The sequence below is a fragment of the Xanthomonas cissicola genome (assembly GCF_008801575.1).
Lineage (GTDB): Bacteria > Pseudomonadota > Gammaproteobacteria > Xanthomonadales > Xanthomonadaceae > Xanthomonas > Xanthomonas cissicola.
Genome location: NZ_VZPL01000005.1, coordinates 1 through 115,343 on the forward strand (window position 1 = coordinate 1; position 115,343 = coordinate 115,343).

The following is a 115,343-nucleotide window of genomic DNA, read 5'->3' on the forward strand; positions in this document are numbered from 1 at the left end:
CCGATGCACCGCCCCCGCCACCGGCGGCCGCCAGCGCACCGGCGCCTGCGCCAGCCGCCGGCCGCGCAGCGCCTGCGGCCGCAACTGCAGCTGCCCCCGCAGCAATGCCCAACCCCGCAGCGGGGCCAGCCCCGGATCCGGCAACGCCGGCCGCGCCACCTGCCACGATCGTGCCGATTCCCAAGGGACCCGAGGTCAAGGTCACGCCCGAGCTGGTCGCCGAAGGCAAGAAGATCTATTTTTCGGCCGGCTGCAATGCCTGTCACGGCGGTACCGGTGGCGGTGGCATGTGCCCGCCGTTGACCAACGACATCTGGGTGTATGGCAGCGACGACGACACCTTGCGCACGCTGATCAGCGAAGGCACCGCGGCCATGATCACCCACGGCAAGACCCGTATCGGGCACGAAAAGGTGGCGGGGCAGATGCCGCCGTTCGCGCCGGTACTCAAGCCCGGCGATACCGAAAAGTTGCTCGCCTTCATCCACTCGATCAACAAGACCGCGGGCAAGGCGCAATGAGGTCAGCGCCTGCTCGCTGGTCGCGCATGTGTGCAGCAGGGATGCTGGGTGCGTTGCTGCTGGCGGGCTGCCAGCGCGATGCCGTCACACCGGCCTCCACCACCGCACCTGCGGCGAGCGGCAACGCAACACCGGCGCCGGCGCCGGCGCCGGCAACGCCGCCGGTGCTTGCGTATGTGCCCAATCAACGCAGTGGCACCGTTTCGGTGATCGATACGCACACCGACACGGTGGTGCGCACGCTCAGCGCGCAGGGCCAGCTCGGCAAGCGCTTGCAGCAGCTACTGCCCGGCCCGCAAGGGCATCTGTACCTGATCGATGCCGAACACCACAGGTTGGTCGAACTGGATAGCGAAAGAGATGCGGTGTTGCGCAGCGTGGACATCGGCGAGAACGCCGAAGGCATCGCGTTGTCGCCGGACGGCAAGCAATTGGCGATATGCGTGGAAGGCCAGAATCAGGTGATGCTGATCGACGCGGCGCAACTCGCCGTGCAGCAGGTGATCGCCACGCGCGGGCAGGCGCCGGAGCATTGCGCCTACACCCCGGATGGCAAGTGGTTGCTCACCAGCAATGAAGGCTCCAACGACATGGACATGATCGAACTGGCCACCCATCGATCGCGCGGTGTGGTGGCCACCAGCGGTCATCCGCGCGGCATGGCGTTCGCACCCGACGGGCACAGCGTGTACATCGCGCAGGAAACCGCCAACGTGGTGGACGTGATCGACCTGCAGACGCGTCAGCGTCGCGCCAGTCTGCCGGCCGGCGTGCGCACCGCCGGCGTCGCGCTGTCGGCCGATGGCACGCGGCTGTATGCGTCCAACGGTGGCGCAGGCACGGTCAGCGTGATCGATCTCAATATCGCGCGCGCGCTGGCCGAGATTCCGGTTGGGCAGCGTCCGTGGAATCCGGCGTTGACGCCTGCCGGCGACAAGCTCTATGTCGCCAACGGGCGATCCAACAGCGTGAGCGTGATCGACACCGCCAGCTTGCGCGAACTCAAACAGATCCCCGTGGGCGAGCTGCCGTGGGGCGTGATCATCGCGCGCTGAGCGGCCGGCAGGCCGACGGCTTCAGGGAGGCCGGATGAAGACACGCGCTGCGGTGGCCTGGGGTCCGCACCAGCCGTTGACCATCGAAGAAGTAGACCTGCAGCCGCCGCGTCCCGGCGAGGTGCTGGTGCGCCTGGTCGCCACCGGCATTTGCCATGGCGATGCGCATGCGTTGGCGCATGGCCATGCCGGCAGCTTTCCGGCGATCCTGGGGCAGGAGGGCGCCGGCATTGTCGAAGACGTCGGGATCGGCGTCACCAGCGTGCGGTCCGGCGATCACGTGATTCCGCTGTATATGCCCGAATGCGGCGTGTGCAAATTCTGCCGTTCCGGCCGTACAAATTTGTGCCAGGCGATTCGCAGCAGCCAGGAACGTGGCCTGATGCCTGACGGCAGCAGCCGGTTTTCGTTGCATGGGCGGCCGATCCTGCATCACATGGGCACCAGCACGTTTTCCGAATACACCGTATTGCCGGAGATTGCAGTCGCACGCATCCATCCGGAGGCGCCGCTGGAGCAGGCCTGCCTGCTCGGCTGCACGGTCACCACCGGCGTCGGTGCGGTGCTCAACAGCACGCATGTGCGGCCGGGCGATTGCGTGGCGGTGTTCGGGCTGGGCGGCATCGGATTGTCGGTGATACAGGGCGCGCTGCTGGCGCAGGCCGGCCGCATCATCGCGGTGGACATCGACCCTGCGAAATTCGCACTGGCACGTACGCTGGGCGCCACCGATTGCCTAGATCCGCGCGACTACGGTGCGCCGATCCAGCAGGTGATCGTGGACCTGACCGATGGCGGTGCCGACCACAGTTTCGAATGCGTCGGCGATGTCGGCGCGATGCGGGCGGCGCTGGAGTGTTGCCACAAGGGCTGGGGCGAGAGCGTCATCCTGGGCATGGCCGACGACACGCAGGAAATCAGCACGCGCCCGTTTCAATTGGTCACCGGGCGGGTGTGGCGCGGCAGCGCCTTCGGCGGCGTCAAAGGCCGCAGCGAGCTACCCGGTTACGTCGAACGCTATCTGCACGGCGATATCCAGCTGGCGCCGTTGATCACGCGCACGCTGGCGCTGGATGACATCAACCAGGCGTTGACGGACCTGCGTGCGGCGCGCGGCATCAAATCCATCGTGGCGTATTGAAGGAGATGCACATGGCAGCAGGCAGATGCAGGACAGCGACGCTGCATCGCACGGGATTGGCAGGCGCATGGGCCATGACCCTGCTCGCACGCAGCGCATTGGCCGTTGCAGCGGAAACACCGCAAGTCACCTGGTTGGACCGTATCGAGGTCACCGCCACGCCGATCCCCGGCACCACCATCGATGCGGCGCAATTGCCGTACATGGTGCAGTCGGCAAGCAACGCCGAGCTGTCGCGTGGGCGCAGCAACAACCTGAGCGATCTGCTGCAGCGGCGCTTCGTCGGCGTGGACGGCAACGACGTGCAGGGCAGCGCGTTCCAGAACGATCTCACCTTCCACGGTTTTCGCGCTTCTGCCTTGCCGGGCGCTTCGCAAGGGGTGTCGGTGTATCTGGATGGCGTACGGTTCAACGAACCGTTCGCCGATATCGTCAGTTGGGACATGCTGCCCGAAGCGGCGATCACCGCGGTGACGCTGATGCCGGGTTCCAACCCGTTGTTCGGGCCGAACACGCTGGGCGGCGCGGTGGTGCTGTCTACCGCGTCGGGGCTGACCGCACCGGGATTACAGGGCGAATTGAGTATCGGCAGCGGCGCGCGCAAGCGGCTGGATGCCGGTTATGGCGTCGCCGGCGCCGACGGCTGGCATGGCTTCGTTGCGGTGACCGGCTTCGACGAAAACGGCTGGCGTGCTGCCTCCGAAGGCCGGCTTGGCACCGTGTTCGGCAAGGTCGGTAAGCAAGGCGAGCAGACCGACTGGAGCCTGTCGCTGCTGCACGGGCGCAGCCGTCTGATCGGCAATGGCCTGCTGCCGGACACGCGGTATACCGACGAGGGGCCAGAGCCCGGCTTGTATCGCGCCGATCGGCGTTCGGTGTATACCTCGCCCGATCTCACCCGCAATCGCAACACCTTATTGACCGTGCAGCTGGACCATCGTTTCGATGCAGACAGTGCGTTGCACGCCCTCGCTTATTCGCGCGTAGGGCGCCGCGACACTGTCAATGGCGATATCGGCGAAGACTACGAAGCGTTCGTCGAAGAATGCGCGTCCGGTTACGCGGCCGATGGCAGCGCACTGGATGCCGAGTGCGATGTCGCCCGCACCGATGCCGACACGTTGCACACCGGCGCGCTCAACACCACCCAGATGCGTCAGCAAGCACAGGGCGTCGCGCTCAACCTGAGCATGCAGCGGGGCGCGCACGCGCTCACGGCGGGTGTCACCTTCGATCGCGGCCATGTGCGTTACCGGCAGTTCGCCCGCGATGGCTGGGTGCAGCCCGACCGCTCGGTCGCTGCCGATCCCGATGCCGAACGCGCCTTCTTTTCCGGTGTACGCGGCAGCACCGAGACGCTGGGCATGTTCCTCGCCGACACCTGGGCGCTGAGCAATGCGACCCATCTCACCGCTGCAGTGCGCTGGAATCGTGTGGTGGTGGACAACATTCTTTCCACCGCCGACGACGGCGACCGCCCACGCGAGCGCTTCGTCTATGCCAAGGCCAACCCGTCGTTGGGCCTTACGCATCGGCTCGATTCGGGGCTGACGCTGTACGGCTCGGTCGCGCAGAACAGCCGTGCACCGACCGCCATCGAATTGGGCTGCGCCGATCCCACCCAGCCCTGTCGGTTGCCGACCGGCCTGCAGGCCGATCTGCGGCTGGAGCAGATCATCTCGCGCACCTACGAACTGGGCGCGCGCTGGACGCCGTCGGCCGACCGCAACGCCACGCTGTCGGTCTACCGCGCCGACAATCGCGACGACATTCTGTTTCTACGCGCACCGGATACGCAATTGGGCTACTTCGACAATGTCGGCCGCACGCGCTATCAGGGCGTGGACGCGGCACTGCATCTGCGCAGCGGCGATTGGCAGTGGTGGGCCGGCTACAGCTACCTGGATGCCACTTACCGCAGCGGTGGCCAATTGCTGTCCGGCGAGCGCGTGATCGCGCTGCGGCCGGGCCTGCGGATCGCCGCGCTACCGCGGCACAACCTCAAGCTCGGGATGGCGTGGCAGCGCGATGCGCTGACGCTGGGCGTAGGCGTGCGTGCGGTCTCCGGGCGGGTGGCCAGCGGCAACGAAGATGGCCAGGTCGACAATGCCGAAGAAGGCCAGACCGCACCCGAGCGCCTCGACATCGGCAGCGCCGGCTATGCCCTGGTCGACCTGCAGGCGCGCTGGACCATCAACGCGCGGGTGTCGCTGTTCGCCCGGATCGACAACGTCTTCGACCGCCACTACGCCACCTATGCCGCCGTGGCCGAAGACGTGTTTCCCGACGGCGAACTCGCACGTCCGCAGGATGCGCCAGTGGAAACCGGCCCGGCACGCTTTCTCGCACCTGGTGTGCCGCGACAGTATTTGATTGGGTTGCGTTGGGCGCTTTGACTACGGGAATGGGGAATCGGGAATGGGGAATCGTAGAGCGTCAGCGAACTGCTTTTCTCCATTCCCGATTCCCCATTCACCCCGTCTCCAGCCCATGCTTGCGCAGCTTGCGGTACAGCGTGTTGCGACTGATACCCAGGGCATCGGCGGTGCGGCTGACATTCCAGCGGTGGCGTTCGAGTTGTTGCTGCAGCACCAGCCGCTCGGCCTGATCCAATGCCACGCGGCCAGACATATCGTCGGCCGCGACCGCTCGTCCATCGACCAGGCAGGGTGCGCTGCCGGCGTCGACGATCTCCTGCGGCAGATTCGGCAAGCGAATCACCTCGTCACTGCACAGCACGGCCGCCGTGCGCAGCACGTTGCGCAGTTGGCGCAAGTTACCCGGCCAGGCGTAGCTGAGCAGCTTGTGCAGCGCCTCTTCGCTGATGCGCACGCCTTGCTCGCCGTTTTCTTCGCGCAGCAGCGTGCGAATCAGCTCGGCCTTGTCGCTGCGTTCGCGTAGCGGCGGCAGGTGCAGCACCACGCCGTTGAGGCGGTAGTACAGGTCCTCGCGGAATTCGCCGGCGGCCACCATCTGCGCCAGGTCGCGGTGGCTGGCGCTGATCACGTGCAGTTCCAGCGGCATCGCACGGTCGCTGCCCAGCGGGGTCACGCTCTGTTCTTCGAGCACGCGCAGCAGCCGCGTCTGCAGCGGCAGCGGCATGTCGCCGATCTCGTCCAGGAATAAGGTGCCTCCGCTGGCCTGCAGCAACTTGCCGTGGCGGCCTTCGCGCGCGGCATCGGTGAACGCGCCGCGTGCGTAGCCGAACAGTTCGCTCTCGATCAGCGCCTCGGGGATCGCCGCACAGTTCACCGCCACGAACGGCCGCGCCGCCCATGGCGAGCCGCGGTGCACCGCCTTGGCGAACTCCTCCTTGCCGGTGCCGGTGGCGCCACATAGCAGGATCGACACGCGATGCGCGACCAGCTTCAGCGCGTTGTCCAGGTTGTGGCGCATGCGCGGATCGGAGCCGACGTGTTCGCGTGCGTAAGCCGCCTGGTCATCGTCGGCGGTGGTGGCCTGCGCGCCGCCAGCAACCACGTTGCGGCGCGGCGGCTGCGCCAGGGCGAAGAAGCGGCGTCCGTGGCAGGCGCAGCGGATCGACCACAGCGTGCTGGCGTCGTTGCGCGCACGCTGCTCCACGGTGTCGAAGTCCAGCTGCATCACCTGCGAGATGTCGCGCCCGACCAGCAGGCTGCGGTCGCCCTTGCCGAGCTGTTCCAGTGCCGCTTCGTTGACGGCCAGCACGCAGCCGTCGGCGCCGATCGCCATCAGCGCCTCGTGCAACAGGCCGGCGAACTCCGGGCGGCTGTGGAAGCGCAGGATCCACGCGTGCCGGTACTGCGCCAGGAAATACGAACGTGCGATCTGTGCCGCCGACATGCGCACCAGCGCGCTGGTATGGCGTTGTACCAGCCTGGTGTCGCGCGCATCCGGTGTGGACGCATCCAGCACCGCCAGCAATTGCCCGTGCGGGTCGAGGATGGGCGCACCGCTGCACGACAGCGGCAGGTGCCGGGCCAGGTAATGCTCGCCGCGGTGCACGCCGAGCGCGCTGCGCTCCACCGCGCAGGTGCCGATACCGTTGGTGCCCTGGTAGCGCTCGGCCCAGCTGGCGCCGCAGAACAACCCGGTCTGGCGGAATTCGCGCAGCAATGCCGGGTCGTGCACGCTGTGCAGCAAGGTCGCCTCGGCGTCGGCGAACACCACGGCGTAGCCGCCGCCGGCGATCTGCTCGTAGAGGTTCTCCATCTCCACCTTGGCGATGCGCAGCACTTCCTCAAGCCGCTGCTGGCGCTCGCGCAGCTCGCTGCCGTCATGGACCATCGGCGACGGGGGAGCATCCGGACTCAGCCCATACTCGTCCAGGCAGCGCTGCCACGAGCGCGCCAGCGCTGGCGGCAGTGGTTCGATCTGGCGGAAGCGGCGCATCCGCGCCAGCAACGCGGATTCGGCCTCGGCAGCGGACGAGGGCCCAGGCGTGGCCTGCAGGAGGTTGGCGACAGTCACTTCCGACACGTGGCGCTTCCTCGGTCCCTACCCGGGGCCAGAGCGGCAGTGACGCATAAACCGGGGCGAGGCTCAAACCGCGGTGCAGCAAACGCCGGGATTGGAGATTGGGGGTTGGGGAGTAGGGATTGGCAAGAGCGGCTTGGCTGGGGTGGCTCCTTTTGCGCCTCGGCCAAAACGAAAAAACCGCGCGATCGCGCGGTTCTTCGTGGCCTCAAAACGCAGGATTGCTGCTTTGCGACTCCCCAATCCGACTTCCTAATCCCAGGCTTACAACGCGTAGCCGAACTGCTGCTTGAACTGGTCGTTGAACTCGGCGAAGTCGAAGCGCTGGTTCTGGGTGCCGGGGTGTTCCACTTTCAGTGCGCCCATCAGGTTGCCCATGCGGCCGATCGTCAACCAGTCGTAGCCACCCTGGATGCCGTAGATCAGGCCAGCGCGGAACGCGTCGCCGCAGCCGGTCGGGTCGACCACGCGCCGCTCGTGCGCCGGCGGAATGTCGTAGGTTTTCTCCGGGGTATGCACCAGCGCGCCCTTGGGGCCCTGCGTGGTGATGTAGGCCTGCACGCGCGAGACGATGTCTTTTTCGTCCCAGCCGGTGCGCTCCTGCAACAGGTTCGACTCGTAGTCGTTGACCACCACGTACTGGGCCTGCTCGATGAACTGGCGCAGCTCCGGGCCGTTGAACAGCGGCATCGCCTGGCCAGGGTCGAAGATGAAAGGAATGCCAGCAGCAGCGAACTCTTCCGCGTTCTGGATCATGCCTTCGCGCCCGTCCGGGCCGACCAGGCCGAGGGTCACGCCCGGCACATCCTTCACGTGGTTTTCGTAGCTGCGCATCATCGCGCCCGGATGGAAGGCGGTGATCTGGTTGTTATCGTGGTCGGTGGTGATGAAGGCCTGCGGGGTGAACAGGTCGTCGATGATCTTCACCCGCGACAGGTCGATGCCCAACGTTTCGAAGTGTTCGCGGTACGGGCCGAAATCCTGGCCGACGGTGCCCATCGGGATCGGCGCGCCACCGAGCAGATGCAGGTTGTAGGCGATGTTGCCGGCGCAGCCGCCGAACTCGCGGCGCATGCGCGGCACCAGGAACGACACATTCAGGATATGCACCTTGTCCGGCAGGATGTGGTTCTTGAACTGGTCCGGAAACACCATGATGGTGTCGTAGGCGAGGGAACCACAGATCAGTGCGGACATCGAGTCGGGCCTTTGCGTTGGGAAAACCCGCCAATTGCCGGGCATGGCAGCGGGACGGCGCGTGCGCCGCGGCGCAAAGGGTAACGGCTGCGGCCGATCAGAGCCAGAACCGCATGCCATGGCCGGCGTGACCGGCACATGAAAACGGGGGCGAAATCGCCGATTTTTCCTTGCTCACCCCGGGGGGGATTGCTAGGCTAGCCGACTTCGTTTTCTGCCCAAAATTTCGCCAGTCTGGCGGCGGGCACGCGACTTACCCAGGAACGACTCCCTCGATGTTCAAGAAACTCCGCGGCATGTTCTCCAACGACCTGTCCATCGATTTGGGCACGGCCAATACGCTGATCTACGTGCGCGGACAGGGCATCGTGCTGAACGAGCCGTCGGTGGTTGCGGTGCGTCAGGATCGCGCGATCGGCGGCACGCGCTCGGTCGCCGCCGTCGGTGCGGAGGCCAAGCAGATGCTCGGCCGTACCCCTGGCCACATCACCACGATTCGCCCGATGAAGGACGGCGTCATCGCCGACTTCACCTACACCGAGGCGATGCTGAAGCATTTCATCAAGAAGGTGCACAAATCGCGCTTCCTGCGCCCCAGCCCACGCGTGCTGGTGTGCGTGCCGGCTGGCTCCACGCAGGTCGAGCGTCGCGCCATCAAGGAATCTGCGGAAGAGGCCGGTGCGCGCGACGTCTATCTGATCGAAGAGCCGATGGCCGCGGCGATCGGTGCCGGCATGCCGGTCACCGAGGCGCGCGGCTCGATGGTCATCGACATCGGCGGCGGCACCACCGAGGTGGCGGTGATCTCGCTCAACGGCATCGTGTATTCGCAGTCGGTACGTGTGGGTGGCGACCGGTTCGACGAGTCGATCACCAATTACGTGCGCCGTAACCACGGCATGCTGATCGGTGAGGCCACGGCCGAGCGCATCAAGCTGCAGATCGGCTGCGCCTACCCGCAGGACGAGGTGCAGGAGATGGAAATCTCCGGCCGCAACCTCGCCGAGGGCGTGCCGAAGATGATCAAGATCAATTCCAACGAAGTGCTCGAAGCGCTGCACGAGCCGTTGTCGGGCATCGTCTCGGCAGTGAAGCTGGCGCTGGAGCAGACACCGCCGGAACTGTGCGCCGACGTCGCCGAGCGCGGCATCGTGCTCACCGGTGGCGGCGCGCTGCTGCGCGATCTGGACCGGCTCATCTCCGAAGAAACCGGCCTGCACGTGCAGGTGGCCGACGACCCGCTCACCTGCGTGGCCCGCGGTGGCGGCCGGGCACTGGAGCTGGTGGACATGCATGGCAACGAGTTCTTCGCGCCGGAGTGAAGCGCTCGGGAATCGGGAATCGGGAAAGGGGAATCGTGAGAGCGGTTCCTGCCTACGGCCCTGAGTGGTTGCATCGTGATCCCGCCAATTTGAGTTCTCGCCTTACCCGTCGCGTGGGCAGCCACCTGCTCCCCGATTCCCTATTCCCGACTCCCCATTCCCGGCCCTGACAGTGCCCTCCTACGCCGGTCCTCCCGTCGCCTCCCGTCCGGGCGAAGTCACCTCCACGCTGCGCCTGCTGGTCTATCTGGTGCTGGCGATCGTGCTGATTGCGCTCGATAGCCGCGGTGGTTGGCTCAGCCAGGTGCGCATGCAGGCCAATCTGCTGATCCAGCCGATCTGGGCGGTGGCCGGGCTGCCGGGACGCATCGGCTCGCAGGTGCGCGACAACGCCGCAACGCATGCGCAACTGGTGGAAGAGACCCGGGATCTGCGTAACCAACTGCTGGTCGCCAATGCGCGCCTGACCCGGTTGCAAACCGCGGCCCTGGATAACGCGCAACTGCGCGAACTGCTCAACGTGGCCGAGCGCCGCGGCCTGGATGTGCAACTGGCGCCGATCCTGAACATCGATCTGGATCCGACGCGCCAACGCTTGCTGCTGGACGCCGGTAGCCGCGAAGGGGTGGTGCTGGGCCAGGCGGTGATCGATGCCGGCGGCCTGATGGGGCAGGTGATCGAAGTCACCCCGCTGCACTCCACCGTGTTGCTGCTCACCGACCCCGACCACGCAGTGCCGGTCAGCGTGGCGCGCAATGGCGTGCGGCTGATCGTCTACGGGCGCGGCGACCGCCTGGAACTGCGCGACATCCCGCTCAGTGCCGGCGTGCAGGTGGGCGATGAAATCGTCACCTCGGGCCTGGGCGGCCGCTTCCCGGCCGGCTTCCCGGTCGGCAAGGTCTCCGAGTTGCATCCCGACGATACCCACGCCTTCCTGGTCGGCGAACTGACCCCGGCCGCCAAGCTCGATCGCGGCCGCGATGTGTTGCTGCTGCGTGCCGGCAAGCCGTTGCGGTTGGTGCCTGGAATGGGGAATGGGGAATCGGGAATTGGGAATGGAAACAGCAACAGCAACAGCAACAGCAACGCGGCGCCTGCTGCTGCGCCGGCGACCGCGCCGGTGAGCAGAACGCCGGGCACTCCGACGGGCGGCGCTTCCAATGCGGCGATCAATGCGGCACGCCCGCCGGCTGCGTCATCGGGCGCCGCGACCGCAGCCGGCGTCGCACCGCGCGCGCAGCCCGCGCCGGCATCTGCCGCGCCTGGCGTACAGCCGTCCGGCGCGGCGGCATCCATCCGCCAGGCCAACGTGTCCGCCCGTCCATCCACATCGGACGTGAACGAAAACCAGAATCCCGATGCCCGCCCGGCTTCACCGCAGGGCACGCGGGCGACAGCGACTGGACAATCGGGGGCAAGTAACCGCAACGCCCCGCCAACGCAGGGCGCCGCGCCTAACGATTCCCGATTCCCGATTCCCGATTCCCGTCCGTCTCCGCCGGAGACGGACCGATGACCCGCATGCGCAACACCTGGATCCTGCCGGCGAGCATCTTCATTGCGCTGGTCCTGGGCCTGCTGCCGTTGCCGATGGTGGTGCAGCCGCTGCGGCCTTACTGGCTGGCGTTGGTGCTGGCGTACTGGGTCATCGAGGAGCCGGATCGGGTCGGGCTGGGCCTGGCCTTCGTGGCCGGCGTGCTGGCCGACCTGCTGTATGGCGGGCTGCTCGGCGAACAGGCGCTGCGGCTGGTGATCATGACCTTCATCCTGCAGCGCTTCCGCGCGCGCATGCGGTTTTTCCCGGTCTCGCAACAGGCGCTGGCAATCGGCGGGCTGCTGCTCAACGACCGCATCGTGTCTTCGGCAGTGCATCTGGCCGTGGGCGAGCCGAGCCTGCCGTGGAGCTACTGGTGGGCGCCGCTGCTGGGCATGGCCTTGTGGCCGCCGCTGTTCGTGGTGCTGGATGCGGTGCGGCTGGGCAAGCGGGGCAAGAAATAAGCCATGCACGGGCGCCGTCATCCGAAGAATCCGCATGCGGAGGCCGAACAGTTCCGCCGCCGCGCGGTGCTGGGCTTTGCGATGGTGGTGATCTGCCTGGTCGGCCTGGGCGGCTGGTATTTCAAGCTGCAGGTGCTCGACCACGAGGTCTACGCCACCCGTTCGGAGGCCAACCGCATCAAGCCCAAGCCGGTGGTGCCCGGGCGCGGCATGATCTACGACCGCACCGGCCGGCTGCTGGCCGAGAACGTGCCGGCCTTCCGTCTGGACGTGACCCCCGACAAGGTCGCCGACATGAACGCCATGCTGGACGCGTTGGGCAAGGTGATCCCGATCGCGCCGGAGGATCTGGAGCGCTTCAACCGCGAGCGCCGCGCGCGCCGCAGCTTCCTGCCGGTGACGCTCAAGCTGCGCATGAGCGATGAAGAGATGGCGCGCTTTGCGGTGGAGCGCTGGCGCTTCCCCGGTGTGGAGCTGGAGCCGTATCTGACCCGGCGTTATCCCTACGGCCCGTTGTTCGCGCACATCATCGGCTATGTGGGCCGGATCGACGAAAAAGACCTGGCGGTACTGGGCGAGGGCAATGCTGCGCTCACCCACATGGGCAAATCCGGGCTGGAGCGCTACTACGAGCAGGATCTGCGCGGGCAGGTCGGTTACGAGCAGGTCGAAACCAACGTGCAGGGGCGGGCCATCCGTACCGTCGGCCGGGTCGCGCCGCAGTCGGGTGCGGATCTGCGCCTGTCGGTAGACGCCGACCTGCAGCGCGCGATGGTGGCCGCCTTCGGCGAGCACGAAGGGGCGGCCATCGCGATGGACCCGCGCACCGGCGAGATCCTGGGCATGGTCAGCCTGCCCAGCTACGACCCCAATCTGTTCGTCAACGGCATCTCGCATACCGATTTCAAGATGCTCAACGACAACCCCTCGCGTCCGCAGTTCAACCGGCTGGTGCTGGGGGGCGTGGCGCCGGGCTCCACGCTCAAGCCGCTGATCGCGTTGGCCGGCCTGGACAGCGGCCTGCGCCGGCCGGAAGACCGGGTGCTGTCCACCGGCATGTTCTACCTGCCCGGCGTCAGTCGCGGTTGGGGCGATTCGCACCGTGGCGGCCATGGCTGGACCGACCTGCGCAAATCGATCGCCCAGTCGGTCAATACCTATTACTACCGCCTGGCGGTGGACATGGGCATCGAGCGCTTCGACCACTACATGGGCGAGTACGGCTTTGGCCAACCCACCGGTGTGGATCTGCTGGGCGAAATCGGCGGCATCCTGCCGTCGCCGGCCTACAAGTACAAGACGCGCAAGGAGCGCTGGTATCCCGGCGACACGGTCAACATCGCCATCGGCCAGGGCGACTGGAAGGTGACACCGCTGCAGCTGGTGCGCGGCGTCTCGGCGATCGCCAGTGGCCTGCTGCTGCGCCCGCATCTGGTGCTGGAAGAGCGCACCGGTTTCGATCACCCCTGGGAGCCGATGATCCAGCCGCCAGGCAAGCCGCTCAGCCAGAACCCCGCGCATCTGCAAGTGGTGCGCGAAGGCATGATGGACACCATGCGGCCCGGCGGCACCGGCTACGCCATCACCCCTGGCGCGCCGTACCAGATGGCGGGCAAGACCGGCACCGCGCAGGTGGTCAGCCGCAAGGGCGTGGCGGCAGTGGATCCGCGCAGCCTACCGTTGCACCTGCGTCACCGCGGCCTGTTCGTCGGCTTCGCGCCGGCCGACAACCCGGTCATCGCGGTGGCGGTGGCGGTGGAAGGCGGCGGTTTCGGCACCAGCTCCGCGGCGCCGATCGCACGCAAGATCTTCGATGCCTGGCTGCTGGGCAAGATGCCTGCCGGTCTGGAGCCGCTGGACAGCGAGCTGGGCGTGACCGCCGTGGGCGTCAATCAGTTCGAGGCCGGGGTCACCGACGCGCGTGCCGCCGGCGATGCCGCCGCTGCCACGCTGGACGAGTTGCCGGTGGTGATCGGCCAGAGCGCCGTTGCGCTGGACCCCAACATCCCCGCGCGACCGGTGGTGCCGGATGTGCCGGACGCGGTGCAGGAGACCGACCATTGAGCGACATCCTGCGCTGGTTGGCGGACATGGCCGCGCGCTTTACGCGCAGCCTGGACTGGGTGCTGTGCCTGGCGCTGGGCGGCCTGATGGCCATCGGCCTGTCGGTGCTCAAGAGCGCCGGCGGCACTGCCAATGGCGAGCACCTGATGCTGGCGCAGGGCATCCGCTTCATCATCGGGTCGGCGGCGATGTGGGGCATTTCACGCATGTCGGTACTGCGCCTGCGCGCCTGGACGCCGTGGGTGTACGGCTTGTCGATGCTGCCGCTGCTGGCGGTCTTCGCCCTGGGCACCGGTAAATACGGCCGGCAGTGGCTGGATCTGAAAGTGTTCTACCTGCAGCCGGCAGAGCTGCTCAAGATCAGCTTGCCGATGATGGCGGCCTGGTATCTGCACCGCATGCCGCTGCCGCCGCGCATTTCCACCGTGCTGGTGACCGGCGTGATCATCGGCGTGCCCACCGCGCTGATCATGTTGCAGCCGGACTTCGGCACCGGCGTGTTGATCGCTGCCAGCGGCGTGTTCGTGCTGCTGCTGGCCGGCCTGCCGTGGTGGTGGGTGGCCGTCGGTGTGGGTGGGGTGTCTGCGGCTGCGCCGGTGGCATGGTTCTGGCTGCTGCGGCCGTACCAGAAGGACCGCATCATGATGTTCCTCAACCCCGAGAACGATGCGCTTGGCGCGGGCTGGAACATCATCCAGTCCAAGATCGCGATTGGCTCGGGCGGGTTGAACGGCAAGGGCTGGGGTCTGGGCTCGCAATCGCACCTGAACTTCATCCCCGAACAGACCACCGACTTTGCGTTCTCCGTGCTCAGCGAAGAATTCGGCTGGATCGGCGTGGCCACCGTGCTGACCCTGTACCTGATCGTCATCGGCCGCTGCCTGTGGATCGCCTCGCAGGCGCGCGACACTTATTCGCGCCTGGTTGCCGGCGCCACCGGCCTGGCGTTCTTCGTCTACGTACTGGTCAACGGCGGCATGATTTCCGGCCTGCTGCCGGTGGTGGGCGTGCCGATGCCGCTGATGAGTTACGGCGGTACCTCGGCGGTATCGCTGCTGGCCGGGCTGGGCTTGGTCATGGCAGTGAAGTCGCATCGCCCGGTGCACGGTTACTGATGCGTGTTGGTTGGCGCGGCGTGTAGCGCGCAGCGATGAATGCCACGCGTCAGCAATGACGCGCACATTTTTTCAGCGTGAGCGCAGTGGGTGCGGCGTTGCGATGAAAATGCCGCAGGTTGCGCGTTAGTTTTGCGCACGCCATTGCAATGACGACACAGCGGCGCGGTGCCGCTTCGTTGGCACGGCGCCCGGTTCGCTCGCGGTCTGCGCACGCAGGCGCTGCTCCGTAGAGTCCGCCAGGCTGCTATCGCAGCAGCGGCCGCGTCGCGTCGCTCCGGCAGCACGCGCCATTCCTCTTTCGGGTGATCTCTTCCATGAAACTGCTAGCCGCCGCCATCGGCGGCGTTTGTCTCACACTGGCCGCGCAAGCCGGTGCCGTCGCGTTCGCCACCGGCGATGCGCGCGCTGTCGCGCAACCTGCGATTCCCTCCCTCTGCCAGCCCGCGTTGAAGGCCAGCCAGACGCCGAACGGTCGCTTGTTCGAGGCGGCGCTGGAAAGCGCGCCGCCCGATACCAGAACCATCCAGGCGGCACTCACTGCGTGCAAGAACGGCGCAGTGTTGCTCACCAGCGGCAGCGGCAACGCCTTCCTGACCGGGCCGCTGACGATTCCCGCCGGCGTCACCCTGGTCGTCGATCAGGGCGTCACCGTGTACGGCTCGCGCAACCCGGCCGATTACGGCAGCGGCTGCGGCAGCGCCGCTTCCAAGAGCGGCAGCTGCCTGCCGTTGATCGGCATCAAAGGCGCGAACGCGGGCGTGATGGGCATGCGCACCGGCGGGCGCCAGGGCACCATTGACGGGCGCGGCGACCTGGCCATGCTCGGCAAGAGCACCACCTGGTGGGAGTTCGGCGAAAACGCCAAGAACGCAGGCCAGGTGCAGAACAGCCCCGACCTGATCAAGGTGCAGAACGCCACGGCCTTCACGCTCTACAACATCAACCTGATCAATGCGGCGTATTTCCATTTCTTCGCGCATATCGTCGACGGCCTGACCATCTGGGGCGCGCGGGTGAAGTCGCCGGCCACCAGCCCCAATACCGACGGCCTGGATCTGGACAGCGTGGTCAACGCCACCATCCACGACAGCGATGTGATGGGCGGCGACGACTGCGTGGCGATCAAGACCATCGCCGCCACGTCGGCCAACATCACCGTGCGCAACTCGCGCTGCTACGGCACCCACGGCATCTCGATCGGCAGCGAAGTGATGTCCGGCGTCAGCAATGTGCTGGTCGACAATAATGCGCTGGTGTCCACCGACGATCTGGGCAACCGCAGCACCGACAACAGCGGCCTGCGCATCAAGACCAGCCTCGCCAAGGGTGGTCCGGTCAGTCTGATTACCTATCGCAACACCTGCCTATACGGCGTCAGCAGCCCGTTGGTGATCAACCCGTTCTACGCCGCCGCAACCAGCGGTACCAAACCGACCTTCAGCCAGATCGTGGTCGATGGGCTCAAAACCGGCAACGACGCCGGCGGCAAGGGCTGGATCCTGAAAGGCTTCGATGCGCAGACACCGCTGGATCTGGTGTTGGCCAACGTGGCGCACAGCGACGCGTCGATCAGCGCCAGCAACGCAAAGATCGGGCTGAGCAACAGCGCCGTCACGCCGTCGGGGACTGGCGTCACCACCGGCACCGTGCAGGTCGGCGGTGCGGTGCCCACCTGCTCGGGCGCACCGCGCTTCCCCGCGCTGTGATCTCGCTGGCGCGGCCGTCACTCGCCGCGCCAGACCCGCTGGTGCCTCGCCCGCGAACGTACGTCTTTCAGCATGGCAGATAGGGCTGCGGCCCCATACATCACGACCGCCGCGGGCCGGAACCTTCCGCCCGCAGGCACCACCGGCTCCCCAATCCCGCCATCCCGAATCCCCTGCCGCACACGCGGCAGACTTGACTTTGACTAAAGTCTTTTCGTTTCATGGCCTTATTGCCAGAAGTTCATCTGATGTCTGTTACCCTCGGCCGATGATTCGACGCACCCTGACCTGCCTGCTCACCCTCGGCCTTGTCGCCTGCGCGACCCAGCCCAGCCCTCCGTCCCCGCCACCGGCCGCCAGCGCGCCGCCGGCCAAGCCACCGGTTGCGCCAACCCCGCCCGCAAGCGCCGCCGCCGAGGCGCCTGCGCTTCCGCCAGTCGACCTGACCCCGGTCCCGTTCGAGATCGCCCGCGCCAACTTCGTGCGCGACACCTCGGCCAAGTACGGCATCGATGCCGCGCAGATCGAAGCGGTGCTGGCGCAGGCGCAATTCAAGGACGCCATTGTCACTGCGATGTCGCGCCCGGCCGAACGGGTCAAGCCGTGGAACGAATACCGGCCGATGTTCATCACCCAGGCGCGTATCGACGGCGGCCGCAAGTTTCTCGCCGAACATCGCGCCGAGCTGAGCAAGGTCGAAGCGGCCACCGGTGTGCCGGCACAGGTGATCGTCGCCATCATCGGGGTGGAAACCAGCTACGGCAGCAACGCCGGCAAATACCGCGTGCTGGACGCGTTGTACACGCTGGCGTTCCGCTATCCGCGCAGCGGCGACCCGGCCAAGCTCGAGCGCGAAGTGCGCCGCGAACTGTTTTTCCGCGACGAACTCGGCCAGTTGTTCGCGCTCGGCAAGGAAGAGCAACTCGACGTCACCACCCTGATCGGCAGCTATGCCGGCGCAATGGGCATGGGCCAGTTCATGCCGTCCAGCTATCGCCAGTTCGGCGTGGACGGCGATGCCGACGGCAAGTGCAATTTGTTCACCGACTACAACGACGTGTTCGCCTCGATCGCCAACTACTTCGTCAAGAAGGGCGGCTGGGTGCGTGGCGGGCAGGTCGCGGTGCCGGCCACGCTGGCCGCTGGGCACGAAGAATTCAATCCCACCGACTGGTCGCCGGTGTACACGCTGTCCGAGCTGTCGGCGCGCGGCTATCACCCGAGCGCACCGGTGGTGGCCGGCAGCACCGCCACCCCGATCAGCCTGGACGACGCCAACGGCAAGCAGTATTGGCTGGGCTTCCAGAACTTTTATGCGATCACCCGTTACAACATTTCCAAGATGTATGCGATGGCCGTGTTCCAGCTGTCCGAGGCCATCGCCGGCAAGGAGTTACCCCCGGCATGAACAGCATTGCAGGCCCCAAGTGGCTGATCCCGATGGCGCTGATGCTTGGCCTGGCGGCCTGTAGCAGCGCACCGAAGAAAACTGCCGGCGGCAACGGCAGCGGTGCGATCAAGGGTGTGAAGGTCGAAGGCAAGGGTCCGGCGTATGTCGCCACCGGTTGCCCGTCCACCTCGCCGTATGCGCCCGCCAAGGAAGACCCGTCCACGCGCGGCGACTACACCGCTGGCGGCTTGTACAAGCCCGGGGTGAAAGACTCCACGCCCGATCATGTGCCCAACGTGGCCTGCATCCCCGAGCCACTGGTCACCAACGAGCCGCGCTCGGCGGTGGGGAACCGTTCGCCGTACGAAGTGCTGGGCAAGCGCTATGTGGTGATGGACAACCCGGGCGACTATGTCGAACGCGGCACCGCCTCGTACTACGGCAACAAGTTCCATGGCCGGCTGACCTCCAACAAGGAGGTGTACGACATGTACGCCTTCACCGCCGCGCACAAGACCTTGCCGCTGCCCAGCTTTGCGCTGGTCACCAATACCGACACCGGCCAGTCGGTGGTGGTGCGCGTCAACGACCGCGGCCCATTTCACGACGGCCGCGTGATCGATCTGAGCTATGCCGCGGCGGTGAAGTTGGGCATCACCGGCAAGGGCACCGGCAATGTCGAAGTCCGCGGCCTCACCGAAGCCGACAACGGCAATCTGCTCGCCAAGCGCCGCAGTGGCCAGGCACCGGTGAATACCGCCGTGGCCACGGCGCGGCCGGCTGCCGGCGCCAGTCAGATCGATGGCCTGGTGCAGCGCTTGCCCACGCGCACCGTGCCGCCGCGTGCGGTCGCCACCGGTGCCGGCACCGGCGCCGCGGTGACCGCGTCCACCACAGCCCCCACTGGCAGCGCGCCGGTCGCTGCGGCTGGCGAGCGTTGGCGTTACCGCGTTGCCGACTCGCGCCAACCCGGCAATGCCGACAACTTCGATGCCTGGATGAAGGCGCAGGGCGTGCGTGTGGCCACCGGCAAGCCGGCCGCTGCGGCCCCGCGACCGGCCGCGTCAGTGTCTGCCGCCGTACCCGCCGCGGCGCCGCCAGTGGCGGTTGCGGCGGTCAAGCCGTCCGAAAGCACTGCCTCGCGCCCGCTCAAGGCCGAGCCAGCGCCCGCCAAGGCACCCAGCGTGGCCGAAGCCGCACTCGGCGACATCCTGCTGCAGGTCGCCAGTTTCGCCAGCCGCGAAAACGCCAATCGCGCACTGTCGCAACTGGCCTCGGCGGGGATTGCCGGTGCCAGCGTCAGCGACATCGTCAGTGGCGGGCGCACGCTGTGGCGGCTACGCGTGAATGCGCGCGACCATGCAAATGCGTCGGAGATTGCCCAGCGTATCGCCGGACTCGGTTTTGGTCGTCCGCAGATCGTGGCCAATTAATGCGCACGGGTCGGTCACCACGTCGCTGATCGAGCGTGAGCGCACCCGCTGCTTGCGCGTTGGCTGCATCGGCGTTACCGGGAACGGCTGAGCACCCCAATTGGCGGCCAATATCGCGCATCTGCAAGGCGGATGCGGCCAAGGTCGGCTTCGGCATGCGCGTCGCGGCCCCTCGCGTCGTCTGCATCCAGCCAGCGCCTGCGCACCAGCGTCGCCTCGTTGGACGCTGCAAGCGATGCCTGCACCTGTGCATGCCGCTTCCGGCAGCTCGCCTGAGGCACCACAAGCGTCCGTACGACCGCCGCCATCGCTGAACTGCGCAAGCGCGCGCATCGTGCAACGCGTCGCCCTGATCGCCGTGGCGTCTTACAATTTCGCATTGCCCGGCGTTCGGGCCCGTCAGGAGTCGTTCTTCAATGAAATTCCGCTTCGCCGCCGCTGCCGTGGCCACGTTCGCCTTCGGCCTGGTCTGCGCCCAGACACCTGCGCCGCAGCCGACTCCTGCCGTGGCTGCCGCCCCGGCCGCCTTGCCGGTGCCGCCGGCACCCGCACCGGCCGTGTCCAAGTCCTGGATCCTGATGGACTACGCCACCGGGCAGGTGCTGGCCGGTGAAAACATCCACCAGCAACTGGCGCCGGCCAGCATCACCAAGGTGATGACCTCCTACGTGGTCGCCGCCGAGATCAAGAACGGCAAGGTCAAGCGCGACGACCAGGTCATGATGAGCGAACGCGCCTGGCGCGAAGGCGGTGCGGGCACCGACGGCAGCTACAGCGGCTTCCCGGTCAACCAGACGGCGCGTCTGGAAGACATGGAAAAGGGCATGGCGATCCAGTCCGGCAACGATGCCGCCATCGCGCTGGCCGAGCATGTGGCCGGCAGCGAAGAAGCCTTCGCCTCGCTGATGAACAGCTACGCCGCCAAGATCGGCATGAAGGATTCGTACTTCGTCAACGCGCACGGCCTGAGCGCCGAAGGGCATCACTCCACCGCCTACGACCTGGCCCTGCTGGGCCGCGCGATGGTGCGCGATTACCCGGAAACCTACGCCTACAACAAGATCAAGGAATTTCAGGTCGGCACCATCAAGCAGAGCAACCGTAACCGGCTGCTGTGGCGCGACCCGGCCGTGGACGGCATCAAGACCGGCCACACCTCCGAAGCCGGCTACTGCCTGCTGAGCTCGGCCAAGCGCGGCGATCAGCGTTTGATCGCCGTGGTCATGGGCGACAGCTCCGAAGAACAGCGTGCCACCGATAGCCTGGCGCTGCTCAACTGGGGCTTCCGCTTCTTCGAAACCCACAGCCTGTACGCGCCCGGCAAGGTCGTCACCAAGCAGAAGGTCTGGAAGGGTCAGCAGGACGAAGTGCAGCTCGGCGTGGCACAGCCGTTGCTGGTCAGCCTGCAGCGCGGCCGCTACAACGACCTCAAGCCCAGCATGGAAGTGCCCAAGAACCTGCAGGCGCCGATCAAGCAGGGCCAGCAGGTTGGCACCGTGAAGGTCAGCCTGGACGGCAAGGTCATCGCCCAGGCCCCGCTGGTCGCCATCAACGCCGTCGAAGAAGGCGGATTCTTCAAGCGCCTCTGGGACGCGTTCTGGATGTGGTGGGAATCGGAATAAAGAAAATGCCGGCGAAAGCCGGCTTTTTTTTGGAATCGGGAATTGAGAGTCGGGAATGGTTAGACGCCAGGCACAGCCTTGGCTTTTGCGATTCCCGATTCCCGATTCCCGATTCGCCGTCAAAGCATCCGACTGATCGTAAAACTGCCATACACCGGCGTTTCGCGCTGGGTGTCGAATTCGCGGGTGCGGTGGTAGCGGGCAAGGGCGAATTTCCAGCGGCCGTACATCACCGCCAGGCCGTAGCCCACATCGCCGACGAACGGGCGCTTGTCCACGCTGTGGCTGTTGCGGAAGGTGTTGCCGTCCAGCGTGATGTCGCGGATTACCCAGCGCGCGTCGGTGGTCACGAACAGGTGGCCGGACCAACCGCTGGCGCGCCCGAGCCGGCTGGGGGCGGTGTTTTCGCCCGCCGGGCGGGTCGGGGTGCTGCCGAAGTCGTCCGGCAGTTTCCAGCCGAAGCGGGCCTCGCCGCCGGCATTCAAATGCGTGGCCATGTTGCCGACCGCGCCGCCCCAATGCGAAATGAAGTCCCAGCCGAATCCACCGGCATTGCCGCTGGCATCGGCCGGCCAGCGATGCATGCGCTCGTGCACCAGGTTGATCAGCGGCTCGTTGTGCAGCTGATTGTCCCAGCCCTGGAATTTCTCGTCCCCGAGCGCATCGTGGATCGCATCCTGCGCTTCCTTCGCAAGCGCCCACGGACCGACAATGCCGACCTGCAGCTGCGTGGTGCGCAGGTGCGCATCGTTACGCGCGTTGTAGCCGAAGCTCGCCAGCAGGATGCCCGCATACGGGCGGTCGTCCGGGATGACGTCGCGGCGGGTGTAATCGGTCGGGGTGAAGATCGCCTGGCCGATCGAGAACACCATGTTCTGCTGATCGAATTCGCCCGGGTGTAGCCGCTCCAGATAGCTGTTGACCCACCGCGCAGTCCGCGGCAGGCACGGGTCGTCGGTGTAATCGACCAGGTTCGGCGACACCAGCGTCAGCACCGCACCGTTGGAATACCCCTGGTCCTGATCTTCGCCGCCGAACAGGTCGTTATCGACACGGAAGTTCACCGCAGGCGGCGTGCGCCCAAGGCGGCTGGAATCGCACTGATCCGCCGCCAGGGCCGGCAGCGACAGCCCGGAAAGAGAAAGCAGCAAGGCAGCAGACAACGCGCGCGGTCGAAGCATGGAGGGCCTGGAGAGGGGAGCTGGAATCGGAAAAATGCCTGCGTCTTCTGTTGCGCGGTGTGAAGTGTCTGGTCGCGACTGCAGCCTCTGCCGCTTCGGCTGGCGACCGCGTTGCCAACTACCCATGGCTGCGTTCGGTTAAACAGCCTAGTTGCGTAACCTTTTGGAAGGTTCGGTGCCGATTGCATGGCACCACAGACGAGCCAGGCGCGTCGATCGGTTGCGCGGGCTTGGGTTTGCCCATCGCCGGCCCGATAATGGGCGGATGGATATCAGCACCGACAACCCCGATCACGGCTTTCAGTTTCCCGGCACCTTCGAGCTCAGCGCCATGGGCACGGCTGAGCGTGGGCTGGAAACCGAGCTTCCGCGCCTGCTTGCCGCCACCGGCGTGGAGCTGCTGCAGGAGAGCGTGAGCTGGAAGCATTCTTCCAGCGGAAAGTATGTCTCGGTCAAGATTGGCTTCCGTGCCCAAAGCCGCGAGCAGTTCGAGGCCGCGCACCAGGCGCTGCGCGATCATCCGGAAGTGAAGTGGACGCTGTAGCGGCCGAGCCTGTGAGCAGCTCCATGGCTGGCCTGCCTGCGCAATTGCGCGACCTCGGCCAGCAAGACTACGCGCCTGTGTGGCGTGCAATGCAGCGTTTCACCGATGCGCGCGAAGAGTACACCGCCGATGAGATCTGGGTGGTCGAGCATGCGCCGGTGTTTACGTTGGGTCAGGCGGGCAAACCCGAACATGTCCTGGCACCGGGCGAGATCCCGGTGCTACAGGTCGACCGCGGCGGGCAGGTCACGTATCACGGCCCTGGCCAATTGGTGGTGTACCCGCTGCTGGACCTGCGCCGGCTGAAGATCGGCGTGCGCGATTACGTGTGCAAGATCGAACAGGCGCTGATCGATACGCTGGACGAGTGGAACATCGTGGCCGAGCGCCGCGACGGTGCTCCTGGCGTGTATGTGGGCGGGGCCAAGATCGCCGCGCTTGGGATCCGCGTGCGGCGTGGCTGCACCTTCCATGGGTTGTCGTTCAACGTTGCGATGGACCTGCAACCGTTCCACCGCATCAACCCGTGTGGCTACCAGGGTCTGCAGGTGACCTCGGTGCTAGACTTGGGCGGCCCCTCCGGGATGGACGCCGTCAAGGCGGTGCTGCTCGACCAGCTGGCGCGCCAGTTCGGCCTCGTGCTGCAGCCCACTTCCGCATTGCCCGACCTTTCGCTTCCGGCCTGAGCGCCCCGTATCGTCATGACCCAGCCTATCGCCCGTTCCATTCCCTTGCAGGTCGTCTCCGGCGACACCGCCGCGCCTGCGCCGCTGCAGACTGGCGTCAAGCAGATCGGTGGCGACAAGATCAACCGCTCGCCGGTGCAGTTCGTGGATGCGCCGGTGCTGCGGAAACCGTCGTGGATCCGGGTGCGGATTCCGTCTGGCAATGCGGTACAGAACCTCAAGGCCAAGCTGCGCGAAAACCGCCTGGTCACGGTGTGCGAAGAAGCCAGCTGCCCGAACATCCACGAGTGCTTCAGCCACGGCACCGCGACCTTCATGATTTTGGGCGAGGTGTGCACGCGGCGCTGCTCGTTCTGCGACGTGGCGCATGGCCGGCCAAAGCCGCCCGACGCGAGCGAACCTGCCAGCCTGGCCGCCACCGTTGCCGACATGGGCCTGAAGTATGTGGTGGTGACCAGCGTGGATCGCGACGACCTGCGCGACGGTGGCGCGCAGCATTTCGTCGACTGCATCTCGGCGATCCGGACCAGCTCGCCCAACACGCGTATCGAAATCCTGACCCCGGATTTCCGCGGCAAGGGCCGCATGGACCGCGCGCTGGAGATCCTGGCGCTGAGCCAGCCGGACGTGTTCAACCACAACATCGAAACCGTGCCGGACCTCTACCCGAATGTGCGCCCCGGCGCGGACTACCAGTGGTCGCTGACGCTGTTGCAGCGCTTCAAGGCGCAGCATCCGTCCATCGCCACCAAGTCCGGCATCATGCTGGGCCTGGGCGAGACGATGGAGCAGGTGCAGGCCACGCTGCGCGACCTGCGCGCGCACGATGTGGACATGATCACCATCGGCCAGTATTTGCAGCCGACGCCGCACCATCATCCGGTGATGCGTTACTGGACGCCGGAGGAATACAAGGCGCTGGAAGACTACGGCAACGCGCTGGGCTTCAGTCATGTTGCCTCCGGCCCGATGGTGCGTTCCTCGTACCACGCCGATCGTCAGGCCGCAGGCGCCGGCGTCGCCGCCTGAGTCGGCAATAGGCGATCGGACGAGTGCCGCGGCGGGTGGGCACCGGTGCCCGCAGCAGCACCGCGATGCTGGTGCGCTCAATGCCGGCCGGTCTCGCGTGTTGCCAGTAGAGCACTGACTCGACAAGTCGCGACGTTCTTCGGCCGGCCATCGCAATGCCGATCGACGACAGCCCCGTGCATCGCGCGGGGCTGTCGCCGTCTCTGGCCCGTGCGGCGTGCAGCCGCAAGGTACGGTCTCGTTCACAATCCGCTACGGGCCCGGCGCTAGGCTGATTCAGCCAGCGGATGACAACGCCAGCAACTTTCGGCACTGTCATGCTGTCTGATCCGTTCACCGCCTCTCTTTCGTCGGCCCCGTGCCGAGAGCCATTCGATGACCTACAACGTTTCTTCGTGCATGAAGGCCGGCCTGCTGGCGCTGGTGTTGACCACTCCGATGGCTTTGCTCGCACGCGCCGACACTGCGCTGCCGGCCGCTGCCACGCCCGATCAGGCGACGGCCACCAAACTCGTGTACGGCCTGCTCTCCGACAGCCGCTATGCCTACCGGCCGCGCACGCTGGACGAGGCGATGTCCAAGGACGTGTTCAAGCGCTATCTGGAAACGCTGGATGGCGGCAAACAGTTCTTCACCCAGGCCGATATCGACAGCTTCGCGCCCCTCCAGGCCGGTGTTGGCGACGCGTTGCGCGGCGGCAACCTGGAGCCGGCGTTCCAGGTGTTCTCGGTCTACAAGAAGCGCGTCGATCAGCGCGTCAAGTACGCGCGCGACCTGCTCAAGCAGGACTTCGATTTCAGCGGTAACGACAAGTTCGAGTACGACCGCAAGGACGTGCCGTGGGCTGCAGACGACAAGCAGTTGGACGTGCTGTGGCGCCAGTCGGTGATGAACGATTGGCTGCGCCTGAAACTGGCCGGCAAGAAGCCCGACGACATCCGCAAGACGCTGGACAAGCGGTATGTGGCGCTGGCCGATTCGGTCAAGCAGCTCAAGGGCGAAGACGTGTTCCAGTTCTTCGTCAACGCCTACACCAACGCCGTCGACCCGCACACCGATTACTTCACCCCGCGCACTGCCGAGACGTTCAACCAGCAGATGTCGCTGTCGTTGGAAGGCATTGGCGCGCAGCTGCAGAAACAGGACGACATGGTGGTGATCCGCGAGGTGATCCCGGGCGGTCCGGCGGCGGTGGATGGCACGCTCAAGCCGGGCGATCGCATCGTCGGCGTTGGGCAGGCCAAGAGTGGCGCGATCGAAGATGTGATCGGCTGGCGCATCGACGACGTGGTGGCCAAGATCCGCGGCAGCAAGGATACCCAGGTGCGCCTGGAGTACATCCCGGCCGAGTCGGGCATCGATGGCAAGCACCGCACGGTGACCCTGACCCGTCAGAAGGTGCGTCTGGCCGAGCAGGCTGCCAAGGGCGAAACCATCACCTTGCCGGCCACCGGCAGCGAGCCGCAGCGCCGCATCGGCATCATCAAGCTGCCGGGCTTCTACCAGGATTTCGAAGGCCGCCGTCGCAATGCAGCCGACTACGCCTCGGCCACGCGCGACGTCGCCAAGCTGCTGGCCGGCTTCAAGACCGACAAGGTCGATGGCGTGGTGCTGGACCTGCGCAACAACGGCGGTGGTTCGCTCGACGAGGCGATCGAACTGACCGGCTTGTTCATCGAGCAGGGGCCGGTCGTGCAGGTCCGCGAATCCGGCGGCCGCGTCACCGTCAATGGCGACAGCGACCCCAAGGTCGCCTGGGACGGCCCGCTGGCTGTCTTGATCAACCGCGGCTCGGCGTCGGCATCGGAGATCTTTGCCGGTGCGATCCAGGATTACGGCCGTGGTCTGGTGATCGGCGAAACCAGCTTCGGCAAGGGCACCGTGCAGAACATCGTCGACCTGGATCGTTGGCCTGCTGCCGAAGGGCAGCGGTATGGGCAGGTCAAGCTGACGATCGCGCAGTTCTTCCGCGTCAGCGGCTCCAGCACCCAGCACAAGGGTGTGGTGCCGGATATCGCCTTCCCGGCCAGCGTGGATGCCACCGAGTTCGGTGAGAGCACCTACGACAATGCATTGCCGTGGACGCGTATCGCCGCTGCCCCGCATACCCAGTACGGCAACTTCGCAGCATTGCTGCCCAAGTTGCAGGCCCTGCACACTGCGCGCATTGCCAGCGACAAGGAGTTCCAGTGGTGGGAAGAAGACGTCAAGCAGTTCCGCGACGAAAAGGCCAAGAAGTACATTTCGTTGAATGAGGCCGAGCGCGTTGCCGAGCGACAGAAGCAGGATCAGCAGCGCAAGGATCGCCAGCAGATTCGCAAGCAACTCGGCCTGCCGCTGGATCCGCTTGCCGAAGACAGCGACGACGGCCTGACCGGTAACGAGCGCGACATCGTCAAGGACACTGCACGCGAAAAGGCCGCCGAAAAGCGCCCGGATCCGCTTCTGCATGAATCGGCGGCCATCCTGGCAGATGCGCTGGGCTTGCTGTCGCAGGACAAGCCCTTGTCGGCGCAGGTGCTGCCGAAGTCGACCTCCCCGGGACGTTGGGCAGACTGAGCCACGCTGCCGATCGACTGCATGGACGCCACCGCTTGCCGGTGGCGTTTTCATGTTGGCAATACCGTGGCTGCTGGCAGCGTCTCAAGCGACCGCCTGCCAGCAGGCCTGCAGGCCGAGCAGCAGCAAGGTGCCGAAAAATATCCGGCGGAATGCCTCGGAAGAGATGCGGCGTCGCAGCTTCGTGCCGGCCCACACTCCCAGTGCGGTGGGCAGCAGCGCCAGCAGCGATGGCAGGCCGGCGGAGAGCGGCACCCCACCATGCCAGACCAGCGCCGCCGCCAGCGCAAGCGTTGCCGTGCCGAAGCACGCGGCCAGTGCGCGGATCAACAGGTCGCGTGGCAGGCCAAGTGCAGACAGGTACGGCACCACCGGGAGGACCAGCACGCCGGTGGCGCCATTGAGCAGGCCACCGACCAGGCCGATCAGCGGGCTGCCCCAGCGCTCGTGACGTGGCGGCAGGGTCCATTGCCGGCGGGCAAGCCCAAGCAGGGCATAGGCGACCAGCAGGACCCCAAGCGCGCCGCGCAGGTAGCGCGGATGACCGCCAATCATCAATCCGGCACTGAACCAGGTGCCCACCACCACCATGGCCAGCACCGGCCACAGACGTCGCAACAGCAGGGTCGCAGCTGGCCCCCAGGCCTGCTGCAGGTTCGTCACCAACGAAGGCAGCACCAGCAGCGCGGCGGCTTGGCTGGGCGGCAGCCACAGTCCCAACAGGCCCATTGCCACGGTTGGCAGCCCCATGCCGGCGACGCCTTTGACCGCGCCGGCAAGCAGGAACACAGCGGCGACCATGCCAAGTTGCGAAACGTCTTCATTCATGGCGGTCAGGATCGGTGCGGCAGCGGTGTCCGGCAAGCTGTCTTTGTTTGAGGCAGACTTCGGCCACGCCGAAGGCTGGAGGTGCAGATGCAGGTGGAATTCACCGACTTGCGGATCTTTGTTGCGGTGGCCGACACCGGCAGCATCACTGCCGGCGCCGACCGCGTGGCGCTGTCGCTGGCGGCTACCAGTGCGCGTATTCGCGCGCTGGAGCTGCAGATCGGCGCGGCCCTGTTCGAGCGTGGTCGGCGAGGCGTGACGCTCACCGCTGCCGGCCAGGTCCTGCTGCGGCATGCACGGGCATTGGCACGCCAGGAACAGGCCATGCGCAGCGAGCTTGGCGATTACGGACTCGGTGGACAGGTCACCCTGCGATTGGCTGCGAACACCGCCGCACTCTCCGAATGGCTACCCGAGTGCGTTGCGGATTTTTTGCTGGCCCATCCGCGGGTGGACCTGACCCTGGCCGAATGGGGCAGCGAGGAGGCTGCCGATGCCGTGCGCGATGAACGTGCCGACCTTGCCGTGGTGGCCGGGCATGCCGACTTCACCGGCCTGCAACGGCGTCCGTTCCGACAGGATCGCCTGGTGGTCGCGGTGGCCGCCAGCCATCCGCTTGCCGGCGCAGGCAGCCTGCGTCTGGCCGATATCGCGCCGATGCAGTTGCTGGCGTTATCGGCCGACAACGCCTTGCAGCGCCACCTGCGGACGCATCTGGCCCGGGCCGGCGTACAGCTGCGCATCCGTGCGCGCGTGCCGGGTCTCGAAACGCTGTGCCGCATGCTGGCACGCGGCGTGGGCGTGGCCATCGTGCCGCACGCGGCGCTGGCGTGCTCCAGTGTCAGGCAGCAGCTGGCGGCGGTGCCGCTGGAGGAACCCTGGGCGCGGCGCGAGCTGTCCATCATCTGGCGCGACGCCCCCTCGGTCACCCTGCAGGCCTTGCTGGAATGGCTGCAGGCCAGCGCCACGCATGCCGGCATTCATCCGGCTTGATGACCGCAGCGCTGCGGGCATCGGGTGGCCGTGTCACAGCCGGCACGCGCCTGGCTGCCGGCCAACGGCTCTTGCACGTCCGTGTTTTCAGGGTGGCCACTCGAACTCGGCCATCACTGGGTAATGGTCCGACGGCAGAATGCCGCCGGGACGATCGTCCAGTGTCGCAAAGCGGGAAGGACGCAATCCGCGATACAGGATCCAGTCGATGCGCCGGGTCGGGTGCGTGGTGAAATCCTGGAAGGTATTTTCCGGCCCGCTGCGCTTGCTGGCCTGTGCGCGCGCATCGCGAAGTACTGCGGTCAGCGTGGGGTAGGTGATCTTGTCCGGATCGCTGTTGAAGTCGCCGGTCAGCACCACCGGGATCGTGGCAGGCAACTGCGCGATGCGCGACAGGATCAGGCGCGCGCTGCGCTCGCGGGCGGGCTCGTCCTCATCGCGATACGGAAAGTGCGTATTGAACAGGTAAAAGCGGCGTTTGTCGCTGCGGCGCTCGAACAGCGCCCACGTGGCCATGCGTGGCAGTACATTGCCCCAGGTGATGCTGCCGGCGCGTTCGGGCGTGTCGGACAGCCAGAAGTCGCCTGACTCCACCACCTCCAGGACGCGCGCGTCGTAGAACACGCCCATGTGCTCGTCGCTGTCATCGCCGCGCCGGCCCTGGCCGAACCAGCGGTAGTCGGGCAACTGTTCGGCCAGAAAGGCCGCCTGTTCGCTCACCAGTTCCTGCGTGCCGAACACATCGGGATGCGTCTGTTTGATCAAGGCGACCATGGCAGCGCGACGCACTTGCCAGCGTTTGTCGCCATCGGTATCGGCCGGCACGCGCACGTTGAACGACATGACCCGCAGTGGTGCCACCGGCGTGCCAGCCAGCGCGGGTAGGGCGATGCACGACAGTGCACCGATTGCCAGAAGGCAGCGCAGCACCTGCGCGATGGAGCGTGGCATGCAGGGAAATTCCTCGAAGAAGCAAGAGCGCCGAGTCTAGCCAGAGATGATGACCGCTGCGTCACGGCGACGATCACCGATGCACAGGCAAGCGGCCGCTTGACGCCGTCGTGCATCGGCGTAGCATTTCACCAAGCCGGCGGACAGACCGCCAGCTCACCACTCAACCGTGAGGGATTCTCATGGCAACACCGTACGACTATCTCGTGTTTATCGGGCGTTTCGAGCCCTTTCATAACGGCCACGCCGCCGTCGCCCGCCACGCGCTGGGCAAGGCGAAAAAGCTCATCGTGCTGATCGGCTCGGCCGACACGCCCCGCACCATTCGCAATCCTTGGACCGTCGCCGAACGTGCGGTGATGATCGAATCTGCGTTGCCGGGCGAAACCGCGCGGTTGCTCGTGCGCCCGCTACGCGACCATCTGTACAACGAAAGCCTGTGGATCGCCGAAGTGCAGCGGCAGGTTGCCGAAGCGGTGCACGCCGATGGCGGCACGCTGGATGCGAACATCGGCCTGATCGGCATGGACAAGGATGCCAGCAGCTACTACCTGCGTGAGTTTCCGCAGTGGCCGCTGGAGGACGTGCAACATACCGCAACGCTGTCGGCCACCGAATTGCGCCGCTATCTGTTCGAAGCCGGCGACATCGGTTTCCACGGCGGCTTGTTGATGCTGCGCGGCAATGTGCCGGCGCCCGTCTACGACATGCTGGAGGCCTTCCGGCGCAACTCGCCCAGCTACGCGCAGCTGGTGGCCGAATACCGCTTCATCGAGCAATACCGCGCCGCGTGGAAAGACGCGCCATATCCGCCGACATTCGTGACCACCGATGCGGTGGTGGTGCATTCGGGCCATGTGCTGCTGGTGCGGCGTCGCGCCGAACCGGGCAAGGGATTGTGGGCGTTGCCTGGCGGTTTCGTCGGCCAGGAGGAAGGGCTGCTGGATTGCTGCCTGCGCGAGTTGCGCGAGGAAACCCGGCTCAAGTTGCCGGTGCCGGTGCTCAAGGGCTCGTTGCGTGGCAGGCAGGTCTTCGATCATCCCGAGCGCAGTCAGCGCGGACGCACCATTACCCATGCGTTCCATTTCGAGTTTCCGGCCGGGGAGTTACCTGCGGTGCGCGGCGGCGACGATGCCGACAAGGCACGCTGGATTCCGATCGCCGAAGTGATGGCGATGGGCCCGCGCCTGTACGAAGACCACCTGCACATTCTTGAATTCTTCCTGGGCCGTGGCTGACGCGCGCAAACGACGACGTGCTGCCGCGATACCACCAGGGGCGCACATGCCGTGACCGCTTGAACCGTGACCTCCCGCCGGCGGACAGACCGCCGGTTCATTCGACGCGAAGGAGCTTCCGTCATGCATTACCTCGATAACCTGCTGCTCAACACCGATAGCTACAAGGCCAGCCACTGGCTGCAATATCCGCCCGGCACCGATGCGTCGTTTTTCTACGTCGAATCGCGCGGTGGGCTCTACGAGCAGACCGTGTTCTTCGGTCTGCAGTCGCTCCTGAAGGACGCGATCAACCGGCCGGTGACGCACGCCGACATCGACGATGCGAAACACTTGCTGGCTGCGCATGGCGAGCCGTTCAACGAGGCAGGCTGGCGCGATATCGTCGACCGGCTTGGCGGTCAGTTGCCGATCCGCATCCGCGCGGTGCCCGAGGGCGCCGTGGTGCCAACGCACAACGTGCTGATGACCATCGAGTCCACCGACGCCAAGGCGTTCTGGGTGCCGTCGTATCTGGAAACCTTGTTGCTGCGCGTGTGGTACCCGGTGACGGTGGCCACGGTGAGCTGGCAGGTGAAGCAGATCGTGCGCGACTACCTGGAGCGCACCAGCGACGATCCGGAAGGACAGCTGCCTTTCAAACTGCACGATTTTGGCGCGCGTGGCGTGTCCAGTCTTGGCTCGGCCGCATTGGGCGGTGCCGCGCATCTGGTGAATTTTCTCGGTACCGACACCTTGTCGGCGTTGCTGCTGGCGCGTGCGCATTACCACACGCCGGTGGCCGGGTATTCGATTCCCGCTGCCGAGCACAGCACCATCACCAGCTGGGGCCGCGAGCGCGAGGTGGATGCGTATCGCAACATGCTGCGGCAGTTCGCGCGCCCGGGTTCGATCGTGGCGGTGGTGTCGGACAGCTACGACATCTACCGTGCCATTCGCGAACATTGGGGCACTACCTTGCGCGAGGAAGTGATCGCCTCCGGCGCGACGGTGGTGATTCGTCCGGATTCGGGCGACCCGGTGGACGTGGTCGAGCAGTGCCTGCTGTTGCTGGACGAAGCGTTCGGCCATCAGCTCAATGGCAAGGGCTACAAGGTGCTCAACCATGTGCGGGTGATCCAGGGCGATGGCATCAACCCCACCTCGCTGCGCGCGATCCTGGAACGCATCACCGCCGCCGGCTATGCCGCCGATAACGTTGCCTTCGGCATGGGCGGTGCGTTGCTGCAGAAGGTGGACCGCGACACGCAGAAGTTTGCGTTGAAGTGCTCGGCGGTGCGCGTGGACGGGCAGTGGGTCGACGTCTACAAGGACCCGATCACCGACCAGGGCAAGCAGAGCAAGCGCGGTCGCCTGACCTTGCTGCGCAATCGCCACGATGGCAGCTACCGCAGCGCGTTGCTCGATGAGGTCGACACCTACCCGGACAGCGAAGACGCGCTGGTCACGGTGTGGGAAAACGGCGTGTCGCAACAGGAGTGGACGCTGGAGCAGGTGCGCGCGCGTGCCGACGCTGCTCGTCGCTGACGCGCGGCGCGCAGGACTCGCCATGCACGCTTCCATCGACGACATCTCCTTGTTGCCTGCTTCAGCGCTGTTGGCGCGTCTGCGCGCCGCAGCGCCCCACCTGCAGCGGCGTGTGCCGCTGCAGGACGACGCCAGTCGCTGGCATACGCTGCGCATCGGCGGGCGCACGTATCGCGCGGCGCTGCCGATCACCTTTACCCCGTATGCCTCGGTGCGGCCGTGTTCGGCGCGCTGCGGGTTCTGTTCGGAAAATCTGCGGCAGCACCGGGGCGGTCGCGCGGCAGCGACGTTGCGACCTGGGCCTGCGTATTTCCAGCAGTTGAGCTCTGTCTTGCAGTTGCTGCGCGATGTGCCGCTGTCGTATTCGTTGTCGGGTCTGGAAATGACCGACGATGCAGCGTGGCTGCAGACCTTGCTGCAGACGCTGGCAACCACGCCGAACGGCCCGCGCATCGAGCAGCGCGTGCTGTACAGCAATGGCGCAGGGCTGGCGCGTGCGGACGGTGCGCGGTTGATCGAGGCGTTGGTTGCCTTCGGGCTGTCGTGGGTCGAGCTGTCGCGTCATCATCCGTTGCAGGAGCGCAACGACGCGATCATGCGTTTCCGCCCGGATGAGCCAATCGCAGATGTGGCGACCTTCGTGCAGACGGCACGGCGGCTGGCAGCACGGTTGCCGCTGCGATTGGTCTGCATCGTGCAGCGCGGTGGCGTGGACAATGCCGACGCCATTGCGCAGTACATCGCGTGGGCGCGCAGCTGCGGCGCCAGCCAGGTGATCTTTCGGGAATTGTCGCGGTTGGACGATGCCTATCGCAGCAACGGCACGCTGCGCTACATCGGCGCGCACCGCGTCGGCGTGGACACGTTGCTGGCCGAGTGCATGCAGCAGCCCTGGTGGTCGCGCTGGCAACCCGATGGCCTCACCGAAGGCTATTACTTCTGGAATGTGCGGCTGCGCGATCGGGCGGGCTTGCAGGTGGTCTTCGAAAGCGCCGACTACGCCGCGATGCATGCGCGTCACGCGACCGGCGATCTGTACAAGCTGGTGTTCTTCGCCAACGGCCGTCTCTGTGCGGGCTGGGACCCGGACGCCGATGTTTTGTGGGAACCCATCGATGGATGAGTTCGATCAGCGCAGTTGGTGGACGCCGGTCCCGGACGATGCCGCCTGGGGGCTGCCCGACGATCTGCGCGCGGCCGACCCGCTCGGCGGGCGCGATTGTGGCTGGGTCAATCAGATGCGCCCGTTTGTGCGCCATTTCAGCCGGCCGGGCGAGCAGGTGTTCGACCCGTTCTGTGGCTTTGGCAGCAGCTTGCTGGCGGCCGCGCTGGAAGGCCGCAACGCGCATGGCATGGAAATCGATCCGGCACGCGCGCAGTTGGCACGTGCGCGTCTGCAGCGGCATGCGGTGGAGGCGCCGGTGGTGGTCGGCAGCCTGGCCGTTAACGCGCCGGCAGGGCCGATCGACCTGTGTCTGACCAACGTGCCGTATTTCGGCTGCCACTGGCGTGGCGACGTGCTGCCTGGGCAGCTTTACGCAAGCAGCGATTACGCCAGCTATCTGACCGGCATGCGTGCGGTCTTCCATGCGCTGCGCAAGCAGATGCGGCCCGACGGCGTGGGCGTGGCGATGGTGCAGAACGTGGTGGTCGGCGGCCTCGTGATCCCGCAGGCCTGGGATCTGGGCCGCATCCTGGCCAGCCTGTTCACCCTGCGCGAGGAGCGGGTGCTGTGCTATCGGCGTCCGGCCGCCGCGCTGGCGCATGCCGAGACACAGAGCAATCGCAGCCACGAATACGCGCTGATCTTTCAGCATTGTCGTGCCCGGCTGGATCTGCAGCAGGCCGCGCAATTGCTGCAGGCGGTGCAGGCACAGGGCCTGCCGGTGGTGGTGCATGGCAGCTACGCGCGCTGGCTGGCGTCGCCGACCCTGGTGCCCGACGGTCCGGCCGATCTGGACCTGATGCTGCATGGCGAACAAGCGCTGTGGGACCGCCTTACCCTCTGGCTGCAGCAACAGGGCTTCGCGTTGAGCCTGTGGGGCGAACCGTGCCGTGCGCCGGTGGCACTGGCGGTGGTGCGTGCGCACCATTACCTGCGCGCCGAGCGCATCGGTGCCGATGGCCGCCGCCTGCAGATAGACCTGCAATTGCCAGTGGATGAACCGCCGTTGCCCTGACCCGGCAACGCGACGCCGCGCGCACATGGGTTGCCGCTATGCTCTGTGCCGGTTTTGGATGCCGGAATCTCTCTATGTCTTGTTCTTCCCTGATCGCGCGCGGCGCACTGCTTGGCGCGCTGGCAACCCTGGCTGGCTGCGGCGGCAGCAAGGGCGACACGATGCTGATGCGCGAGTCGTTCAATTCCGACGACACCTATTCGCGCAGCGTGGCGGCCAGTTCGCCGCAAGCCTGCGAGGCGGCGCGGCGCGTGCTGTTGAGTCAGGGCTACGCGGTCACGCGCGCAGATGCCGCCGCGGTGGAAGGCAGCAAGAACTTCCAGCTCAAGGAAGCCGACCAGAGCGAACAACTCAATCTGCGCATTTCCTGCGCCAGCCAGGACGGCGGCAAGGCGCAGGTGTTCGTCAGTGCGTTGCAGGACCGTTACGCACTGAAGAAGAGCTCCACCTCGGCCAGCGTGGGCGTCGGCGTGCTGGGCTCGTTGTCGTTGCCGGTCGGCAGCAGCGGCGATTCGCTGGTGCGCGTATCCAGTACCACGGTGCAGGATGCGGCGTTCTACAAGCGCTTTTTCGAACGCCTGAATTCGTATCTCCCCAAGGTCACCGAAGCCGTACCTGCTGCGGTGAGTGCAGCGCCTGCGCCCGCACCTGCTCATGCGGCCACACCAGCGCCGGCAGCCGCAGTGCCCGCAACGCCTGCAGCGAACTCTTCGACGCCCGCATCGCCTGCGCCCGCTGCAGCCGCTCCCACAACGGTCGCGCAGCCGCCGGTCGCGCCATTGCCGGTCGAAGCGCAAGACCCCCCGCCAGCACCGGCGCAGGTGCCGCAAACCGAGCCCGCCACGCAGCCGTGATGGCGTGTTCACGCTTCGCGCCAAAGCCTGAATAGCCAGGTGTGCGCTTCACGTTATGTTCTCGAGCCAGCGGCCAGAGTGCGCCCATGCCTCGCCGAGCGGGCGAGAAACGTGGAGAACAACGATGAAAATGCGCACCTCCCTGTTGGGTATGTCCCTGATCGGCCTGATGGCGACGAGCACCTTCGCACAGGCTCAAAACTATTCGCATCAGCAGCGCTATACCGAAGCGGACGAGGGTCGCAGGTTCAATGACGGCACCCGCGTGCGCTGCCGCAATGTCGAAGTGCAAAAGAACTCGACCGACCCGAACCGCATCGGCGGGACGCTGGCCGGCGCTGCAATCGGTGGCCTGCTGGGCAACTAGGTTGGCGGCGGTAACGGCAAGAAGCTGGCGACCGTGGCAGGCGCCGTGGCGGGCGGTGCGGCAGGCCGCACCATCCAGGGCAATCGCCAGCAGGCCAACGGCAATCGCCAAGTCGAGCGCTTCTGCGAACGTCGCTGAGTCTGGTGCAGCGATTGAGCTGAATTGAATCCTGCGAGCCCCGGCCATGCCGGGGCTTTCTACGTTTGAGAGTGGCGTCGTGCGGACGATTTATTGCCTATGCCATCGATGAGGGTTGTCCGCGCGCAGCGCAGTGCGTCATCGCGCTCACCAGGTGCGCCGATGCCGCCACGGCATGCGCGCCTGCGCCGACTTGCTGCGCTGGTATGTGCAAGCGGCTTGCTGGCGGGGCAGCTGCTGCAGGTCGCCGACGCTGCGCCGAGCCAGACCGCCCGCGCCGCCAGCGCAGATTGCGTGGAAGCGCTGCTGCGACGGCTGGGATGGACCATCCATCGCGCCGCGGTGAGCGCGCCGTTGGTCCAGCGCGGCGCACCTTGCACGCGCGGCACGCTTGCGCAGGCGCAAGCCGCCGGCGATCTGCAGCTGACGCTTCCGGCCGATTGGGACACGCAACAGCGCGGCGCAGCGCTCACCGCCGTGCTGGACGATGCAGCCACGCACTGCGCCTATGCGTTCGAACTCGGTGCAGCCACCCGCCGCGCGGTAACGCAATTGCAGAACAACCCGCGCTACCGCTTCTCGGCGCTGCAGCTGGGCTGGGTCGGATTCGGCTGGCGTGGCGCAGCCGCGCAGGGCTGGAGCGGTTTTCGCAGTTTCGGTCGCGGGTATCAGCCGCGCGGCAGCAATGCGCAGGCGTTGGATGCGTTCTACCGTGGCCAGGTGCGTTCCGAGTGCGGCGTAGGCCGACAGGTGGCTCAGCTCGCTACCCAGCGCGAGCTGTTCGGCGATGCCGGGTTCGACGAGGTATTTACGCCTGGCGAATTGTCGATCGGCACGTTCCTGACCTTGCACAACACCGACAGCATCCTGCTCGGTGCGCATGCCGGCGAATTCTTCGCCGACGGCAAGGCGGTGAAAACCTCTCAGCTCGGGCGGCAGGCGTTCGTCGGCGCACCTGGCTTCATCGCGCATGTGTTCGATAAGTCCTACCTGGATGACATCCACAATCAGGCCGAAAATTTCGTGGTCGTGGATGTCAGCGATGCAGCCGCGCAGGCGCTGGCGCAGCATGGTGGCTTTGCGTACTACGACGCGCGCAACCAGCAGATCTGGGAGTTGGCCAAACAGTTGCGCGGGCCTGGCAAGCGCCGCTTCGAACGCCTGCTTTACGAGCGCGATGCAGCGTTGCGCGCCACGCTCGACCCACAGCAGCAGGCACAGCTGCTGCAGCTGCAGACGCTGCTGGATGACCCGTTCTACCATGGCTTTTTGGTCTATGTGCATCCAAAAGGCACCAAGCCGATCGGCTACCACGTGGCACGCCTGCTCGACCGTAACCCGCGCACGCCGTACGCCATCGACCTGACGTTGCACAATGTGCGCACCACCTTGTACTGGCGATGGATCGACTGGCAGCTGCAGCAGTGCAGCGCCGCCACCGTCGCGGAACAATCCATTGAGAATTCCGCCACGCCAGCGTACGCCGAGCGTGGCACCCTGCACTGATCAGATCATGAGGAGCGATTATGGAACTGGGTATGGTGGGACTGGGCCGCATGGGCGCCAACATGGCCGAGCGCTTGGTCAATGGTGGGCATCGCGTGCATGGCTACGATCCGGGCGCGAACGCGCGCACCAGCGCGCAAGCCAAGGGCATCGTCACCGCCGATGCGCTGGCAGCGCTGGTGTCCGCACTGCCGAGCCCGCGCGTGGTGTGGTTGATGGTGCCGGCCGGCAAGATCGTCGATGACACGCTGGCGCAGCTGCTGCCCTTGCTGCAGGCCGGCGACATCGTCATCGATGGCGGCAATTCGTACTACAAGGATTCGCAGCGGCGTGCGGCATTGCTGCAGGCCAGTGGCATCGCGTTTGTCGATTGCGGCACCAGCGGTGGCATCTGGGGTCTGCAGGAAGGCTATAGCCTGATGGTGGGTGGCGACGAAGCGGCGGTGACGGGGTTGCATCCGATCCTGGCAACGCTCGCGCCGGCGCCGGACAAGGGCTGGGGACGGGTTGGCCCGAGCGGTGCAGGCCACTTCACCAAGATGGTCCACAACGGCATCGAATACGGAATGATGCAGGCCTACGCGGAAGGCTTCGCGCTGATGCAGCACAAGGCCGATTTTGCGTTGGATCTGCACCAGGTTGCCGAAATCTGGCGCGATGGCAGCGTGGTGCGTTCGTGGCTGCTGGATCTGACGGCCGATGCGTTGACGCATAACCCGACCATGGCCGGCATCGCGCCGTTCGTGGCCGATTCTGGCGAAGGCCGCTGGACGGTTGCCGAAGCGATCGATCTGGAAGTCTCTGCACCGGTCATCACGTTGTCGCTGATGGAGCGGCTGCGCTCGCGCGACAAGGATTCGTTTACCGACAAGCTGCTCGCGGCGATGCGCAGCCAGTTCGGCGGCCACGCGGTGATGACCACGACCTCGGCAGCGCCGACGATCGGTAGCAAGGACGCGTAAGGGCTGGGATGCGATGGCTGTGCGAGCCGGATCGCGGCGCGCACTGTTGGAAGTACAGAACCGTCTCAGCGTGATCAGCCGCGCGCGGCATCCAGCCACTGCACTCGGCCGTCCGCAGCGCCGCGTTGCGCAAGGTCCACCAGCTGCATCAGCTGCACCGCATCGCTGCTGCTGACCGGCGCCGGGCCGGTGCCTGCCAGTGCGTCGCGAAAGGCGGCGTAGCACTGCCGGTAGTCGCCCGGCAGGTTATCGGGCTGATGGGTGTGGACGCGGCCTTCGTCATCGACGCGGGTGAGCGTGCCTGGTAAGGGGTCCACGCCCCAACCGACCGTGCCGGGCCGACGGCCCGCGCGCAGCTGGTCTTCCTGCGTATCCAGGCCGTGCTTGAGGTAACTGCCACGCGTGCCGTGCACGGCGAAGCGCAGGCTCCCATCGGCCACCAGCGACCCGGCGTGCAGAATCACGCGCAGCCGGGGGTAGTGCAGGGTGACATGGAAATAATCGACGCTGCGTGCCTGGTCGCGCTGACGTTGCAGATCCGCGGCAATGCCCTGCGGCATACCGAACAACTGCATCGCCTGATCGAGCAGATGCGGGCCCAGGTCGTACCACAGTCCGGCACCGGGGCTATCGCTCTCGCGCCAACGGTCGCGTACCTGCGGGCGATAGCGGTCGAAGTGCGAATGAAATTCCACCACCTCGCCCAGCTGGCCTTCTTCGATCAGCCGGCGCACGGTGAGAAAGTCCGCATCCCAGCGGCGATTCTGGAACACGCTGATGATGCGTCCCGCGGCGTTGGCGGCATCGACCATCTGTTGCGCCTGCGTCGCATCCAGCGCGAACGGCTTGTCCACCAGCACATGCTTGCCGGCGGCCAGGGCCTCCAGCGCGAAGGGCGCATGGGTATGGTTCGGGGTAGCCAGCACCACGGCATCCAGTGCGGGATCGGCCAGCGCACTGTCGAGGTCGGCCACCACGGTGACGCCGGGGAAATCGGCCTGTGGCTGTTGCGGCTTGGACGACACCACGCTGTGCAGCTGCAGGCCGGGGGTGCTTGCGATCAGCGGTGCATGAAAGGTGCGGCCGACATAGCCATAGCCGACGACGGCCAGATTGAACAGTTTAGGCATTGAAAACGGTTCATCGCAACGACGGAGGGAGCCGGCATGGTATTGCACCTGCCCGTGTGCGCAGGGTTCACAACCTCTGCATGCAACGGTCACGTCTGCTCGACGAGCGCCACCGCAAGCTGCGCCCACATTCAACAGGAGGTGCTTGGTATGAAGAACATGACGCATGCACGCAAGTTGCTGGCTCTGTCGCTGTCGCTCGGTCTGACCCTCGGCGCGTCGCAGGCATTTGCGGCACCGCAGGAACATGCCGACCACAAGGATCATGCTGCCGGCATGAACGAGTCCAAGAAGCCGGTCACCGACACCTGGATCACCACCAAGGTCAAGGCCGACCTGCTGGCCACCGACAACGTCTCCGGTACCGACGTGAAGGTCGAGACCAAGAACGGCATCGTGACCCTGACCGGTGCGGTCGCCACCCAGGCCGAGCATGACAAGGCCGTTGCCGTTGCCAAGGGCATCGAGGGCGTCAAGAGCGTCAAGTCGACCGGCCTGAAGGTCACCGCTGCGAAGAAGTAAGCGCAGCTGCTGCGAATGCCGGGCCGCCGAGGCGAGGCGGCGACCCGAGCACCAGGCGCACTCCACGGAGTGCGCCTTTTTCGTTTCGAAGAACCGTCCAGTCTGCCGATAGTCGGCAACGCGCTCGCGCCGTTTTCACGCATGCTATACGTATGCTATGCCCATTCAGCTATGTCACAGACGGACATGATTTCTCTGAATCATTAATCTGGCAAGCTGCGTGATCGGAGACAATGCCGATCAGTCTTAGGCCCCCTGCAGCGAGCGAATTCGGTCCAGCAATGCAAACAACGGTCCAAGCAGACAAATGGGATCGCTGGCGCCTGCCTCTATTGGCGGTTGCCGTGTTCCTGATTGTGGTGGTGCCCTCGTTGTTGCTGCAGCAGATGGCCCGCAACGCCAACCAGGCCGCGACCTGGGTCTCGCATAGCCAGCAAGTGCTGGAAAACGCGCAACGCTTGGAAGCGGCAATGCGCAACGCCGAATCGGCAGCGCTGATGCGCTCGCACGGGGTCGAGCGCCCGGCGCTGCTGGAACGGATGCGGCGCGGGCGTAGCGAGGCCCAGGCCGCGGTGCAGCGGCTGATTTTTCTGACCAAAGACAACCCCGCCCAGCAAGTACGCATGGGGCGCATCCAGAGCACTATCGAACGGCGTCTGCTATTGGCCGAGCGCATTGCGGTGACCACCGCGCCGGAGCAAATCCGCGCGCTGATCAACGACATGACCCTGAACAACCCGATCCGTGTGCTGATCGATGACCTGCAAAGCGCCGAAGGCGGTCTGCTGGCGCTGCGCAATGCGCGCGCCGAAACCGAGCGCATGCATTACGCGGTGTTGAGCTGGGCGGCGCTGGCGGTGCAGTTGCTGTTGCTGGGCACGGTGACCTGGCTGCTGCAGCGGCAGATCCGCCGCCGGCTGGCGGCCGAGCAGGAATACCTGCGCGCCAATGGCCGCGCCAGCTCGGTGCTGCAAACCGTGCGCGAGCCGATCGTGCTGCTGGATGCCAGCCAGCGCATCGTGTTGCATAACCCTGCCTTTGCCGACCTGTATGGCCTGGAAGAGCGCGGCAACGAATTGATGGCGCTGGAAGATGTGGGCGGGGGCGTCTGGCGCGATGCGCAGATCCACCAGCGTCTGGCGGACGTGTTGTTGCGTGGACGCGAGTTGTGGGATTACGAACACGAGCAGCGCGCCGCCGACGGCGTGCTGCGCACCATGTTGATCAATGCACGCCGCATGCCGCTGCCCGACACCGCCGACGAAGACGTGGTGCTGATGACGGTGAGCGACATCAGCCTGCAGAAGACCGCGCAGTTGCGCATCCATGAGCTCAACCGGCAGATGGAGGGCAAAGTGGAGCAGGTCTCGGAAGTCAACCGCGAACTGGAAGCCTTCAGCTATTCGGTCTCGCACGATCTGCGCGCACCGTTGCGGCATGTGGCCGGATTCTCCGACAAGCTGGCGCGTCATCTGGGCGATACGGCCGACGAGAAGTCGCGTCATTACATGGAAGTGATCAGCAGCTCGGCGCGGCGCATGGCCTCGCTGATCGACGATCTGCTGGTGTATTCGCGCCTGGGCCGCGGTGCGCTGCGCCTGCAGGCGGTGGACATGCAATCGCTGGTGGCCGAAACGCGTGCGATTCTGGATTCCAACGTGCAGAGCGAGAACACCGGCCACCGGGTGGAATGGCATATCGCACCACTGCCGGTGCTGGTTGCCGACGAAAACATGATGCGCCAGCTGTGGATGAACCTGCTTGGCAATGCAGTCAAGTACAGCGCCAAGCGCGAGGTGGCCAAAATCGAGGTCAGCTACACGCCGATGTCCGACGGCGGCCACCAGTTCAGCGTGCGCGACAATGGTGCCGGTTTCGATATGGAATACAGCGGAAAATTGTTCGGTGTGTTCCAACGTTTGCACAAGGCCAGCGAATACGCTGGGACCGGCATCGGCCTGGCCAGCGTGCGGCGGGTGTTGACCCGTCACGGCGGCCGGGTATGGGCCGAAGGCGCCGTCGACGAAGGCGCCACGTTTTATTTCGTGTTACCTCCTGCGCTTGAAGCGCCCAACCAAGAGTTCACTGCATGACCGCCATCCGTACCATTCTTCTGGCAGAAGACAGCCCGGCCGATGCGGAGATGGCGGTCGACGCCTTGCGCGAAGCCCGCCTTGCCAATCCCATCGTGCACGTCGAAGACGGCGTGGAAGCCATGGACTACCTGCTGCGCCGTGGCATGTTCGCCGACCGCGAGGAAGGCCTGCCGGCCGTGCTGCTGCTGGACATCAAGATGCCGCGCCTGGACGGGCTGGAAGTGCTCAAGCAGGTGCGCAGCGACGAGACGCTCAAGCGCCTGCCGGTAGTGATCCTGTCGTCCTCGCGCGAAGAAAGCGATCTGGCCCGCAGCTGGGACCTGGGCGTGAATGCCTATGTGGTCAAGCCGGTGGATGTGGATCAGTTCTTCAACGCGGTCAAGACGCTCGGCACGTTCTGGGCGGTCATCAACCAGGCACCGGAGCTGGACTGAACCATGCCGCATGAGGGGGGCAACCTGGAGCAGCTGAAGATCCTTCTGGTGGAAGATTCACCGGAAGACGCCGAGCTGTTGTCCGATCAGTTGCTCGAGGCCGGGCTGGATGCGGCATTCGAGCGTGTGGACAGCGAGCCGTCGCTGCGCGCCGCGCTGGACGACTTCCAGCCGGACATCGTGCTGTCGGACCTGAGCATGCCGGGCTTTTCCGGACACCAGGCGCTGCGCCTGGTGCGCCAGAACGGTGCCACACCCTTCATCTTCGTCTCCGGCACCATGGGTGAGGAGACCGCGGTCAAGGCGCTGCAGGATGGCGCCAACGACTACATCATCAAGCACAACCCGACGCGCTTGCCGAGCGCGGTGATCCGCGCGATCCGCGAGGCGCGTGCGGATCTGGAACGCCAGCGCGTGGAAAGCGAGCTGATGCGCGCGCAACGTCTGGAAAGCCTGGCGATGCTCGCGGCCGGTTTGAGTCACGACCTGCGCAATATCCTGCAACCGTTGTTGATCGTGCCCGACCTGCTGGCCGGGCGCACCGACGACCCGCAGCTGCGTCAGCTGGCCAACGTGGTGGCCGAATGCGGCCGGCGCGGGCATGAGATGGCCGAGTCGATGCTCTCGTTCGTGCGCGGTTCCAACAAGCCGCGCGAGCAGGTCTCCATCGCCAATCTGTTCCAGGCCGTGCAGATGCTGCTCAAGAGCAGCCTGCCCGATGGGGTACGCCTGCAGATGGACACCATCGCCGCGGATCTGACCATCGAGGCCAACTACACCGAATTGCAGCAATGCCTGCTCAACCTTGGCTTGAACGCGATCCAGGCGATGCCCGAGGGCGGCAGACTGATCCTGGCAGCCGATCGCTACGATGCCTCGCGCGTGCGCATGAGCGTGGCCGACACCGGCGTGGGCATGAGCGATGAAACCCGCGCGCGCCTGTTCAGCCCTTTCTTCACCACCAAGGCCGATGGCACCGGGTTGGGACTGATTTCGTGCAAGCGCATCATCGAAAGCTATGGCGGCAGCATCGTGGTCGATAGCCGGCTGGGCGAAGGGACGCGCTTTGACATGATCGTGCCGATGCGTGCGGTGTCGACGGCGGTGACGGAAGCCGAACTGCCGCTGCCGCTTGGCCATGGGCAGCGCATTTTGCTGGTGGATGGCGAGGCCACGCGCCTATCGCTGCTGGGCAATGCGCTCTCCAGCCAGGGCTATCAGCCGCAGCTGGCCAGCGATGGCGCCGCGGCGCTGCAACTGGTGCAGCAGCACGCGATGCCGGATCTGGTGATCATCGACAGCGACATCATCCTGCTCTCGGCAGTGAGCGTGCTGTTGAGCATGCAGGAGCTGGGGTACCAGGGCCCGGCGATCGTGCTGGAAGATGTCGGTGCGCCGCTGCAGCGTGCGCATTTCCCGTCGGATCTGCCGGTGCATGTGCTGCGCAAGCCGCTGGAAATGCGCCGGGTGTTCCGCGCCGTTTCGCATGCGCTGGAAGTGGCCTGAGATCACGTTTGCGCGCAGCCGGCGCATGCGTCGACGGTGCAACGCGATTGCAACAGTTGACGTCCACGCCGGCCGCATGCGCGAATAACGTATGACCACCGTGCTTCTCAGCCTCGGCAGCAACGTCCAGCCGACCCACTACCTGCGCTTGGCTGTCGCCGCCCTGCGCGCGCGCTTCGGCCAGGTTGTCGTGTCACCCGCGTACCGCACGCCCGCGGTGGGCTTCGATGGGCCGGACTTCGTCAACAATGCGGCGGTATTGCAGACCGATCTGGATCTGGACGCGCTGGATCACTGGCTGCATGCGCTGGAAGATGCGCATGGGCGCGATCGCAGCGGCCCGCGTTTCAGCGACCGCACCCTGGATCTGGACGTGGTGTTCTTCGGCGACCGTATCGTCGAAGGCCCCGGGCATCTGCGCATCCCGCGGCCCGAACTCAAACATGCATTCGTGCTCAAGCCGCTGGCCGACATCGCGCCGGACTTCATCGACCCGCTGAGCGGGCAGACATTGGCAACCCTGTGGCAGGCGCATCCGCAGTACGGCAGCGCGTTTGCCACGGTGGAGCTGGATGCGGCTGCGCCGGAGTTGAGCGTCACGCAATAGCGCTGTTCTGGCAGCGCGGTTGAACGCGGCCGAGCAAACATGCACCTAGCGCGACGGCGTGCGGACTGTCTGGCAGTGCCGCACGCGCCGAGGCGGCAGCCGGGCTCACGTGCATGACAGGGATATCGTTGCCACGCAGCGAAAGCGCGCAGGCCCCGGACGCATCGTTCAACTGAGCTGGCGGCCGCCATCGACGTGCAGGGTATGCCCGGTGACGAAGCTGGCGTCGTCCAGCAACCAGCGCACCGCTTCGGCGATTTCCTCCGGCGTGCCGATGCGCGCCAGCGGCGTGCGCGCGAGCAGCGCATGCTTGGCGTCGGCGGATTTGCCTTCTTCCGGCCACAGGATGGCGCCAGGTGCGACCGCGTTGACACGCACGTGCGGCGCCAGTTCCAGCGCCAGCGAACGGGTCAGCATTTCCAGCGCGCTCTTGGAGGCGCCGTATAGCGGGTGGTTGCGCATCGGCTGCTGCGCGTGCAGATCGGTGAGGTTGACGATGGCCCCGCGCCGCTGGCGCAACTGTGCGGCGGCGGCTTGCGCGATGAAGAACGGCGCGCGTGCATTGACCGCAAACAAGTCGTCCCACTGCGCCGCAGTGGCCTCACCGATGGCGGTGGGGTAGAACGCCGAGGCGTTGTTGACCACGCCATCCAGACGACCGAAGGCGGCAAGGCAGCCGGCCACCAATTGCGCAGGTGCATCGGGCAGCCGCAGATCGGCGTGCAAGGCATGCGCGCTGCCGGCACGCTGCCGGCACAGTTCGGCCACGCGTGCGTCCAGCACCTCGGCGGAGCGGTGTGCATGCAGCGCAACGCAGTAGCCGGCAGCGTGCAGCGTGGTGGCGATCTGCGCGCCGATGCGGCGGGCTGCACCGGTGATCAACACCACCTTGGAACTGTCTGTCATGGCGTACTCGCTCGGCGTTGCGGAGGGCTCGGCTATCCTGTGCATTGTCCCCGCAACCGGTGCCCGCATGCACGCCGACCTTCCCACACCCGATCCGGACGCGCTGGCCCACAGCGACCGGCTGGCTGCGCATGTGCGCGCCGAGATCCAGGCCGCCGGCGGTGCGATTCCGTTCTCGCGCTTCATGGAGCTGGCGCTGTATGCGCCGGGCCTGGGCTATTACAGCGCCGGCGCCAGCAAGTTCGGCGAGGCCGGCGATTTCGTCACCGCTCCGGAATTGGGGCCGTTGTTTGCGGCCACCGTTTCCGGCGCGTTGGCGCCGGTATTGCAGCAGCTCGGGCCGCAGGCGCGGGTGCTGGAAGTGGGCGGCGGCAGCGGTGCGTTTGCCGAAGTCACGCTCAAGCGGCTGCTGGAGCTGGACGCGCTGCCCGAGCGCTACGCGATCCTGGAGCCCAGCGCCGACCTGCGCGAACGTCAGCGCGAGCGGCTGGGGCGCAGTCTGATCCCGCCGGTATTCGATCTGGTGGAATGGCTGGATGCGCCGTTTCCGGACGATTGGGATGGCGTGCTGTTCGCCAACGAAGTCATCGACGCATTGCCCACGCCACGCTTCGCACTGCGCGATGGGCAGGTGTATGAAGAGACCGTGGTGCTGGATGACCAGCAGCACTTCGCGCGCGGCGAGCAACCGGCCGATGCGTTGCTGAGTGCGGCCGTGCGTCACCTGGAGCGCTATCTGGAGCAGCCGTTCGCCGAGGGCTATCGCTCCGAGTTGCTGCCGCAGTTGCCGTACTGGATCCAGGCGGTAGCCGGCGGCTTGAAGCGTGGCGCGATGGTGTTCGTCGACTACGGTTACCCGCGCGGCGAGTTCTATCGTGCGCAGCGCCAGGACGGCACCTTGCGTGCGTTTTACCGGCACCGCATGCATGAAGATCTCTACCGTTGGCCGGGTTTGCAGGATCTGACCGCATCGGTGGACTTCACCGCGTTGGCCGAGGCAGGCACCGGCGCAGGTTTCGAGCTGGCCGGCTATTGCACGCAAGCGAGCTTCCTGCTCGGCAATGGGCTGGACGCATTGTTGGCGCAGGCCGATACGCGCACCGATGAAGTGGGGCGCATGCGTCTACGCGAACAGATCAAGCGGCTGACCCTGCCCAGCGAGATGGGCGAGCGCTTCCAGGTGATGGGCTTCTCGCGCGATGTCGATTTTGCCCCTGCATTCCTGTCCGGCGATCTGACATGGCGGTTGTGAGTTCGGCACTCCGGCCGTTTCACCGGCCGCGGTTGTGGGTGGGCTTGTGGATCGCTGCGATTGTTGTGGTCATTGCCGTGTGCCTGGGGCCGCCGCCGGAGTTTCCGGAGCTGCCGTCCAACAGCGACAAGGCCGAGCACTTCATCACGTTCGCGTTGTTGTGCTGGGGAGCGGTGCAATTGTTTGCGACCCGGCGCGCACTGGTGTTTGCCGCCTTCGGGCTGGTGCTGCTGGGCATCGGCATCGAAATCGCGCAAGGCGCGCTGACCACCAATCGCAGCGCCGACCCATACGATGCATTGGCCGATACCTTGGGCATTCTCGCCGGGCTCTGTCTGGCATGGACGCCATTGCGATATGTGATGTTGCGGATCGATCAGCGCCTGTTTGGACGGCGGCGACGGTGATTGAACGATGCCACGGCAGGCCAGGCGCCTGCCCACGGCCGTAAACGGACCCCGGCGCCGACGCGGCCCTGGTCAACCTGGCAGCATATTGCCGCACCGGTATAAAGCATCGCGCTCAAGGGCCGCTTGCGCCAGGCAGCATGCCGAGGCCGCGGCGGGGCGCCAGTTACCGGCTTGGCGATGACGGTTTGTGCAGCCGCTACGCTGCGGACCAGCGATTCGCACCTCGCCACCGCTGCCGCTGCCGTTACAGCTTCATTCTCAGCCCGAGATACAGCTGCCGTCCGGCCGCTGGCGAGAACATGGGCTGCGCCTGTGCCCAGAAGAAGCTGTCGTACCACACGTAGGCATACTCGCGACCGGTGGCATTGCGGACCTGCACGTCCACGCTCCAGTTCGGGTTGATCGTATAGCGCACCGTGAGGTCGAGCGTCGCAAAGCCGCCGTACTTGCCTGCCACGTTGCGCTCCTCGAGGTAGTAATCGCCCTGGGCGCGTCCCTGCAGACCCAGTTGCAACGCCTCAGTCGCGCGGTAGTCCACGCCGATGTTGCTGATGTAGCGGGGCGTGGCGATGACTTCATTGCCTTGCAGCGAAAGCGCGGCGGTACGGTCGTCGCGCGTGATCCTGGCTTCCTGGTAGGCATGCGATGCCCAGAGCGTCCATCGATCGCCCAGCTGTGCGCTGATCTGCGCATCCACGCCGCGGCGACGCGTCTTGCCCAAGGTGACGGTGGTGCCGGTGGCCGGCATGTTCGACACCTCGTTTTCCGCATCCTGTTGCCAGACGGCGATGCGCGCCTGGCTGCCTGCAAATGGGCTGAACTTCATGCCCAGCTCGACGCCGGTGTTGGTGGAAGGACGGATGCCGGCTTGCCCTGAGGTGAGATAGGCCGGGGCGGTGGAGCCGGTCAACACCTGGAAGGTACGGCCCCAGTTGGCATACACGTTGGTGGTGGGGGTCAGGGCGTAGATCACGCTGAGTTTGGGCTGCCCGATGCTGCCGTAACGCTGCAGCGGTGCGCGCACCGCGCCCGGCAGCAGTGTGTCGCCGTCGAAGCGGTCCACGCGATAGGCCGGCACCAGCTTCAGTGCCTCGACCGGCTGATAGATGGCCTGCACGTAGGCGCCCCAATTGTCGAACGTATAGCGGTCGTCGTTCTGGATGCGCGCTGGCGCTGCGGTGAAGTCGGTAGGCTCGGCATAGTTGAAGCGCTCGCGTCGGTACGCATTGTCTTGATGTTCGTAGTTGATGCCGCCTTCCAGGGTCAGCAAGTCGTTGGCGCGCCAGGTCAGGGTGTTGAGCATGCCTACCTGCGTTTCGTCCCAGCGCCGACGCTGACGCGGCGCATTGCCGATGGGCAGGTCGCTGAAGGTCACCCGGCGGTCGTCCTCGTAGCGGTTGTAGTAAAGCTTGCTGCCCAGGAACAGGGCGTCGGTCAGTTTCAGGTCCAGGTGCACGCCGGCCTGCTGCATGTCGCGGTCGTCGCCATCATTGCGGTTGCGGCGGTCCGAGCTGCGACGGTCGGTCTGCAGCTCTGCTGCGGTCATGAAGCCCGGCTCGTCGGCCTGGTTGCGGTACGCGCGTGCCGTCAGGCCGATGCGCATGCCGTCGTCGAGATTGCCGTAGAACCACTTGCCGCCCAACACATACTTGCTGGAACGATCGTGCGCACGATAGCCATCCGATGCCTGTGCGCCGATGAAGTAGTTCTGCGCGAATCCGTCGTGCTCGCGCCCTATCGCGATCTGCGCATCGCGGCTGGCGTAACTGCCGTAGGCAACGCGGGCATCGGTGTAGCTGCCGCCCTGGCGGGTGCCGAAGTTGATGTTGCCGCCGATGTTGTGCAGCCCATAGCGCGGATCGTTGGTGCCGCGCACCACCTCGATGTAGCTGATTTCCAGCGGAAACAGCATGTCGATGAAACGCTGGTTGCCGCTGTTGACGTTGCTGGGAATGCCGTCGATCAGGGTCTTGATTGCATTGAGATAGCCCTCGCCGTTGAAGGCGCGGAAGCTGACTTTGCCCGATTCGGCGCCCTGACGGGTTTCGGTCAACTGCATGCCGGGCATCTGCCCGAGCAATTCCCAGCTGTAGGACACGTTCTTGTCCTCGATCTGGTCGGCGCCCAGGACATCTACCGACGTCAGCACCTGATGCGCACTGAGCTGGCCTTCGTGATGCTGATGGACGTCGACCTTGCCGAGCGTCAGTGCCGAATCGGAGGACTGCGCGCGTGCGTCGGCAGCAAAGAGCAGAGCGGCGACAGTCGCCACGAGGGGACGGATCTTCATGAAGCGGGCAACACCTGCGGGCCAGTGGAAGTGTGTCAGAAATGACATGTTATAACATCTGCTGACAAATTCAATTTGTGTCGTGCTTTAGGGCGGCTTGGGAAGCGGTCAGCAGGCAGCTCGTGGCGCAATGCGTGGCGGGCGGCTTGCATGTTGGCGATGCGCTCGCAGCGTGGATAACGGCCAACGGCCAACGGCCAACGGCCAACAGCGCAGCAGGCGATGCAGGCGCCGCGTCGTTCCTCGCTGGCGGTGGACGTGGCCGATCCCGCCGGCGCCTTCTTGCAGCGCTTATCCGGGCATGCGCACTGCGCGTTCGCGTAACCACTTTGTGGCCACCCACTTTTCGCCGGCCAATACCGGCGCGCCGGCATGCAGGCTACGCGTCATCGGATGCGGGCGGTCGTAGCTGAAAAACACTGCATTGCCCTTGACCGCAGCGACATCCAGATGCGCGTCAGGAAAACGCGTCGCGCCGCCGCGTTCTGGCGTATTGAGGTACATCACCAGCGAGGCGACGCGTTGCCCGCCGGCCTGCAACAATATCGGGGTGCCGGCTGCGTCCGGGTCGAAGTAATCGTAGTGCGGCCGGTATTCGGCACCGGTCGCGTAGCGCAGTACCTGCAACCCTTCGCCGTGATCGACTGGCCAGTCGAACAGGCGCGCGATGCGCGCTTCGATACGTTGGCACAGCGCATCCTGGCCAACGCGCAGGCACATGCTGTCGCTGGTGCGTGCTGCATGCACCATGTGCTCTCCGTTCGCATTGTCCACGGTGCGCGAACGCGCCAGGCGCGGACGGGCCAAGGCGATCAATGCATCGCATTCACCGTCGGAAAGAAAACCGCCGAGTACCACCACGCGCGGCAGCAACAGGCTGACCAAGACGCGTACCTCGCGGTCGCCCAATGCAAGCAGCGATGCATCGGTGTCCTGTTGCAACGCGGGCACGCGCACCGGCATCGGCAAGCCGTTTGCTTGCGCGTGTTGTTGGATGTGGGCACGGACCAGTGCCTCGACCGCATCAATGGCGTCCTGTTCGTTCCAGCCCTGATCCAGGAGCGGCTGTAGCGCTTGCTCGGGCGGATGGCCGGCCACGGCTTGCGCCACGATCCAGTCGGCCAGCGGGGTCGGGATATCTGTGTGTGTCATCGCTCTACAGTGCATGTCGACGTGTGGCATTCGTATGTCAATTGTGTCGCGGTAAGACAAATGAAACAGATGCCCTCTATAAAAGTGACGGGGATCTTGAACGTGCTCGCCACTGCAGTGCGCGGAACGCCACCAATTCTTGACGACTCCTCTTCATACCGGACCCGTTGACCTGGAGATCAGCCGCATGGCCGTTCGCAACAGCAGCAAGACACTTCTCATGACGTTTGGTACCGCACTGGCGCTGTCGGCCTGTGGTGGCGGAGCCGACCGTGTCGCCTCGCCAGGGGAAGGCGCATTCCCGCCGGCACCGGCCCCCACACCGACGCCGGCGCCCACGCCTGCGCCGACGCCGGCACCCGCACCGAGCGGCCCGGCCGCCGATTGCCCGAGCGGTTTTTCCAACGTCGGCACCATCGCCAAAAACACGCTACGCGCCTGCCAGTTGCCGGAAACCGTCAACGGCAACCTGGTGGTGCCGGCGCGCGCGGGCACCGTGTATTCGATCAGCGGTCGCGTCAATGTCGGCACCGACCGCGGCGGCAACGCCACCGCACCGGCCGCCGGCAGTACGCAGGGTGTCTTGACCATCGAGCCGGGCGTGACCCTGTTCGGGTCGGCCGGGAGCGACTACATCGTGATCAATCGCGGTTCGCAGATCTTCGCCGAAGGCAGCGCGACTGCGCCGATCGTCTTCACCGCGCGTCAGGCGCTGGAGAGCACGGTCAGTGCAAATACCATTGGCCTGTGGGGCGGCATCGTGGTGCTGGGGCGCGCGGCGATCAACAACTGCCCGGGCACCACCGTGTCCGGTACGCCGGAATGCCAGGCGCAGGTGGAAGGTACCAACGCGTTCTATGGCGGCAACAACGCCACCGACAACAGCGGTTCGATGCGCTACCTGCGCGTGATGTATTCGGGCTTCGAAATTTCGCCCAACAACGAATTGCAGGGCATCACGCTGGCTGGTGTGGGTAGCGGTACCAAGCTGGATTATGTGCAGATCCACAACAGCTCCGACGACGGCATCGAATGGTTCGGCGGTACGGTCAACGGTAGCCATCTGGTCATCACCGGTGCCGACGACGATTCGCTGGATACCGATGCTGGCTGGAACGGTGCACTACAGTTCGGCATCGTGGTGCAGCGTGCCGGTGGCGGCGATTGCATGAACGAGTGGAGCAGCCTGCGTCGCCAGCCGTATTCGCGCCCGAAGGTGGCCAATTTCACCTACGTGGGCAATGCGCGCGCCGGTGCGGCGATCATGCTCAACCAGGGCACGCAGGCCGCGTTCTACAACTCGGTGGTGACCCGTCCTGCCGGCGGCACCGGCGATGGCCTGGTGTGCTTCAACCTGGCCGATACCGACACGCTCGGTACCTTCAACTCGGTGTTCTTCGCCTGCCCGACGGCCTTCGGCAGCGACCCGCGTGCCGCCAGCCAGTTTGCGGCCGGTACCAACAATGTCGCCAATGGCGTGTCCACCTTGCAGAACACCTTCGTCAATGGCGCCAATGAAAACGCAGTGCCGGCGTTTCAGGGCTTGAACGGGGTGAGCAGCTTCTTTCAGCAGGTGAACTACATCGGTGGCGTGCGCGATGCCAACGACACCTGGTGGCAGGGCTGGACCTGCGGCCTGACCGCCGATCGTCCCTGCTGAGGCATGGCATCGCACGGCGGCCATCGGTCGCCGTGCGATGCGTCCAGCTTCATCTTTCTGTTGCCAGGGCTCCCACGATGCGAACCTCTGCTGTTGCCCGTCTTTCGCGGACGGGCCTGTCTCTTTCCATCTCCACCTTGCTGATGTCCGGCGCCGCCATGGCGCAGTCGATCGCCAGCGACGCCGATACCGGCAGCGGTACGTCCAGCGCGGCCGGTACCAGTGTGCCCAAGCAACTCGACCAGGTCGTGGTGCGTGGCGACTACATTCCCGAGCCGATGCTGCAAACCTCCGAAGTTGCCTCGTTCGTGACGCGCGAAGACATGGAGCGCACCGGCGACAGCAGCGCCGCGGTGGCGCTGACGCGTGTCACCGGGCTGAGCCTGTCGCGCGGCAAGTATGTGTATGTACGCGGCCTGGGCGAGCGCTATTCGTCTGCGTTGTTCAACGGTTCGCCGCTGCCCAGCCCCGAGCCGATGCAGCGCGTGGTGCCGCTGGACCTGTTCCCCAGCGACGTGCTGGCCAGCGTGACCGTGCAAAAGACCTATTCGGCCGATTATCCGGGCGAATTCGGTGGCGGCGTGATCGATCTGCAATCGATGGAGATCCCCGACAAGCCGTTCCTGTCGTTGACCGTGGGTGGCGGCGCCAACAGCGTCAGCACCGGCGAAAAAGGCCTGACCTATTACGGTTCCGACGATGACGAGTGGGGCGTTGATGATGGCACCCGCAAGCAGCCTGCTGCCTTGCGCGATGCGATCAGGACCGGTCGTCGTGTCGATCTGGGCAGCTTTTCGCGCGAGGACATCCGTCGCATCGGGCGCAGCTTGAACGATGCCAACCTGTATCTACTGCAGGAAAAGGATAGCATCGCTCCGGACGTCAATGTCGGCGGCAGCGCCGGCTACAGCATGGACGTGGGCGAGGCCAAGCTGGGCATCATCGCGGTGGCCAGCTACGACAACGAATGGCGCACGCGTACCGGCAAGCAGCAGGACGGCATCTTTGTCGGCGACAGTGTCGAGTTCAATTCCAATTACGACTTCGCCACCACCCGCAACAACGTGCGCAGCAACGGCATGCTGGGGCTGGGCTGGGAATATGGCCGGCATACCATCGGCTGGACCACGCTATACGTGCACGACACCTTGAAGGTGGCGCGCAGCCGCGCCGGACGCGACGAACTGGCAGGTTTCGACGTGCGCGACGACAACACCGAGTGGTACGCGCGGCAGTTGATCAACAATCAGCTGCGCGGCACGCACGCGTTCGGCGAATACGACGACCTGAAGATCGAATGGCGCGCTGCAGTGGCCAACGCCAGCCGCGATGTGCCTTACGAAACCGGCATTCGTTACGAGCGGCTGGATGGCTACTGGGCGCACGACGCCTCACGCGTGCAGAACTACACGCGCTTCAGCAAGGTCGACGACACCGTGGCCAGCGGCGGCGTGGATGTCACCTGGCGCTTGCCGATGGAATACGACCTCACCGTCAAGGGCGGGCTGGCCTATCTGGACAACGACCGCAGCGCGTGGAGCCGCGAATTCCGCTTCCTGGCGCTGGACGGCCCGCTGCCGTTCCTGAACCAGTATCAGCGCGTGGATTATCTGTTCTCCGATTACAACCTCAGCAACGATCTGCTGCGCCTGCGCGAAACCACCGGCAGTTTCGGTGCGGCTGCCTACGAGGCGACCTTGAAGGTCAAGGCAGCGTATCTGCAGGCGGAGGGCGAGATCGTGCCGACTCTGCGCGCCACGGCGGGCGTACGTTACGAAAACGCCACCCAGGCGGTGCATCCGTACGACATCTTCAGCGGCACGCGCCAGGACGGCGTGGCGCCGTTGCACAACAGCTATGCGCTGCCGTCGGCCACGGTGACCTGGAATTTTGCCGAGAACCGGCAGCTGCGCTTTGGCGCTTCCAAGACCATCGCGCGCCCGCAGTTTCGAGAAATGGCGCCTCAGCAGTATCTGGACCCGGACATCGACCGTCAGTTCTTCGGCAACCCGTTCTTGGTCGATAGCGAGCTGGTCAATCTGGATGCACGCTACGAATGGTTCTTCGAACCGGGCCAGTACGTCACTGTCGGCGCGTTCTACAAGAACATCGACAAGCCGATCGAAGCCATCGTCAACGACGCACCCGGCGGCGGCATCGTGCAGAGCTTCATCAATGCGCCCAAGGCCACCCTGTACGGCGTGGAGCTGGAGGCCAAGAAATATCTGGAGTTGCCGATCGCTGCCGATTGGTGGGGCGACAAGCGCATGTTCGTGTCCGGCAACTACACCCGCACCAAGTCCGAGGTAAGTGCCAGCGCTGGCGACACGGTGCAGCCGTTCGGTTTCAGCGCACCGGTGCAGGCGACCTTGTTTATTCGCGATGGTTCCGCATTGCAGGGCCAGTCGGATGACATCGCCAATCTGCAGATCGGTGTGGAAAGCGAGAGCACGCACAGTCAGGCCACGTTGATTGCCAACTACGTAGGCGAGCGGGTGTCGGCGCGTGGTCGCCCGGGGCAGCCGGATTACATCGACAGGCCGGGCACCTCACTGGATTTGGTGATCAAGAAGGGACTGACGTGGTCGGGCGATACGGTGTCGGTGAATTTTGCCGCGCGCAACCTGCTCAAGACCAAGTACCAGGAGTATCAGAAAGTGGCGAGCAACCGGGTCGACCTATACACCTACCAGCCCGGTATCAGCTATGACATCAGTGTGACAGCGCGCTTCTGATCTGGGCTGCAGGTGCCAGGTGCCGCAACGCCCGCTGTGCATTGCATGGCGGACGTTCGCATTTTGTCGTGTGGCGCCGTGTGTCTGTCTGTGTCATCGGTTTCTTCGAACTGACACATTGCCGCCGCATTCTGTCATCCGATCGAAATCCTGAGACGGACGTCCGCTTTGCAACGCGCCTGGCCCTCGTTGAATTCCTTGTTGCTGGCGCCGGGCGTTCGCACGGCGGTGGCGGGCGGTGTGGCCGCATTGCTGGTGCTGCAAGGTGTTCGTCTGTTGTGGCTGGTGCTGACGCCGATCGGGCCGTTGGGCACTGCGCAGGCCGGTGCGGTCGCTACTCTCGACGTGTCCGCATTGCGTCGCGATGTGTTCTATCGCAGCGCATCCGACGCCAATCGCGATGGCATCGTGCTGCATGGCGTGCGTGTTGGCGGCACCCAGGCGGCTGCCTATCTCAGCGGTAGCGATGGCCGCCAAGGCGCGTACCGCGTCGGCGACACGGTGGCGCCCGGCCTGATGGTGCAGGCGATCGCGGCCGATCATGTGTTGCTGCGCGCTGGCGGCAGCGTGCGTCGCATCGCATTGAGCGAGGCATCTGCTGCGGGTGCAGCGCCCCCGGCTGCAGCAACGAGCGCAACCGCACCAGCCATTGCCCCGGCAGCTGCGCAATCGAATGTCGCCACTGCAGCAGACCCGACCGCAGCCACCGCCGTCGACCCGCAGCAGTTGCTCGCCAGCGCAGGTCTGCGGGCCAGCGCCGAGGGTGGCGGCTTCACCCTCATGCCGCGCGGAGATGGCGCGTTGCTGCGTCAGGCCGGCTTGGCGCCGGGCGATGTGCTGACCCAGATCAATGGCCGCACGCTCGATGCAGAACATCTGCGCGAACTGCAGGACGAATTGCGCGATGGCCAGAGCGCCACGCTGACCTACCGCCGCGACGGCCAGACCCACACCATGACCTTGAAGCGCCCGCAATGACCGTTGTTCGCCGGCTCTGGCTGATCTCGGCCACGTTGTTGCTCGCATTGCCCGCGGTGCCGATGACCGCACTGCATGCCGCCGATGCGCCGGCAGTGCGCCTGCAGGACGTGGACCTGCGCGCCTTCATCCAGGACGTCTCGCGTGCCACCGGCATCACCTTCATCGTGGACACGCGCGTGCAGGGCTCGGTCAACGTGGCGCGTGCGCAGGCGATGTCCGAAGCCGATCTGCTGGGCATGCTGCTGGCCGTGCTACGCGCCAATGGATTGATTGCGGTGTCCAGCGGGCCATCGACCTACCGCATCATTCCCGACGACACCGCCGCGCAGCAGCCGGGTAGCGCCGCCAACGGCAACCTGGGGTTCGCCACGCAGGTCTTCACCCTGCAGCGCGTGGACGCACGCAGCGCCGCCGAGATCCTCAAGCCGTTGATCGGGCGCGGTGGCGTGATCATGGCTATGCCGCAAGGCAATAGCCTGTTGATCGCCGACTACGCCGATAACCTGCGACGCATCCGCACGTTGGTGGCGCAGATCGATACCGACCGTGCGGCCATCGATACGGTGACGTTGCGCAATAGCTCGGCGCAGGAACTGGCGCGCACCCTGACCTCGCTGTTCGGGCAAGGAGGCGAGCGCAGTAACGTGCTGTCGGTGTTGCCGGTGGAAAGCAGCAATTCCTTGATCGTGCGTGGCGACCCCGCACTGGTGCAGCGCGTGGTACGTACCGCAGTCGATCTGGACGGGCGCGCCGAGCGCCGTGGCGACGTCAGCGTGGTGCGCTTGCAACACGCCAGTGCCGAGCAACTATTGCCGGTGTTGCAGCAATTGGTCGGCCAGACTCCAGGCAATGAGGCGCAGGTCGGGCAGGACACACGTTTGGCTGCGATCGATGTGGCCGCCGCGAGCGGCGCTGCGCAGACGCAGGTGATCGCGCCGGCGGCAGGCAAGCGCCCGGTGATCGTGCGTTACCCAGGCTCCAACGCGTTGATCATCAACGCCGACCCGGAGACCCAGCGCGCCTTGATGGATGTGATCCGGCAGCTGGATGTGCATCGCGAGCAGGTATTGGTCGAAGCGATCGTGGTGGAGATTTCCGACACCGCCGCCAAGCGCCTGGGCGTGCAGCTGCTGCTGGCCGGCCGCAACGGCACGGTGCCGTTGGTCGCCACGCAATACAGCGGCGCATCGCCAGGCATCGTGCCGCTGGCCGCTGCGGCGGCTGGCACGCGCAGCGGCAATGCCGACGACGATTCGGTGCTGGAACAGGCGCGCAACGTGGCTGCGCAATCGCTGCTCGGTTTGAGCGGCGGCTTGATCGGCCTGGCCGGGCAAAGCAACGATGCGGTGTTCGGCATGATCATCGATGCGGTCAAGAGCGACACCGGCTCAAACCTGTTGTCCACGCCCTCGATCATGACCCTGGATAACGAGCAGGCGCGCATCCTGGTAGGCCAGGAAGTGCCGATCACCACTGGCGAAGTGCTCGGCGCGGCCAACGACAACCCATTCCGCACCATCCAGCGCCAGGACGTGGGCATGGAGCTGGAAGTGCGCCCGCAGATCAATACCGCCGGCGGCATCACGCTGGCGATCAAGCAGGAGGTCTCGGCGATTGCCGGGCCGGTCAGCGCGCAATCGTCGGAGCTGGTGTTCAACAAGCGCCAGATCGAAACGCGCGTGGTGGTGGAGAACGGTGCCATCGTGGCGCTTGGCGGCCTGCTCGATCAGAACGACCGCCAGACCGTGGAGAAGGTGCCGCTGCTTGGCGATGTACCCGGCCTGGGCGCGTTGTTCCGGCACAAGTCGCGCAACCGCGACAAGACCAACCTGATGGTGTTCATTCGCCCCACCATCATTCGCGATGCAGCCGATGCCCAGCGCATGACCGCGCCACGCTACACCTATCTGCGGGAGCGTCAGCTGGCCGATGGCGACCCGGAAGCGGCGCTGGATGCATTGGTGCGCGACTACTTGCGTGCGCAGCCGCCGCAGTTGCCGGCAGGTCCCTCGTCAGTTGCGCCGGCACCGGCAACGACACCTGCGCCCGGCGCACGTCCCGTGCAGCGGTGACGCCATGAGCACTGCGCGCGCCGGCATTTCCTATGCATTCGCCAAGCGTCACGGCGTGGTGCTGCTTGGCAGCGACACCACAGCGCAGATCGGGTTGCGCGAAGGTGGCGATGTGCAGGCCTTGATCGAGTTGCGCCGCGCGTTGGGCCTGCCATTGCAGGTGCGCACGCTGGCGCCGTCGGTGTTCGACCGGCATGTGTCGGAGATCTACGCCGATGCCGGGCTGGAACAAGGCGTGCAGGTGGAAGCGCTGGATCTGCATGGCAGCCTGGATTCGTTGATCGACGACATCCCCACCGCCGATCTGCTCGACAGCCAGGACGATGCGCCGATCATCCGCCTGATCAACGGCATCATCGCCGAAGCCGCGCGGCTGGGTGCATCCGACGTGCATCTGGAATCCTACGAATCGCGTTTGCGCGTGCGCCTGCGCGTGGATGGCGTGATGCGCGAGGCAGCCACGCTGCCCGGACGCATCGCACCGCTGCTGGTGTCGCGCGTCAAGGTGATGGCGCGGCTGGATATCGCCGAAAAACGCATCCCGCAGGATGGGCGCGTGTCGCTGGTGATGGGGGCCAAGGCGCTGGATGTGCGCGTCTCCACCTTGCCCACGCGCGGCAGCGAGCGCGTGGTGCTGCGTATTTTGGATAAGGAACAGGGCACGCTGTCGCTGGCGCAACTGGGCATGCCACCGGCGGTGATGCACGCCGTACAGCGTGCCTTGCAGGTGCCCAACGGCATCGTGCTGGTCACCGGGCCCACCGGTTCGGGCAAGACCACGACCTTGTACGCGGCGCTGCGCTTGCTCAACGATGGCTCGCGCAACATCCTCACCGTGGAAGACCCGGTGGAGTACGCCATCGACGGCGTCGGCCAGACCCAGGTCAACGCACGTGTCGGCATGACCTTCGCCGCCGGCCTACGCGCGATCCTGCGCCAGGACCCGGACGTGGTGATGATCGGCGAGATCCGCGATACCGAGACTGCGCAGATTGCGGTGCAGGCCAGCCTCACCGGCCATCTGGTGCTCTCCACCGTGCACACCAATGATGCAGTGGGTGCGGTCACGCGGTTGCGCGATATGGGGATCGAGCCGTTTCTGCTGGCATCGAGCCTGCGACTGATTCTGGCGCAGCGGCTGGTGCGGCGCTTGTGCACGCAGTGCCGCAGTGCACGGCCGATGGACGCTGGGACGGCCCACCTGTTGCAGGCGCCGGCCGATGCAGTGATCTACGCAGCGGCCGGCTGCAACGCCTGCCACCACAGCGGATACGCCGGGCGCGTGGGTATCTACGAAGCGATTGCGGTAGACGATGCGATGCGCCGTTTGATCGGCGACAACGCCGACGAAGATGCACTGGCTGCGGTCGCCTTCGCACGCGTACCGCGGCTGGGCGAAGCGGCACGCGCGGCCGTGCTGCAAGGCCTGACCACGCTGGAAGAAGCGCTGCGTGTGACTCGCCAACAGGACGATGCGCATGCCGCAGTTTGATTACACCGTGCTCGATCTGCATGGGCGCAACCGGCACGGCGTGATCAGCGCCGACAGCATAAACAGCGCACGTGCGCAGCTGGAACAGCGCCAATGGGTGCCGGTGCGTGTGGAAGTTGCGGCCGCGACCGCCAGCACGGCCGTGCGCGCGGCGCGCTTCAGTGGCAAGGATCTGGTGCTGTTCACCCGCCAGCTCGCCACGCTGGTGGAGACAGCACCGCTGGAAGAAGCCTTGCGCACCATCGGCACACAGTCCGAACGCCGCGGCGTGCGTCGGGTCACCAGCCAGACGCATGCATTGGTGGTCGAAGGGTTTCGCCTGTCCGATGCGATGGCACGCCAGGGCAAGGCGTTTCCTGCGTTGTATCGCGCGATGGTGGCCGCTGGCGAAAGCGCGGGTGCGTTGCCGCAGGTGCTGGAACGACTGGCCGATCTGCTCGAACGCCAGGCACAGGTGCGCAGCAAGTTACAGTCTGCATTGGTCTATCCGACAGCGCTTGCAGCGACGGCCGGTGCGGTGGTGATCGTGCTGATGACCTTCGTGGTGCCCAAGGTGGTGGACCAGTTCGATTCGATGGGCCGCGCCTTGCCGTGGCTGACGCGCATGGTGATCGGCGTGTCGCATTTCCTGCTGCATGCAGGCATCCCGCTGCTGATCGCCCTGGTGGTGGCGCTGGTTGCAGCGGTGCAGCTGCTCAAGCGCCCGGCGCTGCGCCTTGCAGCGGACCGGGCGCTATTGCGCGCGCCACTGCTGGGCCGGTTGATCCGCGATCTGCACGCCGCGCGCATGGCACGCACCCTGGCGATCATGGTCAACAGCGGCCTGCCATTGATGGAGGGGCTGATGATCGCTGCGCGCACCGTGGACAACCGCGCGCTGCGGCTGGCCACCGACAGCATGGTCACCGCGATCCGCGAGGGCGGCAGCCTGGCCGCGGCCATGAAGCGCGCGGGGGTGTTTCCGCCGACGCTGCTGTACATGGCCTCCAGCGGCGAAAACAGCGGTCGTCTGGCGCCGATGCTGGAGCGTGCGGCCGATTACCTGGAACGCGAATTCGAGGCCTTCACCACCGCCGCGATGAGCTTGCTGGAGCCGGCCATCATCGTGCTGCTCGGCGGCGTGGTGGCGGTGATCGTATTGTCGATCCTGCTGCCCATCCTGCAATTCAACACCCTCGCGCTTGGTTGAGCGCAGCCGCTTATCTTTGGAGACCGTCATGCAGTCCATCCACTCTCGTGCACGCCTTGGCTGGCCGACGGCACAGCGACGCACGCGTGGTTTCACCCTGGTCGAACTGATGGTGGTCATCGTCATCATCGGCCTGCTCGCCACCGTGGTGATGATCAATGTGATGCCCAGCCAGGATCGCGCAATGATCGAAAAAGCCCGCGCCGACGTGGCGGTACTGGAGCAGGCGCTGGAAACCTATCGCCTGGACAACCTCAGCTACCCGAGTACCGAACAAGGGCTGCAAGCCCTGCTCAACCCGCCGAGCGGATTGACGCGACCGGAGCGCTATCGGCACGGCGGCTACATCCGCCGGCTGCCGGAAGACCCATGGGGCCATGCGTATCAATATCGGCGTCCGGGTCGCAATGGCGGCTTCGATGTGTATTCGCTAGGCGCGGACGGTGCAGAAGGCGGCGACGCCGACAACGCCGATATCGGCAACTGGCGCTGAGTGCCGACAATGTCATTCATGCCGGCCACAAGGCAATCGTCGATGCACATGCACATGCACGTGGCGCCAATGCGCGCGCGTGGCTTCACCCTGCTCGAGCGTGGCTTCACCCTGCTCGAGGTGCTGGCCGTACTGGTGATCACCGCGCTTGCCAGCACGCTGGTGGTGATGACCTTGCCCGATACGCGGCGCGATCTGCACGATCATGCCGACACGTTGGCCAGCGCGCTGATGCATGCACGCGACGAGGCGATCATGAGTTTGCGCATGGTGGAGGTCAGCATCGATGCCGGCGGCTATGCGTTCCGGCGTCAGGTGCAGCAGCGTTGGATCGCCTTGGATGAAACGCCATTCGCTACGATGCGTTGGCCGGAAGGCATCCAGGCGCAACTGCCGGCCGGCAGCAAGCAACTGAGTGTGCGCTTCGATCCCACCGGCGCGGCCACACCGCAGCGCATCGCATTGGGCGATGGCCGGCAACAGATGCAGATCGTGGTAGATGCCGCAGGCGTGGTGCAGGTCGATGCGCCCTCTCGCTAACGCACGCGCATCGGGTGGATTTTCGCTGCTCGAACTGATGGTCGCGCTGGCGATCTTCGGCATGGCGGTGGTCGGCCTGTTGAACCTTTCCGGCGAGAGCACGCGCACAGCGGTGGTGTTGGAAGAGCGCGCGCTTGCCGCGGTGGTGGCAGAAAACCAGGCGATTGAAGCGACGCTGGCGCCGGCTCCGGCAATCCGTGCGCCTGCGAACGGGCAGGTAATGCTCGGCGGGCGCAGCTGGGAGTGGCAACGCCAGTCGCTGCCGGCCGGCGCGGCAGGCCTGTTGCGGATCGAGGTGCGCGTGCGTGCCGCAGGCCAAGTGCAGGACGTTGCCAGCCTGAGCATGCTGCGGAGCGCAGAATGATCCGCAAACAGCGCACGCGCGGCTTTACTTTGATCGAATTGTTGGTGGCCTTGGCGATATTCGCGTTGGTGGCCGCAGCTGCGGTGGCGGTGATGCGGCAGAGCATCGATCAGCGCGATGCCGTGCGCGCGCGACTGCAGCAGATTCGCGACTTTCAATTGGCCCATGGCCTGCTGCGCAGCGACCTGCAGCAGGCCGCGGTGCGCCGTACCCGCAACAGCGAGGGCAGCGCCGCACGCAGCGCCTTTGTTGCGAGTGCGTCCGGGACGTACGGGCCCTTGTTCGGGTTTGTGCGACGTGGCTGGAGCAATCCGGACCAGGCGCCGCGTGCGTCGCTGCAATACGTGGAATATCGCATCGTGGATGAGCGGCTGGAGCGCAGCGCACGCTCTGCGCTCGACGGCGGGGCAGCTGGCACGCCGCAAGTGTTGTTGCGCGGCGTACGTTCGGCGTCGGTGGCATTCCATTACCGGGCGCAATGGAGCGATGGCTGGAGCGGTGGGCTTGAAGCGTTGCCGGATGCAGTCGCGCTGGAGCTGGACCTGGAGCACTGGGGGCGCGTACGCCAACTGTTCCTGTTGCCGGAAGGGCGCACGTGATGGCACTGCACGCACCTGCCAGGCAACGCGGCGTAGCCTTGCTCACGGTATTGCTGCTGGTTGCCGTGATGACCTTGCTGATGGCGGCCGTGCTGGAAGACCTGCGCTTTGGTCTGCGCCGCAGCGGCAATGGCGAAGCCATGACGCAAGCGCAGTGGTACGCCCTGGGCAGCGAGGCCGTTGCGCGGCAACGCTTGCAGGCGCTGTCCGAGCGGGATCCGCTGCGCACTACGCTGGACGGCGGCTGGAACGACCAGCCGATCGGCTTTCCGCTGGACGACGGTGCGGTGAGCGTGCGTCTGCACGATCGCGGCGGCTGCTTCAATCTCAACAGCGTGGTCGTTGGTGCGCCCGAACAATGGCAGCGTAGCGATGAGGGCGCACGCCAATATCGCGCATTGCTCGACGTGTTGGGCATCGCCCCGCAACAGGCGCATGCGCTGACCGACGCATTGGTGGACTGGATCGACTCCGACACACAGCCGGGCGTGCACGGTGCCGAAGACGACCGCTACCTGCAGGCGGCCGCACCGCAGCGCACCGGTGCAACCTTGCTGGCAGGCGTCAGCGAACTGCGCGCCATCGCCGGTTATACGCCGCAACTGATTGCGCAACTGCAGCCGTATGTCTGCGCATTGCCGGAGGGCCGCTTGTCGCCGATCAATATCAACACGCTGCGCCTGGACGATGCGCCGGTGCTGGTGGCGTTGACCGGAGGAGCGCTGGAGCTGCCGGCCGCGCGACGCGTTATCGCTGCACGGCCGGCTGGAGGATGGCGCGACATCCGGATGTTTCTCAGCCAGCCGGCGCTGATGCAGGCCGAGTTGTCCAATGCGGTGATGGAACAACTCGCACTGCGCACCCGCTATTTCTCTCTCTACAGCCAGGTCGACCATGCCGGCGCGCAGGTCATGCTGGAAGCGTTGCTGCAACAGGAAACGGCCGGCCGGATCCGACTGGTCGCGCGCCAATGGAGTTCTGACCAATGACCACCACGTTGTTGTTGCTGCCAGCCGATGCAGCCGCTGAATCCATTGCGGTGCGTGCAGATGCGCAGGGGCAGGTGCAATCGGTGGGTCAAGCCACCACGCCGCCAGAGCCATCCGCGCGCACCCTCCTGGTGGTGCCGGGTGTGGATGTGCATCTGCGCTGGTTGCGCTTGCCTGGCCGCAGCATGGCGCAATCACGGGCCGCTGCGCGTCTGCAACTGGCTGAGCATCTGGCGATTGAGACGCAGGCCCTGCATGTGGTGATCGCCGATAGCGCTGAGGCCGATGGCACACGCCTGGTCGCCGCAGTGGACAGCGTGGTGATGCAGCAGTGGCTGGCGCGCGCAACGCAACTCGGCTTCGCTCCCGATGCGGTGGTGCCGGATTGCCTATTGCTGGAGCCTGGTGCCGATGCGACGGCAGCAGTGATGCACTGGGACGGCCGTTGGCTGATCCGTGGCGCACAGCTGGCCTGCAGCCTGGAGCCAGAGGCAGCGCGTCTGCTGCTGGGCGATCGTGTGCCGGCAGTGCCGCCGGGGCCCGACCCAACGCACTCCATCGCCGGCTTTGCGCGCTCCGCTGCGCACGTGCCGATCGATCTGCTGCAGCACCCGTTCGCGAACAAGGCCGCTGCCGAGCAAAAGCGCGCTCCGCGCCGTCTGGCGGTGCTGGCTGCGCTGGTGCTGCTATCGCCGGTGCTGCTATCGCCGGTGTTGCTGTTGCTGGCGCAGACCTTGCGCTACGAGATCGGTGCGCGTGTACTGCAAGCGCGGACCGCCACGCAGTTGGGTGTGCACGACGCAGCGGCGGTGCCAGCCGCATTGCAGGCGCGTCGGCAGGCCGGCACGGCGACCGATCGCCTGGCGATGCAGCTGAGCACCTTGTTCGCCGCAGTCGATACCCTTCCAGCGGCAGAATTGGATCAGCTGGACTACAACCCCGCACAGCCGTTGCGCGCGACCTTGCTGCACACCGATGACGCCAGCCTGCAGCAGCTCTCGGCGCGGCTTGCGGATGCTGGATGGCACCTGGATCCGGGCAGCAGCCAAGTCGAGGACGGTCGCATGCGGACACCGTTCGCGCTGGAGCCATTGCGATGAAGGCATCGCTGCAACGCGGCACGCAATGGTGGCAGACCCGGGCGCCGCGTGAGCGGCGCATGTTGGGCGTGATGTGTGCCGCACTGGCGGCATTCGTCGGTTGGTATGCGCTTTACGTCCCATTGCGGCACTGGCATGACCGGGCCTGGGCGCGCTATGCCGATGCTGCGCAGCTGGCGCTCGATGCATCTGCGCAGGCAGCGTCGACCAGACGCGCCGCCGCACTGGGCTCACCGGCCCTGGCCGAGATCATCGCAAGCAGCGCACGCGATGCCGGCGTCAACATCACCTCCCAACAGCGCAGCGCCGCGGGCGGGGTGGACGTGCAGATCGAGGCCGTCGGCGCGGCCGCGCTGTTCGGCTGGCTTGAGCGATTGCGACAGGCGCACGGCCTGGCGCCGACACAACTGAGCGTGGCACGCGAGCAGGGCCAACTCCGCGTACGCTGCGGGTTTGCGGAATCGGGACCGTGACACGCATGCGCTGGGCCTTGATCTTGGTGTCGATGGCGGGCGTCGCGCTGCTGGCATTTGTCCCGTTGCGCCTGGTGCTGCCGCGCGAGGGGCTGCCGTTCTCGGTGCTGGATGTGGAGGGCCCGATCTGGGCCGGCACGTTGCGGCAGGTGCAATGGCAAGGCATCGTGTTCGGCGATGTGGCGGTGCGGCCGCGGGTCTGGCCGCTGTTGCGTGGCGAACGTCGGGTGCAGTTGCAGTCTACACAGTTGCAACTGCTGTTGGTGGACGGCGCGCAACGCGGCATGCGCAATGCACAGGGCCAACTCCTGGTGCGCCAGCCGGGTGGCGTGGCACTGATCGATCTGGCGGTGCAGCTGCAGCAGGTCGATCTGCTATTCGATGCCACCGGCTGCGTGCAGGCGCACGGGCGTGTCAGCCTGCAATTGCTGGCAAGCGGGGCGGGCGCGCTGCCCGGTCTGCCGCCACTGCGCTTGTCCGGGCAGCCGGCGTGCGTGGATCACACCGCCGTGCTGACCTTGCTGCCCGACACCGCATTGCCCGCCGGCGTGCAGGCCAAGGCGCAGCTGCAACTCTGGCCCGACGGACGCTGGCAACTGCAGTCGCGCGTGGATCCAGCGCAGGACGCAGTGTTGGGTGTCGGGCTGCAATTGCTGGGCTTCGCTGCTACTCCGGAGCGCGGGTTTTTGCGCAACGATGAAGGTCGATTGCACTAGAAACGCTATGACTGGCGACGTGCCACAGCACCCGTCTTCTGCACCATGATCGTGCATGCGTTGCGGCTGATATGTTCGTTGCGGCGATTGGATGGCGTGTAGGCTCATCCGTTGACAACGTTGTCGTCGTGGCGCGGCAAGCAGTCATCGCGGCACGGGTTCGCCTGTGCAAGTACCGCGATACGCGCTTTGGAATACACATGAGCACGCCGCGAAGGACGGTGACGCAGCCAGCAGTGATTGCGACGTCGGGGCCGCGACGTGGACTGCCCAGAATTGGTCTGGTCACAAGGAATTGGTCAGTGACTGGTCATGTGACAACGATGCCCAGTGCGCTTCCGATATCTTTGCACGCACCGTTGCAGGTCAATGGCGGTAAGGATCGGGTGCATTATCAGAGCGCTATCGAACGCTTTCGAAAGTGACTGTTGACACGATCTTTTAGAGACCATAAGAATCAACTCCACTGAATTGGTACTTTCCAGTCAGGGCCGTTGATCAGCAATGGCATGCGTGCCCGTCCTGGGACGGACGCGGCATCGGCACCCACGGGGGGGCTTGCGGGGTGCTCGCAGACAACAGATCGCAGGCGGTTCCGGACATCCGGAACTGGTGACCTGTGCGCGCGTGGTTGGGTTGCCAGCGCCGGGATCTGTCATCGCTGATCGATCGGAACGCCAGTCGCGTTGTCGTCCAGCCATTCCACTTCAGGATTTCTCATGTCGCCTCTCCCGCGTGCCTCGCTGCGTTGTTGTTCGCCCTCATCGCTGTCCCTTGCCATTGCGCTGTCGCTGCTTGCCTGCGGCGCCAACGCGCAGACACAGGACGCATCGGCGGCGGCATCGGCGCAGATCTCCCAACTCGATGCCATCAAGGTCACCAGCTCGTACCAGAAGAGCCTGATCACCGCGATGGACAACAAGCGCGACGACGTGCGCATGACCGACGGCATCTCTGCGCAGGACATCGGCAAGTTTCCTGCCGAAAACATCGCCGAGGCGATCCAGCGCATTCCCGGTGTGCAGATTTCCACTATCAACGGGCGCGGTTCCACCATCAGCGTGCGTGGCCTGGGGCCGCAGTATTCGGCCACCACCATCAACGGCCAGGTGATCAAAAGCGCCGATTTCACCGATGGCTTCCGCTACGACATCATCCAGCCAGAAGTAGCCGCCGGCATCGAGGTGATCAAATCGCCATCGGCGGACATGGACGCCGGTGGCCTGTCGGGCACGGTCAACATCAACACCACCAAACCCCTGGACTACCAGCAGACCAAGCTGCTGTTCTCAGCCAAAACGCAGTACTCCGAGTTTGCCGGTGGTTCGCCAACGCCCAAGGGCGTGCTGACCTATATCGACCAGTTCAAGTTCGGTGGCGGCGATCTTGGCGTGTTTCTCAGCGCCGGCTATCAGAAGCTCAAGGATCGCGCCGATTATCTGTGGATCGACCGTTGGTACACGCAGGCCACCGACGCCGGCACGTTGTATATCCCACGCCGTCCGCGCTATCGCTCGATCGAGCGCGAGACCACGCGCAAGATGTTCAATGGCGGGCTGCAATGGAAGCCTAGCGAACAGCTGGAGATGAACCTCACTGCGCTGTATTCGCAGGACAGGACCGCCAACGACATGAACCAGCTGGTGTACTCGTTCGAGCGCAGTCCGCTGACAGTGCTGCAGACCAACGGGCTGACCGCCACACAGGTGTCGGCGTCGGATTACTGGCTGGAAAATAATCACCAGATCGAACAGCACAATCTGTCCACTCAGTTGCTCACCTACGACTTCAAGTGGAAGGGCGATGCCTGGACGCTGAGTGGCGCGGCCAATTACACCCAGGGCAAGACCGACGAGAACGAGCGCGCCGCGATCCTGGGACGGATTCCCTCGGCAACGCTGCTGGATACCTCCAATCCCGACGCGATCTCGCTGACCACCGATGCCGATGCCAATGACGCCAGTGCGTGGAACAAGACCAATCTGGTGCGCAGCGAATACCCCAACGGTTCCATCCAATCGCTCAGCAACAAGGAATGGTCGCTGCAACTGGATGCCGAACGGTATCTTGAACTGGGCGCGTTGAACGCGGTGCGCTTCGGTGCCAAATACCGTCGCGAAACCTTCGATCGCGATGTGCGCCGGCGCGACTTCCTGTATCTGCTCAGGACCGGTGCGGTGTCCGGCTTCGACATGTTCCCGGAGCTGTCCGCAGCCAGCAGCACGGTCAGCAACTTCCTTGACGGACAACTCGCCTCGCAGGACAGCTGGGTCACCCCGGACGTGGCGGCTTATGCGCGCTCGCTGGCGGCCGCGGGCATCACCGTGCCGGTGCTGTTTGCACCGCAGAGCAGCTACAGCATCGAGAACGACATTTCTTCGGCGTATGCGATGGCGCGCATCGACACCGACATCGGCAGCATGCGTCTGCGCGGCAATGTCGGCATGCGCTACGAAAATACCAAACGCACCACCGATACCTACCTGACTCAGACGCAAGCCGCCAGCGACGACGCCAATGTCGTGGTCGGCACCGCTCGCGCGCCCTACGAGTATTCCAACTGGTTGCCCAGCCTGAATCTGGTGCTGGATATGCGCGAAAACTTGTTGCTGCGCTTTGCGGCCGCCAAGGTCCTGGTGCGGCCGATTCTGGACAGCAACACCGCGATCGCTTCGACGATTTCCACCGGCACCAATACTGGCGGCACCACCACCTATGTCGTCGCCCAGGGCCAGACCGATCTGAAGGCATTGACCGCTGACCAAGCCGACCTGAGCCTGGAGTGGTATTACGGCAACGGCGGCGCGCTGACCGTGGCCGGATTCTGGAAAAACATCAAGAACGGCACCTTCAATAGCATCGTTTGCCCGGCCGCCTTTAACGGTACCGTGCTCTCCAGCAATGCAGCCGGCGATTGTGTGAGTAGTAACGGCGATATCTACGAGATCACCGCCACCACCAATGATCCGAGCAAGGTAAAGATTCGCGGTTACGAGCTGGGCTGGACGCAATCGCTGGATGCCTGGTTGCCGATCGATGGTTTCGGGTTCAACACCAATTTCACCCGGGTGATTCCGCAGCGCGATACCGATTTCAAGATCCGCAACCTGTCAGAACAGACCTGGAACGCGACCGCGTACTGGGAGAGCGCGCACTACTCGGCACGCGTGTCGCTCAATCATCGCAGCGAGTACGAACAGGACAGCAGCGACAGCTTCTTCGCGCGCGAAGGCCACATCATGAAGGCACGCACGCAGCTGGATGCAGTGCTTGGCTACCAGGTCAACGACAAGCTGAGTTTCCAGCTGGGCGGCCTGAATCTCACCAACCGAAAGGAAGAAGCGTACAAGGACATCCCCAGCCGCTGGCAGATGACCGGCGTCACTGGTCGAAGCTACTACCTGTCGATGCAGTGGGACATGCTTTGATGCTGAGGCAGCGCGCTTCGGGCCGCCGTGCACAGTTGCGTGCGGCGGCCAGCAGTGAGGGCAACAGTGCGGTTTCGTTGGAAGCGTGCCATGCAGTGCTAGCAGTGCAGGCACCATGTGACGTGCATGCACTGCAGTTGACCAGGCGCTGCCATGCGCAGGCGTGAGTTCCTAGCCGGCAGCGTCTGCGCCTCATCGCTGCTTAGCGCGCCTGCGCTGGTCTCTGGCGCGGCAGCCGCAGGCACCAGACGTGTCGGTACCAGCGCCAAGCCGCGTCCCAGGCCACAGGGCTCCGCGACAGATGCCGGCGGCCAATGGCTGGATCTGGACGATGGGTGGCGCTTCCATGCCGGCGATGTGCCATTTCCGCGCCTGCTGGGGCAGGACGAGACGTACGCCAATGGCAAGGCGGGCCGGGCCTGGGGCGCAGCGGCGCCGGAGTTCGACGATACCGGTTGGCGGCAGCTGCAAGTGCCGCACGATTTTGTATTGGAGCAACCGGTGCGCGCCGACGCCAACGTCGCGCAAGGCTATCGCCCGCGCGGTATCGCCTGGTACCGGCGCACGTTTCGGCTGGAAGATGCAGTGCGCGGCCAGGCGGTGGAACTGCGTCTGGACGGTGTCGCCAGCCATGCCACGGTGTGGGTCAACGGCATGCTGATGGCGCGCAGTTGGAGCGGCTACAACGGGCTGGTGATCGACATCACGCCCGTCGCACGTTATGGCAATGCATTGAACTGCATCGCCATCCGCGTCGATGCCGAGGCCATGGATGGGTGGTGGTACGAAGGCGGCGGCATCTACCGACACACCTGGCTGGTGCTGCGCGCGCCCCTGCATATCGCCGGCGATGGCCTGGCAGCCGTGCCGCGGGAAGGCCCAGACGATGTTTGGCAGGTGCCGGTGCAGTTGGACCTTGTCAACAGCGGTGAACAGCCCGCTGATGCGTGGGTCGAGGTCGTCTTGCGCGACACGCATGGCGCTGTCGTGGCGCATGGCGAGACACAACGACGCGTCGCCGCATTCGGCACGGCACAGGCGGCGCTCAGCATCGCAGTGCCGCAGCCGCAGCGCTGGAGCGTGGACACCCCCGTGCTGTATCGCCTGCAAGCCGAAGTGCGCAGCGCGGATGGCCGCAGCGACCGTGCCGCATGCGAGGTCGGTTTTCGTAGCCTGCGCTTCGACGCCGATCACGGGTTTTTTCTCAATGGGCGTCCGCTCAAGATCATGGGCGTCTGCCTGCATCAGGACCATGCTGGCGTCGGCGTGGCGTTGCCCGATGCGCTGCATGTGTTTCGTCTGCAGCGGCTGAAATCGATTGGCTGCAACGCCATCCGTCTGCATCACGCAGTGGCGCCGGAACTGCTGCAGGCCTGCGACCGTCTCGGCATGTTGGTGATGGCCGAGAACCGCTTGTTCAATCCTGCACCCGACTATGTGGCGTTGCTGCGCAACATGGTGCGGCGCCAGCGCAATCATCCCAGCGTGTTTCTGTGGTCGCTGCTCAACGAAGAGCCGCTGCAAGGCACCGCCACCGGTTACGCGATCACGGCGCGCGCCGCCAGCGCGGTGCGGGCGCTCGACGACACGCGCCCAATCACCGCCGGCATGAACGACGGCATGTTCGCCACCGGCGGCGCGGCCGATGTGGTGGACGTGCTCGGTTTCAACTATCGGCAGTACAACTACGACCGCGTGCATGCAGCGCGTCCGCGCACGCCGATGCTGTCCAGCGAAGACACCAGTGCGTTTCAGACGCGTGGTGCGTGGTTCACCGATCTGGATGCGCACGTGGTGGCCGAAGACGACAGCCTGGCCGCGGACTGGGGCAATACCCATCGCCGCGCCTGGCAGCTGATTGTCGAACGCCCGTTCGTCGCCGGCAGTTTCGTGTGGACCGGCTTCGATTATCGCGGGGAACCCACGCCGTTCGAATGGCCATCGGTGGGGTCGTTCTTCGGCATCATGGACCAATGCGGATTTGCCAAGGGCGCCTATTGGCTGCGTCGCGCCTTATGGATCGACGATGCGCCGGTACTGCATCTGTTGCCACACTGGAACTGGCCCGGCCGCGAAGGTCAGCCGATCAAGGTCATGGCGTTCTGCAATGCCGAGCAGGTGGAGTTGTGGCTCAACGGCCGCTCGCTCGTGAAACAAGCGGTGGATCGTGCGCAATCGAATCAGTGGCAAGTGGACTACGCGCCGGGCATGCTCGAAGCGGTGGCCTGGCGTGGGGGACACGAAGTGGCGCGCACGCGCGTCGAAACCACCGGCGCCCCGGTCGCGCTCAAACTCATCCCCGACCGCAGCGAACTACACGGCGATGGCCGCGATGCGCAACCGGTGACGTTGGAAGCGGTGGACGCGCAGGGGCGCCACGTGCCCGATTGCAATGCACTGCTGACGCTGCAGATCAGCGGCGGCCGGCTGTTGGGTGTCGGCAATGGCGACCCGAATTCGCATGCAGCGGATCAAAGCACGCAGGTGGCGTTGTTCAACGGGCTGGCGCAGGCAATCGTGCAAGCCGGGAGCGGTGCGGGCGTGTTGCGCCTGCAGGCAAGTAGCCCCGGATTGCGCGATGCAGTGCTTGACATCGGCCGCACGTCGGCGCCGCTGCCGGCATCGGTGCCGATCGCGGCGCCAGTGATGGTGGTCGAAAGCTGGCGCCACACCGCTGCATTCGCGCAGCCGCCCGCACCGGATCTCCCGCGCCGTCCTAACGACAACAACAGCTGGAGCAACACGTTGCCAGGCACCTTGGAAAGCGCCCCCGAACGTGCCGGCTATGTGTTGTATCGCAGTCAATTCACACCGTGGCAGGGCATGCAAACCCGCGGCGGCATACTCGACCTGGGCCGCCTCAGCGGGCCGGCGCAGGTATTTCTGGACGGCCGCGCGGTCGCCCAGGCAGCGGCCGGAACACCGATCACCGTGGCGCTTGCACCCGCGGCCGGCGAGCGCACCCTGGCGGTGATTCTGCATGTCGCTGCCGATCAACCGTTTGGATTCCACGACGTCGTCACCGTGCATTATCGGAACCTGCCATGACCTTTTCACTGTTTTCCTCATCGTCGCCTGCGCGCCTGTTCGCCATGGTGCTGGGTGCGTTGCTCGCCACTCCCGTCCCCGTGCTGGCGGCACCGCCCGCGCAGGCAGTCGTGCAACGCCTGATCGGCGCGCGTGCCGCCCAGTTCGACATGACCGTCGCACCGCGTGGCGATGGTGCAGACTGGTACCGCATCGACGCCGGCGGCGACACGGTGCGCATTGCCGGCTCCTCGCAAGTAGCCTTGGCGCGTGGCGCCTATGCGTATCTCGGTCAAGCAGGTGCGGCCTCGATGAGTTGGGAGGGCGACCGCGTGGCGCTGCCAGCGCAATGGCCGGCCTACCGCAGTGGTCAAGTGCGCACGCCATTTGCCCACCGCGCCTATCTCAATACCTGCACCTACGGCTACACCACGCCGTTCTGGGATTGGCCGCGCTGGCAGCGCGAGATCGACTGGATGGCCTTGCATGGCATCGACATGCCGCTGGCGATGGAAGGCCAGGAAGCGATCTGGCAAGCGTTGTGGCGCGAGTTCGATGTCGGCGATGACGCGCTGGCGGAGTATTTTTCCGGCCCGGCGTTCACGCCGTGGCAGCGCATGGGCAATATCGAAGGCTATCGCGCACCGCTGCCGCAACACTGGATCGACAGCAAACGCGTGCTGCAGAAGCAGATCCTGACGCGCATGCGCGAGTTGGGCATGCAGCCGGTGCTGCCCGCATTTGCCGGCTACGTGCCCAGGGCGTTCGCGCAGGCCCATCCGCATGCGCGCATCTATCGCATGCGCGCCTGGGAAGGCTTTCACGAGACCTATTGGCTGGATCCGCGCGATCCGCTGTTTGCCAAGCTCGCGCGGCGCTTCCTTGAGCTGTACGCCCAGACCTACGGCGCAGGCGAGTTCTACCTGGCCGATGCCTTCAACGAAATGCTGCCACCCGTGGCCGACGATGGCAGCGACGTGGCCGCCGCCAGGTACGGCGACAGCATCGCCAACTCCGATGCTGCGCGGGCAAAAGCGGTACCGCCAGCGCAACGCGATGCACGCCTGGCCGAGTACGGGCAGGCGTTGTATCGCTCCATCGCGCAGGTGAATCCGAAGGCCACCTGGGTGATGCAGGGCTGGCTGTTCGGTGCCGACCGCCAGTTCTGGCAAGCGCAGGCGATCGCTGCGTTTCTCGGCAAGGTGCCCGACGCGCGCTTGATGGTGCTTGACATCGGCAACGACCGCTATCCCGGTACCTGGAAGGCATCGCAGGCCTTCGACAACAAGCAGTGGATCTACGGCTACGTGCACAACTACGGCGCTAGCAACCCGTTGTACGGCGATTTCGCGTTCTATCGGCGCGATCTGCAAGCCTTGCTGGCCGATCCGGACAAACGCAATCTGCGCGGCTTCGGCGTGTTTCCGGAAGGCCTGCACAGCAACTCGGTGATCTACGAGTATCTCTACGCGCTGGCCTGGGAAGGCCCGCAACAATCGTGGTCGCAGTGGCTCACGCACTATCTGCGCGCGCGCTACGGCCGCAGCGATGCTGCATTACTGAGCGCATGGTCTGATCTGGAAGCAGGCATCTACCAGACCCGTTACTGGTCGCCACGCTGGTGGAACAAGCGTGCCGGTGCCTACCTGCTGTTCAAGCGGCCGACTGCCGACATCGTCGATTTCGACGATCGTCCTGGCGACCCGCAACGCCTGCGCCGCGCCATCGATGCGTTGCTGCGGCAGGCCAACCGTTATGCAGATGCGCCGCTGTATCGCTACGATTTGATCGAAGACGCACGCCACTACCTGAGCCTGCAGGCCGACCGTCAATTGCAGGCAGTGGTGCAGGCCTATAATGCCGGCGATTTCGCGCGCGGCGATGCGCAGCTGGCGCGCACCACGCAACTGGTGCGGGGACTGGATGCGCTGGTTGGCGGTCAACACGAAACCTTGGCCGACTGGACCGGCCAGGCCGCCGCTGCGGCCGGCCACGATGCCGGATTGCGGCGCGCCTATGTCGGCAATGCGCGAGCGCAGGTCAGTGTCTGGGGCGGCGACGGCCACCTTGCTGATTACGCGTCCAAGGCGTGGCAGGGCATGTACGCAGACTTCTATCTGCAGCGTTGGACGCGCTTTCTCAGCGCGTATCGTGCTGCACGCAAGGCCGGCACGCCGTTCGATGCGGTGGCCGTGGATCACCAGCTTGCAACATGGGAACGCCAATGGTCCGCGCAGGACGAGATGTCGAAGCGTCAGCCGCCACGTGAGCCACTGAGCTTGCTGCACACCTTGCTGGCACAGGTAGATGCGCACGATCCAAGGCAACGCGCTTCGCAGGATCGCGGGCCAGACGCGCGGCAAGAAGGTGCATCCGGTGGCGTTCACAGCGCCACGCAAGGGGGCGCTCAATGAACGAATCCGTGTTGCGCATGGCGTTCATGCCGGAGCGCAGTTGCGTCGATGCAAGAGCCCAGACCACCAGATGTGCATGTCGCATCCACCTCTATGACGTGGGCGAGGGCGTGCAATGAGCGCACACACGCCCGCGGCTGCCACTCCCGCTGCAGCCGCACCGTCAAAGCGCGAACGCTTCCTCTCACTGGATGTGTTCCGCGGCCTGACCATCTTCCTGATGATTCTGGTCAACACCGCAGGGCCGGGCGCGCAGGCGTACGCGCAGCTGACCCACGCGGCTTGGTTCGGCTTCACGCTGGCCGATCTGGTGTTTCCTTCGTTCCTGTTCGCGGTTGGGAGCGCGATGAGTTTTGCGCTGGCAACCAACACGCCGCATCTGCAGTTCCTCGGCCGTGTGAGCAGACGCGCCGCGCTGATCCTGCTATGCGGTGTGCTGATGTACTGGTTTCCTTTTTTCCATCTGCAGCCAGATGGTGGATGGGCGTTCACGACGGTCGATCAACTTCGCCTGACCGGCGTATTGCAACGGATCGGCCTGTGCTATCTGGCGGCGGCATTGCTGGTGCGCTATCTGCCACCGCGCGGCATCGCGCCTGTCTGCTTAGCACTGCTGTTGGGCTATTGGGCGTTGTTGTACGCCTTCTGCCAACCTGGCGCGGAATTGAGCAAGACCGGCAATGCCGGCACTCGCCTGGATCTGTGGCTGTACGGGCGTGATCATCTGTACCGCAAGGATGGCGGCTTCGATCCTGAAGGCTTGCTCGGCACGCTGTCGGCCACGGTCAATGTGCTGGCCGGTTATCTGTGCGGGCGCTTCCTGCAGCGACATGGCAAGACCATTGCCAGCACGCGCAGCTTGTTGTTGGCGGGCGCAGGTCTGGTGCTGCTGGCGCTGCTCTGGGCACCGGCCTGGCCGTTGTCGAAGAAGCTCTGGAGCGGCTCGTTCGTCGCCTGCACGGTGGGCCTGGATCTGCTGGCGCTGGGTGCACTGGTATACCTGCTGGAATTGCGCGGCTGGACCGGCGGCAGCGGTTTCTTCACCGTTCTGGGGCGCAACCCGCTGGCGATCTACCTGTTCTCCGAATTGTTCGTGGTGGTGTTGCGGCTGATCCCGGCCGGAAGCTCCGGGCTGGACCTGTACGCCTGGGCCGGCATCGGCGTGTTCCAGACCATTACGCCAGGACCACTCGGCTCGCTGCTGTGCGCGCTGAGCTACACGCTGATGTGCTGCGCGGTGGGTTGGTGGATGGATCGGCGGCGCTGGTACCTGCGGCTGTGATCGCATCGCCCATCCGGCGACGGGCCAGGGTGCAACGCACTGACCAGCTCGGCCATGGCTGCACGATGCCCACCCGTGGCAGCGGCCAATGTGGCGCGGCCAGGCAATTCACCCGATTGCGTGCGTCGAGGTCGGCCGCGGCCTGATGCGCGTTGCGCAAATTGGTACTATATTGGACCTAACGAATCCCCGTCGGTCCGGAGGACAGGCAGTGGTCAAACCGAAAACCAACGCCAGGACGGACGACGACCCCAGGATGGACGCGCTGGCACTGGACGCGTCCACGCCGACCCCGCTGTATCTGCAACTGGCCGCCAAGCTTACCGACGCCATCCGTGGCGGGCAGTGGAAGGCCGGCGAGGCGCTGCCGGCCGAGCGCCAGCTGTGCGAGCGGCTGCAGATCTCGCGGGTGACCCTGCGCCAGGCGGTGGATGTGCTGGTCGAACAAGGCCTGGTCTCGCGCCGGCAGGGCGCCGGCACCTTCGTCACCACGCAGATCCAGCATCAGCTCAGCGGCCTGACCAGTTTCAGCGAGACGCTGCGCATCAAGGGCTATGAGCCGGGCACGCGCTGGCTGGAGCGGCGGCTGCGCCCGGCGCATGGCGAAGAGATCCTGCGCCTGGGCCTGTCGCCGGATGCCGCGGTGGCCTCGCTGACGCGGCTGCGCAGTGCCGACGACCGGGTCATGGCCTACGAGCACGCGGTGTTGCCGCAACGCATCGTCGCCGACCCGCAGCAGATCGGCGATTCGCTCTACAGCTATCTGGATGCGCAGGGCACGCCGGTGGTGCGTGCCCTGCAGTACTTCCGCGCCATCAATCTGCCCGCGCGGCTGGCCGAACACCTGCGCATGAAGACCGGCGAGGCGATTTTGCATGTGGTGCGCGTGGGCTATGCCCGCGATGGCAGCGCGATCGAATTGACCGACACCTATTGCCACAACGACTTCTACGATTTCGTCGCCGAACTGCGCCGCTGACGCCAACGGCATTCCTTACGACGACCTCAGAGCCAGCCGATCCATGACTACCGCCAGGCCCGCAAACCCCGTTGTCTCGATCGCCATCGTCGGCGTGCTGTTTTTCATCATCGGCTTTTTCACCTGGATCAACGGGCCGCTGATCACCTTCGTGCGGCTGGCGTTCGACCTCAACGAGGTCAACGCATTCCTGGTGCTGATGGTGTTCTACCTGTCGTACTTCTTTCTGGCCTTGCCCTCGTCGTGGATTCTCAAGCGCACCGGCATGAAGAAAGGCCTGGCGCTGAGCCTGGTGGTGATGGCCGTGGGCGCAGCAGGCTTCGGCCAGTTCGCCACGCAGCGTTGGTATCCCGGCGCGCTGGGCGGCCTATTCGTCATCGGCAGCGGCCTGGCCTTGCTGCAGACGGCGATCAACCCGTACATCAGCATTCTCGGGCCGATCGAAAGTGCCGCGCGGCGTATCGCCTTGATGGGCATCTGCAACAAGATTGCCGGCATCCTGGCGCCGATCCTGATCGGCTCGCTGGTGCTGCACGGTATCGGCGACCTGTCCGCGCAGGTGGCCAGCGCCGATGCGACGACCAAGGAAACCTTGCTCACCGCCTTCGCCGCCAAGATTCACGCGCCGTATCTGGTGATGTCCGGCGTCCTGCTGTTGCTGGCCATTGGCGTGCTGTTCTCGCCATTGCCCGAGCTCAAGCCCTCCGAAGCCAACGCTACGCCGGGCGCGACCGGTGGCGTGCAGAAATCCAGCATCTTCCAGTTCCCGCACCTATGGCTGGGCGTGCTGTGCCTGTTCGTCTATGTGGGCGTGGAAGTGATGGCCGGCGATGCCATCGGCACCTACGGACACGGCTTCAATCTCCCGTTGGACATCACCAAGATCTTCACCTCCTACACGCTGGGCGCGATGTTGCTGGGCTACATCGCCGGCCTGGTATTGATTCCGCGCGTGATCTCGCAGGCGCGTTACCTGAGCGTGTCGGCGGTGCTGGGCGTGCTGTTCTCGCTCGGTGCCTTGTTCACCCACGGCTACGTGTCGGTGGGCTTCGTCGCCGCGCTCGGCTTTGCCAACGCGATGATGTGGCCGGCGATCTTTCCGCTGGCCATTCGCGGACTGGGCCGGTTCACCGAAATCGGCTCGGCATTGCTGGTGATGGGCATCGCTGGCGGCGCGATCATTCCGCAGCTGTTCGCCATCCTCAAGCAGCACTACGACTTCCAGGTCGTGTTCGCTGCACTGATGGTGCCGTGCTATCTGTACATCCTGTTCTATTCGCTGCGCGGTCATCGCGTGGGCCTGCCGGCCCAGGCCAAGTGATCGCGGCGGCATGATGCGTTCCGACGGACAAGGTACATCCATGCGCAGGCCCACAATCAAAGATGTCGCCGAGCGCGCCAAGGTCTCGTTGAAGACCGTGTCGCGGGTGATCAACAACGAGCCATCGGTGATGCAGGCCACGCGTGCACGCGTGCTGCGCGCCATCGCCGATCTCGACTACGAACCCGATCCGTCCGCGCGCAATCTGCGCAGCGGCACGCCGTTCGTGATCGGCCTGGTATACGACAACCCCAACCCGTACCACATCATCGGCATTCAGAATGGCGTGCTGGCCGCGTGCCGCGAAACCGGCTTCGGCTTGCAGATCCATCCCTGCGATTCCACCTCGCCGTTGCTGGCCGAAGAACTGGCCGAATGGGTGCAGCGCTCGCGCCTGGCCGGCGTGGTGTTGACCGCGCCGATGTCCGAGCGCCCGGAATTGCTGGCCGGTCTGGCCGCGCGCGGCATCAAGAGCGTGCGCATCATCGCCTCCACCGACGACCCCGGCGATGGCCCGTGCGTGTATATCGACGACCGCGATGCCGCGTATGAAATCACCGAGCACCTGATCCAGCTCGGCCATCAACGCATCGGCTTCCTGTGGGGCGGCCCGCAGCATCGCTCCAGCGGCGAACGTTACGCCGGCTATGAAGCGGCGTTGAAGGATTACGGCATCAGCCTGGACAAGCACCTGGTGATTCCCGGCGACTACACGTTCGACGATGGCTTCCGTGGCGCACGCCGGCTGTTGTCGTTGCGCGAGCCGCCCACCGCCATCTTCGGCAGCAACGACGAGATCGCTGCAGGCGTGCTGGCCGCGGCCAAGTCCACCGGCATGAACGTGCCGTATCAATTGTCGATCGCCGGGTTCGAAGACAGCCCGTTCTCGCGCCATTCGTGGCCGGCACTGACCACTGCCAAGCAGGCCACCGACGACATCGCGCGGCATGCCGCACGCTTGTTGATCAGCCAGCTGCGCAGCGATGCCTACGACGACCAACCGGCGCAATTGCAGAGCCGCGGCTTCGTGCCGCAGTTGGTGGTGCGCGGCTCCACCGCGCCGGCGCCTGCGTCCACCGGCAAACCCCTTCCTCCTGAATCTGCCTGAGCCACGATGAGCCTTCCCTCCGAAACCGAGACCTTGATGTTCCGCGAAGCGGCGCAGACCGCCGATGTGGTTGCTGCACAGTTCGCGCGTAATGCCGACACCATCGCCGCGCTTGCGCAATCGCTGCGCGAGACGCCGCCGCCGTTCGTGGTGACCTGCGCGCGCGGTAGCTCCGATCATGCGGCCACCTATGCCAAGTACCTGTTCGAAACCCAGCTCGGCATCGTCACCGCATCTGCGTCGCCGTCGGTGGGCTCGGTCTATGCAGCGCCGCTGCAACTGCGTGGCGCGCTGTACATCGTGATTTCGCAATCGGGCAAGAGCCCGGATCTGCTGCGCAATGCCGAAGCGGCCAAGGCTGCCGGCGCGCGCGTGGTCGCGCTGGTCAACGTGGAAGATTCGCCGCTGGCGCAACTGGCCGAGGTGGTGATTCCGCTGGGCGCAGGCCCGGAAAGAAGCGTGGCCGCCACCAAGAGTTATCTCGCTTCGCTGGCCGCGGTCCTGCATCTGGGCGCGGTGTGGAAGAACGACCCCGCCTTGCTTGCCGCGCTCGACGCATTGCCGCAGCAGTTGCGCAGCGCGTGGCAGGCCGATTGGTCCGCGCTCACCGCCGGTCTGGCGCCTGCGCACAATCTGTTCGTGCTCGGCCGCGGCCTGGGCCTGGGCGCAGCGCAGGAAGCGGCATTGAAGTTCAAGGAAACCTGCGGCTTGCACGCCGAAGCCTACAGCTCGGCCGAGGTCAAGCACGGGCCGATGGCCCTGGTGGGGCCGGGGTTCCCGGTGCTGGTCTTCGCACAGCCCGACGAAACCGGTGCCGGTACCCGCGCACTGGCCGAAGAATTCCGCGCGCGTGGCGCGCAGGTGTGGCTGGCCGCGCCCGGTGGCGATTTGCCGCTGGCAGAGGCCGCGCACCCGGCCTGTGCGCCGCTGTTGACCGTGCAGAGCTTCTATCGCGCGATCAATGCATTGGCATTGCAGCGCGGCAACAATCCCGATCTGCCGCCGCATCTGAACAAGGTCACGGAAACCGTCTGATCATGCACGCTCTCACGACTCAGGCACTGTGCAATGCACGTGTGCTCACCGACAACGGATTGCAGGACGGCCTGGTCGTGATGCTGGCTGGCACGCAGATCCAGGCGATCGTGCCGGCCGACGATGCGCGCGTTACGCAGGCCGATACGCGCCTGGACCTGGGTGGCGCCAGCTTGTTGCCGGGCTTTATCGACATCCAGGTCAATGGCGGCGGCGGCGTGTTGTTCAACAACGCACGCGACCCCCAGGCACTGGCCACGATCGCCGCCGCGCATCGTCGCTTCGGCACCACCGGCATGCTGCCAACCTTGATCAGCGACACCGCTGAGGTGATGGCCGAAGCGATCGATGCCACTCGCCAGGCCATCGCGCAAGGCGTACCCGGCGTGCTCGGCATCCATCTGGAGGGCCCGTACCTGAGTCCTGCGCGCAAGGGCACGCACGACGCGGACAAGTTCCGCGTACCGGACGCGCACGAGATTGCCGTCGATACCTCATTGGACAATGGCGTCACCTTGATCACGCTCGCACCCGAGCGCGTTCCGCTGGACGATATCCGTGCCTTCGTTGCCGGCGGCGCGCTCGTGTTCGCCGGCCACACTGCGGCCACCTACGAGCAGGCACGCGATGGCATTGCCGCCGGCGTCAGCGGCTTCACGCACGTGTACAACGCGATGTCGCAGCTGGCTGGCCGCGAACCCAATGCGGTGGGCGCGGCACTGGAAGACCCGACGATTTGGTGCGGCGTCATCGTCGACGGCGTGCACGTGCATCCGGCCAGCTTGCGTGTGGCGCTCGCGGCCAAGCCACGCGGCAAGTTGCTGCTGGTCACCGACGCCATGCCGATGGTAGGCAGCGAAAGCGCCAGCTTCGATCTCTACGGCGAAACCATCACCGCCGTGGACGGCGTGGTGCGAAATGCCGATGGTGCACTGGCCGGCTCCGCATTGGACATGGCCACCGCCGTGCGCAACAGCGTGCGCTGGCTGGGCGTGGACCTGGCCGAAGCCGCGCGCATGGCTTCTACCTACCCCGCGCAATGCATTGGCCTGGGCGAACGCCTGGGACGCATCGCCCCCGGCTACCAAGCCGATCTGGTGCTGGTGGATGACGATGTGCAGGTGTTGAGCACGTGGGTGGCTGGGCAGCGCGACTAAGCGCCGCCGCCCACACGCCTGCGTCGCCGCAGCGGAACGCGGCCGGTGCTCGGAGCGGCACGACCACCGGTCCGCTGCCGTGCGCTGACCGTGCCCAGGTAACTGCTGCTTGAGACCTATCTTGGCCGGCCAACGTATCGTGCGCGCCGCATTGCGTGATGCGGCGCGCGCGTTGCGTTTGATCCTTGAAATGCAGGGACATGCAGCGGCCCATGCAGTGAGTCGTCGCATGTCGCATGCTTCGCCTTCACCCAACAAACGCGCTGGTCGCCGCCGGCACGTGATGTACAGGTCTTGTTGCCGGACCGACGGAACTACACCGGACGCTGGCACCGTGCACGCCCTACGGCAGCGATGAAACCAGTCCTACGGTGGACAGGTTGTTGTCTAACCCGACACGCGTGCAGCGGGCCATCGGCCATCGGGCGACAGCGCAGCGTTCCAACCTGCGCAAGTTTATGCGCATCATCCACGCGCGCATGCGCAGCACACTTCGCGTGCGCAGCTACTTTGCGTCGCAACATTTTGGTGTGCCACCGTGTGCGAACAGGGCATAGGGCGCAGTGGTCTGCATCGACGTAAAGGGCAGTGAGACGACGATCACGCCATCATCCCGTATCTGCAGGGAAGACGTTGTTTAGCGCATAAAAATGGACGTATGCAGCAACGGGTTGACACTACAAGCCACGGAAGGCACCTTCGCTGGTAACGTTCTCAGCGAAGAAACATCTGCTCGACGTTCGAGAAGACGATAACCGGCCGTTGTTCCAGTGGTCGGCTTTTACCCGCATGTCGTCACGCAATGCGGGTGGCTGTTCGTATCCGGCACAGGGGACGGATCACGGGCATGGCACGCGCGTCGCGCGCCGTTGTGCAACCAGACGGTTGCCATCCGACATCAGTGATGAGGTCCACGCAATGCTGTTTTCCCGTCTGTTCGCTTTGTCCCCTTGTGTTCCGGTATCTGCGTCCGTCAACCCACTGCGCCGCTCACCATTGAGCGCGGCTGTCAGGCGTCTGCTCATAGTGGCGCCAGCTTGGCCTGCGTCGCAAGCCTTCCCGCATTTGCGCAGGAGCAGCCCGCACCCGCGCAGCAACAGACACCACCACAAACCGATCCCTCGGTTTCCACCCTGGACGAAATCAAGGTGGTGGGTTACCAGGCCAGCCTGGGCAAGGCGCTCAACGTCAAGCGCAACGCCGATGCGATCGTCGACGCGATCAGCGCCGAAGACATCGGCAAGTTTCCAGATACCAATGTCGCCGAATCGCTGTCGCGGTTGTCCGGTATCACCGTGGACAGGCAGTTCGGCGAAGGCGAAAAAGTCAGCATCCTGGGCACCGATCCGGCGCTCAACCGTGTGTTGCTCAACGGCCAGACCATTGCATCGACCAGTTGGGGCGGCGACCCCAACGACCCGGACAGCCGCTCGTTCAACTACAGCACCCTGGCGCCGGAAGTGGTCGGCTTGATGGAGGTCTACAAGACGCCCGAAGCGCGCATCGACGAGGGTTCCATCGGCGGCACCGTGATCGTGCATACGCGCAAACCGCTGGATCTGGATCGCAATACGCTCACCGGGACCGTGAGCTATGGCTACAACGATCGCTCCGACGAAGGCAAGCCGAATGCCTCGGCGCTGTATAGCTGGAAGAATCAGGACCAAACCCTGGGCGTGCTTACCTCGGTGATGCATTCGCAGCGTGTCCTGCGCCGCGACGGCGTTGAAATTTTCGGCTACGACAATGTGCAGGGCGCCGGGTTTCCGCCGGGTGTGGTCGGCAACAACACCGGCGTGTTTCCGACGTCGATCAACACGGCGTTGTTCCAGCAAACGCGCAAGCGCGACGGTGTCAGCGCGGCGCTGCAGTGGAAGCCGGACAGCGATTTCGAGCTCAATCTGACTGGCCTGTATGTCAAGGAAAGCTTCGATAACTACAACCAGAGCCGCTACGGTTACTGGGGCTCGACGCCGGGCGATGCGCAGGCCTTGGGCTTCGAGAACGGTATCGCCACCTCGGGTACCTTCGGCGACCAGTCCAACACCTATCTCGACGGCTATCTGCGCAATAGCCAGGTCAGCACCGGCAGCATCCACCTGCGCACCGACTGGCATGGCGATGGGTGGAACGCCTCCAGCCAGGTGGGTTACACCAGTTCGCAAGGCGGCGCCGAGCGTATCTACGGCATCCAGTTCCGCAATCTGGCCGGCTACAGCTACACCATCGACGGGCGCCGTACCGCGATGGACTACAGTACCGATCCCACCAATGCGGCGGCGATGCAGCTCAACAACGCCTCGGCCAGTCACAGCCCGCAGTACGACAAGGAGCGCTATCTGCAGCTGGATTTCGATCATGCGGTGGAGTGGGGGCCGTTTACGCAGATCCTCACCGGCATCAAGCTCACCAATCACGCCACCGGGCAATCGTCCTACAGCCGCACCTGGACCCCGAACGATGGCAGCACGCTGGCGGCATTCTCGCCGGGCACCACGCCCTCGGGCTATCTGGATGGGCTGTCGACCAGCGCCGACATGCAACGCTGGTCGACCATCGACAGCGGTGCGATCAGCCGGTATATCAGCGGACTGGAAGGCGACGACGGTCTGCCGATCAGCTATGCCGGCAACTACAGCATCGAGGAGCAGAACCGTGCGTGGTTCCTGCAAGGCAACTTCTCCGGCGAGCGGTATCGCGGCAACATCGGCGTGCGCTATGTGCATTCGCGCGATTCAACAGATGGCTTCAGCTATGCGCCGGGCGGCGGTTACACGCCGGTCAACTTTCTCAGCAGCTACGGCAAATGGTTGCCTTCGTTCAATATCGCCTACGACCTGCGCGACGACCTGATGCTGCGATTTGCCGCCTCCAAAGTGATCGCGCGGCCGCGCTACACCAACATGACGCCGTACGTGGCCACCGACGACACCACGCTGACGGCGTCGACCGGCAACCCAGGACTGAGCCCGTACGAGTCCACCAACCTCGGTGCATCGCTGGAGTGGTATTTCTCCGACAGCAGCCTGCTCAGCGGCGAATTCTTCTCGCGCGACATCTCCAACTACATCCTGACCACGGTGCAGGATCGTGTGTTCTTCAATAACGCCACCGGCGGCTCGAGCACCTACCAGACATCGGTACCTACCAACGCCGGCGATGCCAGGGTGCGCGGTGTCGCGCTCAATCTGCAGCACAATTTCGGCAATGGCTTCGGCGTGGTGGCCAACTACACCTATTCCGATTCCAAGACCGACGGCGATTACAGCCTGCCGTACAACTCGCGCAATGCCTACAACGTCAGCCCGTACTACGAACAAGGCAAGTGGAGCGCGCGGGTGAATCTGGGTTGGCGCTCGGAATACTTCACCCAGATTGGCAGGCTCAACGGGCAGCAGATGACCGACGCGTTTACGCAAGTCGATGCGTCATTCGGCTACCAGGCCACCGAGCGACTGCGCGTGGCGCTGGAAGCCACCAACCTGCTGGACGAAACCTACTTCAGCTACATCGGCAACAAGAACCAGCCGTACTACATCTACAAGAACGGTCGCTCTTTCATGTTGAGCCTGAATTTCAAGCTGTAATGCCCGGCCAGGGCGGCTGCTTTGTGCAGCCGCCTTTATCTCGTGGCGGACAACTAGATTTCGCTTGAGTTCCTGGCTTCGAAGGGCAGATTCCGTCAGCCGTGCGGTTCGCTGCAATGTCGCTGTTTTTAACGTTGCCGCATCCTGTTGCATGCAGAAAACGGTGCGCGCGAGACGTCGCTATGCACCAGTGTTTCGCGCTGCCGCAATCGCGGCAATGCGCGCCTTCGTCAGTGCCTCGCCGATCTGCGGCCCTTGCAGACCCTCGGCCGCCAGATCCCGCGCATTGATCGCCAGTGCGGCGGCGTGCAGCCGTTTGAGCGCTTCGCCCTGCGGGTACGCGGCTTCTTCACTGCCCAGACGGCCACGCTTGTCTGCTTCGCAGACCAGTGCCAGCTGCGCGATACGCTCCGGCCGGCGAAACGCATCGCAGCGCACCAGCAGCTCGTGCAGGGTGCGGTCGCGGAGCTCGGCCAGACGATGCACGTTCAAGTGTTCGCGGCAGGCGATGATGGCAAGTTGCCGAAAGTCCTGCGGCACCTTGAGCCGCTCGCACAGCGCCTGCAATGGCGCAACGCCGCGTTGCTCGTGCATGACATGTCGCGGCCATTGCGCTTGCGGCGTGAGCGCCTTACCCAGGTCGTGGGTCAGCGCAGCAAAGCCCACCAGCGCATCGCCGGGCGCCAGACGGGCCGCTATATCGCTGACCATTTCCTGGTGAATGCCCGTGTCGACCTCCGGATGGAAATCGGCGCGCTGCGGCACGCCGTACAGCGCATCGACTTCCGGCAGGATGACGCGCAGCGCATCGGCATCGTGCAGCGTGCGCAGGAACGCCGAGGGCTGCGCGCAGCTCAATGCGCGCCGCAGCTCCTGCCACACGCGCTCCGGCACCAGGCTGTCGAGTTCGCCGCCGGCGGCCATGTCCCGCATCAATGCCGCAGTTTCAGCAGCGAGCGAAAAGCCCAGCGGGGCCAGCCGCGCCATGAAGCGCGCGGCACGCAATACACGCACAGGATCTTCGATGAACGCCGGACCGACATGCCGCAATACGCGCGCCTGCAGATCACGCACACCGTTGTACGGGTCGAACAATTGGCCCGTGTCCTCATCGCGCGCGATCGCGTTGATGGTGAAGTCGCGGCGCAGCAGGTCTTCTTCCAGGGTCACCGATGGGTCGGCGTCCACCACGAAGCCGCGATATCCGCGGCCGGATTTGCGCTCGGTACGCGCCAGTGCGTATTCCTCGCCACTGCGCGGGTGCAGAAACACCGGGAAATCCTTGCCGACCGGCTTGAACCCCTGCGCCTCCATCTGCGCCTGATCGGCGCCGACCACCACCCAGTCGCGGTCGCCAGCCGGCTGCTCAAGCAATGCATCGCGGACTGCGCCGCCAACAAGATAGATCTTCATCAGCGCATGATGCCCGAGCAATCATGCGCCTGTCTGTGCGCTCTCCCGGCTGCTTGCGGGACCATCGGCGGCGTGGACGCCGCTAACGCGCTCATGGACGGGTTCACGGTACATGCCAAAGGGTTCGCGCACCGCACGCTCGACCCGGAGAAAAGTCACCCGCGCACAGGGGCATCGCCGGCAATGTAGTAATCGGCAGTACTGCGCGGTAATGGTGCGCGACCGCGCATGCGGTCGGCGATTTTCTCGGCAATCATGATGGTGGTGGCGTTGAGGTTGCCGGTGATGATGCGCGGCATGATCGAGGCGTCGATCACGCGCAGGCCCTCCATGCCGTGCACGCGGCCCTGGCCGTCGACAACCGCCATGTCGTCGGTGCCCATCGCGCAGGAGCAGGAGGGGTGATAGGCGGTTTCTGCGCGAGAGCGGACGAATGCGTCCAGCTCCGCATCGGTCTTGCAGTCCGCACTGGGGCTGATCTCGCGGCCGCGGTAAGCGTCTAGCGCCGGTTGCGCGATGATCTCGCGGGTGATGCGGATCGCGTCGCGGAATTCCTGCCAGTCCTGGTCGGTGGATTGGTAGTTGAACAGGATCGAAGGATGCTGGCGCGGGTCGCGCGATTTGGCGTGCACACGCCCGCGGCTGGGTGTGCGCATCGAGCCGACGTGCGCTTGGAAGCCGTGCTCCTTGACCGCATTGCTGCCGTTGTAATTGATGGCAACCGGAAGGAAGTGGTACTGGATGTTGGGCCAGTCGAATTCCTCGCGCGTGCGGATGAAGCCGCCGGCTTCGAACTGATTGCTGGCGCCGGTACCGGTGCCGGCGAACAACCATTGCGCGCCGATCGCCGGCTGGTTCCACCATTGCAGTGCCGGATACAGCGAGACCGGTTTGGTGCACGCATACTGGATATACACCTCCAGGTGGTCCTGCAGATTCTGGCCCACACCGGGCAGATCGTGCACCAGTTGCACATCGAGGGCGCGCAGCAGATCGGGTGCGCCCACGCCGGAGCGTTGCAGCAGCTGCGGCGAGGCGATCGCACCTGCGCACACCAGCACTTCGCGGCGCGCATGCGCATCGATTCCTTCGCTGCTGTGACCCACCAGGTAATGCACGCCGATGGCGCGCTTGCCTGCAAACAAAATGCGATCGGTGGTGGCGTGGGTGACGATATGCAGGCCATCGCGCGGCTTGGCCATGTCCAGGTAACCGCGCGCGGTGCTGGCGCGGCGCCCGCGTGGCGTCACCGTGCGGTCCATCGGTCCGAAGCCTTCCTGCTGGTAGCCATTGAGATCGTCGGTACGCGGGTAGCCTGCCTGGACGCCTGCCTCGACCATGGCATGGAACAACACGTTGTTGTCGTTCTTCGGCGTTGCCACGCTCACCGGACCGTCGCCGCCGTGATAGTCGTTGGCGCCGATGTCGCGCGTTTCTGCCTTGCGGAAGTACGGCAGGACATCGCGGTAGCTCCAGTCCTCCAGGCCGGGGCGCTTGGCCCAATGATCGAAGTCGAGCGCATTGCCGCGGATGTAGCACATGCCGTTGATCAGCGACGAACCGCCCAGGCCCTTGCCGCGACCGCACTCCATGCGCCGGTTGTCCATGTAAGGTTCCGGCTCGGTTTCATAGGCCCAGTTGTAGCGGCGCCCCTGCAACGGGAAGGCCAATGCTGCCGGCATCTGCGTGCGGAAATCCAGGCGGTAATCCGGCCCGCCCGCTTCGAGCAGCAGCACGGTCACGCCGGGATCTTCGGTCAGGCGTGCCGCCAGCACGTTGCCTGCCGAGCCGGCGCCGATGATGATGTAGTCGTAGTCGCGTTGCATGGTGTCTCCTGATGCGGTAACGGTGCGGTGGCGATCGAGGCGGATGGCACAGACGCGGGCGTGCGCGCGGGAAGCGATCGCGGCGCGTCGCTGCCGCCGCGCCTGCCTGCGCCGGCTCCCGGCCGTCAGAACACCGACGCGTAACGTTCCAGTTCGATCTGGACGGATTTGGTGCGCGTGTAGGCCTGCAAGGTCGCCAGGCCGTTTTCGCGCCCCACGCCCGACTGCTTGTAGCCGCCCACCGGCATCGGGGCCGGCGACTCGCCCCAGGTGTTGACCCAGCAGATGCCCGCTTCCAGGCGATGGATCAGCCGGTGTGCACGCGCCAGGTCCGGCGTGACCACGCCTGCAGCCAGCCCATACGTGGTGGCGTTGGCGCGCGTCACCGCTTCGTCTTCGTCGTCGTAGGTGAGCAGGCTCAAGACCGGTCCGAAGATTTCCTCGCGCACGATGGTCATCACATCGGTGCAATCGCTGAAGATGGTCGGCGCCACGTAATAGCCTTGCGCCAGTGCGCCATCTTGCAGGCGCTCGCCGCCGCATAGAAGACGTGCGCCTTCTGCCTTGCCCTGTTCGATATGCTCCATCACGCGCTGCATATGCGCGGCGCTGACCAGCGGACCGAAGGTGGTGCGCTCATCGAGCGGGTCGCCGATATGGATCCGTTGCACGCGGGCCAGCAGGCGCGCTTCGAATGCGTGACGCAAGGCGCGCGGCACGAACACGCGCGTGCCGTTGGTGCACACCTGCCCGGAGCTGTAGAAGTTGGCCATCATGGCGATGTCGGCAGCAACGTCCAAATCGGCATCGGCGCAGACAATCAGAGGCGACTTGCCGCCCAGTTCCATGGTCACCTCCTTCAGCGACGAACTCGATGCGCTGGCCATCACCTTGCGGCCGGTGGCGGTGCCGCCGGTGAAACTGATCTTTTCGATCTGCGGATGCTCGGTGAGCGCAGTGCCCACGCTGGCGCCATCGCCGGGCAACACGTTGAACACGCCATCGGGCAGGCCGGCCTCGGTAAAGATTTCGGCCAGTTTCAGCGCGGTGAGCGGGGTGACTTCGCTGGGTTTGAAGATCATCGCGTTACCGGCGGCCAGGGCGGGCGCGGCTTTCCACAGTGCGATCTGGATGGGGTAATTCCACGCGCCGATCGCACCCACAACGCCCAGCGGTTCGTGGCGCGTGTAGAAAAAGCTGCCTTCGCGCAAGGGCACTTGCGCACCCTGCAGCGCCTGCGCAACGCCAGCGTAATACTCCAGTACGTCCGCACCGGTGACCACATCGACGCTGCGTGTCTCGCTCAGCGGCTTGCCGGTGTTGAGCGTTTCCAATTGCGCCAGTGCATCGTTGCGTTCGCGTAGCAACGCCACCGCACGCAGCAGAATGCGCGAGCGCTCCACCGTCGTCAGGGCTGCCCATCGTTGCTGGCCTGCCTTCGCGCTATCGACGGCGGCATCCAGATCGTCGACGCCGGCGTTGTGCACGTTGGCCAGCACCTCGCCGGTAGCGGGGTTGACCACTTCGAACGTGTGGCCGCCGCGGGCGGGAACATAACGGCCGCCGATATACAGCAACTGGTCGGGGAAACGTGGCATGACAAACCTCCTGTGGGACGGTCGCCGCAGCGACGCACCTTTAGCGGGTGAGATGCAGAAACTGCAGGTGACGTTCGTATTGATCGATGATGTCGTTGATGATCTGTTCGCGGCTGTAGCCCACCAGGTCGTAGTCCTGGCTGCCTTCGTACAGGTAGACCTCGGCGCGGTAGTAGCGCTGGTTACGGAAGCGCTGCGCGGCAAACGACGGAGTGAGATACCCGCGCATCACGATTTGATAGCGGAAGCCCTGCTGTTCGCCGTGATCGACGCTGATTTCCATGTCGCCGTCGTCGATGCGGCTGCTCACCTTCCAGCCTTCCTCTTGCAGTTGTGCGGTGACCGCTTCGATCGCCGGGCGCACCTGGTCGTGCATGAAGCGATACACCTCATCGCGCGCCGGGAAGTGCATCGCCTGGCCCAACCGCTGACGCCAGCCGCCGTGATGGCGTGATTGCCCGATCAACGGGCTGGGGCTGTAAAGCTGCGCGCGTTTGCGCTGCGATTCTTCGCTGAGTGCGCGCGACAGGCCCCAGGCCATCAGCAGCAGCACTGCAGAGAATGGCAGCGAGGCCAGCACCACCGCCGATTTCAGTGCGTCCATGCTGCCGGCCAGCAACAGGCCTGCCGTGACCACGGCAGTGAGTACGCCCCAGAACACACGTAGCCAGCGCGGGCCGTCGTCGTGCGGTTCACCGCCGTGAGAGGAGAGCGTGGACAACACCACCGTGCCGGAATCGGCGGAGGTCACGAAGAACACGAAACTGATCGCCACCGTGACCGTGATGACCGTGCGGCTCCACGGGTAACGCTGCAGCAACGCATACAACACGGTCTGCGGCGCATCGATGGCCTGCTGCGCCCATGCTGTCTGGCCGTGATGCAGCAGCTGATCCAGCGCGCTGTTGCCGAAGATCGACAGCCATGCCAGCGTAAACCCGAGCGGTATCAGCAACACCCCCAACACGAATTCGCGAATGGTGCGGCCGCGCGAGATGCGTGCGATGAACAGCCCGACGAAGGGCGCCCAACCGATCCACCAGGCCCAATAGAACACCGTCCAGTCGCCCAGCCAATCGGCGCGGCCACCATAGGCATACACGTCGAAACTCTTGTTGACCACGCTGCCCAGGTAGTCGCCCAGGTTTTGCATCAGCGCATTGAGCAGGTACTGCGTCGGGCCGGCGAACAGCATGAACAACAGCAGCGCCATGGCCAGCAGCATGTTGATGTCCGACATCCAGCGCACGCCTTTTTCGACGCCGGAGACCGCCACCACAATGGCCGCGCCCATCATCGCCACGATCAGCGCCACCTGCACCCAGTGCGTATGCGGCACGTCCATCAAGGTGCTCAGGCCGGCGTTGAGATGCAGCACGCCAAAGCCCATGTCAGCGCCCAGGCCGAACACGGTGGCCACGATGCCCAGCGCATCCACGGTGTAGCCGATCGGCCCATTGATGCGTTTGCCGATCAGCGGATACAACGCCGATCGCAGCGCCAGCGGCAGGTTGTGGCGGAAGGCGAAATACGCCAGCGCCATGGCCGCCAGCGCGAACACGCCCCAACCATGCAGGCCCCAATGCAGGAACAGCAGCTGCATCGCCTGGCGTGCGGAGGCTTCGCCACTGCCGGTGCCGCCCTGTGGCGGTTGCAGATAATGCGTGAGCGGCTCGGAAACGCAGAAGAAGAACAGCGTGATGCTGATGCCCGCGGCGAACAGCATGCCGGCCCAGGAGAGGTAACTGAATTCCGGCTCGTCGTGATCGGCGCCGAGCTTGATGTTGCCGTAGCTGGACAGGGCCGTGGCCAGCACGAACACCAGATACAGCGTCGTCGCCAGCAGGTAGTACCAGCCGACATTGCGCGACGCCCAGGTCTGCGCATCCAGCAGCACACGTCCTGATTCCAGCGGAAACAACGACACCAGCAAGGCAAACGTGCACACGACAGTGGCAGCCAGTACGAACACCGGGCGCAGGGTGCGTACCGGCAAGATGTGCGGCGCTGTCGCACTCATGGCGACACACTCATACGCTGCATATCACGTGCTGCGCTCCCAACGAAAAACCGCCTGCGTTATCGCACAGGCGGTGTCGAGGGGGCGTCAGCGGTCGAGTTCGCCAATGCGAACCGGGCGTCACTTTTCCGGTTGTTCGGAGTGGCCAACAAAACGTAGCGAGCAGCCGTTAGGTGGGTGTGGGCGGCGCGCTCAGAACTGGAGTGGACGAGTGATACAAGAGGATTCCGAGCACCGGCCGCGCCCGCCTGGCGGCTGCGCAGGAGTTCTGTTGGCTGCTCTTAACGCAGCAATTGCTTTGGTACGTGGATATCCATCCCCACTGCCAGATGATCTGAAAACGCGGCCGGAATCGCTTCGGTATGTTCGATCACCAGGCTGTCGCTGACCAGGATGTGGTCGATCGCCCGGTCTGGACGCCAGCTGGGAAAGGTGTGCACGTCGCAGCTCGGCGGTTGCAGACGGGTATGGCGATAGAGCGACTGCATCTCCGGTCGATCAGCCATGCAATTGAAATCGCCCATCAACATGGCGTTGGGATGGTCGGACAACAGTTCGGCGATGAAGGCCAGCTGCGCCATGCGCGAATTGGCGCCCAGCGACAGATGCGCCACCGCCACGGCCAGGCCATCGCGGCCCTCACCGAATTTCGCCAGCAGGATGCCGCGTCCGCCGATGCGGCCGGGCAGGGCATGGTCCTGCACTTCCACCGGTTCGAGCTTGCTCAGCAAACCGTTGGCGCTGGAGGCCACCCCACCCATGCGACGGTTGGGTTGGTGGCTCCAGTAATCGAAACCGGCGCGCTCGGCCAGATAGTGGGTCTGGTTGGTGAAACCCGAGCGCAGGCTGCCGGGGTCGGCCTCCTGCAGGCCGACGATGTCGCGTTCGCCCACCAGCTTGGCGATGCTGTCCAGGCTGGTGCGCTTGCTGCCCAGCGGCAACGCGTGCGACCAGCTACGCGTCACATAGTCGCTGTAACGGCGGGTGCTGGAGCCAGCCTGGATATTGGCGGTCAGCACCCGCAGGGTGCGCGAGTCCGAAGCGTTCACGACGTTGCGTTCGCGCGACTCACTTGGCCAGCGTGGCGCGTTCGCGCGCGATCAGGTGATCGGCAATGCGCAGCATGTCCGGGAAGCTCTGGCCCTTGACCAGATACTTGCCGTTGACGATCAGCGACGGGGTGCCGGTGATCTTGCTGCGGGTGGCGAACTGCTTGGCGCGGTTGGTCTTGGCCGAGACGCCGAAGCTGCTCATGGTGTCGATGAAGGTCTTCTGGTCCACGCCGTACTTGGCGTAGAACGCGGCGATGTCCTGCACCGAATCCTTGCCGCGCTCGCCCTTGAGGGTCTGGTCGACGTGGATGGCCTTGTACAAGGCTTCGTGGGTCTTTTCCTGCACGCCCAGCGTCTCGGCAGCATAGAAGGCGCGGCCGTAGTCATCCCACGGGCCGCCGAACATGGCCGGCACATAGACGAAATGCACGTCCGATGGCAGACCCGCCTTCCATGGCCCGATCAGCGGCTGGAACGCGTTGCAGGCAGGGCAGACATAGCCGAAGACTTCGGCCACTTCGATCTTGCCGGCGGCCTGCTGATAGGGCTGGCCACCGTCGATGTCCAGATAATCGGTGCCGGCGACCGGCTCGGGGCCATTCGGTGCGCGCGGGGCAGCGCTGGGGGCGGCGGGCGGCGGAGTGGTGGCGCTTTCGCCGACTGCAGGCGGAGCGGCGGGGTCTGCGGCCGGGGTAGCGGCAGCAGGAGGGGCGGGCGCCGTTTCGGCAGCTGGGGTGGTGGCGGCAGGTGCGGTGTCGGACGAACCGTCCTGCGCCTTGCAGGCGACCAGGATCGGCAACAGCGCCATCAGCGTCAGGGCGAAGCGGGTCTTCATCGGATTGGATCTCCAGCGTGGGGCGAGAAAAGGGCCGGACGGCCGCGGGGCGCATGATGCCACGCGCGGCCGTCGCTGGCGGTTATGCGGTTCAGCGCTTGGCCGGCGCGGCGTGCTCGCGGGCGATCAGGTAGTCGGCAATGCGCAGCATGTCCGGGTAATTGCGTGCGCCGATCAGGTAGCGGCCGTTGACGATGATGGCCGGTGTGCCGGGGATCTTGCTGCGCAGCGCGAACTCGCGCGCGGCCTTGAGCTTGGCATCCACCGCCTCGCTCTTGTAGGTCTCGATGAAGCGCTGCTGCGGGATGCCGTAACTGGCGTAGAACGCGGCCAGTTCTTCCGGCGCCACGTTCTGGGTGGGCACGGTCTGCTTTTCATGGATGGCGTCGAACATGGCGCGGTGACTGCGCTTGGCCACGCCCAGGATGTCGGCAGCGAAGTAGGCGCGTGCGAACGCGTCCCAGAAGCCACCAAAGGCCGCCGGCACCGGGGTGAAGCGCACATACGCCGGCTGCTTGGCCACCCAGGCTTCCAGCACCGGTTCGAAATGCGCGCAGTGCGGACAGGTGTAGCCGAAGACTTCGGTCACTTCGACCTTGCCGGCAAGCGGGGCGTACGGCTGGCCGCCGTCGATCAGGGTGTAGTCCTCGCCTTCGACCGGCGCGGCGTTCTTGTCGGCGGCGCAGGCCACCAGCGGCAACAGCAACAACAACAGCAGGGGCAGACGGGAAAGCAATTTCATGCGGGCTCCGTGGGGGGCGAGGGGCGAGCGGTAAACGACGACGCCGGTCGCGGGACCGGCGTCGTGAAGCGGTGTGGCGACGGCAGGGATCAGCTCACGAACGTGCGGGCGCTCCTGCAGGCGGCTGCGCCGCTGCCGCGTCGTCGGCACGACCATGCAGGCCTTGCAGGTAGCTGGCCAGCGCCTGGATCTCCTGCTCGGTCAGCGGATGCGCCACCTGCGCCATGATATTGAACAGCGCTGGATTGCGCTCCTGGGTGGTGCCGGCCTGGTATTCCTTCAGGCGCCGCGCCACGTACTCGGCGTGCTGTCCGCCCAGGCGCGGATAGGCCGGGCCCGGATTGCCGCTGCCGGACGGCCCATGGCAGGCCATGCAGGCCGGCACACCGCGGGCGATGTCGCCGCCGCGGTAGAGCTTTTCGCCGACCTCGTAGAACTTCATGCCCTGGTAGGGGCCCTCGGCGATCGCCGCGTCGTCGGCGACACCGGCAGAGGCCTTCTGGGTGGCGAAATAGGCGCCCAGATCGCGCATGTCCTGGGCGGTGAGGTCCTTGACGAAGGGCACCATCACCGCCGACATGCCGGTATTACGCTCGCCGCTGGCAATCAGCGCCACCTGATGCGCGACGTAGCGCTCGGTTTGCCCGGCAATGCGCGGGTACATCGCCACTGCCGGATTGCCGTCCGGCCCATGGCAGGCTGCGCAGGCAGCCGCCTTGGTCTGGCCGGCCTTGGCATCTCCCCAGGTGGTCTTGGCCAGGTCCACCTCCAGCGGCGCAACGCGCACCGGCGGCGGATCGGGGATCGGCGTGACTGCCGATTGCGCAAACGCCACGGCCGCAATGACCGGGACGGCGAGGGCGGCGAGGACTAGCACACGAGCATGGCGCATCAGCTAAAGCTCCGTATGGACCCGGCCCGCGCGCGTTGGGTACTGGCAGTGGCAGGCGTGCTTCGATTATCGACACGCCTTTGCGCCAGGGTCAACGAACAGTGCAGCAAAACGACCAGGCCCGAACGTGCGATCCTAAGGGGATGTCGCTCCTTATCGAACAAGCCCGCTACCACCTGTCCGCCCACAACGCCCGGCAATTGCCCGACGATGGCGGCTACGAGGTGGCCTTTGCCGGCCGCTCCAACGCCGGAAAATCCAGCGCGCTCAATGCGCTGACCCGCCAGAACGCGCTGGCGCGCGTGTCCAAGACGCCCGGCCGCACCCAGCAGCTGGTGTTCTTCCAGATCCAGCCCGAGCGCTACCTGGTGGACCTGCCCGGCTATGGCTACGCCAAGGTGCCGCAGGACCTGCAGGCGCACTGGCAGGCCTTCATCGACCGCTATTTCCGCACCCGCGAGGCCTTGCGCGGGCTGGTGGTGGTGATGGATATCCGCCACCCACTGAAGGATTACGACCTGCAGATGCTCGGTTACGCCGCCGAGCGCGGCCTCCCCGCGCACGGCTTGCTGACCAAGGCCGACAAGCTCGGCCGTGGCCAGCAGATGCAGACCCTGCAGAAGGTCAAGAAAGAAGTGACCTCGCGCTTCGGCGACAGCGTGACCGTGCAGACCTACTCCGGCGAATCGCGCCAGGGCGTGGACGAACTGCGCGGGATCGTCGGTGGCTGGCTGGGCCTGGATGGTGCACCGCCTGCAGCGGAGGGTGAACCGGGCCAGGCGCCATGACGCCCGTCCCGGCGGGCAGTTCAGGACGGCGAGCCAGGGCTCGTCGTTTTCAGATGCGGCATCGGTGGGCACAGGGGCCGGGTTGCGCCTAGGGAGCGGGCTGCCGCGACTGGTTCGTCTTGCGACCGGTCGCCGGCCAGGTTCTCATGCGCTGAACCGGCTCGATCCTCGTGCCGGCGCGGTCTGCGCGCCGGTTGTCGCAGCGCATCAGGCGGCGATGCGATCTGCGCTGGCGACCTCCTTCAAGGCGTCGCCGGCACCGGGCCGAATTCGGTCGGCACCCAGGCGAACGCGTTGCCCTCGCGGCGCACATGACCCAGACCGGGGAATGGCAGGTGCGCGCCGGCCACCCACCAGCGGCCGTCGGCTGCCTGCACCAGCAGGCGACGGCGTGAGGCGATGGCCTGGGTGCGATCGCTGTCGGCCTCAAACGACGCGTCCGGCTGGGCGAACTGCACGGCGTGATAGTGCAGGACATCGCCCCACACCAGCAGTGTGTTGCCGGCGCCGCCGTCGAAGCGATAGGACACGTGGCCGGGCGTGTGACCCCGGCTGTCCAAAGCCGTGATGCCGGCCGGCAAGGCGGTCTTGCCGGGCTGGAAACGGCGCAGCCGACCCTGGGCCAGATAAGGCGCCACCGCGGCACGCGCCAACGGGAAGGCGAACCGCACCATCGGCATGGCATCGGCCTCCGAAGCGGGATCCAGCCAGTACGCGGCATCGGCGTCGGACAGCCACACCGTGGCGTTGGGAAACGCCGGTGCGCCGTGCGCATCGAGCAGGCCGCACAGGTGATCCGGATGCGCATGGGTCAGCAACACATCGTCGACCTGGGCAGGGTCGTAACCGGCCGCGCGCAAGTGACTCAGCACCTGACCCAGGCCGGGCCCCATGCACTGCGCGGTGCCGGTGTCGACCAGGCTGAGGTGGCTGCCATCCTGGATCAGGTATGCGTTGACGGCAGTCTGCACGCCGTTCTCGTCTTCGGGTACGTAAGCGTGCGCGAGCAGACGGTCGCGCTCGGCCGGGTCCACATTCGTCAGCTCTTGCCGCGTCAATGCCACGCGACCGTCGAACAAGGCGGCCACGCGTAGGCTGCCGATACGCTGCAGGTAAAAGCCGGGAACCTGTGCGTGGGGGGAGGTGGGCGCAGCGGCGTGTGCGAGCGTGGCGCTGACGGCGAGTACCAGCGGCGCCAGCCCACGCAGGGCGGAAACGGACATGAGCAACTCCAGAGCAGGCGGCAACCGCCGCGATGTCGCCATGTTGGCGCCAGCGAGTTGCGCGCTTCGCTCATTGTGCTGCGCGAAGCGCTCGCTCCGGCGATCTAGCGGCTATTGCCGATGCTGGCAGGATCCAGTCCGTAACGCTGCTGAAACCGCTGACTGAAGCTGCGGGTAGAGCGATAACCGGCACGCGCGGCCACGGTCTTGAGCGGCCAGCGCGTGCTGTAGAGCAGGCCCATCGCGTGCGCCAGTCGCGCGTCGGTGATCAGTTCGCGCAGCGAGCGTTGTTCGGCGGCCAGATGGCGGCGCAAGGTGGCGCCACTGATGCCCAGGCGGTCTTCGATATCGCGCGAGCGCCACCCTCGCTGCGGTTGCGCGGCGATCAGCGCGCGTACCTGCTCGGCGATGCCTGGTGCCGGCGGCAGCAGCAGGCCACCGTGGCCGCGACGACAGACATTGACGACCAATGCGGCCAACGCCAGGCGTGCTTCGGTGTACAGACCGTGTTGCAGCGCATCGCGCCATTGCCGCAGCGCCAACTCGAAATCGATCGCCGGCAACCGTGCAATGTCGGCGCCGGCCTCAGGCAGCGGCTCGGTCCATAAGGCGCGCGCAGCGGCCAGCGCCTCTTCGCAGAGAGGGACCACCGCGCTCATGTAGAGCCCGGTCTGCGGGTCGGGCGTATTGATCACATCGATCCGGCAACGGCGCGTCGCCAGAAACAGATCGCCCGGCAGCAGCTGCAGCGATTGCGTCGCGCTGCTCACCTGCTGGCGGCCTTGCAGCAGAATCGCGAACTGCGGCTGGATCAGATCCACCGAACGGGCCCCATGTTCGCGCCGCGCGCTCACGCAGGCGAAGCCTTCTGCGCGCTCGCAGTGCATCAGGCTGGTCATCTGCGCGAGCAGGGTGTCGGTGGGTGTGGGTGCAGCGGTCATGGCTGGGCGATGCTACAGGATTGCGGGTGCGCGGCCGGGGGCGAACCTGGTGCATCTCCTCCCGGTGGATGCCTGCGTGCTGCAGCCCGAGGCGACGCCCGACATCGGGCGGTGCGGTCGCGCCCGTGCCTGCTGCGGCGTCGGCGACCCAGTGCGCATGGATGGAAATCTCAGACGTGGCCGATGGCGGCAATTCTTTCCATGCCCTGCGGTTATAGTGCGGGCCTTGCGGTGGCAGGGGAGTATCCCCACATCGTCCCCCCCCCTTTCGTTTGCGAGCCTGCCCTTGTCGAGTCCTAGCCACGTTGCCGAAACGCCGATCACCGAACGTGCGGAGCTGGCCCAGGTGCTGGCTTCCGGCGAGAAGCCGAGTGCGGACTGGCGGATCGGCACCGAGCACGAGAAGTTCGGCTTCCAGTTGGATGACCTGCGTGCGCCTACTTTCGACGGTGCACGCGGTATCGAGGCCTTGCTGACCGGTCTGACCCGTTTCGGCTGGGAGCCGGTCCAGGAAAACGGCCGCACCATCGCGCTGCTGCGCGACGGCGCATCGGTCACGCTGGAGCCGGCCGGACAGCTGGAGCTCTCCGGCGCGGCGGTGGAAACCCTGCACCATACGTGCGTGGAAACCGGTACCCATCTGGACGAAGTGGCGCAGGTCGCCGGCGAATTGCAGCTGGGCTTTCTGGGCATGGGCTTCCAGCCCAAGTGGCGTCGCGACCAGATGCCGTGGATGCCCAAGGGCCGCTACCAGATCATGAAGAACTACATGCCCAAGGTCGGCTCGCTCGGCCTGGACATGATGACGCGCACCTGCACGGTGCAGGTCAACCTGGATTACGCCACCGAAGCGGACATGGTGAAGAAGTTCCGCGTGTCGCTGGCGTTGCAGCCGATCGCCACCGCGTTGTTCGCCGATTCGCCGTTCACCGACGGCAAGCCGAACGGCTATCTCAGCTACCGCTCGCACATCTGGACCGACACCGACGGCGATCGCACCGGCATGCTGGATTTCGTGTTCGAAGACGGCTTCGGCTACGACCGCTACGTCGATTACCTGCTCGATGTGCCGATGTATTTTTCCTACCGCGATGGCGTGTATCACGATGCCAGCGGGCAGAGCTTCCGCGATTTCATGCAGGGCAAGCTGCCTGCGCTGCCGGGCGCGTTGCCGACATTGCGCGATTGGTCCGACCACATGACCACCGCATTTCCGGAAGTGCGTTTGAAGAAGTATCTGGAAATGCGCGGTGCCGATGCCGGCCCCTGGGATCGGTTGTGCGCGTTGTCGGCGTTCTGGGTCGGCCTGCTGTACGACCAGACCGCGCTGGATGCGGCCTGGGACCTGGTCAAGGATTTCAGCCCGACCGAGCGGCACGCGCTGCGCGACGGCGTGCCCAAGCATGCGCTGGGCCTGCCGTTCCGCAATGGCACCGCGCGCGATCTGGCAGTGGAGGCGGTCAACATCGCGCGCGAAGGCCTGCGTCGCCGCGCACGCCTGAATCGCGACGGGCAGGACGAAACCGGCTTTCTGGATGTGATCGCCGAGATCGCCGAAAGCGGCGTCACCGCTGCCGAACGCAAGCTGGCGCTGTATCACGGCGCATGGAACGGCGATATCGACCGCGTGTTCCGCGACTTCGCTTACTGAGCGCGCCTTGGCCGGTTGCCAGCGCGTGTTGGCGCTGGCGATCCGGTGGGCGTCGGTGATGGCTGGCGGCGCCGGTGTCGCCGCGTCAGCCGATGTAGCCCCACGCGCAAGGCTAGTGCCGGAACAGCTGTGTCGGGTCGTATCAGCACAGCTGCCGCTTGCGCGGCCCGGCAGGCCGCACTCCATCTCAGGTCAGCGTCGCTCCGGCATGCAGGGCAGTCGTACGGTCACGCGCAATCCGCCATGCGGCCGATTGTCCAGACGTAGGTCGCCGCCGTGCGCCAGCACGATGCTGTGCGCCACCGACAAGCCCAGCCCGATGCCGCCGGTGTCGCGATTGCGCGAGGACTCGCCACGCACGAACGGCAGCAACAATTGTTCGCGCTGGGTGGGATCGATGCCGGGGCCGTCGTCGTCGATCCACAACACGCCGTCCTCGCCGTCGCGCTGCAGTTGCAGACGGGCGCGCTTGCCGTATTTCAACGCGTTTTCGAGCAGATTCATGACGGCGCGGCGCAATGCCAGCGGGTCGCCGTCCAGGGTAATTTCCGGGCCGGGCAGCAGCTCGGCGTCGGCGCCGATATCGGTGGCGTTGTCGACCACGCTCTCCACCAGCAAGCGCAGATCCAGCGGCGCGCGTTCGCCGCGATGACGGTCGTTCTGGATGAAGTCCAGCGCTGCGGAAATCATCGCCTTCATCTCGTTGATATCGGCCAGCGCCTTGTCGCGCAGCGGTGGTTGCAGGCCATCCAGACGAAACGACAGCCGCGCCAGCGGCGTGCGCAAGTCGTGCGCGATCGCTGCGACCATGTGCGTGCGTTCGTTGATCAGGCGGTTCAGGCGCGCCTGCATCGCGTTGAACGAATCGGCCGCGCGCACGATTTCCGGCGGGCCGCTGCGTTGCAGGGCCGCGGCATCAGGATTACGGCCCAGGCGGTCGGCAGCCTCGGCAAAGCGCTTGATCGGTGCCGACAGCGCGCGCGAAAACCACCATGCCAGCGGCACGTTGGCCAGCAGGCCGGCCAGGAACAGCAGCACGACATGCGTCTTGAACTCGCCCGAGAGGCGTCGACGCGGCGATTCCACCGTACGCCAACGGCCATCGGGTTGTTGCAGGGCGGCGGTGAACCCGTCCAGCAGCGGTACGCCCGGGGTCAGGCGCTCGCTTTCCCATGCGCCGGGTAGCTCGTCCGGCCGCAGCCCGTCGCCGGACAGCGCAGCGGGGTGGCTGTCGCGCGGCCAGTCGTCCGGAAACGGCGGCAGAGGTTGCGTGCCCAGGCGTTCGTGCGCCCCGCCACCGCCACCGCCGTCGCCGGCGTGGTCCCGGTTGGACCAACGCTGCGGCGGCAGCATGCCTGGCTGCGGGCCTTCACGATCATTGGCGTTGCGATAGAACCGCACCTGGCGTTCGGGCACATCCAGCCAGTGCGCAAGCAGCATTTCGGCGAAGGGGTCGCGCACCTGGCCTGTCGGCGGCACCGGGGCTTGCGCCGATTCATGCACTTTCAGGGTCTGGGTCCCGGCCGGCATGCGGGTGGAGAGCAGCGCCACCACTTCCGGCGGATGGACGGGAGGCTCGTAGACGGGGGTACGCATCACCAGCAGGGCGATGCCCACCGCCTGGGCGGTGAGCAGGGCCACCGCCAGCAATACAAAGGTCCGCGCAAAGATCGACAGCCCGCGCCGTGCCGGTTTGCTCACAGGCGCGAGACGCTCGGCAGCAGCATGTAGCCCTCGTTGCGTACGGTGCGAATCAATTCGGTATGGACGCGCTCATTGATTTTGCGGCGCAGGCGGCTGATCTGGCTGTCGATGGCGCGGTCGTAGACGTCGGTGTCGCGGCCACGGGCGTAGTCCAGTAACTGGTCGCGGCTGAGCACGCGCTGCGGGTGTTCGACGAAGGTGCGCAGCAGCGCGAACTCGCCGTCGGACAGATTGATGAAGATGCCGGTAGGGTCGCGCAGGTCGCGGCGTACCACGTCCAGCCGCCAGCCGGCGAATTCGTAGACGTTTCCGCGCTGGTCGGCCTGTTCGTTGCTGGCCTGGCTGCGCCGCAGCAGGGCGCGCACACGCGCCAGCAATTCGCGCGGATTGCAGGGCTTGGCGAGGTAATCGTCGGCGCCGACTTCCAGCCCGATGATGCGGTCGGTGTCGTTACCCAGCGCGCTGAGCATGATGACCGCAGGTGAACCGCGCTCGCTGGCCAGGGCGCGCGCTGCACTCAGCCCATCTTCTCCCGGCATCATCACGTCGAGTACGATGAGGTCCGGGCGGCGCTGCGCCATGACAGAGCGCATCTCCGCCACGTTTTCGGCCATATCCACCTGGTAGCCGTGGGCGCTCAGAAATTCGCCGATCAGCTTGCGCAGGTCCGGGTCGTCGTCGACCACGAGAACGCAGGGTTGTTGCAGGTCCATAGGGATCATCGTCTGTGGCGCGGCGCTTGGCCCGCGCAAGGTGGTGGCTGCCGGATACATGGTGCTCGCAATTGCAGGGCTGGAGCACGCATCATAATGATCGAATTTGTCAACCATTGGCACACGTGTAACGCACCATGACAGACCAAGACATCGCGCAGGAAGCCACGGCATCGACACTATGCGGTTGTACTGGCGCGTGCGTGCATGACAAGGCATTTCCAATGATGCGGGTGATCAGTCGCGACAACGGCGTGGGGCTGACCCGCGACATGGTGCTGATGGCCAACACGCTGCGCGCTGGCGGCGTGCCGGTGCAGGAAGTGGGATTCACCAGTCAGCGCCTGCACGACACTGGGCGCGAGGCGCGCCTGTGGGCCAGCCGCATGCTGTTCGGGCGGGTGCCGCTGCAGATCTTTTCAGAGCGCGTGTACAAGCGCTGCCTGCCGCTGGGGCAGATCAACCTGCTGGTGCCCAACCCGGAGTGGCTGCTGCCCAAGCGGCTGCCATTGCTGCCGCGCTTCGATGCGGTGCTGTGCAAGACCCACCATGCCGAGCGAATCTTCCGCAGCCTCGGGTGCGCCACACGCTTCATTGGCTTCACCAGCCCGGATCGGTACGACGCACGCGTGTTTCGTCAGCGCGCTTTCTTCCACCTGGCCGGGCGCAGTACCGCCAAGGGCACGCGCGTCTTGCTGGACACCTGGCAGCGGCATCCGGAGTGGCCGCTGCTGACGGTGGTGCAGACCCGCGCACCGCCGGCAAACCGGTCGTGGCCCCGAACATCGACCACCGCGTGGGGTATCTGGACGATGCCGAACTGCGCCGCATGCAGAACGCGCATCTGTTCCATCTATGCCCCTCAGAGGCCGAAGGGTTCGGGCACTACCTGATGGAAGCGCTAAGCGTGGGCGCGGTGACGCTGGCGACCGACGGCGAGCCGATGAATGAATTGATCAGGCCCGAACACGGGGTGCTGATTCCGGTGGCCGAGGTGCGTCAGCGCCGTCTGGCATCGTATTACTACGTGGACGCGGCAGGCATCGCACAGGCAGTGGAAACCGCCCTGGCATTGCCACAGGCCCAACTGGACCAGTTGTCGGCCAACGCGCGCGCGTTCTACCAAGGCAACGATGCGGCATTTGCCGCGCGCTTTCGCGCTGCGGTGCTGGCCTCGCTACCGGAGCATGCAGTGGACGCTGCGGTCGCCGCGGCGCCGGCTGCCGTCGAAAACTGACAGCGACAGCATCTGCGTCGCCACCTGTCGGACCAGCTGCATCTTCCGACGCGTCAGCCGAAGCATGCGTTGCACGCACCTTGCATCTGCGCTGCGCATGCCGGCAAGCGCCAATCCTCGCCGGCGCGCGGCGCGCGGTGGCAAATGCGCAGCACAGTCAGCTGCAACGCTTTCCGGACGAGCGCGGCCCAGCCCGCGTCCGCCGTCTGCATGCCGTGCGCAGATGTGCCATCCAGCCAGGGAGATCACGATGGTCCACGCACCACCACGCGTTGTCGTTACCACTGCAATACTCGCAGCGCTCAACCTGGCAGGTTGTGCGAATTTCTGCGGTGTTGCGCATCATGCGCCTCTGCCCTACGCGCATCGTGAACCGCCACCGCCACCGCCACCGCCGCCGGATGCAAGAAACATCGATGCGGTACCGGCTTGTGCGCCGGAACACGATGTGGTCCCAACGCCGCCTGCCGACCTCGCGCACCGCGCTGCGCCGGAGCGGCAAGATCGGGAAAGCGTCGACGGCTGCCTGGTGCACAGGGGCGTCCCACCGCCGCCGCCGCCCTTCGATGGCGACGCATTCGACGCACCGGATGCAGCAGATGGACCGCCTGGCCTGCCGCCAGACGATTCCGAATTCGACGCAGCGTTGCAGGCATGCGCTACCGCCGAAGGCATCGCAGCGCCGTTCCCGCAGGCGCCTTCGCCGGACCTGCCGCCCGACCTACTGGCGAAATGCCTGGATGCCGCAGGATTTGCTCCGCCGCCGCCGCCGCCGCCGCCGCCGCCGCCACCGCCACCGCTACCGCTACCGCCACCGCCACCGCCACCGCCACCGCCACCGCCACCGCTACCGCTACCGCTACCGCTACCGCTACCGCTACCGCTACCGCCGTTCCAGCCCCCGCGCTGATGCGGGGACGCCACATCGGCGGTCGGCAACGGTAGGGATGATCGAAGGGTCAGGTGTTGCGGTCATGGCCCGCAGCCATCGTTGTGCTGGGTATCTCGCGCGTCTGCGGCGTGCGAGGTGTCGCCACCTCTGCGCAATGTGCGTGCTGCACTGCGGTTACAGGTGGCCTCTTCACCCATGTGCTGCCAGCGCGCAACTCGCGCATCCCCCAATCTGCCAACGAGGGGCGGTGATCGCGCTCAACAAGACGACCGTCAGCAGGCCGCTGGGCATAGCTTTTTTCGAAACAATCCATATACTGCCCCCCAGTATTTCGCTGGAGCCGTCATGCCGCATTCGCCGCACGAGAAAAAGCGAGCGCTGGCGCGCGTGCGCCGGTTGCGCGGGCAATGCGACGCGCTGGAGCGGGCGCTGCAGGCGGGCGCAGACTGCGCTCCGGTCTTGCAGCAGATCGCCGCGATTCGGGGTGCCGTGAACGGGCTGATGTCGCAGGTGCTTGAAGCGCATATCCGCGAAGACTTCGGGCACGCCGCCGCATCCGATGCGCAACGCGCCGAGCGGGTGCAGGACCTGCTCGGTCTGGTCCGGTCCTACCTCAAATAAAACTCCCACCGGGTCGGCGCTGGTCGCGCCCCCGTCCTCGAACCTCATCGTCAGGAGCGTCATCCCATGAAATCCCGTGCAGCAGTCGCATTTGGGCCCGGCAAGCCGCTGGAAATCGTCGAAATCGACGTCGCGCCGCCGAAAGCCGGGGAAGTGCTGGTCCGCATCACCCACACCGGTGTGTGCCACACCGATGCCTTCACGCTGTCTGGCGACGACCCGGAAGGCATCTTCCCGTCGGTGCTCGGGCATGAAGGCGGCGGCATCGTCGAACAGGTCGGCGAAGGCGTGACCAGCGTCAAGATCGGCGATCACGTGATCCCGCTGTACACGGCCGAATGCCGCAAGTGCAAATTCTGTTTGTCCGGCAAGACCAACCTGTGCCAGGCCGTACGCGCCACCCAGGGCAAGGGCCTGATGCCCGACGGCACCACGCGCTTCTCCTACAACGGCGAGCCGATTTATCACTACATGGGCTGCAGCACCTTCAGCGAATACACCGTCGTGCCGGAAATTTCGCTGGCCGTGGTTAACCCGGAGGCACCGCTGGAGAAGGTCTGCCTGCTCGGCTGCGGCGTCACCACCGGTATCGGCGCGGTGCACAACACCGCCAAGGTCAAGCCCGGCGAGAGTGTTGCCGTTTTCGGCCTGGGCGGCATCGGTCTTGCGGTAATCCAGGGCGCGGTACAGGCCAAGGCTGGGCGCATCCTGGCCATCGACACCAATCCGGGCAAGTTCGATCTGGCGCGCAGCATGGGTGCCACCGACTGCATCAACCCCAAGGACTACGACAAGCCGATTCAGGAGGTCATCGTCGAGTTGACCGATGGCGGCGTGGACTTCAGCTTCGAATGCATCGGCAACGTCAATGTGATGCGTTCGGCGCTGGAGTGTTGCCACAAGGGCTGGGGCGAGAGCGTCATCATCGGCGTGGCTGGCGCCGGCCAGGAAATCAGCACGCGTCCCTTCCAGCTGGTGACTGGTCGCGTATGGCGCGGCAGCGCCTTCGGTGGCGTCAAGGGACGTACGCAATTGCCGGGCATGGTGGAGCAGTCGATGAAGGGCGAGATCGACCTGGACCCATTCATCACCCACACCATGCCGTTGGAAGAGATCAACGAGGCCTTCCACCTGATGCACGAGGGCAAGTCGATCCGCACCGTGATCCATTTCTGACCAGGCGGCCAGGAGCGGCGCGCGGCCGCTTCCGCGCACGTGGTACCCGACACTCCGGGAGGAGCGTAATGACTAACGTGTCGATTCATCCTTCGGTAGATGATGGTGTTGCGCGAGATGGTGCAGAACATTTTCAAGGCGGCACGCTTGAATGCCACTGCGCCAGCGACAAGGTGACCGTCGAGGTGTCTGCGCAGACCGCGCATAACCATGCTTGCGGTTGCAGTAAATGCTGGAAACCCGATGGCGCGAAGTTCTCGGTCGTGGCGGTGGTTCCGCGCGACAACGTCGAGGTCACCGCCCACCAGGAAAAGTTGAAGATCGTCGACGAAAGCGCGACGATCCAGCGCCATGCGTGCACCGGTTGCGGCGTACACCTGTATGGGCGGATCGAAAACAAGGACCATGCGTTCTACGGTCTGGATTTTGTGCACACCGAGTTGTCGAAACAACAGGGCTGGTCGGCACCGGGCTTTGCCGCGTTCGTCTCGTCGATCATCGAAACCGGCACGCCGCCGGAGCAGATGGATGACGTACGCGCGCGTCTGACCGAACTGGGATTGCCGCCCTACGACTGCCTCTCCCCAGCGTTGATGGATGCCCTGTCGGCCCATGTGGCACGCAAGAAGGGTCTGTTGCATTGATGGTCCAACCCTGCAACCGGCGATCCGGCTGCAGGGTTTTCTCTTCGTAAGGAATCTCATGGAACGTATCGAACACCGCGCCTGCTTCGGCGGCTGGCAGGATGTCTATCGGCATCAGTCGCACACCTTGAACTGCAACATGCAGGTGGGCGTTTACCTGCCGCCGCAAGCCGCGGACGGCCCGTTGCCGGTGCTGTACTGGTTGAGCGGTTTGACCTGCACCGAACAGAATTTCATCAGCAAGGCCGGCGCGCAGCGCTATGCGGCCGAACATGGCGTGATCCTAATTGCGCCCGACACCAGCCCACGGGGCGAGGATGTGGCGGATGCGGACGGTTACGACATCGGCAAGGGCGCCGGCTTCTACGTTGATGCCACGCAAGCGCCATGGGCGGCGCATTACCGCATGTACGATTACGTGGTGAACGAATTGCCGGCGTTGATCGAAGCGACTTTCGCCACCACCGGTGCGCGTGCGATCAGTGGCCATTCGATGGGTGGGCACGGCGCCTTGACCATCGCACTGAAGAACCCGGGCCGCTATCGCAGCGTGTCGGCGTTTTCGCCGATCGTGGCGCCCAGCCAGGTGCCGTGGGGCGAGAAAGCATTTGGCCAGTATCTGGGCAACGACCGCGCGACCTGGAAAGCCTACGATGCCACCGCATTGATTGCCGACGCTCAGGAGCGTTTGCCGCTGCTGATCGATCAGGGCGATGCGGACGAATTTCTGCAAAACCAGCTGAAAACCGCGCTATTTGAAGGCGCCGCCAAGGTCGCGGGCTACCCGGTGACGGTGCGGCTGCAGCCCGGTTATGACCACAGCTACTACTTCATTTCCAGCTTCATCGGCGAGCACATTGCGCATCATGCTGCGGCCTTGCGTGGGTGAGTGCAGGCGCTCGCGTGCATGACCTAAAGACGCGCAGCGCAGCTGGGAGTTGCATGACACAGACATCGGTTGCGCCTGTACGCTGCCGCACCCTGGCTATCTCATCGCCGCGTTCGCCGAACTGCTGGCTCCGGGTTTCGCTGCGATGATCACGCCGGGCATTGTGTTGCCGGTGCTGGTTGGCGAAACGACGCCGTGCCAGTGGCCGCTGATCAAAAGCGTCGATCGCGCGCGCTGGGATGCCAGGAGTTTTTGCAACGTGGATCTGTTTTGGAGCGGCTGCCAGAACGTTGCGAGTCGTCGTTACGTCCGCATGGGCCGCGCTTGGGCGACAGAATGTAAGCTTGATGCACGCCGCACCGAGGGCCGGGCACAGCCGCCTGGCGGCGAGCGCAGTCATTCTGCCAGTCCGCCGAGCGCGGCCCTTTGCAGCAGTCGCGTATTGATCGAAAACGCAGTTTGATGGACAACGCAGTGTCGGTGCGAACCAGCCACCTGCGTGATGCCTGTGAACGTCCGCGGGCGGCGTTTCAACGCGGTCATCGTGCAGCCAGTTTGCCCAGCCGGCGCATTGCCGCTTCCAGGGTGTCGCTCCACGGCTGGCCGCAGCTCAGACGCAGGTGGTCGGCGTAGTCGCCACGGCTGGAATACAAATGCCCGGGCGAGGTGCCGATGCGTTCGGTCAGTGCCGCTTCGAACAACGCCTGGCCGCTGCCGCCTGCGGGCAATTGCAGCCAGAGCGACAATCCGCCAGCGGGGTCGCCGACGCGCGTGCCGTGTGGCCAGTACCGCACGATCGCATCGCGCAGGCGTTGCCCGTTGTTGGCCAGTGTGCGCCGCAGCTTGCGCAGGTGGCGTTCCAGATCGTGATGCGCCAGGTAATCGGCCAGCGCCAGTTGCGGCAGGCTGGCACCGCCAACTGTGGAAAAATATTTGGCGCGCACCAGTGCGTCGGTCCAGTCGCCTCCGAGCAACCAGCCCACGCGCAGGCCCGGGGCCAGCACCTTGGAGAACGAGCCGCAGGTGATCACGTTGGCATGCGTATCGAAGTGGCGCAGCGGACGTGGGCGCTGGCCCGACCAATCGAGCTCGCCGTAGATGTCGTCTTCGATCACCACCGTGCCATGTCGCGCGCAGCTGTCGAGCAGGGCGCGCTTGGCGCTGTCGGGAGTGAGGCTTCCAATGGGATTATTGAAATTGGGCACCAGCACGGCAGCGCGCACCTTCGTGCGTTGCAGTAGCGACTCCAGGCGCGCGATATCGATCCCCTGGCCGCTGCGGTTGGGCACCTCCAGCACCTTGAGACGCAATGCGGCCATCGCCTGCAAAATGCCGTGATACGTGGGAGTTTCCACCAGAACGACATCGCCGGGCATGGTGAGTGTGCGCAATGCCAGGCTGATGGCCTCCATCGCGCCGGCGGTGATTACCACTTCGTCCGCAGCCACGCTGGTGGCGCAATGCGCGTAGCGTTGTGCGATTTGCCGCCGCAGCGCGGCATGACCTTGCGGTGGCGCGTAATCCAGTGCGGCAGTGCGCTGGCGCCGCACCTGACGCGACAATGCGGCGGCCAGGTGCGCGGCGGGTAACAGGGCCGGCGCAGGAGTGGCGGTGTGCAGCGGCAACAGGTCGGTGCGCGCCACGGTGTCGAGCACGCGCTGCAATGCCGGATGATCGACCATACCAGGCGTGCGTCGACGCGGCGCAGGTAGCGCGGCAGGCGATGCAACGGCCGTGGCGCGCACGAAGTAACCCGCGCGCGGCCGCGCCTGTACGCGTCCTTCGCGCTCGAGTTGCAGACACGCCTGCACCGCCGTGGCCGCGCTGATGCCGTGATTGGCGGCCAGCTGCCGGATCGAGGGCAGCCGCTCGCCGGCGCGCAACGTGCCACGCTCGATCTGCTCGCGCAGCCGCATGGCGAGCGATTCGTACAAGAGCATTGAGGGCGCCTTATCTGTACTGGTTGATTTGTAGCGTATCTGAATCTGTACTGGTCGGGGGGCAGCGCTGCACACTGCTGCTGTGCCGGCCCGCGTGTCGGCGTTCCCGTTGTGTGCGAGGCCGGTCATGCCGCTTTCCGTGTTCGTCATCGATGCGTTCACCACGCTCCGCTTCAAGGGCAATCCGGCTGCGGTGGTGCCGCTGCAGGCCTGGTTGCCGGATGCGCTGATGCAGGCCATCGCCAGCGAAAACAACCTGTCGGAGACGGCATTCTTCGTACGCGATGCCGATGGCGTGTTCGCGATCCGCTGGTTCTCGCCGCTGAAGGAGGTCGGCTTCTGCGGTCACGCGACGCTGGCCAGCGCGTTCGTGATCGCCACCCAGCAACTCGCACCGTTCCCGTTGCGTTTGTGTGCGGCCGCGGTCGGCGAACTGGGTGTGGAACGGCTTGCCGACGGCAGCTTCGAGATGCGCTTTCCGAACCAGGCGCCGGCCTTGGTGGCAGCGGTACCGCAGGCCCTGCTCGATGCCTTGTCGATCGCGCCGCAGGCGGTCTACGCCAATCGGCAGGCGTACATCGCGGTGTACGCGGACGAGCGCCAGGTGCGCGAGGTGGTGCCGGATCTGACGCGCATGTTGGCGTTGGCGCCGCGGGATGTTGCGGTGACCGCGCCCGGCAGCGGCCACGATTTCGTATCGCGCTATTTCTGGCCGGCCAATGGCGGCGCCGAAGATCCGGTGACCGGCTCCATCCATGCGGCGTTGGCGCCGTTGTGGGCGCAGACCCTGGGCAAGGCGCAGCTGACCGCACTGCAAGCTTCGGCGCGTGGCGGCGAGCTTGGCTGCCGGGTCGAGGGGCCGCATGTCTATGTGCGCGGCAGCGCGGTGCAGTACCTGCATGGGACGATCGCGTTGTGAGCGCGGCCGTCGCCGTTGCTACCGGCGTAGCGCGCCGTGCCGTCTGGCAATTGCTGGTGGCCGAAGTGCTGATCGGCTCGGTCGGTGTGTTCGTGCATGAAAGCCGCCAGGATCCAGTCACCGCCGTGTTCTATCGCTGCCTGTTCGGTGCGCTGTTTCTCACCGTGTGCGGTGTGTTCGGCGGCCAGTTGCGGGGTCTGTGGCACGAGCGCGCATTGCTGCGCGATGCGACCATCAGTGGTGTATTGCTGGTGCTCAACTGGGTGGCATTGTTCGCCGGCATGGCGCGCTCGTCGATCGGCGTGGCGACGATGGTCTATCACGTGTTCCCGTTCGTCATGCTCATCCTGGCGGCGGTATTACAGGGCGAGCGTACGCGGCGCGCGGATCTGGGCTGGACGCTGCTGGCATTCGTCGGGGTGGCGTGCTCCGCCGATCCGGCGCGGCTGTGGCAGGCGGCCGATCGCGGCTATCTGCTCGGCATCGCGCTGACCCTGCTGGCAGCCTTGCTGTGCGGCGCATCGCTGCTGATGTCGCGTCGCATCAGCCGCGAGCGCCCGCTGGCGGTCGTGACCGTGCAGTGCTGGGTCGGCACGCTGCTGTTGGCCGGCTTCTCCAGCAGTGCGGCGCTGCATCCAGGGCTGCATTGGGTCTGGCTGGTCGGGTTGGGCGTGATCCACAGCGGCGTGGTGTACGTGCTGTTCTATTCGTCGTATCGCCATCTGCACGTGGCCACGATCGCCGTGTTGGCGTTTGTGTACCCGTTGGTCACGCTGCTGCTGGATTACCTGCTCTACGGCCACGCCTTGGTACCGGTGCAGTGGCTGGGGCTGGCGCTGATCGTGGTCGGCACGCTGGCGGTGAATCTGAAATGGCGATGGCCACGCCGCGCAGGGACGACGGCATGACCTCGGCCTGCCACGCAGGGCGCGTGGCGATGCAGCTTCAGCGAACGTCGCGCATTTGCCAGTGCGAGCCAGCCAGTGCCTGCATGCGCTGCTTGAAGAGCTCGCCCGGGAGACTGGTGGTGGCGACCAGGTCGATGCGCAGATCGTGCTGCTTGCCGGTGACCGTGGCGGCCGGGTCGGTAATGCCCAGGCTGGGGTCCACCTCGTCCGGGTCGGTCTGCAGCTGGCGCCAACGATCGAACCAGGCCGGGTCGCGCAGCGCCGCCTGCAATTGCTCGGCAAAGGCTTCGGCGCCATTGGCGGTGAAGCTCACCGAGGGCGCGCTACCGCGGGCGAGCTTGGGATCGGGCAGGCTGATCGAATAGCTGACAGGCATGTGCAAGGCTCAGATGGATGACGCCGGCACGGTAGTGCAGCGTAAGTGAGCATGCCGTCGACGGGAGAACAGGCGACTGCACAGGCGCAGGTGGACGGCGATAGCAGCCAACAGCCAAGCACCCGTCCGATGACATCGCAGATAAAAAAGGCGCCTTTCGGCGCCTTTTTCTACTCCGACGACGACTTACTTCAACGCTTTGAAGCGCAGGCGCTTGGGGCCGGCGTCGTCGCCCATGCGGCGGCGCTTGTCTTCTTCATACTCGCGATAGTTGCCCTGGAAGAACTCCACGTGCGAATCGCCTTCGAAGGCCAAGATGTGCGTGGCGATGCGGTCCAGGAACCAGCGGTCATGCGAAATCACGAAGGTATTGCCAGGGAATTCCAGCAACGCATCTTCCAGCGCACGCAGGGTTTCGATGTCCAGGTCGTTTGACGGTTCGTCGAGCAGCAGTACGTTGCCGCCCTGCAGCAGGGTCTTGGCCATGTGCAGACGACCGCGCTCACCACCGGACAGCGAACCGACCATCTTCTGCTGGTCCTGGCCCTTGAAGTTGAAGCGGCCGATGTAGGCGCGCGACTGGATCTCGATGCCGTTGATGTTGAGGATGTCCAGGCCCCCAGCGATTTCCTGGAACACATTGTGGTTGCCTTCCAGCGCGTCGCGGCTCTGGTCCACGTACGACAGCTGCACGGTCGGTCCGACCACGATCTCGCCGGAGTCCGGCTTTTCCTGGCCGGTAATCATCTTGAACAGGGTCGACTTACCGGCACCGTTGGGGCCGATGATGCCGACGATGGCGCCCGGCGGCACGATCATCGACAGGTTGTCGATCAACAGGCGGTCGCCGAACTTCTTGGACACGTTCTTGAACTCCATCACCGCGTTGCCCAGGCGTTCGCCCGGCGGGATGAAGATCTCGTTGGTTTCGTTGCGCTTCTGGTAATCGACCGATTGCAGCTCTTCCAGGCGGGCCAGACGTGCCTTGCCCTTGGTGCGGCCGCCCTTGGCGTTCTGGCGCGACCATTCCAGTTCCTTCTGGATCGCCTTCTGGCGGGACTTCTCCTGGTTGTCTTCCTGCTTGAGGCGCTCGTCCTTCTGGGTCAGCCAGTCGGTGTAGTTGCCCTTCCACGGAATGCCGCGGCCGCGGTCCAGTTCCAGGATCCACTCGGCGGCGTTGTCGAGGAAGTAGCGATCATGCGTCACCGCCACCACGGTGCCGGTGTAGCGCGCCAGGAACTGCTCCAGCCATTCCACCGACTCGGCGTCCAGGTGGTTGGTGGGTTCGTCGAGCAGCAGCATGTCCGGCTTTTGCAACAGTAGGCGGCACAGCGCCACGCGACGCTTTTCGCCACCGGAGAGCTTGCCGACGATGGCGTCCCACGGCGGCAGGCGCAGCGCATCGGCGGCCACATCCAGCTGGTTTTCCAGGGTGTGCGCATCGCCGGCGGCCAGGATCGCTTCCAGGCGTTCCTGTTCCTTGGCCAGCGCGTCGAAATCGGCGCCTTCTTCGGCATAGGCCAGATACACCGCGTCCAGCGCGGCCTGGGCCTGCAGCACGTCGCCCACGCCCTCTTCCACCGCCTCGCGCACGGTGTGCTCGGGATTGAGCTGCGGTTCCTGCGCCAGGTAGCCGACCTTGATGCCCGGTTGCGGGCGTGCCTCGCCTTCGAAATCGGTGTCCACCCCGGCCATGATCTTCAGTACCGTGGACTTGCCCGCGCCGTTCAGGCCCAGCAGGCCGATCTTGGCGCCCGGGAAGAAGCTCAGCGAGATGTCCTTGATGATCTGCCGCTTGGGCGGGACCACCTTGCTGACGCGGTTCATGGTGTAGATGTATTGCGACATGGGGGCTCCGTGGACGCAGGCAGCCCGCCGGCCGAGGCCGGAGGCAGCGGAAAAGGGATTGCGCCAATTATACGGGCAAGTGGCTTGGGTCGCGGCAGCGCCCCGGCAGTTAAACGGCACCTTACTTTCGACCTGAATAGGCTTTTTCGTAATCGATTCCAGCAAGAATGCGTTAAGGCGGTCCGTCCCTTAATGAAATTACGACACCGCGAACAGGAACCGTCATGAACCGCAAACGCATCGTTACCGTTGTGCTTTCCTCCATCCTGGCGCTGGGTGCCTTCGCACCTGCTGCGTTCGCCGGGGATTGGGACCGCGACCACGATCGGCGCGGCCATGATCGCCACCATGGCCCCGACCATCGAAGGGACTGGCGCGACGACCGCCGTGACGACCGTCGCGAGTGGCGCCAGGACCGCCGCTACTACAGCAATGGCTATCGCGAGGGCTACCGCGATGCCCGCTACCAGGACCGCCGCTACGACCGCAATCGCGTCTACGTCTACGACCGCCCCGCGTACTACCGCGCCGGCCCGCCGCCGCGTCCGTACTGGGCCCGTGGCCAGCGCTACCATGGCCCGGTCTATGTGGTGAACGATTACGACCGCTACGACCTGCGCCGCCCGCCGTACGGCTATCGCTGGCAGCGCGACGACCGCGGCAATCTGCTGTTGGTGGCTATCGCCACCGGCATCATTGCCGACCTGGTGCTCAACAACTAACTCGGCGCGGCCACCGGGTCATTCCCGGCCGCGACCGGCCGTCGGGCCAGTCATCGCACAAAGGCGCATCTCCGGGTGCGCCTTTGTCATGTGCGCAGTACGGGGGCACCGGCCGTGCCGGCTGCGCGGTTGGTCACCCGTGCGGCAGGGGCTTACAATCGG

At 65.5% G+C, this 115,343-nt stretch carries 90 protein-coding genes, 1 other RNA gene and 3 pseudogenes; 69 read left to right on the forward strand and 25 right to left on the reverse strand.

What is annotated here, in order from left to right:
* From F7R02_RS03390 to F7R02_RS03405, 4 genes are all read left to right on the forward strand, one after another.
* Positions 1–521 (forward strand): c-type cytochrome (locus F7R02_RS03390; protein ID WP_151210050.1); only part of this gene is annotated, 521 nt, incomplete at its 5' end.
* Positions 518–1,576 (forward strand): beta-propeller fold lactonase family protein, encoded by a 1,059-nt coding sequence (locus F7R02_RS03395; RefSeq protein WP_078591323.1) that lies wholly within the window; start codon positions 518–520, stop codon positions 1,574–1,576. The genes F7R02_RS03390 and F7R02_RS03395, both read left to right, overlap by 4 nt.
* A 34-nt stretch (positions 1,577–1,610) precedes the next feature.
* Positions 1,611–2,717: an S-(hydroxymethyl)glutathione dehydrogenase/class III alcohol dehydrogenase gene (locus F7R02_RS03400; RefSeq protein ID WP_005911197.1), complete on the forward strand. Its 1,107-nt coding sequence runs from the start codon at positions 1,611–1,613 to the stop codon at positions 2,715–2,717.
* 11 nt (positions 2,718–2,728) lie between these two features.
* Positions 2,729–5,113, forward strand: a complete 2,385-nt coding sequence (locus tag F7R02_RS03405; RefSeq protein WP_078591358.1) for a TonB-dependent receptor — start codon at positions 2,729–2,731, stop codon at positions 5,111–5,113.
* Positions 5,114–5,189: 76 nt separating this feature from the next.
* Here the strand turns inward: F7R02_RS03405 and F7R02_RS03410 are convergent, their stop codons facing one another.
* Positions 5,190–7,175, reverse strand: coding sequence for a sigma-54-dependent Fis family transcriptional regulator (locus F7R02_RS03410; RefSeq protein ID WP_078591324.1), 1,986 nt, complete (start codon positions 7,173–7,175; stop codon positions 5,190–5,192).
* A gap of 261 nt (positions 7,176–7,436) precedes the next feature.
* On the reverse strand, positions 7,437–8,369 hold the full coding sequence (locus F7R02_RS03415; RefSeq protein WP_003482735.1) for a carbohydrate kinase family protein: 933 nt from the start codon (positions 8,367–8,369) through the stop codon (positions 7,437–7,439).
* Positions 8,370–8,644: 275 nt separating this feature from the next.
* Between F7R02_RS03415 and F7R02_RS03420 the strand changes: the two genes are divergently transcribed.
* The 9 genes from F7R02_RS03420 (at position 8,645) to F7R02_RS03465 (ending at position 21,022) form a co-directional block, all read left to right on the forward strand.
* Positions 8,645–9,691 (forward strand): rod shape-determining protein, encoded by a 1,047-nt coding sequence (locus tag F7R02_RS03420; RefSeq protein ID WP_003482734.1) that lies wholly within the window; start codon positions 8,645–8,647, stop codon positions 9,689–9,691.
* Between the two features lie 172 nt (positions 9,692–9,863).
* Positions 9,864–11,207, forward strand: a complete 1,344-nt coding sequence (gene mreC, locus F7R02_RS03425; RefSeq protein ID WP_078591325.1) for a rod shape-determining protein MreC — start codon at positions 9,864–9,866, stop codon at positions 11,205–11,207.
* Complete coding sequence (gene mreD / locus F7R02_RS03430; protein WP_078591326.1) at positions 11,204–11,689, forward strand: rod shape-determining protein MreD; 486 nt, start codon at positions 11,204–11,206, stop codon at positions 11,687–11,689. Before mreC ends, mreD begins: the two co-directional genes overlap by 4 nt.
* 3 nt (positions 11,690–11,692) lie before the next feature.
* Entirely contained in the window at positions 11,693–13,753 is a 2,061-nt protein-coding gene (gene mrdA, locus F7R02_RS03435; protein WP_078591327.1) for a penicillin-binding protein 2, read from the forward strand.
* Entirely contained in the window at positions 13,750–14,868 is a 1,119-nt protein-coding gene (gene rodA / locus F7R02_RS03440) for a rod shape-determining protein RodA (protein ID WP_011050462.1), read from the forward strand. Before mrdA ends, rodA begins: the two co-directional genes overlap by 4 nt.
* Before the next feature lie 317 nt (positions 14,869–15,185).
* Positions 15,186–16,577, forward strand: a complete 1,392-nt coding sequence (locus F7R02_RS03445; RefSeq protein WP_033483868.1) for a glycoside hydrolase family 28 protein — start codon at positions 15,186–15,188, stop codon at positions 16,575–16,577.
* A 268-nt stretch (positions 16,578–16,845) separates the two neighbouring features.
* Complete coding sequence (gene mltB / locus F7R02_RS03450) at positions 16,846–17,985, forward strand: lytic murein transglycosylase B (RefSeq protein ID WP_078591328.1); 1,140 nt, start codon at positions 16,846–16,848, stop codon at positions 17,983–17,985.
* Positions 17,982–19,400, forward strand: coding sequence for a septal ring lytic transglycosylase RlpA family protein (locus tag F7R02_RS03455; protein WP_078583582.1), 1,419 nt, complete (start codon positions 17,982–17,984; stop codon positions 19,398–19,400). Before mltB ends, F7R02_RS03455 begins: the two co-directional genes overlap by 4 nt.
* Before the next feature lie 416 nt (positions 19,401–19,816).
* Positions 19,817–21,022, forward strand: coding sequence for a D-alanyl-D-alanine carboxypeptidase family protein (locus tag F7R02_RS03465; protein ID WP_003482723.1), 1,206 nt, complete (start codon positions 19,817–19,819; stop codon positions 21,020–21,022).
* Between the two features lie 119 nt (positions 21,023–21,141).
* Here F7R02_RS03465 and F7R02_RS03470 read toward each other — a convergent pair whose 3' ends face one another.
* A complete protein-coding gene (locus F7R02_RS03470) occupies positions 21,142–22,203 on the reverse strand; it encodes a lipid A deacylase LpxR family protein (protein WP_005911164.1) in 1,062 nt (353 codons plus the stop codon).
* Between the two features lie 265 nt (positions 22,204–22,468).
* On the opposite strand from F7R02_RS03470, the gene F7R02_RS03475 reads away from it, so the two are divergent.
* The 4 genes from F7R02_RS03475 to F7R02_RS03490 all read left to right on the forward strand — a co-directional run bounded on the left by F7R02_RS03475 (position 22,469) and on the right by F7R02_RS03490 (position 27,021).
* Entirely contained in the window at positions 22,469–22,747 is a 279-nt protein-coding gene (locus F7R02_RS03475; RefSeq protein WP_003482721.1) for a YbeD family protein, read from the forward strand.
* On the forward strand, positions 22,735–23,433 hold the full coding sequence (lipB, locus tag F7R02_RS03480) for a lipoyl(octanoyl) transferase LipB (protein WP_011050466.1): 699 nt from the start codon (positions 22,735–22,737) through the stop codon (positions 23,431–23,433). The genes F7R02_RS03475 and lipB overlap by 13 nt, the downstream gene beginning before the upstream one ends.
* A gap of 15 nt (positions 23,434–23,448) precedes the next feature.
* Positions 23,449–24,462 carry a lipoyl synthase gene (gene lipA / locus F7R02_RS03485; RefSeq protein WP_078591329.1) on the forward strand — a complete coding sequence of 338 codons (1,014 nt, stop codon included), beginning with the start codon at positions 23,449–23,451 and terminating at the stop codon, positions 24,460–24,462.
* 399 nt (positions 24,463–24,861) lie between these two features.
* On the forward strand, positions 24,862–27,021 hold the full coding sequence (locus tag F7R02_RS03490; RefSeq protein WP_170912825.1) for a carboxy terminal-processing peptidase: 2,160 nt from the start codon (positions 24,862–24,864) through the stop codon (positions 27,019–27,021).
* An 84-nt stretch (positions 27,022–27,105) separates the two neighbouring features.
* On the opposite strand, the gene F7R02_RS03495 is transcribed toward F7R02_RS03490, so the two are convergent.
* Positions 27,106–27,849 (reverse strand): sulfite exporter TauE/SafE family protein, encoded by a 744-nt coding sequence (locus F7R02_RS03495; protein ID WP_078591359.1) that lies wholly within the window; start codon positions 27,847–27,849, stop codon positions 27,106–27,108.
* Between the two features lie 87 nt (positions 27,850–27,936).
* On the opposite strand from F7R02_RS03495, the gene F7R02_RS03500 reads away from it, so the two are divergent.
* Positions 27,937–28,842, forward strand: a complete 906-nt coding sequence (locus tag F7R02_RS03500) for a LysR family transcriptional regulator (protein ID WP_005923630.1) — start codon at positions 27,937–27,939, stop codon at positions 28,840–28,842.
* A gap of 87 nt (positions 28,843–28,929) precedes the next feature.
* Here F7R02_RS03500 and F7R02_RS03505 read toward each other — a convergent pair whose 3' ends face one another.
* Entirely contained in the window at positions 28,930–29,793 is an 864-nt protein-coding gene (locus F7R02_RS03505; RefSeq protein WP_078591330.1) for an endonuclease/exonuclease/phosphatase family protein, read from the reverse strand.
* Between the two features lie 182 nt (positions 29,794–29,975).
* Here F7R02_RS03505 and F7R02_RS03510 point away from each other — a divergent pair, with 182 nt between their 5' ends.
* From F7R02_RS03510 to gnd, 8 genes and pseudogenes are all read left to right on the forward strand, one after another.
* Positions 29,976–31,031, forward strand: a complete 1,056-nt coding sequence (locus tag F7R02_RS03510; RefSeq protein WP_003482707.1) for a bifunctional nicotinamide-nucleotide adenylyltransferase/Nudix hydroxylase — start codon at positions 29,976–29,978, stop codon at positions 31,029–31,031.
* A gap of 123 nt (positions 31,032–31,154) precedes the next feature.
* Positions 31,155–32,558 (forward strand): nicotinate phosphoribosyltransferase, encoded by a 1,404-nt coding sequence (locus F7R02_RS03515; RefSeq protein WP_078591331.1) that lies wholly within the window; start codon positions 31,155–31,157, stop codon positions 32,556–32,558.
* Between the two features lie 22 nt (positions 32,559–32,580).
* The gene (locus F7R02_RS03520) at positions 32,581–33,681 is read left to right on the forward strand and encodes a hypothetical protein (protein WP_078591332.1); all 1,101 of its coding nucleotides are present in this window, start codon (positions 32,581–32,583) and stop codon (positions 33,679–33,681) included.
* A complete protein-coding gene (locus F7R02_RS03525; protein WP_078591333.1) occupies positions 33,674–34,738 on the forward strand; it encodes a DNA methyltransferase in 1,065 nt (354 codons plus the stop codon). Before F7R02_RS03520 ends, F7R02_RS03525 begins: the two co-directional genes overlap by 8 nt.
* A 74-nt stretch (positions 34,739–34,812) precedes the next feature.
* Entirely contained in the window at positions 34,813–35,592 is a 780-nt protein-coding gene (locus F7R02_RS03530) for a DUF2242 domain-containing protein (RefSeq protein WP_033479901.1), read from the forward strand.
* Positions 35,593–35,716: 124 nt separating this feature from the next.
* Positions 35,717–36,097, forward strand: a pseudogene (locus F7R02_RS03535) (glycine zipper 2TM domain-containing protein).
* Between the two features lie 162 nt (positions 36,098–36,259).
* Positions 36,260–37,603: a hypothetical protein gene (locus F7R02_RS03540; RefSeq protein WP_078591334.1), complete on the forward strand. Its 1,344-nt coding sequence runs from the start codon at positions 36,260–36,262 to the stop codon at positions 37,601–37,603.
* A gap of 20 nt (positions 37,604–37,623) precedes the next feature.
* The gene (gnd, locus tag F7R02_RS03545; protein ID WP_078591335.1) at positions 37,624–38,565 is read left to right on the forward strand and encodes a phosphogluconate dehydrogenase (NAD(+)-dependent, decarboxylating); all 942 of its coding nucleotides are present in this window, start codon (positions 37,624–37,626) and stop codon (positions 38,563–38,565) included.
* Between the two features lie 74 nt (positions 38,566–38,639).
* Here gnd and F7R02_RS03550 read toward each other — a convergent pair whose 3' ends face one another.
* Positions 38,640–39,695 (reverse strand): oxidoreductase, encoded by a 1,056-nt coding sequence (locus F7R02_RS03550; protein WP_003482693.1) that lies wholly within the window; start codon positions 39,693–39,695, stop codon positions 38,640–38,642.
* Positions 39,696–39,845: 150 nt separating this feature from the next.
* Here F7R02_RS03550 and F7R02_RS03555 point away from each other — a divergent pair, with 150 nt between their 5' ends.
* From F7R02_RS03555 to folK, 5 genes are all read left to right on the forward strand, one after another.
* On the forward strand, positions 39,846–40,217 hold the full coding sequence (locus F7R02_RS03555) for a BON domain-containing protein (RefSeq protein WP_008572114.1): 372 nt from the start codon (positions 39,846–39,848) through the stop codon (positions 40,215–40,217).
* 281 nt (positions 40,218–40,498) lie between these two features.
* Positions 40,499–42,310, forward strand: a complete 1,812-nt coding sequence (locus tag F7R02_RS03560; protein WP_078591336.1) for a sensor histidine kinase — start codon at positions 40,499–40,501, stop codon at positions 42,308–42,310.
* The gene (locus F7R02_RS03565) at positions 42,307–42,747 is read left to right on the forward strand and encodes a response regulator (RefSeq protein WP_003482689.1); all 441 of its coding nucleotides are present in this window, start codon (positions 42,307–42,309) and stop codon (positions 42,745–42,747) included. Before F7R02_RS03560 ends, F7R02_RS03565 begins: the two co-directional genes overlap by 4 nt.
* Before the next feature lie 3 nt (positions 42,748–42,750).
* Entirely contained in the window at positions 42,751–44,253 is a 1,503-nt protein-coding gene (locus F7R02_RS03570) for a response regulator (RefSeq protein WP_003482683.1), read from the forward strand.
* Between the two features lie 91 nt (positions 44,254–44,344).
* Positions 44,345–44,860 carry a 2-amino-4-hydroxy-6-hydroxymethyldihydropteridine diphosphokinase gene (gene folK, locus F7R02_RS03575; RefSeq protein WP_003482682.1) on the forward strand — a complete coding sequence of 172 codons (516 nt, stop codon included), beginning with the start codon at positions 44,345–44,347 and terminating at the stop codon, positions 44,858–44,860.
* A gap of 168 nt (positions 44,861–45,028) precedes the next feature.
* Here folK and F7R02_RS03580 read toward each other — a convergent pair whose 3' ends face one another.
* Positions 45,029–45,766, reverse strand: a complete 738-nt coding sequence (locus F7R02_RS03580; protein ID WP_003482680.1) for a pteridine reductase — start codon at positions 45,764–45,766, stop codon at positions 45,029–45,031.
* On the opposite strand from F7R02_RS03580, the gene F7R02_RS03585 reads away from it, so the two are divergent.
* Both F7R02_RS03585 and F7R02_RS03590 read left to right on the forward strand, forming a co-directional pair.
* On the forward strand, positions 45,765–47,018 hold the full coding sequence (locus tag F7R02_RS03585; protein WP_172397298.1) for a class I SAM-dependent methyltransferase: 1,254 nt from the start codon (positions 45,765–45,767) through the stop codon (positions 47,016–47,018). The genes F7R02_RS03580 and F7R02_RS03585 overlap by 2 nt on opposite strands.
* Complete coding sequence (locus F7R02_RS03590) at positions 47,006–47,425, forward strand: VanZ family protein (RefSeq protein WP_005911118.1); 420 nt, start codon at positions 47,006–47,008, stop codon at positions 47,423–47,425. Before F7R02_RS03585 ends, F7R02_RS03590 begins: the two co-directional genes overlap by 13 nt.
* 247 nt (positions 47,426–47,672) lie before the next feature.
* On the opposite strand, the gene F7R02_RS03595 is transcribed toward F7R02_RS03590, so the two are convergent.
* Positions 47,673–49,718: a TonB-dependent receptor gene (locus tag F7R02_RS03595; RefSeq protein ID WP_078517401.1), complete on the reverse strand. Its 2,046-nt coding sequence runs from the start codon at positions 49,716–49,718 to the stop codon at positions 47,673–47,675.
* 291 nt (positions 49,719–50,009) lie between these two features.
* Positions 50,010–50,870, reverse strand: a complete 861-nt coding sequence (locus tag F7R02_RS03605) for a 2OG-Fe(II) oxygenase (protein WP_078591337.1) — start codon at positions 50,868–50,870, stop codon at positions 50,010–50,012.
* A 187-nt stretch (positions 50,871–51,057) separates the two neighbouring features.
* Here F7R02_RS03605 and F7R02_RS03610 point away from each other — a divergent pair, with 187 nt between their 5' ends.
* The 24 genes from F7R02_RS03610 to F7R02_RS03725 all read left to right on the forward strand — a co-directional run bounded on the left by F7R02_RS03610 (position 51,058) and on the right by F7R02_RS03725 (position 85,611).
* Positions 51,058–52,530 carry a beta-helix domain-containing protein gene (locus tag F7R02_RS03610; RefSeq protein ID WP_167520956.1) on the forward strand — a complete coding sequence of 491 codons (1,473 nt, stop codon included), beginning with the start codon at positions 51,058–51,060 and terminating at the stop codon, positions 52,528–52,530.
* A gap of 77 nt (positions 52,531–52,607) precedes the next feature.
* Complete coding sequence (locus F7R02_RS03615) at positions 52,608–55,265, forward strand: TonB-dependent receptor domain-containing protein (protein ID WP_078517398.1); 2,658 nt, start codon at positions 52,608–52,610, stop codon at positions 55,263–55,265.
* A 168-nt stretch (positions 55,266–55,433) separates the two neighbouring features.
* Entirely contained in the window at positions 55,434–56,243 is an 810-nt protein-coding gene (locus F7R02_RS03620; protein ID WP_011050482.1) for a type II secretion system protein N, read from the forward strand.
* Positions 56,240–58,318, forward strand: coding sequence for a type II secretion system secretin GspD (gene gspD / locus F7R02_RS03625; protein WP_078591339.1), 2,079 nt, complete (start codon positions 56,240–56,242; stop codon positions 58,316–58,318). Before F7R02_RS03620 ends, gspD begins: the two co-directional genes overlap by 4 nt.
* Positions 58,319–58,322: 4 nt before the next feature.
* Positions 58,323–59,810 (forward strand): type II secretion system ATPase GspE, encoded by a 1,488-nt coding sequence (gspE, locus tag F7R02_RS03630; protein WP_078591340.1) that lies wholly within the window; start codon positions 58,323–58,325, stop codon positions 59,808–59,810.
* Entirely contained in the window at positions 59,797–60,999 is a 1,203-nt protein-coding gene (gene gspF, locus F7R02_RS03635; protein WP_078517435.1) for a type II secretion system inner membrane protein GspF, read from the forward strand. The genes gspE and gspF overlap by 14 nt, the downstream gene beginning before the upstream one ends.
* A gap of 28 nt (positions 61,000–61,027) precedes the next feature.
* Positions 61,028–61,492: a type II secretion system major pseudopilin GspG gene (gene gspG, locus F7R02_RS03640; RefSeq protein ID WP_078591341.1), complete on the forward strand. Its 465-nt coding sequence runs from the start codon at positions 61,028–61,030 to the stop codon at positions 61,490–61,492.
* 48 nt (positions 61,493–61,540) lie between these two features.
* Positions 61,541–62,032, forward strand: a complete 492-nt coding sequence (locus tag F7R02_RS03645; protein ID WP_078591342.1) for a GspH/FimT family pseudopilin — start codon at positions 61,541–61,543, stop codon at positions 62,030–62,032.
* Positions 62,016–62,396: a type II secretion system minor pseudopilin GspI gene (gspI, locus tag F7R02_RS03650; protein WP_005925167.1), complete on the forward strand. Its 381-nt coding sequence runs from the start codon at positions 62,016–62,018 to the stop codon at positions 62,394–62,396. Before F7R02_RS03645 ends, gspI begins: the two co-directional genes overlap by 17 nt.
* Entirely contained in the window at positions 62,393–62,995 is a 603-nt protein-coding gene (gene gspJ, locus F7R02_RS03655) for a type II secretion system minor pseudopilin GspJ (protein ID WP_078591343.1), read from the forward strand. The genes gspI and gspJ overlap by 4 nt, the downstream gene beginning before the upstream one ends.
* The gene (gspK, locus tag F7R02_RS03660) at positions 62,995–63,984 is read left to right on the forward strand and encodes a type II secretion system minor pseudopilin GspK (protein ID WP_011050488.1); all 990 of its coding nucleotides are present in this window, start codon (positions 62,995–62,997) and stop codon (positions 63,982–63,984) included. Before gspJ ends, gspK begins: the two co-directional genes overlap by 1 nt.
* Complete coding sequence (gene gspL, locus F7R02_RS03665; RefSeq protein ID WP_078591344.1) at positions 63,981–65,084, forward strand: type II secretion system protein GspL; 1,104 nt, start codon at positions 63,981–63,983, stop codon at positions 65,082–65,084. Before gspK ends, gspL begins: the two co-directional genes overlap by 4 nt.
* Positions 65,081–65,557 (forward strand): type II secretion system protein M, encoded by a 477-nt coding sequence (locus F7R02_RS03670; protein ID WP_005911081.1) that lies wholly within the window; start codon positions 65,081–65,083, stop codon positions 65,555–65,557. The genes gspL and F7R02_RS03670 overlap by 4 nt, the downstream gene beginning before the upstream one ends.
* 5 nt (positions 65,558–65,562) lie before the next feature.
* Positions 65,563–66,273, forward strand: coding sequence for a type II secretion system protein N (gspN, locus tag F7R02_RS03675; protein WP_005911079.1), 711 nt, complete (start codon positions 65,563–65,565; stop codon positions 66,271–66,273).
* Positions 66,274–66,992: 719 nt separating this feature from the next.
* Positions 66,993–69,701 carry a TonB-dependent receptor gene (locus tag F7R02_RS03680; protein ID WP_078591345.1) on the forward strand — a complete coding sequence of 903 codons (2,709 nt, stop codon included), beginning with the start codon at positions 66,993–66,995 and terminating at the stop codon, positions 69,699–69,701.
* Between the two features lie 153 nt (positions 69,702–69,854).
* On the forward strand, positions 69,855–72,749 hold the full coding sequence (gene galA, locus F7R02_RS03685) for a beta-galactosidase GalA (protein WP_078591346.1): 2,895 nt from the start codon (positions 69,855–69,857) through the stop codon (positions 72,747–72,749).
* Positions 72,746–75,142 (forward strand): alpha-N-acetylglucosaminidase, encoded by a 2,397-nt coding sequence (locus F7R02_RS03690; protein WP_078591347.1) that lies wholly within the window; start codon positions 72,746–72,748, stop codon positions 75,140–75,142. The genes galA and F7R02_RS03690 overlap by 4 nt, the downstream gene beginning before the upstream one ends.
* Positions 75,143–75,257: 115 nt before the next feature.
* Positions 75,258–76,424: an acyltransferase family protein gene (locus F7R02_RS03695; protein ID WP_078591348.1), complete on the forward strand. Its 1,167-nt coding sequence runs from the start codon at positions 75,258–75,260 to the stop codon at positions 76,422–76,424.
* Between the two features lie 256 nt (positions 76,425–76,680).
* On the forward strand, positions 76,681–77,403 hold the full coding sequence (locus F7R02_RS03700) for a GntR family transcriptional regulator (RefSeq protein ID WP_078591349.1): 723 nt from the start codon (positions 76,681–76,683) through the stop codon (positions 77,401–77,403).
* 43 nt (positions 77,404–77,446) lie between these two features.
* On the forward strand, positions 77,447–78,724 hold the full coding sequence (locus F7R02_RS03705; RefSeq protein WP_078591350.1) for a sugar MFS transporter: 1,278 nt from the start codon (positions 77,447–77,449) through the stop codon (positions 78,722–78,724).
* Between the two features lie 40 nt (positions 78,725–78,764).
* A complete protein-coding gene (locus tag F7R02_RS03710) occupies positions 78,765–79,832 on the forward strand; it encodes a LacI family DNA-binding transcriptional regulator (protein ID WP_078591351.1) in 1,068 nt (355 codons plus the stop codon).
* Between the two features lie 6 nt (positions 79,833–79,838).
* Complete coding sequence (locus F7R02_RS03715; RefSeq protein ID WP_005911060.1) at positions 79,839–80,867, forward strand: SIS domain-containing protein; 1,029 nt, start codon at positions 79,839–79,841, stop codon at positions 80,865–80,867.
* 2 nt (positions 80,868–80,869) lie between these two features.
* On the forward strand, positions 80,870–82,024 hold the full coding sequence (gene nagA, locus F7R02_RS03720; protein ID WP_011050497.1) for an N-acetylglucosamine-6-phosphate deacetylase: 1,155 nt from the start codon (positions 80,870–80,872) through the stop codon (positions 82,022–82,024).
* Between the two features lie 1,037 nt (positions 82,025–83,061).
* A complete protein-coding gene (locus F7R02_RS03725; protein ID WP_005920923.1) occupies positions 83,062–85,611 on the forward strand; it encodes a TonB-dependent receptor in 2,550 nt (849 codons plus the stop codon).
* A 180-nt stretch (positions 85,612–85,791) separates the two neighbouring features.
* Here F7R02_RS03725 and F7R02_RS03730 read toward each other — a convergent pair whose 3' ends face one another.
* From F7R02_RS03730 to F7R02_RS03770, 9 genes are all read right to left on the reverse strand, one after another.
* On the reverse strand, positions 85,792–87,024 hold the full coding sequence (locus F7R02_RS03730; protein WP_003482622.1) for a multifunctional CCA addition/repair protein: 1,233 nt from the start codon (positions 87,022–87,024) through the stop codon (positions 85,792–85,794).
* Positions 87,025–87,179: 155 nt separating this feature from the next.
* Complete coding sequence (betA, locus tag F7R02_RS03735) at positions 87,180–88,850, reverse strand: choline dehydrogenase (RefSeq protein WP_078591352.1); 1,671 nt, start codon at positions 88,848–88,850, stop codon at positions 87,180–87,182.
* A gap of 125 nt (positions 88,851–88,975) precedes the next feature.
* Entirely contained in the window at positions 88,976–90,448 is a 1,473-nt protein-coding gene (gene betB / locus F7R02_RS03740) for a betaine-aldehyde dehydrogenase (protein ID WP_078591353.1), read from the reverse strand.
* Between the two features lie 40 nt (positions 90,449–90,488).
* Positions 90,489–92,468, reverse strand: a complete 1,980-nt coding sequence (betT, locus tag F7R02_RS03745; RefSeq protein ID WP_005925222.1) for a choline BCCT transporter BetT — start codon at positions 92,466–92,468, stop codon at positions 90,489–90,491.
* Between the two features lie 143 nt (positions 92,469–92,611).
* Positions 92,612–92,688: non-coding RNA, sX9 sRNA (locus F7R02_RS03750), on the reverse strand.
* Between the two features lie 61 nt (positions 92,689–92,749).
* Complete coding sequence (locus tag F7R02_RS03755) at positions 92,750–93,487, reverse strand: endonuclease/exonuclease/phosphatase family protein (protein ID WP_078591354.1); 738 nt, start codon at positions 93,485–93,487, stop codon at positions 92,750–92,752.
* Between the two features lie 49 nt (positions 93,488–93,536).
* Positions 93,537–94,355, reverse strand: a complete 819-nt coding sequence (locus F7R02_RS03760) for a thiol:disulfide interchange protein DsbA/DsbL (protein WP_003482613.1) — start codon at positions 94,353–94,355, stop codon at positions 93,537–93,539.
* Positions 94,356–94,446: 91 nt separating this feature from the next.
* Positions 94,447–95,097 carry a thiol:disulfide interchange protein DsbA/DsbL gene (locus F7R02_RS03765; protein ID WP_003482610.1) on the reverse strand — a complete coding sequence of 217 codons (651 nt, stop codon included), beginning with the start codon at positions 95,095–95,097 and terminating at the stop codon, positions 94,447–94,449.
* Between the two features lie 94 nt (positions 95,098–95,191).
* Positions 95,192–95,989, reverse strand: coding sequence for a c-type cytochrome (locus F7R02_RS03770; RefSeq protein ID WP_167520958.1), 798 nt, complete (start codon positions 95,987–95,989; stop codon positions 95,192–95,194).
* Positions 95,990–96,132: 143 nt separating this feature from the next.
* Between F7R02_RS03770 and yihA the strand changes: the two genes are divergently transcribed.
* Positions 96,133–96,777: a ribosome biogenesis GTP-binding protein YihA/YsxC gene (gene yihA / locus F7R02_RS03775; protein ID WP_003482606.1), complete on the forward strand. Its 645-nt coding sequence runs from the start codon at positions 96,133–96,135 to the stop codon at positions 96,775–96,777.
* Positions 96,778–97,019: 242 nt separating this feature from the next.
* Here yihA and F7R02_RS03780 read toward each other — a convergent pair whose 3' ends face one another.
* Together F7R02_RS03780 and F7R02_RS03785 are read right to left on the reverse strand one after the other, a co-directional pair.
* A complete protein-coding gene (locus F7R02_RS03780) occupies positions 97,020–98,000 on the reverse strand; it encodes an MBL fold metallo-hydrolase (RefSeq protein WP_015472584.1) in 981 nt (326 codons plus the stop codon).
* A gap of 104 nt (positions 98,001–98,104) precedes the next feature.
* Positions 98,105–98,941: a helix-turn-helix transcriptional regulator gene (locus F7R02_RS03785; RefSeq protein WP_005911037.1), complete on the reverse strand. Its 837-nt coding sequence runs from the start codon at positions 98,939–98,941 to the stop codon at positions 98,105–98,107.
* Positions 98,942–99,227: 286 nt separating this feature from the next.
* On the opposite strand from F7R02_RS03785, the gene F7R02_RS03790 reads away from it, so the two are divergent.
* Positions 99,228–100,592 (forward strand): glutamate--cysteine ligase, encoded by a 1,365-nt coding sequence (locus F7R02_RS03790; protein WP_033483832.1) that lies wholly within the window; start codon positions 99,228–99,230, stop codon positions 100,590–100,592.
* A gap of 192 nt (positions 100,593–100,784) precedes the next feature.
* Here F7R02_RS03790 and F7R02_RS03795 read toward each other — a convergent pair whose 3' ends face one another.
* Positions 100,785–102,293 (reverse strand): ATP-binding protein, encoded by a 1,509-nt coding sequence (locus tag F7R02_RS03795; RefSeq protein WP_029996013.1) that lies wholly within the window; start codon positions 102,291–102,293, stop codon positions 100,785–100,787.
* A complete protein-coding gene (locus tag F7R02_RS03800) occupies positions 102,290–103,009 on the reverse strand; it encodes a response regulator (protein WP_011050505.1) in 720 nt (239 codons plus the stop codon). The genes F7R02_RS03795 and F7R02_RS03800 overlap by 4 nt, the downstream gene beginning before the upstream one ends.
* 137 nt (positions 103,010–103,146) lie before the next feature.
* On the opposite strand from F7R02_RS03800, the pseudogene F7R02_RS03805 reads away from it, so the two are divergent.
* From F7R02_RS03805 to F7R02_RS03835, 7 genes and pseudogenes are all read left to right on the forward strand, one after another.
* Positions 103,147–104,246: pseudogene (locus tag F7R02_RS03805) on the forward strand (glycosyltransferase).
* A gap of 448 nt (positions 104,247–104,694) precedes the next feature.
* A pseudogene (locus F7R02_RS03810) lies at positions 104,695–105,051 on the forward strand (hypothetical protein); the annotation flags it as partial.
* Positions 105,052–105,483: 432 nt separating this feature from the next.
* Positions 105,484–105,759, forward strand: coding sequence for a metal/formaldehyde-sensitive transcriptional repressor (locus tag F7R02_RS03815; RefSeq protein WP_005911021.1), 276 nt, complete (start codon positions 105,484–105,486; stop codon positions 105,757–105,759).
* 66 nt (positions 105,760–105,825) lie between these two features.
* The gene (locus F7R02_RS03820) at positions 105,826–106,935 is read left to right on the forward strand and encodes an S-(hydroxymethyl)glutathione dehydrogenase/class III alcohol dehydrogenase (RefSeq protein WP_003482588.1); all 1,110 of its coding nucleotides are present in this window, start codon (positions 105,826–105,828) and stop codon (positions 106,933–106,935) included.
* 68 nt (positions 106,936–107,003) lie between these two features.
* Entirely contained in the window at positions 107,004–107,579 is a 576-nt protein-coding gene (gene gfa / locus F7R02_RS03825; protein WP_078565056.1) for an S-(hydroxymethyl)glutathione synthase, read from the forward strand.
* A 58-nt stretch (positions 107,580–107,637) separates the two neighbouring features.
* Positions 107,638–108,468: an S-formylglutathione hydrolase gene (fghA, locus tag F7R02_RS03830; RefSeq protein ID WP_078589480.1), complete on the forward strand. Its 831-nt coding sequence runs from the start codon at positions 107,638–107,640 to the stop codon at positions 108,466–108,468.
* A gap of 49 nt (positions 108,469–108,517) precedes the next feature.
* Positions 108,518–108,931 carry a hypothetical protein gene (locus F7R02_RS03835; RefSeq protein ID WP_235857287.1) on the forward strand — a complete coding sequence of 138 codons (414 nt, stop codon included), beginning with the start codon at positions 108,518–108,520 and terminating at the stop codon, positions 108,929–108,931.
* Between the two features lie 76 nt (positions 108,932–109,007).
* Here the strand turns inward: F7R02_RS03835 and F7R02_RS03840 are convergent, their stop codons facing one another.
* Positions 109,008–110,408 carry an aminotransferase-like domain-containing protein gene (locus F7R02_RS03840; protein ID WP_033483827.1) on the reverse strand — a complete coding sequence of 467 codons (1,401 nt, stop codon included), beginning with the start codon at positions 110,406–110,408 and terminating at the stop codon, positions 109,008–109,010.
* Between the two features lie 127 nt (positions 110,409–110,535).
* Here F7R02_RS03840 and F7R02_RS03845 point away from each other — a divergent pair, with 127 nt between their 5' ends.
* Positions 110,536–111,327 carry a PhzF family phenazine biosynthesis protein gene (locus F7R02_RS03845; RefSeq protein ID WP_078589478.1) on the forward strand — a complete coding sequence of 264 codons (792 nt, stop codon included), beginning with the start codon at positions 110,536–110,538 and terminating at the stop codon, positions 111,325–111,327.
* Positions 111,324–112,235, forward strand: a complete 912-nt coding sequence (locus F7R02_RS03850; RefSeq protein WP_033483825.1) for a DMT family transporter — start codon at positions 111,324–111,326, stop codon at positions 112,233–112,235. Before F7R02_RS03845 ends, F7R02_RS03850 begins: the two co-directional genes overlap by 4 nt.
* 37 nt (positions 112,236–112,272) lie before the next feature.
* Here the strand turns inward: F7R02_RS03850 and F7R02_RS03855 are convergent, their stop codons facing one another.
* The gene (locus F7R02_RS03855) at positions 112,273–112,611 is read right to left on the reverse strand and encodes a hypothetical protein (RefSeq protein WP_003490302.1); all 339 of its coding nucleotides are present in this window, start codon (positions 112,609–112,611) and stop codon (positions 112,273–112,275) included.
* A 186-nt stretch (positions 112,612–112,797) separates the two neighbouring features.
* Entirely contained in the window at positions 112,798–114,459 is a 1,662-nt protein-coding gene (ettA, locus tag F7R02_RS03860; RefSeq protein ID WP_005910999.1) for an energy-dependent translational throttle protein EttA, read from the reverse strand.
* Between the two features lie 224 nt (positions 114,460–114,683).
* On the opposite strand from ettA, the gene F7R02_RS03865 reads away from it, so the two are divergent.
* The gene (locus tag F7R02_RS03865) at positions 114,684–115,181 is read left to right on the forward strand and encodes an RcnB family protein (protein ID WP_003490306.1); all 498 of its coding nucleotides are present in this window, start codon (positions 114,684–114,686) and stop codon (positions 115,179–115,181) included.
* Positions 115,182–115,343 lie beyond the last annotated feature (162 nt).

Coding starts and splice junctions, on each gene's coding strand:
- nagA (WP_011050497.1), top strand. CDS start 80,870: ATGCACGCTCTCACGACTCAGGCACTGTGCAATGCACGTGTGCTCACC.
- F7R02_RS03495 (WP_078591359.1), bottom strand. CDS start 27,849: ATGAATGAAGACGTTTCGCAACTTGGCATGGTCGCCGCTGTGTTCCTG.
- lipA (WP_078591329.1), top strand. CDS start 23,449: ATGACCCAGCCTATCGCCCGTTCCATTCCCTTGCAGGTCGTCTCCGGC.
- gspL (WP_078591344.1), top strand. CDS start 63,981: ATGACCACCACGTTGTTGTTGCTGCCAGCCGATGCAGCCGCTGAATCC.
- yihA (WP_003482606.1), top strand. CDS start 96,133: ATGTCGCTCCTTATCGAACAAGCCCGCTACCACCTGTCCGCCCACAAC.
- F7R02_RS03865 (WP_003490306.1), top strand. CDS start 114,684: ATGAACCGCAAACGCATCGTTACCGTTGTGCTTTCCTCCATCCTGGCG.
- F7R02_RS03515 (WP_078591331.1), top strand. CDS start 31,155: ATGCATTACCTCGATAACCTGCTGCTCAACACCGATAGCTACAAGGCC.
- F7R02_RS03590 (WP_005911118.1), top strand. CDS start 47,006: ATGGCGGTTGTGAGTTCGGCACTCCGGCCGTTTCACCGGCCGCGGTTG.
- F7R02_RS03585 (WP_172397298.1), top strand. CDS start 45,765: ATGGCGTACTCGCTCGGCGTTGCGGAGGGCTCGGCTATCCTGTGCATT.
- F7R02_RS03490 (WP_170912825.1), top strand. CDS start 24,862: ATGAAGGCCGGCCTGCTGGCGCTGGTGTTGACCACTCCGATGGCTTTG.
- F7R02_RS03445 (WP_033483868.1), top strand. CDS start 15,186: ATGAAACTGCTAGCCGCCGCCATCGGCGGCGTTTGTCTCACACTGGCC.
- folK (WP_003482682.1), top strand. CDS start 44,345: ATGACCACCGTGCTTCTCAGCCTCGGCAGCAACGTCCAGCCGACCCAC.
- F7R02_RS03840 (WP_033483827.1), bottom strand. CDS start 110,408: ATGCTCTTGTACGAATCGCTCGCCATGCGGCTGCGCGAGCAGATCGAG.
- F7R02_RS03470 (WP_005911164.1), bottom strand. CDS start 22,203: ATGCTTCGACCGCGCGCGTTGTCTGCTGCCTTGCTGCTTTCTCTTTCC.
- F7R02_RS03770 (WP_167520958.1), bottom strand. CDS start 95,989: ATGCGCCATGCTCGTGTGCTAGTCCTCGCCGCCCTCGCCGTCCCGGTC.
- gspJ (WP_078591343.1), top strand. CDS start 62,393: ATGATCCGCAAACAGCGCACGCGCGGCTTTACTTTGATCGAATTGTTG.
- F7R02_RS03605 (WP_078591337.1), bottom strand. CDS start 50,870: ATGACACACACAGATATCCCGACCCCGCTGGCCGACTGGATCGTGGCG.
- F7R02_RS03760 (WP_003482613.1), bottom strand. CDS start 94,355: ATGAAGACCCGCTTCGCCCTGACGCTGATGGCGCTGTTGCCGATCCTG.
- F7R02_RS03580 (WP_003482680.1), bottom strand. CDS start 45,766: ATGACAGACAGTTCCAAGGTGGTGTTGATCACCGGTGCAGCCCGCCGC.
- F7R02_RS03785 (WP_005911037.1), bottom strand. CDS start 98,941: ATGACCGCTGCACCCACACCCACCGACACCCTGCTCGCGCAGATGACC.
- F7R02_RS03710 (WP_078591351.1), top strand. CDS start 78,765: ATGCGCAGGCCCACAATCAAAGATGTCGCCGAGCGCGCCAAGGTCTCG.
- betB (WP_078591353.1), bottom strand. CDS start 90,448: ATGCCACGTTTCCCCGACCAGTTGCTGTATATCGGCGGCCGTTATGTT.
- F7R02_RS03800 (WP_011050505.1), bottom strand. CDS start 103,009: ATGGACCTGCAACAACCCTGCGTTCTCGTGGTCGACGACGACCCGGAC.
- F7R02_RS03520 (WP_078591332.1), top strand. CDS start 32,581: ATGCACGCTTCCATCGACGACATCTCCTTGTTGCCTGCTTCAGCGCTG.
- gnd (WP_078591335.1), top strand. CDS start 37,624: ATGGAACTGGGTATGGTGGGACTGGGCCGCATGGGCGCCAACATGGCC.
- F7R02_RS03645 (WP_078591342.1), top strand. CDS start 61,541: ATGCACATGCACGTGGCGCCAATGCGCGCGCGTGGCTTCACCCTGCTC.
- F7R02_RS03595 (WP_078517401.1), bottom strand. CDS start 49,718: ATGAAGATCCGTCCCCTCGTGGCGACTGTCGCCGCTCTGCTCTTTGCT.
- F7R02_RS03730 (WP_003482622.1), bottom strand. CDS start 87,024: ATGAAGATCTATCTTGTTGGCGGCGCAGTCCGCGATGCATTGCTTGAG.
- F7R02_RS03525 (WP_078591333.1), top strand. CDS start 33,674: ATGGATGAGTTCGATCAGCGCAGTTGGTGGACGCCGGTCCCGGACGAT.
- F7R02_RS03465 (WP_003482723.1), top strand. CDS start 19,817: ATGAAATTCCGCTTCGCCGCCGCTGCCGTGGCCACGTTCGCCTTCGGC.
- F7R02_RS03610 (WP_167520956.1), top strand. CDS start 51,058: ATGGCCGTTCGCAACAGCAGCAAGACACTTCTCATGACGTTTGGTACC.
- F7R02_RS03680 (WP_078591345.1), top strand. CDS start 66,993: ATGTCGCCTCTCCCGCGTGCCTCGCTGCGTTGTTGTTCGCCCTCATCG.
- F7R02_RS03530 (WP_033479901.1), top strand. CDS start 34,813: ATGTCTTGTTCTTCCCTGATCGCGCGCGGCGCACTGCTTGGCGCGCTG.
- F7R02_RS03500 (WP_005923630.1), top strand. CDS start 27,937: ATGCAGGTGGAATTCACCGACTTGCGGATCTTTGTTGCGGTGGCCGAC.
- F7R02_RS03475 (WP_003482721.1), top strand. CDS start 22,469: ATGGATATCAGCACCGACAACCCCGATCACGGCTTTCAGTTTCCCGGC.
- galA (WP_078591346.1), top strand. CDS start 69,855: ATGCGCAGGCGTGAGTTCCTAGCCGGCAGCGTCTGCGCCTCATCGCTG.
- F7R02_RS03395 (WP_078591323.1), top strand. CDS start 518: ATGAGGTCAGCGCCTGCTCGCTGGTCGCGCATGTGTGCAGCAGGGATG.
- F7R02_RS03670 (WP_005911081.1), top strand. CDS start 65,081: ATGAAGGCATCGCTGCAACGCGGCACGCAATGGTGGCAGACCCGGGCG.
- F7R02_RS03705 (WP_078591350.1), top strand. CDS start 77,447: ATGACTACCGCCAGGCCCGCAAACCCCGTTGTCTCGATCGCCATCGTC.
- F7R02_RS03855 (WP_003490302.1), bottom strand. CDS start 112,611: ATGCCTGTCAGCTATTCGATCAGCCTGCCCGATCCCAAGCTCGCCCGC.
- F7R02_RS03565 (WP_003482689.1), top strand. CDS start 42,307: ATGACCGCCATCCGTACCATTCTTCTGGCAGAAGACAGCCCGGCCGAT.
- F7R02_RS03405 (WP_078591358.1), top strand. CDS start 2,729: ATGGCAGCAGGCAGATGCAGGACAGCGACGCTGCATCGCACGGGATTG.
- F7R02_RS03400 (WP_005911197.1), top strand. CDS start 1,611: ATGAAGACACGCGCTGCGGTGGCCTGGGGTCCGCACCAGCCGTTGACC.
- gspI (WP_005925167.1), top strand. CDS start 62,016: ATGCGCCCTCTCGCTAACGCACGCGCATCGGGTGGATTTTCGCTGCTC.
- F7R02_RS03780 (WP_015472584.1), bottom strand. CDS start 98,000: ATGTCCGTTTCCGCCCTGCGTGGGCTGGCGCCGCTGGTACTCGCCGTC.
- mltB (WP_078591328.1), top strand. CDS start 16,846: ATGATTCGACGCACCCTGACCTGCCTGCTCACCCTCGGCCTTGTCGCC.
- F7R02_RS03570 (WP_003482683.1), top strand. CDS start 42,751: ATGCCGCATGAGGGGGGCAACCTGGAGCAGCTGAAGATCCTTCTGGTG.
- betT (WP_005925222.1), bottom strand. CDS start 92,468: ATGAGTGCGACAGCGCCGCACATCTTGCCGGTACGCACCCTGCGCCCG.
- mrdA (WP_078591327.1), top strand. CDS start 11,693: ATGCACGGGCGCCGTCATCCGAAGAATCCGCATGCGGAGGCCGAACAG.
- F7R02_RS03815 (WP_005911021.1), top strand. CDS start 105,484: ATGCCGCATTCGCCGCACGAGAAAAAGCGAGCGCTGGCGCGCGTGCGC.
- fghA (WP_078589480.1), top strand. CDS start 107,638: ATGGAACGTATCGAACACCGCGCCTGCTTCGGCGGCTGGCAGGATGTC.
- ettA (WP_005910999.1), bottom strand. CDS start 114,459: ATGTCGCAATACATCTACACCATGAACCGCGTCAGCAAGGTGGTCCCG.
- F7R02_RS03615 (WP_078517398.1), top strand. CDS start 52,608: ATGCGAACCTCTGCTGTTGCCCGTCTTTCGCGGACGGGCCTGTCTCTT.
- F7R02_RS03540 (WP_078591334.1), top strand. CDS start 36,260: ATGCCGCCACGGCATGCGCGCCTGCGCCGACTTGCTGCGCTGGTATGT.
- F7R02_RS03715 (WP_005911060.1), top strand. CDS start 79,839: ATGAGCCTTCCCTCCGAAACCGAGACCTTGATGTTCCGCGAAGCGGCG.
- betA (WP_078591352.1), bottom strand. CDS start 88,850: ATGCAACGCGACTACGACTACATCATCATCGGCGCCGGCTCGGCAGGC.
- F7R02_RS03415 (WP_003482735.1), bottom strand. CDS start 8,369: ATGTCCGCACTGATCTGTGGTTCCCTCGCCTACGACACCATCATGGTG.
- gspG (WP_078591341.1), top strand. CDS start 61,028: ATGCAGTCCATCCACTCTCGTGCACGCCTTGGCTGGCCGACGGCACAG.
- F7R02_RS03700 (WP_078591349.1), top strand. CDS start 76,681: ATGGACGCGCTGGCACTGGACGCGTCCACGCCGACCCCGCTGTATCTG.
- gfa (WP_078565056.1), top strand. CDS start 107,004: ATGACTAACGTGTCGATTCATCCTTCGGTAGATGATGGTGTTGCGCGA.
- F7R02_RS03510 (WP_003482707.1), top strand. CDS start 29,976: ATGGCAACACCGTACGACTATCTCGTGTTTATCGGGCGTTTCGAGCCC.
- F7R02_RS03455 (WP_078583582.1), top strand. CDS start 17,982: ATGAACAGCATTGCAGGCCCCAAGTGGCTGATCCCGATGGCGCTGATG.
- gspD (WP_078591339.1), top strand. CDS start 56,240: ATGACCGTTGTTCGCCGGCTCTGGCTGATCTCGGCCACGTTGTTGCTC.
- gspK (WP_011050488.1), top strand. CDS start 62,995: ATGGCACTGCACGCACCTGCCAGGCAACGCGGCGTAGCCTTGCTCACG.
- F7R02_RS03560 (WP_078591336.1), top strand. CDS start 40,499: ATGCAAACAACGGTCCAAGCAGACAAATGGGATCGCTGGCGCCTGCCT.
- F7R02_RS03765 (WP_003482610.1), bottom strand. CDS start 95,097: ATGAAATTGCTTTCCCGTCTGCCCCTGCTGTTGTTGTTGCTGTTGCCG.
- F7R02_RS03690 (WP_078591347.1), top strand. CDS start 72,746: ATGACCTTTTCACTGTTTTCCTCATCGTCGCCTGCGCGCCTGTTCGCC.
- gspN (WP_005911079.1), top strand. CDS start 65,563: ATGCGCTGGGCCTTGATCTTGGTGTCGATGGCGGGCGTCGCGCTGCTG.
- F7R02_RS03555 (WP_008572114.1), top strand. CDS start 39,846: ATGAAGAACATGACGCATGCACGCAAGTTGCTGGCTCTGTCGCTGTCG.
- F7R02_RS03505 (WP_078591330.1), bottom strand. CDS start 29,793: ATGCCACGCTCCATCGCGCAGGTGCTGCGCTGCCTTCTGGCAATCGGT.
- F7R02_RS03820 (WP_003482588.1), top strand. CDS start 105,826: ATGAAATCCCGTGCAGCAGTCGCATTTGGGCCCGGCAAGCCGCTGGAA.
- F7R02_RS03695 (WP_078591348.1), top strand. CDS start 75,258: ATGAGCGCACACACGCCCGCGGCTGCCACTCCCGCTGCAGCCGCACCG.
- gspF (WP_078517435.1), top strand. CDS start 59,797: ATGCCGCAGTTTGATTACACCGTGCTCGATCTGCATGGGCGCAACCGG.
- F7R02_RS03420 (WP_003482734.1), top strand. CDS start 8,645: ATGTTCAAGAAACTCCGCGGCATGTTCTCCAACGACCTGTCCATCGAT.
- gspE (WP_078591340.1), top strand. CDS start 58,323: ATGAGCACTGCGCGCGCCGGCATTTCCTATGCATTCGCCAAGCGTCAC.
- F7R02_RS03845 (WP_078589478.1), top strand. CDS start 110,536: ATGCCGCTTTCCGTGTTCGTCATCGATGCGTTCACCACGCTCCGCTTC.
- F7R02_RS03550 (WP_003482693.1), bottom strand. CDS start 39,695: ATGCCTAAACTGTTCAATCTGGCCGTCGTCGGCTATGGCTATGTCGGC.
- mreD (WP_078591326.1), top strand. CDS start 11,204: ATGACCCGCATGCGCAACACCTGGATCCTGCCGGCGAGCATCTTCATT.